We start from the raw sequence: 114,218 nt of genomic DNA on the forward strand, positions 1-114,218 counted from the left end.
GCGTCGCGGTGTTGCCGATGAGCGACTTGAGATCGGCGCCCACCGAGCTCAGGATGCGCCGCACCACCGGGTAGGCCTCGGGGTGCACGCTGGAGGCGTCGAGCGGGTCGGCGCCGCCTGGAATGCGCAGGAAGCCCGCGCACTGCTCGAAGGCCTTGGGCCCGAGCCTCGGGACCTCCTTCAGCGCCGTGCGCGACCTGAAGGGGCCGTTGGCGTCGCGATGCTGGACGATGTTGTCGGCCAGCGTCGCCCCGATGCCCGACACGCGGGTCAGCAGCGGCGCCGAGGCGGTGTTGACGTCGACGCCGACCGCGTTCACGCAGTCTTCGACCACCGCGTCGAGCGAGCGCGACAGCTTGGTCTCGGCCAGGTCGTGCTGGTACTGCCCGACGCCGATGGACTTGGGGTCGATCTTGACGAGCTCGGCCAGCGGGTCCTGCAGGCGGCGGGCGATCGAGACCGCGCCGCGCAGCGAGACGTCGAGCTCGGGCAGTTCCTGCGAGGCGTATGCGGAGGCCGAGTAGACCGACGCGCCCGCCTCGGACACCACGATCTTGGTCACCCCCGGCATGTGCTTGACCAGCTCGCCTGCGAGCTTGTCGGTCTCGCGGGAGGCGGTGCCGTTGCCGATGGCGATCAGCTCGACGCCGTGCTTCTGGACCAGCGCCCCGAGGACGGCCAGCGACTGGTCCCACTGCCGCTTGGGCTCGTGCGGGTAGATGGTCGCGGTGTCGACGACCTTGCCGGTGGCGTCGACGACGGCCACCTTGACGCCGGTGCGCAGGCCGGGGTCGAGGCCCATCGTGGTGCGGGTGCCCGCGGGGGCGGCGAGCAGGAGGTCGCGCAGGTTGGCGGCGAAGACCCGCACCGCTTCGTCCTCGGCCGCCTGCCACAGCCGCATGCGCAGGTCGAGGCCCAGGTGGACGAGGATACGCGTGCGCCAGGCCCAGCGGACGGTGTCGTTCAGCCACTTGTCGGCGGGTCTGCCCTGGTCGGAGATGCCGAAGCGGGAGGCGATGCGCAGCTCGTACTCGGGACCCTCCTCGGGCTCCAGCGCGACCGAGAGGATCTCCTCCTTCTCGCCGCGGAACATCGCCAGGATCCGGTGCGAGGGCAGCTTGGTGAACGGCTCGCTGAAGTCGAAGTAGTCGGAGAACTTGGCGCCCGCCTCCTCCTTGCCCTCGCGCACGGACGAGACCGCCCTGCCGTTCGACCACATGCGCTCGCGCAGCGTGCCGATCAGGTCGGCGTCCTCGGCGAAGCGCTCGATCAGGATGGCGCGCGCGCCCTCGAGGGCGGCGGCCGCGTCGGCCAGCCCCTCGACGACGTAGGGGCCCGCGGTGGCGATCGGGTCGAGCGTCGGGTCGGCGAGCAGCGCGTCGGCCAGCGGCTCGAGACCGAGCTCGCGCGCGATCATGGCCTTGGTGCGGCGCTTCGGCTTGTAGGGGAGGTAGATGTCCTCCAGGCGGGCCTTGGTGTCGGCCGCGACGATCTGCTCCCTGAGCTCGTCGGTCAGCTTGCCCTGCGACGCGATCGACTCGAGGATCGCCGTGCGCCGCTCCTCGAGCTCACGCAGGTAGCGCAGCCGCTCCTCCAGCGTGCGCAACTGCGCGTCGTCGAGCGCGCCGGTGACCTCCTTGCGGTAGCGCGCGATGAACGGCACGGTCGCGCCGCCGTCGAGCAGGTCGACCGCGGCCTGCACCTGCCCGTCGCGTACGCCCAGCTCTTCCGCGATCCGCTGGTGAATAGAGAGCACTGATTCGCCTTTCGATGGTCCGCCGCTCAATTCTGCCGGACCGGGGGATGATGTTCTTCCTGTCTGCCGGGTGGTCGCTGTGTCTCCTCCTGTACGGCAAGCCCGTCCGGCGCCTCCGCCGGCCGCGTGGTGCCGTCCGCCGAGGGCGCGCGCCCAGCAGAACTTCGGTTCCCGCCGTCACGGCGAGCCTGAACCCGAAACCCTAAACCCAGGCACCGACGTTTTCGCCCCGGCCCCAAGGGCCGGCCGAGGAAAGGCCAGGACGAGGTCGGCCGGGGGGAGAGCCTCGCGGGGGTCGGCTGGAGGGGAGCTGCCGGGACACGGTCGGCTGGAGGGGAGCGGTCGGGCGGGTCGGGTGTGGGGGCGTGCCGCCGCCGGGGTGCGCGGTGGCGGCACGGGTCAGCGGGCGACGGCAGCCCCGGCCGGCGCCTGACACTCAGGGGCCGGGCAGGCGGGGCCCGAGCAGGCCGGGCAGGCGGGGTCCGACCAGGGCGCCGGCACCAGGTGGCCACGGTCGCGCCAGGTCACCGCGCTCCGGCCGCACCCGTTGTCGACGTGCCATGCCTCATAGGTGTGCTTCCACTCCGCATGGCACAGGGCGCAGCGGTGCGTCCATGTCTCCAGGACGACGCAGGAATCCTTCACTGTCTTGCTCCGATCATGTGGTGGTACGGCGGGCGCGGGCCCTGTCACGTACGCCACACGCACAGCAGCGTCCTGAGCGCCGTCTTCCGCACGCACGCGCGCGCGGCAGGCGTGGCCACCACGGGATCGTGCCGTCCGAGGAGGGAAGGCGGAGAAGGCCGCCGGACGGGAGGCGCGGTCCTCCTGGAGGCGTCGTCGGAGACGGGGAGCCGTTCGACGGCGACGTTCTCGCCCTCGGCGGTGAACGCCTCGGCGTACGCGGGGCCGAGCCCTCCGACCTGAACGGTCCAGGCGAGGGCCGCCACCACCACCCACAGCCACGCCCGACCGCCGGGGGACAGTCGGGACATCGCGATACTCACGCTGTGTAACCTCTCCGCGCCGAAGCGCAGAGAATCGTCGCACAGTGTAATATTCGTTCGACGTCAGGGGTGCTACACGGAGGTCAGGCGATACTCCTGGGGGCTCACTCCCCGCTCCCGTTTGAACGCCGTGCTCAGCGCGAACGCGCTGCCGTACCCCACTCTCCTGGCCACCGACCCCACGGTCGCGTCGGGCTCGCGCAGGAGGTCGGCGGCCATGGCCAGCCGCCACCCCGTGAGGTACGTCATCGGCGGCTCGCCCACCAGCTCGGTGAAGCGCCGCGCCAGCGCGGCGCGGGACACCCCGACGCGCTCGGCCAGCGTCGCCACGGTCCACGGGCTGGCCGGCTCGTTGTGCAGCACCCGCAGGGCGCGGCCCACGACCGGGTCGCTGTGCGCCTGGTACCAGGCGGGCGCGCCCGCCTCGGGACGGGAGAACCAGGCCCGCAGCGTGGCGATCAGCAACAGGTCGAGCAGCCGGTCGAGGAAGACCTCCTGTCCCGGCTGATCCTTGGCGATCTCGTCGCCGAGCAGCGTGAGCAGGGGGGAGTCGAGCGAGGGCACGACGAGGGAGGCGGGCAGGGCGAGCAGCAGACGCTGACTGATCTCGCCGCGCATCTGGTAGGTGCCACTGAGCATGGCGGTGGGGCCGTCCAGGCTCTCGCCCCAGGTGCGGACGCCCAGGTCCATGGAGGCGCACAGCTCCACCCCTTCGACCGTGGTGCTGCGCTCTCCCGGGTGGATGAGGATGGTGGGCTCGGTGCCGGGGGCGTCGGCCACGTTGTACGCCTCGGGGCCCCGCATGATCGCGACGTCGCCCGGACGCAGGCGCAGGGGGTCGCCGCGGTCGGGCAGGACCCACGCCTCACCGCGCAGCATCGAGACCAGCGTGAGCGGCGCGCGGTCGAGGATGCGGACCGACCACGGCGGTGTCATGATCGAGCGGAGCAGGAAGGCGCCGCGGGCGCGCGGGCCGTCGAGAAGTCCGGCGAGAGCGTCCATGAGCCGAAGCCTAGACGCTCGATGATGGGGCTGAGCGTGTGAGCCATGGCCCGTCTCGGTCGCCGCCGCCAAGCTGAGGACATGACAGATCTGGTCCTGGGCGGTGCCCGCACGATCGGGCGGCCGCTGGTCGGCGCCGGCTCGCGGAACGGCACGCCCCCCTTCGACCGGAGCGACGAGTGCGCCACGCGGGCGGCGGCGAGTGGAATGTGGAGTAGATCATGATGACGATGGCCTCGGCCGTGCTCAGTGTGCTGCTGCTGGGCGCGATGGCCGGACTGTTCTTCGCGTTCTCGACCTCGGTGATCCCCGGGCTCGACGCGATCGAGCCCGAGCGGGCCGTCGCGGCGATGAGGAGCGCCAACAGGAAGATCCTCAACCCGCTGTTCCTGCCGGTGTTCCTCGCGGCCAACGTCGCGCCGCTCGTGACGGGCGTCCTGCTCCTGACGCAGGGCCGCCCGTCGGCGGGCATCGCGTTCCTGGCCGCCGGAGGCGTCTACGTCGTGGGCGCCTTCGTGGTCACCATGGCGATCAACGTGCCGATGAACAACGCGCTCGAGGCGGGGACGGGCCCGGCCGAGCGGCTGTGGGCGGACTACTCGCCGGGCTGGCAGCGGTGGAACGTGATCAGGGGGCTGGCGAGCCTCCTCGCGCTGGGCGTCGCGGCGGCGGGCCTGCTGATGTGGTGATACTCGCGAAGGGGGAGGCGTAAGTAGATACGATCTTGCGCGTCGGGTGAAACCGGGCGAAAGGCCCGGATCACCGCCTACGAAAGGAACTCCCCCCATGCGCTGGCACAAGCGTCTGCTCACCGCAGGGGTCGTCGGCGCCGTGGCCATGACCGCTTCCGCGTGCGCGGGCGGCCAGGTCCGTGGCGCCAGCCAGCCCCCTTCGGCCCCCGCCACCCAGCCTGGCGCGAGCGCGAGCACGAGCGCGGCCCCCGCCGCCGTCAACGACAAGGCCTTCGTCTACGCGCCCAACCTCGACGTGGTCACCGACTGGGACCCCGCGACCTCGTACTCCAACGAGAACATCGCGATGCAGAACATCTACGAGTCGCTGACCCGCTACAACGCCGCGAGTCAGAAGCCCGAGCCGCGCCTGGCCACCGAGTGGAGCTCGGCCGACGGCGGCAAGGAGTGGACGTTCAAGCTGCGCGAGGGCGTGAAGTTCCACTCGGGCAACCCGGTCACCGCCGAGGCCGCCAAGAAGGCCATCGAGCGGACCATGAAGCTGAAGAGCGGCGCCGCCTACATCTGGGACGCGGTCAAGAAGATCGAGGCGCCCGACGGCGGCACGCTGAAGTTCACGCTGAAGTACGCCACCCCGCTCGACCTGGTCGCCTCCTCCGGCTACGCCTCCTACATCTACGACACCAGCGTGGTCGAGAAGGTGAAGGACGGCACGACCGACGCGGGCTCCGGCCCCTACACGATCGACACCTGGGCCAAGGGCAAGGAGACCGAGCTCACGCTCAAGGCGTTCGACGACTACTGGGGCGGTTGGAAGCCGGGGCAGTACAAGAAGGTGGCCTTCCGCGTGACGCCCGAGCTGACCACGGCGTGGCAGCTGCTGAAGAACGGCGAGGTCAACTTCGTCCAGCGGCTCAACCCGCAGCTGTTCGCGCAGGCGGGCTCCACCCCGGGGGTCCAGGCGACGCGGACGCCCTCCTTCCAGAACCTGATGCTGCTGTTCAACACCGAGAGCGGCCCGCTCAAGGACGTGAAGGTCCGGCAGGCGCTGCAGAAGGTCCTCGACTACGACGGCCTGGCCGCCGCTCTGGAGGGCGCGGGCGTGAAGGGCTCGGGCCTGGTGCCGCAGGGCCTGCTCGGCTTCACCCCCGGCCTGGAGCCGAAGCAGGACCTGAAGGAGGCGGCGGAGCTGCTGGCCGCCGCTGACTACGGGCCCGACCTCAACGAGCTGAAGCTCAGCCTCACCTACGCCCAGGGCGACGCCGACCAGCAGCTCATGGTCACGCTGCTGAGCTCGCAGCTGAAGAAGCTGAACGTCACCCTGCAGGCCAAGCCGATGCAGTGGAACGCGCAGTGGGACCTCGGCAAGAAGAAGGGCCAGGACATCTTCGTCATGTACTGGTTCCCCGACTACGCCGACCCCTACTCGTGGTTCGTCAACGTCTTCCGCAGCGCCGACCCCGTCTCCTTCAACCTCTCCTACCTCAAGGACGAGGCGATCGACAAGGCGATCGACGCGCTGCCCCAGCTGACGGCGACCGACAGGGCGGCGGCCGAGCAGTCCTACGCCGACCTGCAGAAGAAGATCATCGAGGAGAAGGCCGCCGTGGCGGTGCCGTACGTGCAGACCTACCAGCGCGCGCTGACGGCGGGCGTGCAGGGGTACGTCGACAACCCCGCCTACCCGAACGTCGTCTCCTTCTACGATCTGACGCTCGCCGGGTGATCGGGTATCTGACGCGCCGGCTCGGCCAGGCCCTCCTGGTCGTGGCCGGCGTCGTCACGCTCACGTTCGTCATCATGCGGCTGGTCCCTGGCGATCCCGCCGTCGCCTACGCCGGGCCCAAGGCGACGCCCGAGCAGCTCGCGGCCGCGAGCCGGCAGTTCGGGCTGGACCAGCCGCTCCACGTCCAGCTCTGGAACTACGTCAGGGACCTGGTCACCGGCGACTGGGGCACCAGCCTGCGCACCAGGCAGCCGGTCCGCGAGGACCTGTTCACCGCCTTCCCCGCCTCGCTGGAGCTGGTGGGCGCGGCCCTGATCCTCGCGATCGTGGTGGGGATCCCCGTGGGCGTCCTCGCCGCCCGTCACAAGGCGAGGCTGCCCGACCTCGGCGTACGGCTCGGCTCGATGCTGGCCGTCTCCGTGCCGGTGTTCTGGCTCGCGCTCACCCTGCAGACCGTCTTCGCCAGCCACCTCGGCTGGTTCCCTGTCGCCGGCGAGTACGACGCCTCGCTCGACACCACCAGCCCGCTCACGCTCTGGACCAACATCACGATCGTGGACGCTCTCATCACCGGCAACTGGCCCATCTTCACCAGCACGCTCGACCACCTCGTGCTGCCCGCGCTGGTCGTGGCCGCCTACCCGGCGGGCGTGATCGCCCAGATGACCCGCGCCGCGCTCATTGAGGAGTCAGGCCAGGAGCACGTACGGCTGGAGCGCGCCCTGGGCTTCGGCGAGACGACCATCCTGACCAGGTTCGCGCTGCGCCCCGCGCTCAACCCCGTCCTGTCGCTGATCGCGCTCGTCTTCGCCTACTCCCTGGTCAACGGCTTCCTGGTCGAGGCGGTCTTCAACTGGCCGGGTCTCGGCCGCTACGCCTTCAACGCGATCACCTCGGCCGACACTCCGGGCATCGCGGGCGTCACCCTGCTGGTCGCCGTGGTCTATGTGCTGGTCAACCTGGTCGTGGACCTGCTGCAGGGCGTCATCGACCCCAGGGTGAGGACGCGATGACCGTCGTCGAGCCGCGCAGGCGGCTGCCCAGGATGCCCGACCGCCTGGCCGCCTTCGGGGCCGTGCTGCTCGTGCTCATCGTGGCGTCGGCGCTCTTCGCGCCGTGGCTGGCGCCGTACGAGGAGAACGACCCGAGGCCGCTCGACAAGCTGCTCGAGCCCAGCTCCTCGCACTGGTTCGGCACCGACCACGTGGGGCGCGACATCCTCACCCAGATCCTGTACGGCGGGCGCACCTCGCTGGCGATCGCCGCTGCCGTGCTGGCCGTCTCGGCGCTGGTGGGCGTCACGCTCGGCGTCGTGGCCGGATACGCGGGCGGCTGGATCCGCGACGTGATCATGCGGATCACCGACATCTTCCTGGCCTTCCCCGCGCTGCTGCTCTCGCTCGCGCTCGCCGTCGTGCTGCAGCCCAGCGTGACCACGGTGATCCTGGCGATCGCGGTGACCTGGTGGCCGTGGTACGCCCGCCTGTCGGCCTCGGTGGCCGCCTCGGTGTCCACCAGGAGCTACGTCGACGCGGCCCGCTGCCTGGGCGTGCCCGCGCCGGTGATCGTGTGGCGGCACGTGCTGCCGAACTCGATCACGCCCGTCCTCGTGCAGCTCTCGCTCGACGCCGGAGGGGTGATCCTGACCGCGGCAGCCCTGTCCTACCTGGGGCTGGGCGCTCACGAGCCGACCGCCGAGTGGGGGCTGATGGTGCAGCAGGGCCAGGCCCTCTTCACCACGAACTGGTGGGTGGTCACCTTTCCTGGCCTGGCCATCCTGGTGACCGCGTTCGCCTTCAACGTGCTCGGCGAGGGACTGCGGAGCGCGCTCGACCCGCGAAGGACGGTGATCAGGTGATCAGGGTGCGGGATCTGCGCGTCGCCTACGGCGACAGGGTCGTGGCCGAGGTCCCCGAGCTGGACGTGGGGCGCGGCGAGTGCGTGGCGATCGTGGGGGAGAGCGGTTCGGGCAAGTCCACCACCCTGCTCGCGCTGCTCGGCCTCACCGAGGGCGCCCGCGTGTCGGGCGAGGTGTCGGTGTGCGGGGTGGACGTCATGAAGGCGCGGCCCCGCGCGCTGCGTGCCGTACGCGGCGCCAAGGCGGCGCTGGTCATCCAGTCCCCGCAGGCGGCGCTCTCCCCGACGACCAGGCTCGGCGTCCTGATGCGCAGGGCGCTGCGACTCCACGGCGTCACGGGTGGTCCTGGCTCCACGGGCGGCCCCAGCCTGACGGGCGGCCCCGACTCCACGGGCGGCCCCGACTCCACGGGCGGTCCCGGCTCCATGGGCGGTCCCGGCTCCATGGGCAAGGGGTCGCGCGGGATCGACGCGGTGATGGCCCAGGCGTGCGAGGCGGTGCTGCTCGACCCGGCGATCCTGCGCCGCTACCCGCACGAGATCTCCGGCGGGCAGGCCCAGCGGTTCGCCATCGCCATGGCCATCGCGCTGGGCGCCGAGGTGATCCTGGCCGACGAGCCCACCAGCGCGCTCGACGTCACCGTCCAGGCCGAGGTGGTCGGCGTGCTGCGCGGGCTGCGCGAGGAGCGGGGCCTGGCCGTCCTGCTCGTCTCCCACGACCTCGCCCTGGTCTCCACGATCGCCGACCGCGTGCTCGTCATGAAGGACGGCGTGGTCGTGGAGGCGGGCCCCGCCCGCCACGTGCTGCGCGACCCCGACCATCCCTACACCCGCGAGCTGCTGGAGGCGCTCCCATGATCCTGCGCGCCGACGGCGTCACCCTCGGGTACGGCGGCCGCCCCGTCGTCCACGACGTCACACTCGACATCACCGAGGGGGGCGTCGGCCTCATCGGGGAGTCCGGCTCGGGCAAGACCACGCTGGCCCGCGCCTTCCTCGGGCTGCTCAGGCCCATGAGCGGCACGATCGCCTTCAACGGCAAGGACCTGCGCAAGGTGGGCATGAAGGCGTTCAGGAAGGCCGTGCAGCCGGTCTTCCAGGCCGAGTCGCTCGACCCCAGGATGTCGGTGGCCCGCTCCATCGCCGAGGGAAGCCGCGACAGAGCCGCGGTGCCCGCGCTGATGGAGCAGGTCGGGCTCGACCCTGCCCTCGCCGCGCGCAGGCCCCACCAGCTCTCCGGCGGCCAGCGTCAGCGCGTGGTCATCGCCAGGGCCCTGGCCGTCCGGCCGGAGCTGCTCATCCTCGACGAGCCGACCAGCGCGCTCGACGTCACCGTCCAGGCGAGGATCCTCGAGCTGCTCGAAGGGCTCGAGGCCGAGCGGCTGCTCATCACCCACAACCTGGCGGTGGTGGAGCGGCTGTGCCGTACCTCTCATGTGCTGTTCGCCGGCAGGGTCGTCGAGTCGGGGCCGACGGGCGAGCTGCTGCGGCGGCCCGCGCACCCCTACACGCTGGCGTTGCGCGACGCCGTGCCGAGGCTCGGAGGGCAGCCGCCGGTGGCGAGGGGGAGGACGGAGGCGGCCCCTGCGAGCGAGGGGTGCCCGTTCAGGCTGCGCTGCCCGCTGGCCTTACCGGAGTGCGAGAGCGCCCCCGAGCCGCGCGAGGTGGCCGGCAGGAAGGTCGCCTGCCACCGGGCCGAGCTCGTCCTCAGTGCCTGATGGTCGCGCCCGCTTCGGTCCTCGTTGGCTCGTGCCTCGCTCTCTCGGCCCGAGCTCCTGCGCTCAGTGTTTGATGGTCGCGCCCGCTTCGGTCCTCGTTGGCTCGTGCCTCGCTCTCTCGGCCCGAGCTCCTGCGCTCAGAGGGCTCGCAGCCCGTTGATCACCTCCAGCATCACCTTCGCGTCGGGCGCGGGAGGCGGCTTCTCGACCTCGACCAGCTTCTGCGCGTGCAGGTCGCCGACCAGCACGCGCACCACGCCGATGGGCAGGTTCAGCTCGGCGGCCACGTCCACCAGACGGGTGGGCTTGGTGCACTGCTGCAGAATGATCAGGTGTTCGGGGTTCAGCCCCACGGGCATCGCGAGACCGCCCGCCGTGATGATCACGGCGATGAGGTCGATGGCCTCGCTCGCGGGCACGGTGCGACCACGCGTCAGCAGGTAGGCGGGGACGATAGGACCTGCGTCCTCGTCCAGCCAGCGCTCCTCAGTCACTGGTCACCACCCGCATCCGCCGGGCAGGCTCGGGGTCGTGCTCCTGCGGGGCATCGCTCTCCTCCTCCGAGCTTGTTCGCTCGGAGACGAGTTCTCCTGGGATCAGCACGATGGCGGTGGTCCCTCCATATGGCGAACCGCGCAACGTCACGCGGATGTCATGCCTGGCGGCCAGGCGGGCGACGACGAACAGGCCGAGCCTGTCGCTGTCGGCGAGATCGAACTCCGGCGGGTTGGCCAGCCGCTCGTTGAGATCGGCCAGCTCCTCCTCGCTCAGCCCGAGGCCCCTGTCCTCCACCTCGATCGCGAACCCGTGGGCGGCGAGCTCGCCGCGGACGGTGACCGCGGTGTGCGGAGGGGAGAAGACGGTGGCGTTCTCGATGAGTTCGGCGATCAGGTGGATGACGTCCCCCACCACGGGCCCCGCCAGCGAGTGGTCGGGCATGGGGGAGACGCTCACCCTGGTGTAGTCCTCCACCTCGGCGGACGCGCCGCGGACGACGTCGTGCAGCGGGACGGGCTTGCGCCAGCCACGCCCCGGGACGGCGCCCGACAGGATGATCAGGCCCTCGGCGTGACGGCGCATCCTGGTGGTGAGGTGGTCGAGGCGGAACAGGTCGTCCAGCGCCTGCGGGTCGGTGGCGGTGCGCTGCATGCCGTCCAGCTGGATGCGCTGGCGGTGCAGCAGTGTCTGGCTGCGCCTGGCCAGGTTGCGGAAGACCTGGCCGACGCCCGCCCTCAGCTTCGCCTCGCCCACGGCCGCCTCGACGGCGGTCTGCTGGACGGTGGCGAAGGCCTTGCCGACGTCCTGGATCTCGGCCGTCCTGCCCGGCACGGTCAGCGCGGGCACCTCGACCTCCTCGCCCTGGCGCAGCTTGCGCACCACCTGCGGCAGCCTGGACTCGGCCACCTCAAGGGCGGCCTGGCGCAGCGTGCCCAGCTCCCTGGACAGCCTGTTGCCCATCCGCAGCGAGATCACGATCGAGACCACCACCACGACCAGCCCGGTGCCCGCCAGCACCAGCGCCCGCACGAGCACCGCGTCGGCGACCGGCTCGGCGCGCTCGGACAGCAGGATGCTGGCGCTGTTCTGCGCCTCCTGGATGGTGGTGGCCAGCGCGTCGGAGGCGGTGGGCCAGTCGGCGGGCGCGTGGCCCGCGATGATCTGCTCCTCCATGATCCGCAGCCGCTGGTAGGCGGGCGAGGTGATGATGCCCACCTGGATCTCGCGCAGCGGCGCGTCCAGCTCGGCGAGGGCCTGGTCGATGAGGAAGCGGCGGTTGCCGACGAGCTGGGTGAAGAGCTTGCGCTCCTCCTCGCCAGGATCGCCGACCGCGATCGCCTGCTCCCTGGTCAGCAGCTCCTTGGCGTACCCGAGGTTGATGACCAGGCGCGACTGCTCGTAGATCGGGATGTCGTCGATCAGCGCCACGCTGCGCTGCAGGCCGAAGAGCGCGTCGGAGATCGCGTTGTAGGCCTCGATCGTGGGCAGGATCGGCGACAGGCCCGCGTCGATCTCACCCCTGATCCCCTCGAGGTGCGCCAGCTGCGTGAGCACCGTGTCGATCTCCGTACGGACGGCGGGCGTGGACGAGCCGCGCGAGAGCTCCGACAGCTGACGGAAGCGCTCCCTCGCGGTGTCGGTCCTGGCCCGCTGGGTGTAGGCCGCGGCCTGCTCGTCGGCGGTCGCGCGGTCGACGACCAGCGACGCCGAGGACAGGCGTTCGCGCTGGAGCTCACTGATCAGCTTGCTCGCCGGCAGGCGCAGGTTGGTCCAGCGCTCCTTGTACGAGCGAAGTTCGAGGCTCTCCCCTGCTGTCACCGCGACGATGATGACCCATAGAGTGACCATCGAGACAAGCGGGACCAACAGTAGGCCGACGATCTTCACCCTGATCGTGCGGCTTCGGGCCATGGCACCTCACTCCGGTCGGTCCCTGGCATCGGAACCCCGGATTGGGACACAGGAGAGCCTAGCAATAGGCCCACACAATTTCCCGATTTTTCGGGATTTTCGGCGCTGTTTCGTGATCTTGCAGTAAGTTCACCACAAGATCGGGGAGTGGGGGAGACAGATGCGCCGTCGGCTGATCGCGGCCGCGCTCACGCTCCTCCTGGCCGGCTGCTCGGGCCAGCAGGCGCAACAGGCGCGGCAGGAGCCGCCGCCCGCCAAGGAGTCCACGTTCGTCTACGTGGAGAACCTCGGCGTGGTCACCGACTGGGACCCTGCCAGCTCGTACTCCAACGAGATCATCGCGATGCAGAACGTCTACGAGTCGCTGACGGTCTACAACCCGGTCACCAAGAAGGCGGGTCCTCGCCTGGCCACCTCATGGCGCGCCAGCTCCGACGGCAGGACCTGGACGTTCACCCTGCGCTCCGGCGTCACCTTCCACACGGGAAGGCCGCTCGACTCCGCCGCGGTCAAGGCCTCGATCGAGCGCACCATGCGCTCCAAGAGCGGGCCGTCCTACATCTGGAACGCGGTCGAGAGCATCAGGGCCGTCGACCCGCTCACGGTCACCTTCACGCTGAGGTACGCCGTGCCGCTCGATCTCGTCGCCTCCTCCGGCTACGCCGCCTACATCTACGACACCGCCGCCTCCACCGACCTCAAGGCCTGGTTCGCCGCGGGACGCGACGCAGGCACCGGGCCCTACACGGTGGCCAGCTGGCAGAAGGGCAAGCGCGACGAGCTCACGCTCAAGGCGTACCGGCCCTACTGGGGCGGATGGGACAGGCCCCACTACACCAGGGTGAAGTACATCGTCATCCCCGACCACAACGAGGCGTGGCAGCGGCTGCTGCGCGGCGAGGCCAGCTTCGTGCACCGGCTGAACCCCGCCCTCTACCGCAGGGCGGCCAGGACCGCCGGGGTGCGCACGGCCGAGATACCGTCGTTCCAGACCGCGATGCTGCTCTTCAACACCGCCTCGGGACCGCTGACCGACGTGCGGATCCGCAGGGCGCTGCGCAAGACCATCGACTACGACGGCACGCTGAGGGCCCTGCGCGGAGCCGCCTCGCCCGCTACGGGGGTGATCCCCGAGGGACTGCTCGGCCATCTGCCCGACCGCAGACCCAAGCAGGACCTCCAGGGCGCCACGCGGCTGCTGGCAGCCGCGGGGTACGGCCCCGGCGGGCGCAACCTGCGCCTCACCCTCACCTACGCCCAGGGCGACGAGGACCAGCGCGTCTTCGTCCAGCGCCTGGCGGCCACGCTCGAACCGCTCAACGTCACGCTCGTGGCCAGGGCGATGCCGTGGGAGGCGCAGTGGGCGCGCGGCAAGACGCGGGGGCAGGACATCTTCCTGATGTACTGGTGGCCCGACTACGCCGACGCCTACTCGTGGTTCACGAACGTGTTCAGGAGCGCGGAGAAGGTCGAGTTCAACCTGACGTACCTGAAGGACCGGGTCGCGGACGGGCTGATCGACACCCTTCCCGAGCTGACCGTCACCGACAGGGCGGCGGCGCAGCGGGCGTACGCGCGGCTGGACCGCCGGCTGCTTGAGGTGCAGGCGGCGGCCGCGGTGCCGTGGGTGGTCAACTACCAGCGCGCCTACCTGGGCGGCATCCAGGGCTACAACGACAACCCGGCCTACCCCGACGTCGTCTTCGCCTACGACCTCCGCCCCGCGGGCTGACCCTTCCGGTGATCCTTCGTCCGCAGAGGAGGATCAGCGCGGGATCAGCGAGGGAGACGGTCAAGACGCACCCCTTCAGGTCTGCTGCGGCGGGTTCTCGACGCGTTCGCGCAGGCGGCTACGGATCTCCTCCGGCGTGTAGGCACGGCGGCGGCGTTCGGCGCGGGCCATGACGACGCCGGTCGCGGCCACGCCCGCCATGCCCGCAAGGCCCAGAATCTTCCACCACTTCGTGCGCATGTGCCTAGGGTAGTGCTGTGCTGACTCTTGACGAGGCCGTGAATCTCACTCGCACAGGCGATCTGTGGGTGTTCAGGGGGCGTTCGGTACCCGACAGGGCCATCCAGACCGTGACCAACAGTCCGGTCAACCACGTGGGCATGTCGATCGTGATCGACGACCTGCCGCCGATGATGTGGCACGCCGAACTCGGCAAGTCGCTGCTCGACCTGTGGTCGGGCACCCACCAGCGCGGGGTGCAGCTGCACGACCTGCGCGAGGCGGTCACCGTGTGGGGCCAGAGGTACGGCCAGCGCGGCTGGCTGCGTCAGCTCGAGCCGCAGGCGACGCAGGAGATGGAGGACGCCGCGCTGCGCACGGTCGCCAGGCTCGACGGCACGCCGTTCCCCTCGACGGCGCGGCTGGCGGGGCGCTGGCTGCGCGGCAGGGTGCCGAGGCTGCGCAGGAAGGCGGCGGCGAAGGAGGGCGAGGCGACGCTGGAGCGCGCCTACTGCGCCGAGGTCGTCGCGGTGACCTACGAGGAGATGGGCCTGCTGCAGGCGGGACGCAGGCCCAACTGGTACGACCCCGGCAAGTTCTGGAGCGGCGACGACCTCGACCTGTCGGAGGGCTACCGGCTGGGCGGCGAGATCACCGTGGCCGTCCCGCTGACGGCGAGCTGAGCCGAGGGGGGCGCCGACTGACGTCGGGTTGACCCGACGCGGCGGTGACCGACGTCCGGGCTGGGCCGAGGCGGCGTCGTCCGGCGGTCGGCTGAGCGGAGGCGGCGTCGTCCGGCGGTCGGCTGAGCGGAGGTGGCGGCGACGCAACGGCGGTCCGCACGGAGAGGTGATCGGCGAGGCAGCGCTCGGCCAGGACTCCGCCATGAGCGCGCAAGGAGCGCGCGGTCGCCTGGATCCGAGGCCCGCGCCCGCGCCACAGTGCGTCCCTGGACGCGCCGCGCATGGCGGTCCTGGCCGAAAGGGACTCGATGCTCCGTTCCACCGTCGTGCTCTCCTCCGCCGTGCTCGTGGCGCTCGTGGGGACCACGCCCTCTTCCGCGCGGCCCGCCGCGGCGCCCGGCGATGTCTACGTGGCGCTCGGCGACTCGGCCGCCGCGGGGCCGCTCATCCCGAACCAGTCGCTCGCCCAGCCTGGCTGCCTGCGCTCGAACCGCAACTATCCCTCGCTCACCGCCGCGTCCCTGGGCGTCACCGTCTTCAGGGACGCCTCGTGCTCGGGCGCGACCACCGAGGACATGTACGAGGGGCAGGTCACGCCCGCGGGCACGGTGCCCCCGCAGCTGGAGGCGGTGACCGAGGACACCACCCTGGTCACCCTGCAGATCGGCGGCAACGACCTCAGGCTCACCGAGCTCGTCGTGCAGTGCTTCAACCTGCTGCCGCTCGTCGCCGACCCCTGCGCCGACGACGAGCCCGAGGACGGCGAGAACGGCTGGCAGGCCAGGATCCAGGCCCTCGCGCCCAGACTGGAAAGGCTCATCGGCCGCGTCGCCGGACGGGCGCCCATGGCCAGGATCTTCGTCGTGGGATACGCGACCTACCTGCCGAGGGGCGGCTGCTACCCGCGCGTGCCCGTGCTCGGCGAGGACGCCACGTGGGTCCAGGGTCTCATCACCCGCGTCAACCGCGTGCTCGCCGAGCAGGCGGTCGCGAGCGGCGCCACCTATGTCGACCTGGAGACGCCGAGCGCCGGTCACGACGCGTGCGCGGCCAGAGGCGTCCGCTGGATCGAGGGGTACGTCCCCACCTCGCGCGCCATGCCCTTCCACCCGAACGCCGCGGGCATGCGCGCCTTCGCGGACGTGGTCACCGCCGCGATCGAGGCCCAGAGTCGCGCCCTGCTCTAGGTGAGGGCGCGGCGAAGGCGCCAGGTGCCCAGGGCGAACAGGACCAGCGCCAGCCCCGTCAGCACGCCCAGCTGGGGCAGCACGTCGACGAGACCGGCGTCGTGCCGTACCAGCTGGGCGAAGGCGTCGTATCCCCAGGCGTGCGGGGTCAGGTGCGCGATGGTCCTCAGCGTCGGGTCGAACGACTCCAGCGGGACCGTCCCTCCGCCCAGCGCCGACAGCCCGAGGCCCAGGATCATGGCGAGGGAGATCGGCGGTCCAGGCGTCTTGAACGAGGCGCCGAGCAGCATGGCGGCGCCCGCGCCCACCAGGGAGAAGGCCAGCAGGGTCGCGACCGCGCCGAGAGGGTCGCCCCAGTCGACGCCGAACAGCAGGGCCGAGCCGGCCATGATGAGCGCCCCCTGCACCAGCGCGATCGCGACGCGGCCGAGCGCCTCCCCGGCGATCACGGTGCCGACCCTGGTGGGCGAGGCGTGCACGCGCCTGGAGACACCCAGCGCGCGCGTCTCCACCAGGCCGAGCGCGGCGGTGAGCGAGGTGAGGAAGGTGAACAGGAGCAGCAGCGGAGGCGCTGAGATGGCGAAGGCGCTGAGACCCTCGGGAAAGACGGCCCTGCCCGCGGTGCTCACCGTGACCGTCGCCGTGGGCGACACGCCGAGGACGCGGGCCGACTCCTGCCTGACCACCGAGCGCACCCATGTGCCGACGTCGTGGCTCCTCAGGTCGGTCTGCCTGATCAGGTAACGGACCGCGGCCGTGCGGCCGGCCGCGAGCGACGCGTCGTAGGAGGCGGGAAGCACCAGTCCCGCGTGTACCTCGCCGCGCTCCACCGCCGTCCTGAGCGCCGCCTCGTCGGCCGCGCGGGTGACCGTCACGCGGGTCCCCGAGCCGAGCGCGGTGACCAGGCGCTCGGCCAGCTGCTCCTGGGCGGCGACCACGCCGAGCCTGAGACCGTCCTGACCGCCGAAGAGCTGACCGAGCACCAGGATCAGCAGGAAGGGGGCGAGGAGCACGAAGAACACGTTGGTCCTGTCCCTGGCGAGCCTGAGCAGGCCGACCTGGGCAATCAGCAGCACCTTCATGCTCTCACCAGCTTTGCCGCGAAGGGGAGGGTGAGCGCGGCGACCCCGAGCAGCACCGCGAGGGAGGGCAGGGGGGACGCGCCGCCGTGCAGGTCGGCGAGGCCGCGCAGGAACCAGTGGTGCGGGGTGAGCTGGACGAACCACGAGCTCACGGGGAAGAACGAGCCGCCGAGCAGGCCGAAGGCCGTGGCCATGACCGACTGCCAGGTGGCGGCCTGCTCGGCCGTCCTGGCGAAGGAGGCCACGAACGCGCTGAGCCCCATGGCGGCCAGCACGCAGGCCACGCACAGCGCCGCCACGCCTGCAGGGTGACCCCAGCGGGCGCCCATGAGCAGGCTGGTGGCGCCGACCAGCACCGCCATTCCCGCCAGGGCGGCCAGCAGGCCACTGAGCAGCTTGCCCGCCGCCACGCTCGCCCTCGGCACCGGGGCGGCCAGCAGGCGGGCCAGCGTGCCGGCGCTCCGCTCGGCGTACAGCCCCGTGAAGCCGAACAGCACGGCGAAGAACATGAAGAACACCGCCGAGCCGGCCGCGTAGTGGGTCGCGGGGTCGAGCTCGCGGGTGGCGGCGGTGGCGTCCTCGACGATCTCGATCGGCGGCGGGCCCCGCAGTGGCAGCGCGGCGGACTCGGCGATCTCGCGGGCCACCTGGACGGCGATCGGCGCGTCGACGCTGCCGATCACGTGGATGGAGCCAGGGCCCGTCACGAACACCGCGTCCAGGCGGCCGCGTTCGACCAGATCGCGCGCCTCCTGCTCGGAGGCGACGGGGACGACGGGCGGGAGCGCGGGCGACGAGGGGAAGGGGGAGGCGCCGACGGCGCCGTAGCGGGCGGCGACCGGCCCCTCGGAGCCCCCGATGACGAGGTCGAACATGAACGCCATCCCGAGCGGCAGCACGATCGCGAAGACCAGCAGCGTGCTGTCCTTCGAGCGGCGGCGCAGGTCCTGGGCGAGGATGAGCAGCATCGCGCGCATGGTCAGTCCCTCAGCGCTCGGCCTGTGAGGCGCAGGAAGGTGCTTTCGAGGTCGGGGTCGCCCAGCTCGGACGGCGTGCCCTCGGTCAGCATGCGGCCGTGGTCGACGATGCCGACCCTGTCGCAGAGCCGCTCGGCCTCCTCCATGTAGTGGGTGGTGTAGAGGACCGCGAGACCTTCGCCGGTGAGCCGCTGGACGCTGTCGAGGATGGAGGTGCGGCTCTGCGGGTCGACGCCCGCGGTGGGCTCGTCCATGACCAGCAGGCGCGGGCGGTGCAGCAGGCCGACGCCGATGTTGAGCCTGCGCGACATGCCGCCCGAGTAGGTGGCCACGGCGTGGTCGGCGCGGTCGGACAGGCCGATGAGCTCGAGGATCTCGGCGATCCTGGTCCGCGCCTGCGCCCGCCGCATGCCGTACATGCCGGAGAAGAACCTGAGGTTCTGGCGGGCGGTCAGGTCGGGGTAGAGGGCCAGTTGCTGCGGCACGTAGCCGACCATGGCGCGGGTCGCGAGGTCGGGGGCCCTGCCTGCGACGCGGATCTCTCCCGCGTCGGCGTCGAGGACGCCGACGATCATCGAGATGGCCGTGGTCTTGCCGGCTCCGTTCGGCCCGAGCAGGCCGTAGGTCTCGCCCTCGTGGACGGCGAAGCCGAGCCCGTCGACGGCCACGATGTCCTTGTAGCGCTTGCGCAACCCCACGACCTCGAGTAACGCGCTCATGACACCTTGTTCCTCAACGGGACGTCACGGATGATCAGCCAGGTGAGGCCGAGACCGACCATGAACGCGCCCACGGCGGCGAGGACCGCGCTGAGCGCCGAGTCGGCCAGGTCGAAGCCGATCCTGAGGCTGATGAACGGCAGCGGCGTCTTGTCGCCGATCGTGGACTGGACGAACAGGACAATGGCGACGGCGGGGACGATGGCCAGCAGCCCTCCGCCCTGCCACCGGTAGAAGGCGGAGGAGACGAAGACTCCGGCCACGAGCCATCCCACGAACATCACGGTGTACTCAAGGAAGATCATCGGAACCTGGGTGGGCGCGCTGAACAGGTGGGCCTGGCCGAGGGCCCAGGTCCAGCCGGTCAGCCCGTACAGCAGCGACTCCAGCAGGAAGCTGATCACCAGCAGGGCCGAGAGGAACGGCGCGAAGATCGCGATGGTGACGGCGGCCTGGAACCCGAACTGGCGGCGGCTCTGCCCGTGGGCGATGAAGAGCGGCAGGAACTCGGTGACCAGGGCGACGCCGACGAACAGCGCGTACCACCTGGTCAGCTGGACGGCCTTCTCCCACACGCTCTCGTTGAGCTCGCCCCAGACGCCGATGCCGACGGTGACCAGCGTGATGACCACGAGGTAGGCCAGCCACGCGAAGAGCGCGAACCATATGTTGGCGGCGAGGAGGCGGCTGGGGAATCTCATGAGGCGGGGCCTCCCGTCAGGTGGATGAACAGTTCCTGCATGGCGATGGGGCCGGTCTCCAGACCCGCCTTACGGGCCTCCGCGTGGTCGAGCGGGCCGTAGACCATGACGGACCTGGTCGGGCCGAGCTGCTTGGAGCCGAGGACGGTCAGGTCGCGGGTGAACTCCTCGACCTGCTCGACGGGTCCTGTGACGGCGCTCCCCATGGCCAGCAGTTCGTCGGCGGGGGAGTGCACGACGAGGCGGCCCTTGTCGATGATGACGACCTCCTCGAACAGGGAGCTGACCTCCTCGATGAGGTGGGTCGAGAGGATGATCGTGCGCGGGTGTGCCATGAAGTCGGCGAGCAGGGCGTCGTAGAAGGCCTGCCTGGAGGGGGCGTCCATGCCGAGGTACGACTCGTCGAACATGGTCAGCGGCGCCCTCGACGCCAGCCCCACCACCACGCCCACGGCCGAGCGCTGGCCCTTGGACATGGACTTGACGTTCTTCTTGCGGTCGAGCTTGAACAGGTCGATGAGCTCCTGCGCGTAGGCGGCGTCCCACCGGGGGCGCAGGTCCTCGGCGAAGTAGAGCGCGTCCTCCACCGTGCCGAGGTTGACCGTCTCTCCCGCGTCGCGGATGAGGGAGATCTCCCTGGTCGTGAGCCAGTTCTCGAAGATCGGGCTGTCGTCGGCGAGCACCGTTCCGCCGCTGTGCCTGCGAAAGCCTGCCAGCACGGACAGCAGGCTCGTCTTGCCGGCGCCGTTGCGCCCGAGCAGGCCGTAGATCTTCCCTGTGTCGAGCCGCAGCGACAGCGAGTCGATGGCGACGGTCTCGCCGTAGGCGACCCTGAGGTTGTCGATGTCGATCCTCATCGGCTGTCCCTGATCCTCTTGATCACGTCGTCCAACGGGATGCCGATGGCCTTGGCCTCGGCCACCATCGGATCGACCACGTCGGTGAAGAAGCCCTCCCGGCGCTCGGCCCTGAGCGTGTCACGGGCGGCCGGACTGACGAACATGCCGATACCTCGTTTCTTGTAGAGAACGCCCTCGTCGACCAGCTGCTGGAACGCCTTCTGCGCGGTGGCTGGGTTGATGCGGAAGAACGCGGCGTACTGGTTGGTGGACATCACTTGCTCGTCTCCCTTCAGCGCCCCGCTCAGGACCTCGGCCTTGATGCGGTCCGCGATCTGCCGGTAGATGGGGCTCCGGTCGTCGAACATGGTTACTCGCTTCTGTGGTTCATTACTCCTGTAATGAACCATAGAAGGCGTGGGAGAGCGCGTCAACCGGGGGAGCGGGGGCTCAGCCGAGAAGCAGGTCGGCCAGGGCGCTGCGATCGCTGACGCCGGTCTTCTCGTAGACGGCGTAGAGGGTGTTGGCGACGGTCCTGATCGACACGACCAGGCGCTCGGCGATCTCCCTGTTGGTCAGGCCCTGCGCGGCGAGCACGGCGATCTCGCGCTGGCGCGGGGTCAGCTCGGGTACGTCGAGATCGAGCAGGGCGGGGGTGCGGGCGCCCTGGCAGCGGCGCGACAGCGCCCACGCCCTGGTCCGCGCGGCCTGGGCGGCGCGGGTCAGCCCCCTGTCGCGGTGCCGGCGGGCGGCCTGGGCGGCGGCCTCGGCGGCGTGCAGGATCAGGCCGAGGCGCTCGAACTCCAGGGACACCGCGTCGAGCTCGGCGCCGGTGCCCGCGACGGCGTGCCTGGCGAACAGCGCGACCAGCGGGCCCTCACCGGTGATGCGGGAGGCGACCAGCGAAGGGCGGCCCAGCCGTACGACGTCGTGGAGGAGGAAGGGCGTCTGGACGGGCAGCGCCTGGTCGGCCAGCGCGAGCAGGGCCGCGACGGCCCCCGCGACGTCGCCCCTGGCGGCCAGCGTCCACGCCATGGCCTGCCGCAGGGGGACGACCACGGGAGGCCCGATCGGCAGCCCGGTGGCCTCGGCTCTGGCCAGCGCCTCCTCTGCCGCGTCGAGCTGACCGAGCAGGGCGTGCGCCTGGGCGAGCTCGCCCAGGCAGAACCCCGCCCACGCGCCTCGCGAGGGCAGCCGGGCGGCCGCCTCGCGGCCGGCGGACAGGGCGTCGGCGACGCGTCCCCTCAGCCTGAGCGCCCTCGCCTGGTAGGTGCCGAACTCGACGACCGCCCGTGCCCACGCGCCGAACTCGCCGTCGAGCCTGCGCCCCTGGTCGGCGTGGTGCTCGGCGGTGTCGAGATCGCCCAGGTACAGCGCGGCCTGGGTGGCGGCGTCGAGCAGCGCGGCCCGCAGGCTCGGCAGCGCGTGGGCCGCCCTGTCGAGCGCGGCCCCGGTGCGGGCGACCACCTCCAGACTCTCCGTGGCGCGCCCCTTCGCGGCCAGGATGGTGGCCTCCGTGGTGCCGAACGCCCTGACGTTGCGGGGCTCGACGCAGGGGCCCATCGTCATCGTCGAGCGGAGCGTGGCCGCGGCCTTGTCCAGATCCCCGACGAACGCCTCGATCGAGGCCCTGGTGCCCCGCGCCCCCTGCCGCGCGTCGAGCGCGGAGACCGAGTGCTCGGTCTCCTCCAGCAGCTCCAGCGCCCGCTCGACCTCGCCGAGCCCCCAGAAGAGGTTGAACGCCCGGTAGACCCCGTAGGTGGTGCGCGAGTAGTCGTCCATCTCGAGGCCCCACGCCGCGGCGAACGCCTCCTCCGACTCGCGGTAGCGGTCGGCGTAGAACAGGACGGTGCCCAGGGCCATGGCGGCGGGCAGGCCACCGCCCGCGTCGGCCGCCGCGCGGGCCAGCCGCTCGGCCAGCTCCAGGTCGCGGACCATCCTGGCCCTGTCGCACGCGGCCAGCAGCAGGCCAGGCTCGGCGACGGGCCCGCTGTCGAGGCGCCAGACGGCCACTCTCACCACGTCTTCGCGACGGCGTAACCCCGTGGCCGTGACGGTGTCGGCCAGCCTGCGCAGCAGCTTGCGGGCGCGAAGGGTGCCGCAGCCGTGCCTGATGACCTCGCCGTACAGCGGGTGGGCCAGGCGCACCTGCAGGCGGCGGCCTTCGAAGTCGACGGTCACCAGCTGGCGCTCCTCCAGCCGTTCGACCGCGGCCGAGGCGGCCAGCTCGGACAGCAGGTCGGCGCCGAGCGGCTCGCCGTAGGCGAGGTACTCCAGCACCTCCCTTTCGTCCGGAGTGAGGCCGCCGATGCGGCCCGCGATCGTGTCGCGCAGCGAAGGCGTGATCGCCAGCGGCCCGCGCCACCGCCACATCCCTCCGCTCTCGGTCAGCACCCCTGACAGCACCAGCTCGCGCAGGTAGAGGACGTTGCCCCTGCTGGCCTGCCACAGCCTGGTCACCGCGCTCTGTTCCACGCTGCCGCCGAGCGCCCGCTCCAGGATCGCGGCGCTCTCCTGCGCGGTCAGCGGGGCCAGCTCCATGCGCGGCAGCAGGTCCTCCTTCCACAGCGCCCGCACCGCGTCGGGCACGGGCGTCTCCGTGCGCAGCGTGGCGATCACCCTGGTACGGCCCCGCGTCACCAGATGGTGGACGAGCGCGGCGGAGGCGCCGTCGAGCAGATGGGCGTCGTCCACCACGAGCACGGGCGCGCGCACCGCGTCGGCGGCCCAGCCGAGGGGGTTGCCGGAGGGAGGCGTGGAGGGCAGCAGCGCCGCGAAGGCCCCGAGCGGCAGCTCGGCCGCCGCCGCGGTGGCCCGCACCCAGGCCACCCCCTCCGCCTCGCTGACGGCCTGCGCCACCAGCCTGCTCTTGCCGACCCCCGGCGGCCCCACGACGACCAGGCCGCGGGCGGCCGACCTGATCTCGCTCAGCTGCGCCGCGCGGCCTGCGAAGGGCCACGACCGTGCCACTCTGGAAGGGTATTTGAGTAGGCCTTACTCATGCGAGGCGATCGCGAGGAGAGCAGGGTCGGACCATGGACGTCACGGAGCTGGTGAGGCGGAGCCTGGGTGATCCGGAGGCGAGGATCGCCTCGCACCGCTCCGAGGCCCTCGCCCATCCGTCCGGCGCGCTGTCCACCGCCTCGCTGCGCCGCGTCAGCGGCACCACCACGGACGGCGCCGCCTGGTCGTTCATCGTGAAGTCGATCAGGTCGGTGCGCCACCTGCCGGGGATCGAGGAGGTGCCGGAGGAAGCCAGGGAGGCGGCGATCGCCAACTTCCCGTGGCGCGCCGACCTCGACGTCTACCTGTCGGGCATGGAGCTGCCCAAGGGCCTGCGCCTGCCGCGCCTGCACCACCTGGAGGACCTGGGCGACGAGCGGTATGTGATGTGGCTGGAGGACGTCCCCGTCGACCGCGCGCCGTGGGACCTCGACCGCTACAGGGCCGCCGCCAGGCTGCTGGGGGAGCTGGCCGCCATGCACCCGGCCACGGGCCCCTGCCCGGGACTGCGGTACTACGTCGACGGGCCGGTCGCGAACGTGTTCCTGCCCGCCCTGCGCGACCCTGGCTTCTGGCGTCATCCGCTGGTGGCCTCCCACGCCGATCCGCTGCTGCGCTCGGACCTGATGGCGTTGACGGGGCGGATCGAGCCGCTCGTCGAGGCCGTCGGCGAGCTGCCGCACACGCTCTCGCACGGCGACGCCTGCCCCGCCAACCTGCTGGTCCCCGCCGACGGCTCGGCGGAGTTCGTGGCGATCGACTGGAGCTGGCCGTACCCCACGTGCGTGGGCTTCGACCTGAACCAGCTGCTGGTCGGCGGGGCGCACGCGGGCGAGCTCACGGCCGCCGAGCTGCCGGCCGTCCACGAGGCGATCGAGGCGGCGTACGTGGAGGGTTCGGGCTTCGACCCCGCCGAGGTGGCCTACGGCTACGCGGCCACGCTGGTGCTGTGCAGCGCGTGGACGGCCCTGCCGTTCGAACGGCTCGGCGAGGAGCCCACGCCCGAGTTGCACGAGCTGTTCCGCAGGAGAGCGGGCCTGGCCAGGTTCATCGCGGACGTGGGCAGAGGGCTCTAGCACAGGAGCCGGACACGGCTACCTCCTCCATATGCGGCTCATCGGTGTATAGCGCCCTGCTCTTCTGCTGTAAAGAGCAGACTTTTGCTTGACCGTCGACATAATCAAGATCTACCATCCCGAAACATGAGGGACATAAGGCGGGAATCGGCTGATAACCCCAGGGTGGGCATCATCGGGACCGGCTTCATGGGCGGCGTGCACGCCAGGTCCGCTCGCCTGGCCGGGGCCACGATCGTCGGCGTCGCGGGTTCGCGCCCCGGCAAGTCACAGGGTCCCCACTCCTCGGCGGACGAGCTCATCGAGTCGGGCGAGATCGACCTGGTCCACATCTGCACGCCCAACCACCTGCATGCCCCGCTCACGCTCAAGGCCCTGGCCGCGGGCGTGGCGGTGATCTGCGAGAAGCCCCTGGCCACCGATGCCGAGACGGCCGCGCTGATGGCGGCCCGCGCCGCCGAGGCTGGCCTGGTGGCCACCGTCCCGTTCGTCTACCGCTTCCACGCGATGGTCCGCGAGGCCAGGCACAGGGTGGCGCGCGGCGACGTCGGCAGGGTCAGCCTGGTCCACGGCAGCTACCTGCAGGACTGGCTGCTGCGTCCCGAGGACGACAACTGGCGGGTCGACCCCGAGCTCGGCGGGCCGAGCCGCACCTTCGCCGACATCGGCTCGCACTGGTGCGACCTGGCCGAGTTCGTCACCGGCGAGCGCATCGCCGCGGTGTCGGCCCAGACCGGCGTGGTCCAGCGCGAGCGGGCAGGCCACGCCCCCGTGCTGACCGAGGACGTCGTCACGGTCCAGTTCCGTACGACGGGCGGCGCGCTCGGCTCGGTCACCACCAGCCAGGTCTCGCCAGGGCGCAAGAACCGGCTGTTCCTCGAAGTGTCGGGGACCGAGCAGAGCCTCGCCTTCGACCAGGAGGAGCCGGAGAAGCTGTGGGTCGGGCAGCGGAGCGGCTCCATGGCGCTCGTACGTGACCCCGCGACACTGTCGCCGCAGGCGCTGCCGTACTCACCGCTGCCCCCGGGACACGCGCAGGGCTACCACGAGTGCTTCGACGCCTTCGTCGCCGACAGCTACGCCGCCCTGCGCGGCGAGCACCGCGACGGCCTGCCCACCTTCGAGGACGGCGCCCGCGCCGCCCGCGTCTGCGACGCGGTCCTCGCCTCCGCGGCGTCGGGGCGGTGGGCCGAGTGCTGAGCATGACCGGCATCGGCAAGAGCTTCCTCGGCGTCCGGGTGCTCGCGGAGGTGGACCTGGCCGTCGCGGCGGGGCAGGTCCACGCGGTGGTCGGCGAGAACGGCGCGGGCAAGTCCACGCTGATGAAGATCCTCGCAGGCGTGCACGCCCCCGACACGGGGACGATCACGATCGACGGCAGGCAGGTCTCCTTCGGGCACCCGCTCGACGCCCAGCGTGCCGGGGTGGCCATCATCTACCAGGAGTTCACCCTCCTGCCCGAGCGCAGCGTCGCGGAGAACGTCTTCCTCGGCAGGGAGCCGCTGCGGCGCGGGCTCGTCGACCGCGCGGCGATGGACACGGCGACCGCCTCGCTCCTCGCAGGCCTCGGCGAGGACTCCTTCGGCCCCCGCGATCCCGTCAAACGGCTGTCGGTGGCCCAGCAGCAGGTCGTCGAGATCGTCAAGGCGCTGTCGCTCGACGCGCGCATCGTGGTGATGGACGAGCCCACGGCCGCCCTCGCCGAGCACGAGGTCGAACTGCTCTACCGGCTGGTGCGCCGGTTACAGGAACGCGGGATCGCCGTGCTCTACATCTCCCACCGCCTGCGCGAGGTCTTCGACCTCGCCTCCGAGGTCACCGTGTTGAAGGACGGCCGTCTCGTCTCCACCGTGTCCACCTCCGAGGTCACCTCCGACGACCTGGTCCGCCTGATGGTCGGCCGTGATCTCGGCACCTACTTCCCCCCTCGCGCCTCCTCCGTGGGTGAGGTGCGGCTGAGCGTCACGGGCGGCGGCAACGAGCGCCTGGACGACATCACGCTCGAGCTCAGGGCGGGCGAGATCGTCGGCGTCGCGGGCCTGCAGGGCTCGGGCCGCTCGTCGCTGGCCAAGGCGATGTTCGGCGCCGCCCCCTTCACCAGGGGGACGATGACGCCGCTGCGGCCCCGCTCGGTGCGCGAGGCGGTGGCCGCGGGGATCGGCCTGGTCACCGAGGACCGCAAGGCCGAGGGGCTCGCCCTTCGTCAGTCGGTGCGCGACAACGCGCTGCTGGTGGCGCGGGCCATCGGGCGGAAGGGCTCCTCCGTCCGCGACCTTCTGGAGCGGGTGCGCCTCTCACCCGCCCGCCCCTCACAGGAGGTCCTCTACCTGTCGGGCGGCAACCAGCAGAAGGTCGTCCTCGCCAAGTGGATGACGCTCGCCCCCGACGTGCTGCTGTTCGACGAGCCGACCAGAGGGGTGGACGTCGGGGCCAAGGCGGCCATCCACGACCTCATGCGCGAGCTGGCGGCCGACGGCATGGCGATCATGATGATCTCCTCGGAGCTGCCCGAGCTCATCGGGATGAGCGACCGCGTCATGGTCCTGCGCGACGGCCGCGTCGCCGGGACCCTCCCCGCCGGCTCGTCGGAAGAGGACATCATCCGCCTGGCCGCGAGCGAGGAGGCGACATGAGCGACGACCTGCACACCACGCCCGCGCCCGAAGGCGTGGCCTTACCCGGCTCCCCCGGCGACCGGAAGGTGGGGCGCGCGAGACCCGGGCCGTGGTCCGGCCTCGGCTCCACCCAGGTCGTCTACCTCGCCCTGCTGGCCACGATCGTGGTCGGCTGGATCCTGGTCGCGATCGACGGCGGCAACCTGCTCACACTCGAGACCGTCGTCGGTGTCCAGCAGCGCAGCGCCGCCCTCGGCATCGTGGCCGTGGGACAGACGCTCGCCATCCTCGCCGGCTCCCTCGACCTGTCGGTCGCCTACCTGATCAGCCTCTCGTCCCTGGTCGCCGCCGAGATCATGGAGGCGGGCAGCGTGCCGGGAGCCATCACCGCCGTCATCGCGGTCAGCGCCCTTGTCGGCCTGGTCAACGGCGTGGTCATCACCAAGCTGAAGGTCCACGCCTTCATCGCCACGCTGGGCGTCGCCCTCATCATCAAGGGCGTCGTCGACCACCTCTACGACGGCCCCGCGGGACGCGTGCCCGAGTCCTTCCAGCACCTCGGCTACGACAGGGTCGGACCCGTGCCCGTCTCGGCGCTGCTGTGGGCGGCCGTGGCCGTCGCCGCGTGGTTCCTGCTCAGCAGGACCAGGTACGGCTACCGCGTCTACGCCGTCGGCGGCGACCCCGACGTGGCCAGGCTCTCTGGCGTGCGCACCGACAGGGTCGTCATCGTCACCCACATCCTGTGCTCGCTGTGCGCGGGCATCGCGGGGTTGCTGCTCGCCAGCAGGCTCGGCGCGGGAGCCCCCACCGTGGGCACCGACGGCGGCTACGACCTGGAGTCGATCGCCGCCGTCGTCCTCGGCGGCACGGCGCTGGCGGGCGGCAGGGGAGGCGTGGCGGGAACCGTCGGCGGCGTCCTGCTGCTGGCCGTCCTCGACAGCGTCTTCAACCAGCTCGAAGTCAACTCCTTCTTCAAGGACGTGGTGCGCGGCGTGGTGATCGTGGCGGCGGTGGCCGTCTACGCCCGTCGTGCGGGAAGGAAGCGGCTGTGAAGCGCGCTCTGCCGATCTTCGCGGTCCTGGCCGCGCTGCTGGTCGCCATCGCGGTGGCCAACCCGTTCTTCCTGGAGCCCGCCGGGTTCTTCGCCTTCGTCAAAAGGGCCGCGCCGCTGGTGATCCTGGCGGCGGGGCAGTACTTCGTGATCGTCTCCGGGGAGTTCGACCTGTCGGTCGGGTCGCTGGTGACGGTCGAGGTGGTCGTCGCCGCCCGTCTGATCGACGGCGACGAGGCGGCCACCTGGCCCGTCCTGGCCCTGGTGATCGTCATCGGCCTGCTGGTCGGGCTGGCCAACGGGGCCGTGACGACGCTGCTGCGGGTGCCGTCGTTCATCACCACGCTGGGCATGATGCTCGTGCTGTCCGGCGCGGTCTTCCTCTGGACGGGCGGCGCGCCGCGCGGGGCGCTCTCGCAGGCCTTCAGGGTCTTCGGGCGCGACACGCTGTGGTCCACGCTCATCCTGCTGGCCGTGGGCGTCGCCGCGGCGCTGATCATGCGGGCCGACTTCGGCCGCACACTCATCGCCACGGGCGACAACGAGCGCGCGGCGGCCCTGTCGGGGGTCAGGGTCACCAGGGCACGGATCCTCGCCTTCGTGCTCTCCGGGCTGGCCGCGGCGGTCGCGGGCATCCTGCTCGGCGGCTTCGCGGGGGTCTCCGCCCAGGTCGGCCAAGGGTTGGAGTTCTCGGCCATCACCGCGGTCGTGCTCGGCGGCGTGGCGCTCGGCGGCGGCCGCGGCTCGGTCGTGGCGGCCATGGCCGGCGCCCTCACGCTGGAGGCGCTGTTCACCCTGCTCAACCTGTACGGCATCTCGGGCGCGCTGGAGTTCACCGTGCAGGGCGTCATCATCATCGCCGCCGTGGCGGCGGGAGCCGTACGGCTTCCCTTCCCCCTCACCCCCCGAAAAGGAGACGCACATGTCGCGTCCTAAGCCCTTCCTCGTCGCCCTGGCAGGGCTCGCGTTACTCGCGGCCGCCTGTACCAGTGACAAACCGGCCACCACCGCCACCCAGGCCGCGACGTCGGCCGGCGCCTCCGCCGCGCCGTCCTCGGCGGCGTCCGCGGCGGGGACGGGCGAGCAGTCGAAGTTCTTCGTGCAGGCCGACTACGACGCCCAGCTCGCGATGCGCACCAAGACCGCGCAGGGACCCGCCGACAAGCCGTGGGAGCAGGCCATCGACCCCCAGATGGTCAGCACCTCCCAGTACAAGAAGAGCGGCGGCTATCACCTGTGCTTCTCCAACGCGGCCGTCAACAACCCGTGGCGGCAGGTCGGCTGGAAGAGCATGCAGGCCGAGGTGGCCCTGCACAAGGAGTTCACCACGTTCACCGCCCTGGACGCCGAGGGCAAGGACGACAAGCAGATCTCCGACATCGCCGAGCTGACCGGCAAGGGATGTGACGCCCTGATCGTCTCGCCCAACACCACCGCCACCCTCACCCCCGCGGTGAAGGCCGCCTGCGGCAAGCTGCCGGTGATCGTCTTCGACCGCGGCGTGGAGACCGACTGCCCCGTCACCTTCATCAACCCCATCGGCGGCTACGCCTTCGGCGCCGACGGTGCGGAGTTCCTGGTGGAGAAGGTGCCCGCGGGCGGCAAGGTGCTCGCCCTGCGCATCCTGCCGGGCGTGGACGTCCTGGAGACCCGCTGGTCGGCGGCCAAGGCCACCTTCGACAAGAGCCGGCTGCAGGTCGTCGGCGTGGAGTTCACCGACGGCGACGCGGCCAAGACCAAGAGCATCGTCAGCGACTACATCGCCCGTCATGGCAAGCTGGACGGTGTGTGGATGGACGCGGGAGCCACCGCCGTCGCCGCGGTCGAGGCGTTCGAGGACGCGGGCGTGCCCGTCCCCGCCATGGTCGGCGAGGACCAGCAGGACTTCCTGCAGAAGTGGAAGCAGAACAACCTGACCGCCATCGCCCCCACCTACCCGACCTACCAGTGGCGCACCCCCGTCATCGCGGCGCTCAAGATCCTCAAGGGCGAGGAGGTGCCGAAGACCTGGAAGCTGCCCCAGCCGAAGATCACCGCGGAGAACCTCGACACCTACCTGCAGCCCAACATGCCGCCGCTGCACTACGCGCTGTGCGGATGCGAGAGCCTGCCCGGCTTCCCCGAGACCTGGGGCGGCAAGAAGTGAACCTGGGTGTCAACACCTGGGTGTGGACCTCGCCGCTGACCGACGGCGACCTGGAGGCGCTCGCGCCCCGGGTCGCCGGGTGGGGGTTCGACGTCATCGAACTGCCCGTCGAGCAGCCGGGCGACTGGGACCCGGCCAGGGCGGCCGACCTGCTCGCCTCGCTCGGCCTGCGCGCCTCCGTGGTGCTGGTCATGCCGCCGGGACGTGACCTGGTCGCCTCCGACACGGTCAGGGAGACCCAGGACTACCTCAGGCACTGCATGGACGTGGCCGAGATCGTCGGCTCACCGGTCATCGCGGGGCCCGCCTACAGCGCGGTCGGCCGCACGTGGAGGATGTCCGCGAGCGAGCGCGCGGCCGCCTACGCCGAGCTGCGCGAGAACCTCAGGCCCGTCATCGACCACAGCGAGGTACGGCTGGCGGTCGAGCCGCTCAACCGCTACGAGACGAGCCTGCTCAACACCGTCGAGCAGGCGCTGGAGGCGCTGCCCGAGCGCGCCGGACTGACCCTCGACATCTATCACCTGAACATCGAGGAGAAGGACCCCGCGGCGGCCGTACGGCTGGCCGCGGGCAGGATCGCGCACGTCCAGGTCTGCGGCACCGACAGGGGCACCCCCGGTCAGGACCGCTTCGACTGGCCCTCCTTCGTGGGGGCGCTGCGCGAGGTCTCCTACGGGGGACCGCTGGTCATCGAGTCGTTCACCGCCCACAACCAGACGATCGCCACCGCCGCCTCCATCTGGAGGCCGCTGGCGCCCAGCCAGGACGCTCTCGCCGTCGATGGGCTGGCCTTCCTCCGCACCCTCTAACGAAGACCCGCCATGCGTCGTGCTGCCCTCATCCTGCCGTTCCTCCCCGGTGACGACCGCCGCCTTCGCCCCGCCCAACTGCGCGGGCTGGAACAGCGGCGACGCCCACCACGTCATCTCCACCCTCACGTGACAACGTGACGGAGCCCCCGGCCGGACGCGCGGCCGGGGGCTCCGTCATGTCTCGATCAGGCGGGAATCCTCCGCTGGAGGTCTATGAGGATCTCCATCGCGGTGGTGTTGAACTCGGTCTGGCTGGTCTTGAGATCCGCGAGTCCGGTCCCGACCTCGGCCACGTCGGTGCTGACCTGTGCTAGTTCGGCCTCGACCTTGGCCCTGAACTCCTTGAGGTTGTTCGCCACCCCGTTGATCCGGTGGGTGACGTCTTCCAGCCCCTGCATCATGTCGGCCCTCGACGCGATCACGGCGTTCTCGATGTCCGTGACGAACTGGAGGCCGGATTCCTTGATGCCCATCATGCTCTCCCTCTACGGTGGGGGAGGGACCTGGACGGTATCAGCGTTCAGGTCCCCGTTCGTGTGTTCTAACGCTAGCGGATGACCGCGCGGCTCGACAGAGGAATGACGCGCTCTGTCATCACGAAATCACCGCACGTCACCTCTTCTTCCACAAGGTAGGAGAGATGTTACTCTTGGCGCACCAAGCAAGCGCTCGATCACGCGCGGAGGCGTCGATGGAACGCACGGCCGTCCTGGTGATGGAGATGCAGCGCGGCGTCGTCGGCGATGTCACGAGATTTCCCGAGCTGGTGGCGGTGTGCGACAAGCGGAGAGTGGTCGCCAACGCCGCCGAGGTGCTGCGCGGGGCGAGAAGCGCGGGCGTGCCGGTGATCCACTGCACGGCGGCCTTCCGCGCCGACAGGGCGGGCTCGCACACCCGCAACAGCCCGTTCCTCGCCCACCTGCTCAAGGACCCCGCCCACATGCTGGAGGGCACAGGGGCCGTCGAGGTGCTGCCCGAGCTGTGGGAGCCAGGCGATCTGGAGAGCCGCCGCCATCACGGGTTCTCGCCGTTCACCGGCACCAGCCTGGACATGACGCTGAGGTCGCTGGACGTGACGCGGGTGGTGGCCGTCGGGGTGTCGCTGAACCTCGGCATCCAGGGCCTGGCGATCGAGGCGGTCAATCTCGGCTACCGGGTCACCGTCGTCACCGACGCCGTGGCGGGCATCCCCGACGACTATGCGCAGGCCGTCCTCGACCACACGATCGGCCTGCTGGCGAGCAGGGTGACGGCCGCTCGGGTCTGGGAGGCGGGCCGGTGATGGACGGTATGCGGCTGGACGGCAGGCGCGCGGTGGTCACCGGGGGAGCGGGCGCGATCGGGGCGGCCATCTGCGCCGACCTGGCCGCGCTCGGCGCCCGCGTGGTGGTCGCGGACGTCGAGGGGGAGGGCGCGGCGAAGGTCGCGCAGGCGCTGCCCGCGGGCCTGGGCACGGCGCACCGCGTCGACCTGGCCGACCCCGCGTCGATCGAGGAGTTCTGCGCCGCGGCGGGCGCCGTGGACATCCTCGTCAACAACGCGGGCCTCTCGATCGTCGAGCCGTTCACCGGCAGCGACCCCGCGCACTGGGACCTCATGTGGCGGGTCAACCTGCGCGCCCCCATGCTCATGACGAAGCTGCTCCTGCCGGGGATGGTCGAGCGCGGGTGGGGGCGGCTGGTGTTCGTCTCCTCCGACGGCGCGAGGGCGGGCTCGGGCGGGGAGGGCGCCTACGCCGCGACGAAGGCGGGGCTGTTCGGGCTGGCCAAGACGCTGGCGAGGGAGGCCGCGAAGGGCGAGGTCACCTCCAACGTCGTCTGCCCAGGCCCGACGGACACCCCGATGCTGAGGAGGGTCGCCGAGCAGGAGCCGGGACTCGTGGAGAAGATCGCCAGGGGCATCCCGCTGCGCAGGCTCGGCGAGCCCGAGGACGTCGCGGGACTGGTGGCCTACCTGTGCACCGAACGCGCCGCCTACATCACGGGACAGACGCTGTCGGTCAGCGGCGGGGTGACGATGCAGTGAGCTCAGAGCGCGTCGTAGACCGCCTTCGTCAGCTCCCATGCCGCCGTGCCGCCCGCGAAGGCCGCCGACATCTCGTTCATGGTGTAGGCGATGGCCAGGCCGCGCGCGGGGTCGGCCAGGCCGAGGAAGCCGCCCATGCCGGCATGGCCGAAGGCGGTGGGCGCGAAGGGCGCGAACCCCTCGGAGGGCAGCATGAACCCGAGCCCGAACGAGGTGTCGACCAGAAGGACCCTGTCGCGACCGGAGACCCTGGGGCGCAGGGCGTCGCGAAGGGTGCCCGGCTGGAGGATCTCGCCGGCGATGAGCGCCCGGTAGAAGCCGGACAGCGCCCTCGCCGTGGTGACCAGGCCCATGGCGGGCCAGCCCGCGCGCAGGAGGTCGGGGTGGTTGGCGCCGCCCTTCAGCCTGTGCACGCCGGGGTTGCCGAGCGCCCTGTTCATCAGGCTGTTCGGATCGCGCGCCGCCTGCTCGGCCTCGCTGGACGGCTCGCTCTCCGCGAGGGGTGCGGCCTCGGCGAGGCCCTGCTGGGACGGGCCGGGGCGGGGGCCGGCGGACAGGCGGGCGGCTCTGGCGATCACGTCGTCGGGCGCGCCGAGCCACAGGTCGAGGCCCAGCGGCCCCGCGATCTCCGCGGCCACCAGCTCGCCGACCGACTTGCCCGTCACCCTGCGCATCACCTCGCCGACCAGGAACCCGTAGGTCAGCGCGTGGTAGCCGTGGGCGCTGCCCGGCTCCCACAGCGGCGACTGGCGCGCCAGCCTGGCGGCGATGGCGGCCTGGTCGCCGTACTCCTCGACGGGCACCCGCTCCTCGATCGCCGGCAGCCCCGCCTGGTGGGTGAGCAGGTGCTCGACCGTGACCTCGGGAGAGGAGAACTCGGGCCACAGCGCGGCCACCGGCGTCGACAGCTCGAACAGCCCGCGCTCGACGAGCAGCAGGGCGACGGTCGCGGTCACCGCCTTGGTGCAGGAGTAGGAAAGGACGGGCGTGTCCGCCTCCCACGGCCTGCCGGTGCGCCGGTCGGCGACGCCGCCCCACAGGTCCACCACCAGCTCGCCGTCGACATGGACGGCGAAGGCCGCACCCAGCCCCATCTGCCGCGCGAACACGTCGTCCAGTCGCATGGACACCTCTCTGGTGAAAGGAAGCGCTTGCTTGGTAACCGAGCCTAACAACTGGGGCCGCTTCGGCACAGACGACCAGCGCGGCACCCTGAACCTGCTCACCCCGGCCACGGTGCTCGACGCCCTCGCCGGCGCGAGGACCGGCCAGGTGCTCAATCTGGCGATGCCGATCAGGGGCGCCACCTCCTCGGCCGCCCCCACGACCGTCCCGCACCTGCGCGGCCGTCCGCTGCCGCAGCACTTCATGTCCGTGGACGGCGGCGACTACGCGGCAGGGGCCAGGGCGATCGGGGCGGGCCTGCGGATGGCCGACGACGCGTTGATCGTCACCCACCACGGCACCACGACCCACATGGACGCGCTGTGCCACATGTGGGAGGGCGACCAGCTCTACAACGGCCACCCCGCCTCCAGGGTCCGCTCGTACGGCGCCGCCCGCTGCGGCATCGAGCAGGTCGGCGGGATCGTGGCGCGAGGGGTGTTCTTCGACGTGCCGCGCCATCTGGGCATGGCGCACCTGCCGGTGGACTTCAGGATCGGGGCGGCGCTGCTGGAGGAGATCGGTCCTGGGCTGCGGCAGGGCGACGTGGCGGTGATCCGCACCGGCTGGCCGCTGACCTGGCCCGACACCTACCGGAGCGGCCAGCCGGGCCTCGCGCCCGACGCGGGCCGCTGGCTGGCGGGGCGCGACGTGGCCGCGGTGGCCTGCGACAACGCCGCCATCGGCGGGCTGAACGCCGACCAGCTCGCCGACGAGAGCCTGGAGGACGACCTGCACCTCATCCTGCTCCACCGCCACGGCGTGCACCTGATCGAGATGCTGTGGCTGGAGGAGCTGGCTCAGGCGGGCCCCGCCGACTTCGTGCTGGTCGTGGCGCCGCTGAAGATCGAGGGAGGCACCGGCAGCCCGGTCAGCCCGCTGGCGATCCTGTGAGGTCGAGCACGCGAAGGGCCTGCGTGGCGGTGTCGCGCAGCCTGGCGGCGTCGTTCGACCCCTTGCCTATCAGGCGCAGCCCTTGCAGCACCGTGAGCAGGAACCTGGCCAGGGAGCGGGGGTCCTGGGCGCCGTCCAGCTCGCCCTGTTCCCGCGCCCTGGTCAGCGCCGCCGCGAGCGTGTTCTCGATGAAGTCCCAGTTGGACTCCACCCGCCTGGCCAGCTCCTCGTCGTGAGGGGCCAGCTCGACCGCGGTGTTGACCACCAGGCAGCCGCGGTGGGCGCTGTCGTGCGCGGCCTCGTCGGCGAACCTCCTCACCAGCTCCCGTACGGCGGGCAGCACCGGCCCCTGGCCGGACAGCAGGCTCTCGAAGTCGATGCCCTGCTCCAGGTAGCGCTCGTAGGCCTTCAGGTAGAGCTCGCGCTTGCCGCCGAAGGTGGCGTAGATGCTCGCCCTGCCGATGCCGAGGTGCTGGACGAGGTCGGACATGGAGGTGGCCTCGTAGCCCCGCTGCCAGAACAGCTCCATGGCGGCCTGCAGCGCCTGGTCGGGATCGAACTCCTTGGTCCTGGCCATGGCCAGAACCTAGGCTTTATTGGAACGCTCTGTCAAATATCAGCTGTACTCCTGGAAGCGGGGCCAGGCCGTGCGCCATGGCGTCCTGAGGCCCTTGCACACCAGCACGGGCAGGCCGAGGAACTCGTTGTCCACGCCCGCCTCGTTGCTCACCCTGCCGTGCTCCACGCAGCTCTGGAAGAGCCTCTCCATGCGCATGCGTGGATACTTCACCACCACGGCCACGTCGGCGCTCTCGGGCGGCGGGCCGTACAGGTGGAGCTGGTTGTGTCCGCTGTAGACCGGCGGCAGGTCGCCTGCCAGGTGGAGGGCGCCCGCCTCGCCGTAGCTGCCTGCCAGCAGCATCGCGCGGGCGCGCTCCTCGGGGGTCAGCGTGCCCACGGCGGCGCGGACCGCTCCGGTGAACTCCGGCCAGCCGACCGACTCTCTGACGACCTCGTTGACCAGCGGAATCGGGGTCATGCTCACCACCGACACCGGGATCAGCGGCAGTGCGAAGATCGCGCAGAACGTGCCGTTGACCGCCAGCGAGGAGCCGAGCCCGGGCGTCACGCCCGCGCAGAACAGCAGGATGATCAGCCCGGCGGTGTAGTCGAACCGGCCGCCGCTGATCAGCGTCAGCGCCGCGGCGACCGGGTAAGCGAACGCGAGGCAGCGCAGCCGCTCGTCACGCCACAGCCGCAGCCAGCCGCGCGCGGCGACGAAGGCCACCACGGGACCGAACAGCACGATCTGCATCGGGACGAACAGGACGCGCATCTCCGCGCCCTTGTCCTCGCTCAGCGCGGCCGCCATCTCCAGCTGCGGCCAGCCGTTGACCGCCTGGAAGATCAGGTTGGGAGAGGCGATCAGCACCGCCAGCCCCGCGCCCGCCCACAGCCACGGATCGCGCAGGATCCTGCGCGGGCCCACCGCGAGCACACCCGCGGCCAGTCCGATGACCAGCAGCGCGATCAGGTGCTTGTTGTAGGTGGCCGCGCCGATGACCGCGCCCGCTGCCAGCCACCAGCGTCCCTCACCTCTGAGCAGGACTCGCAGGACGAAAAGGATCGCCGCCGACCAGAGCGGCAGGTCGGCGCTGAGCGTCAGCAGCGAGTGACCCGCGATCAAAGTGAACGCGCCGGTGCCGATGCCCGCCGCGGCCAGGATCTGCGCCCTGCGGTCGCCGCCCAGCTCGCGGCTGATCAGGCCGACCAGGAAGACCAGGATCGCCGTGCACACCAGTGCGGGGATCCTCAGCCCGGTCAGCGTGTCGCCGAACAGCGAGATCGACAGCCTGGCCAGCATCGGGGTGAGCGGGGGCTGGTCGACGTAGCCCCATGCGGGGTGCTCGGACAGCAACCGGAAGTACAGCTCGTCGCGGTGGTAGCCGTACAGCGGGGTGAGCGCGAGGAGCAGCGCCGACAGCAGGGCCGCGATGAGGGCGAGGGGACGCCAGGCTACGGGGGGCACATCGGATCAACGTAGCCGCCCACGCTGCCCTTCGGCCACCTGCTTGAAAACCTGCCGGAAAGCGGCATAGGCCTGCTCGCCCACGGCCTCGGCGTGCCGCCGCTCGATGGCCGCGATGATCGCGTCGGACTTCACCATCTGGTCGAGCCCCAGCTCGGTGGGCATGACCAGCTTGGCCCTGCGGTCGCGGGGGTCGGGCTCCCTGCGCACGTAGCCGAGCTCGACCAGCTCGTCGACCAGCGTGCCGATGACCTGTTTGTGCTGCCCGGACTGCTGGGCCAGGTCCGTGGCCCTGCTGCCCTCCTCGTCCAGGTAGGCCAGGACGGCGCCATGGCGCGGGCGCAGTCGTGGGTGGCCCTGCTCGGCGAGCGCGGAGAACAGCTCCTTCTGCAGCGAGAACAGCACCTGGCCCGCCATGACGCCGAGGTCGGGGTCGGCCTTCTTGCGTTCGGCCCGGTTCACGAGCCCCTCCTCTTCGGTCACCAATATTGACTATCAGTGATAATGATTGTAGCGTCTCCGTAAGGATGATCCACATCACCGGTGCGACGGGTACCGTTTCCAGCGCTCTGCTGAGGTCCCTGCCTGCCATGGACCGCGTGCGGGTCCTGGTACGCGCCCCTTCGAGGGCGCCATCGGAGGGGAGGCGGCGGTGGGCGACCTCCACAGGCCCGCGAGCCTGCCAGGCGCGTTCGCCGGCGACCTTCCGGCAGCCCGGACTGTGCGGTCAGCATGAAGTGCGGGAGGGCCTGCGCGGAAGGGTGGGGCGACTACACCACGGGTGACGTCGCCGAGGTAGTCGGACGGCCCGCACGCTCCTTCGCCGCGTTCGCCAGGGAGCGCGCGAGCCGCCTTCGTGCGGCGTCGGCGATTCCCCTGCTCAGGCGCCCGGGTAGTTGCCGCCGCCGTGCGCCAGGTCCAGGGCGTCGTAGTCGGGGGCGAAGCCCTTCTTCGGGATCGACTCGACGAAGTCCACGTGCCTGGGCCTCTTGTAGGCCGCCAGCTGACCTCTGACGTGCTCGACGAGCTCCTCCGCCGAGGCCTCTCCCTTGAGCGCCACCACGGCCTTGACCGCCTGGTGCCACCGCTCGTCGGGCACGCCGATCACGGCGGCGTCCGCCACGGCGGGGTGTGACCTGAGCGCGCGCTCCACCTCGGCGGGGTAGACGTTCTCGTTGCCCGACTTGATCATGCGCAGCTTCGGGCCGATGAAGGTGATGGTGCCGTCCTGCTCGCGCCTGCCGAGGTCGCCGGTGTGGTGCCAGCCGTACCGGGACTTCAGCGCGTTCAGCTCGGGTCTGGCGAAGTAGCCGGAGAAGAGCGTCTTGCCCCTGGCGCAGATCTCGCCGACCTCTCCCTGGGCGACCTCCGAGCCGTCGGGCGCCAGGATGCGCACCTGGACCAGCGGCGAGGGGCGTCCGGCGAACCCTGCGGCGCCCGGCGCGAGGCCGAGGAAGGTGAGCATGCCGCCCACCTCGGTCTGGCCGTATCCGCCCATCTTCGACCTGCACCATGGCGAGTCGTCGGGCGTGGTCATCTCGTCCCACTCCGCCGAGTGCGAGACGAACCGCAGCGACGACAGGTCGTACTTGCGCTCCGCGTTCGCCGCCGCGACCGCGTCGATCATCTGCCCGAACAGGAACGCCTGCGTCACCTTCTCGGCGTCGACGAGCCGGCAGACCTCCTCGGCGTCGAAGGAGGGCGTGAAGACGTTCGTGCCGCCGATCTGCAGCGTGGCCAGGCAGAACATCATCGTGCCCACGTGGAAGAGCGGCCCGTTGTTGAGGAAGGTGAAATCTGGCTCCATCTGCCTGACCACCAGCAGCGACATGCTGTGCGCCAGCAGCGCCGCGCTGCTGAGCATGGCGGCGTTCGGCCGTCCCTCGAAGGCGGCGGTGTAGAGGGCGAGCACGGGCGCGCCGTCGTCGACGGGCGGCAGGTCGGAGGGGTGGCCCTCCTCGACGAGCGCCGCGTGGTCGTCCACCCAGGCGTCGGTGGCCAGGGGAGCCGCAGCCTCGAACCGCTCCCACACCACCACCCTCGGCGACAGGTCCTCGACCACGAAGCGCAGCTCGTCGGTGGACTGCCGCCAGTTGGCGGGGCAGAAGAGCGCGCCGAGGCGCGAGCAGGCCAGCAGCAGCTCCAGGACGGCATGCGAGTTCTGGCCCAGCCACAGGACCCGTTCGCCCTCGCCCACGCCGCGCGCCGCCAGCGCGCCTGCCAGCCGTGAGACCCTGGCGTCGAGCTCGGAGTAGGTGAGCCGCAAGGAGCCGTCGACCACCGCCGTCACCTTCGGGCGGCTGCGCGCGTGCTCGGACAGGACGTCGGAGAGTGTCAGCGAGTGGATCATCACGCCTCCTGGAACGCGGGTATCACCTCGGTCGCGAAGAACCGCATGACCTTCTTCATCTCCTCCAGCGGCATCGGCCTGGTGCTGCCGAAGTCGCACAGCAGCGTGGAGAAGCCCGCCTCCTTCAGCACGCCGATCTGCTCGATCACACGGGCGGGGTCGCCGATGACCTCGAGCTGCTCCCAGCGGAAGTCGTTGGAGACCGTCCCGCCCTTGAGATAGCGGTCCTGGTAGTACTCGAAGCCCTGCGCGGCCTTGCCCGTCCTGTGGTCGATGGGCGCGCTGCGCTCGTTGAAGATGCGGGATCTGTCGAAGGAGGCCTCGAACCTCGCCTGGTCCTCGCGTGCCCGCTCGACGGTGGGCGCGACGTAGACGCTTCGCGCGACCACGAGATCGGCCTGCGCCAGGCCGGAGACCGAGCGCCAGGTCTCCGCGGCCTTCACGACCTTGCGGAACGGGGCGGCGGGGTCGGCGAGGATGGGCAGGCCGCGCTCGCCGTACATGGTGACGGTTTCGGGGGAGACGGCGGCCACGTGGATGGGCGGGTGCGGCGCCTGCAGCGGCCTGGGCGTCAGCGACACCTCGCCCGTCCGGTAGAACTTGCCCTCGTGCTGGAAGGAGTCCTGGGTCCAGAGCCCGAGGATCACCTCGAGCGCCTCGTTGAAGCGGTCGCGCGCCTCGGCCAGGTCGATCCCGAAGCCCTCGAACTCGAAGCTCTGGTAGCCGCGCCCGATGCCCAGGTCGAGCCGTCCGCCCGAGAGCACGTCGACCAGCGCCGCCTCCTCGGCCACGTGCACGGGGTTGTGCAGGGGGAGCACCACGATGCCGGTGCCCAGGCGGATCCGCTCGGTGCGGGCGGCGGCGTGGGCGAGCAGGGTGAACAGGTTGGGGACCACGCCGTAGTCGCGGAAGTGGTGCTCGGCCAGCCGTACCCCGTCGAACCCCAGCTCCTCGGCCAGCTCGATGAGCTCAAGGTGGTAGTCGTAGACGTCCTTGAAGCTCTGCCCTTCGAACCGGTGGAAGAGGTGGAACGTGGAGAACCTCATGCGTCAGCCCTTCGACTCTGAACCAAGCGCTCGCTTGGGAGCGTATCAGCCGGGGGCGCGGCAGGCTACCTGGGAGGTAGTCGCGCAGGGTCGCGGCGCGCTGCCAGGATGGGGTTGTTTCCGCACGATCCACGCCGGAGGGCCACACCATGTCGACGTCCACGACCACGACCACGCGCGCTGTCGTCGAGGAACTGCTGCGCCGGATCGGCGAGGGCGACCCCGAGCGGATCGCCGAGCTGTACGCCGAGGGCGCGGACTGGAAGCTCGACTGGCCCGAGGCTGAGCACGGCCGCGCCGCCACCCCGTGGATCCGTCACCGCTCCACCCGCGCCGACGCCGCCGCCCACTATCGCCAGATCGGCGAGCACCACGTGCCCGGCAGCGCGGACACCCGGATCGAGCGCATCCTCGTGGACGGCGCCGACGCGGTGGTGCTCGGCGAGATCCGCCAGACCGCCCGCTCCACCGGACGCGCCTATCGCGCGAGGTTCGCCCTGCACCTCACGATCGAGGACGGCCTGGTCACCCGCCACCACGTCTACGAGGACAGCCTGGCCGTCGCCCAGGCCTTTGCGCCTGCGGAGAGGTGACGCGGCGGTCTCGGATTCAACGGAGGCGATGGTCGCCGGCCCACTGCGCGATGGCAGCCGCGATCGCCAGAGGATGATCCTCCGGGGTGTGGTGCCCGGCGACCGCGTCGTGGTGCCTGATCTCCAGAGCGGCCATGTTCGCCGCGCACCAGTCGACGAGCTCCTCGCCCATCATGCTCCCCGGCCCCGGCTCGAACGTCAGCAGGAGTTTGGGCACCTCCCCGCTGCTCGCCAGCCAGGCGCCGTACGCCTCGACCCTGGCCACCACCTCGGCGGGCTCCCCTCCCAGCGGCATCGACCGCGGCCATTGCAGCAGCGGCAGGCGACTCTCCCTGGTGGGGTACGGCCGGCGGTAGACGTCGAGGTCGTCCTTGCTGAGAGGGGTGGCGACGGTGGCGGGCAGACCCTGTTCGAGGAAGGCGTTGTCGTCGAGGATCATGGTCTCGCCGACGCCCTTCGTCCTGATCGCCTGGAACAGCGGACGGCCCCCCTCGGGGAACTCCTCCCATGACATCGCCTTGACGATGGTCTCGGTGAACGCGACGCCGCGCACCCTTCCTGGGTGGCGGGCGGCCCAGTCGAAGGCCAGGGCGCCGCCCCAGTCGTGCCCGACCAGCACCACCTGGTCGAGTTCGAGCGCGTCGAACCAGGCGTCCAGGTAGCGCGCGTGGTCGGCGAAGGTGTAGTCGATCGGAGGCTTGCCCGACTCGCCCATGCCGATCAGGTCGGGGGCCAGACGGCGCCAGGGCTCACCGACGGCGGGCAGGACGTGCCGCCACAGGTGGGAGGAGGTCGGATTGCCGTGCAGGAAGACCACCGGCGCTCCCGCGCCGAGCTCCCTGTAGGAGATCGTGGAGTCGAGTACGGGCTGAACGGGCATGGCAGGTCCTTGTCAGAGGTTGAGGTTCATCACACGGTCGACCGCGATCTCGATCACGACCCGGTCGAGCGGGTCCGGCGGCGGGGAGCCGTAGCGTTCGGTGTAGCGTCGCGCCGCCTCGGCCACCCGTTCAGGGTCGGCGCTGACAGTGGCGACGCCTTCGAGGGTGACCCAGCGGAACCCCTCCGCCTGGCAGAGCGCGGCGCGGCCGCCCTGGCGGAAGGTCAGGTTCCTGGCCTTGCGCGAGGGTGCCCTGGTCAGGACGCGCGCCAGGCCGGCGATGGCGTCCCAGGTGAAGCGCACGGGCACCACGTGCGGCGAGCCGTCGGGTCTGAGGGTGGTCAGGGTGGCCGGTTGCGGCCCGGACAGAAAGGCCTCGACCCGGCTCGGCGGCGCGCTCACCTGAAGGCCGCGACGTTGCGCGCGGCCCAGTCGGCGAAGGCGCGGGGCGCGCGGCCGAGAAGCAGCTCCACATCGGGGCTCACCTTCTGCTCCTCGGGGGTCGGCTCGCCCAGGATGGCCAGCGTGCCGTCCACGACCGGTTCGGGCATGAACGCCAGCATCTGCGCCCGCGCCTCCTCGTGGGTCTGCTCGTCGAACCGCACCGGCGCGCCCAGCGCGGCCCCGATCGCCTCGGCCCGCTCACGCGGGGTGATCGGTGCGGGTCCGGTCAGTTCGTAGGTACGGCCCGCGTGGCCCGCCTGGCGCAGGACCACCGCCGCGACCTCGGCGATGTCGGCAGGGTCGATGGTCGGCAGCCCGACCTCGGCGAACGGCGCGGCAGCCGTGCGGTGCGCCCTGATGCTCTCGGCCCAGGCGTAGGCGTTGGAGTCGAAGCCGCAGGGCCGCAGGATCGTCCATTCCAGACCCGACTCGCGCACCGCCTCCTCGAAGGCGGCGGGGTGGCGGTAGATGTGCGGCCTGGTGCCCGCGCCCTGGGAGGACAGCAGGACGACGCGCCGCACACCGGCGCTCTTGGCCTGCTCGAGGATGGCCTGCGGGTCCTCACCCGCGACCAGCAGGAACAGGGCGTCGGCGCCTTCCAGTGCGGTCCGCAGGCCGGCGGGGTCGGCCAGGTCGGCCTGGCTGTGCCGTACGCCGGGCGGGACCGGGGCGGGCTGCCTGGAGACGGCGGTCACGCGCTCACCGGCGTCGGCGAGCACCTGCACCAGCTGGCGTCCGACATTCCCCGTGGCCCCTGTCACTACGAACATCTCATGCTCCTCTAACTGAGTTAGTTGGATGACTAAGTAGGGACCTTAGTGGGCCTGGAGTCTTCGTGTCCATAGTGAGTCAGATGACTGACAAATCAGCGCCTCAGGGCTTCTTGGCCACGCCACCCAGGAGGTAGTCGCCGACGCCCTGCAGCGGGGCCAGCTCGGCCACCTCAGGCCGCCACTCGGCCACGTTCACCAGCCCGGGCTCCACGAGCTCCAGCCCGTCGAACAGCGGCAGGATCTCCTGCCTGGTGCGCAGCCTGATGTGCGCCGTGGCCAGGTCGTAGACCGAGGCGATGTCCTCCGACTCGGTGGGCCGGTTCGGGCAGGCGTGCGACAGCACGAGATGACTTCCCGGCGCCATGCGCTCCTTCAGTCTGCCCAGGATGCGGGCAGGGCCGTCGCCGTCCTGGACGAAGTGCAGCACCGCCACCACCAGGATCGCGATCGGCTGGTCGAAGTCGAGCAGCCTGCGCGCCTCGTCGCAGTCGAGGATCGCCTCGGGCAACCTCAGATCGCCCTGCGCCACGTCGACACCCTCGGACCCCGACAGGATCGCCCTGCCATGTGCCAGCACGATCGGATCGTTGTCGACGTAGAGCACGTGAGCGTCGGGACCCGCCACCTCGTGGACGTTGCCCTGGGTCGGCAGTCCGGTTCCGATGTCGAGGAACTGCCTGATGCCCTGGTCGGCCAGGTACCGTACGGCCCGCTGCATGAACGCCCGGTTCTCCCGCGCCGCCTGCCGCGTCTCGGGGACGACGGCCAGCACCTTCTCGGCGGCCTCCCGGTCTGAGGGGAAGTTGTCTTTTCCGCCCAAGTAGTAGTCGTACATCCGGGCCACGCTGGGGATGTGCGGGTTGATGCCGGGGAGAGCGTCATCCATAGACCATGATCATAGACGGTCTTCGTCCAGATTTGAGGCTTTTGCACCCCTGGGGCGACGATGCCGTCAACGTGCACGGCGGCGCCCGCGCTGACGGGTGACGACGTCGTGGAGGGCGGCTCTGGCGTTGGTCAGTAGGCGATGTCGACGGTGTGGCCGTGGGTGGCGGGGTCGGCGGCCATGGAGAGCAGCGCCGTGGCCAGATCCGATTTGGAGAGCGTCAGCCCACCTCTGACCCCCGTGTCGAACGCCATGCGGTACGCCCCCTTGCCCGTCCCCTCCACCAGGCGAGGCGGACGGACGATCGTCCAGTCCAGCCCCGACTCCCTGAGCTCCCGCTCGAACACGAGCCGGTCGGCCTGGGCCTCGCGGAAGACGCGGCGCACGATGCGACGGGTGGCCCGCTGGATCAGCGTGTCGTTCGGCTGGTCGACGAGGGCCGCTGTGACGGCGAGGATGCGGCGGGCGCCGGTGGCCCGCATGGCCTCGATGACATTGTGGCCGCCGGAGGAGTAGACCGTGCAGGGGCCCGTGGAGTGCGGCCCGACCAGGAAGACGACGGCGTCGGTGCCGTTGATCGGCTCCTTGAGGGTGTCGGCGCGCATGACGTCGCCCTGGTAGACGACCAGCCCGGGATGACGATCGGCTACCGCCTCGGGTCTTCTGACGACGGCGTCCACGTCATGGTCGGCATCCAGTGCCTGCCGGACGAAGTGCACACCGGTTCCACCGGTGGCACCGAGGACGGTGAAGCGCATGAGGGCTCCTTTCGCTGGTGCAGCTTGAAGGGATGGGGCTCGGGTTAGGCCCGATGCTCAGCTTGAAGGGATGGGGCTCGGGTTGGGCCCGATGCTCAAGGCATCGACGCGTCCGGATCGCCGTTTCGACCGAGCGGGGTTGATCGAGGGGGTTTGGGCCTGGGGGTCAGACGGGGGTGGGTGAGTGCTTACTCACCCTATGATGGGTAAGCACTCACTCACCCGTCAAGGGGGCCCTCTCATGGACACGCGGGAACGGATTCTCGACGCGGCCACCCGTGCGATGCGCGACCTGGGGGTGGCCAGGGCGACGACCAAGGAGATCGCGAAGGCCGCCGACTGCTCCGAGGCGCTGCTCTACAAGCACTTCTCCAGCAAGGAGATGCTGTACAACGCCGTGTTCAGGGAGCGGATCCCGGTGTTGAAGGAGGCGTCGGCGCGCCTGCACGCCAACGTGGGCAAGGGCTCGCTCGAGGAGAACCTGACCGAGTACGCGCTCGCGGCCGTCCGGCTGTACAAGGACGTGCTGCCGCTGGCCGGGGGGATGTTCGCGGATCCGATGCTGCTCGACGTGATGCGGGCATCGTTCGCGAGCACCGGGTCCGGGCCGCACCAGGCGGTGCTGGCGCTGGCCAGGTTCCTGCGGGCCGAGCAGCGGCGCGGGCGGGTCCTGGCGCAGGCCGATACTGACGCGGCGGCGGCGCTGCTGCTGGGGGCGTGCTTCCAGCGGGCGTTCTTCGAGCATCTGGTGGAGTTGCCCGACGACGCCGACCGGTTCGCCGCTGACCTCGTGAGCATGTTGGCGCCTGCACTCATCGCCTGATCGGGGCTTCGGGCAGGTGGGTGTGCTCATCGCCTGAGTGGGGGCTTCGGGCAGGCGGTGGTTTCGGTGCCCGGTGTGCACACGACCCGGTTCGGTGACGGGATCAGCGACGTCGTGCCGCAGGGTTCGGGGATTTTGTCGGTCGGCCGTGATCTAGTCGGTCCCGTGCCCAGACTTGAAGAGATCACCCCCGACAACGTCTCCGCTGCGGTCGACATCAAGGTGGCTCCTGAGCAGGAGGCCTTCGTCGCCCCCGTGGTGACCTCTCTCGCCGAGGCCTACGCCTCCCGCCGTACTGCCTGGCCACGCCTGGTCTACGACGACGACCGCGCCGTCGCCTTCATCATGGGGAACTTCGACCCTGACAACGAGACGGAGGCCTTCCGCTGCGGCATCTGGCGACTCAACGTCGACGGCGCCGAGCAGGGCAAGGGCTATGGCCGCTTCGCCGTCCTCGCCTTCTGCGAGGAGGCAAGGAGACGCGGAAACCGGCGCGTGACGGTCCTGTGGGAACAGGGCGAAGGTGGACCCGAGGCGTTCTATCTGCGGCTCGGCTTCAGGCCCACCGGCGAGGTGCTCTTCGGGGAGACCGTGGGGGAACTGCTGCTCTGAACGCGGTAGCGAGTCAGGCCACCGCTCGCCTTCAGGTCATGGTCAAGTGGTAGAGAGTGGCGTGGGTTTGGGCGGGGAGCCCGATGAGCCTCCCCGCTCTCCACGGCCATTCCGCCGGAAGAGCGCGCAGGTCCTCAGGTGGGGCCGGGGGTCTCGCGGAGGGGGAGGCGGACCTCGAACCACGTGTCACCGGGCACGGAGCGCACCTTCAGCTCACCGCTGTGCCGTCCCGCCACGATCCGGTAGGAGATGTCCAGCCCCAGCCCGGTGCCCTTCCCCACGGTCTTCGTCGTGAAGAACGGCTCGAAGATGCGCTCCTTGATCTCGTCGGCGACCCCTGGCCCCGTGTCGCCGATCTCGATGATCGCCTCGTCCTCGTCATGGGCCGTCCTGACGGTGAGCGTCCCCTCCTCGCCCATCGCGTCGAGCGCGTTGTGGATCAGGTTCGTCCACACCTGGTTGAGCTCGCCGCCGTACGCCGGGATCGGGGGCAGCGACCTGTCGTAGTCGGTCACCACCGAGATCCCCGGAGGGATCTTGCCCCTGAAGATGGCCAGCGTGCTGTCCAGCAGTTCGTGCACGTCGACGACGCTGAAGGGCGCCCGGTCCATCTGGGAGTACTGCTTGGCCGAGGCGAGCAGCGAGGTGATCCGCTCAGTGGCTTCGGTGACCTCGCCGAGCATCTGCGAGATCTCGGTGGCCTCCGACAGCCAGCGCAGCGCGGCCCCTGCGTGCTCGTCGCCCACCTTGGTGCGGATCTTGGCGAGCGTCTCGAGGGTGAATCCCGCGTTCACCAGCGACGGCGCCAGCTCCCACGCGTCCTCGACGCCGAGCTCCTCCAGCGCGTCGCCGATGGTGTCCTCGGCGTCGGAGATCTCCATCGGGCTGCGAGGGGGCAGCGTGCCGACGGCCTGGGCGCAGGAGTCGGCCATCTCGACGAGGTGCAGCAGCTTCTGCGGCGCTATGCCGTCCTCGGCCAGCCCGGCCAGCTGGATGCGCGAGGCCCTGATGAGGGTGCGCAGCTCGCTCACCGCCCGTACGGCCGCCGCCGCGGGGTTGTTCAGCTCGTGCGTGAGCCCCGCGGTGATCGTGCCGAGCGCCGTCAGCCGCTGTCGCCTGTCGATGATCTCGCGCGCCGCGCGCCCGCCGTACGTCATGCCCTCCAGCAGGTGGAAGGCCATCGGGAACCACTCGGTGACGATGTAGCCGAACTTCTTGGCGGGAAGCACGAACATCCTGCTGGGCGCGGTGGCGCGCAGCGAGTGCTGGTAGACGTCGGGCGCGCGGTTGCCCAGGTAGGCCTGGACGGCGCCAGCGTAGACGCCCGGCTGCGAGGTGCGCGGCTGGGAGACGGGCCCCGCGCTGGTGTCGGTCAGCATCTGGACCTCGCCCTCGATGAGGACGAAGAAGTGCTCGGACGGCTCGCCCTGGCGCAGGACGTACTCGTCGCGCTCGTAGCCGCGGACCTCGCCCTTGGTGGCCAGCAGCGTCAGCTGCTCGTCGGTCAGCCGCTCGAAGAGGAAGAGCTTGCGCAGTTCGTCTATGTCGATCATTGTTTCTCCATGTAGCGGTGCACCAGAGCCACGGCCATGGCGCCCTCGCCGACGGCGGAGGCGACCCTCTTGATCGAGTCGGCGCGCACGTCGCCGGCGGCGAACACGCCGGGGATGTTCGTCTCCAGGAAGTACGGCTGCCGCCGCAGCGGCCAGTTGCGCGGCCGCTCGCCGTACGCCACCAGGTCGGGCCCCGTGAGGACGAAGCCCTTGGCGTCGCGCTCCAGGTCGTCGCCCAGCCAGGAGGTGTAGGGCTCGGCGCCGATGAAGACGAACAGCCACGACGCGTCGGCCGTCCAGGAGGCGCCCCTGGTGTTCAGGGTCAGCTGCTCGAGGTGGCCGTCTCCCGTGCCGCCCGTCACCTCGGTCTCGTAGTGGACCTCGATGGTGGGGATCGCCGCGATCTGCTCGATGAGGTAGTGGGACATGGACTTCTCCAGACCTTCACCCCTCACCAACAAGTGGACCTTGCTGGCGAATCCCGCCAGGTAGACGGCCGCCTGGCCGGCCGAGTTGGCCGCGCCGACGATGAAGACCTCGCGGTCCTGGCAGGAGGAGGCCTCGGTCAGCGCGGCGCCGTAGTAGACGCCCCTGCCGACGAAGTCGTCGAGCCCCGGCGCCTCGAGCCTGCGGTAGGTGACGCCGGTGGCGAGGATGACCGCGTGCGCGGCGATCTCCCCTCCGTCCCTGAAGCCGACGACCCTGGCCTGGCCCTTGGCCTCCAGGCTCATCACCTTGCGGGCGCTGAGCAGCTCGGCGCCGAACTTCAGCGCCTGCCTGCGCGCCCTGTCGGCCAGTTGCGCGCCGGAGACGCCGTCGGGGAAGCCGAGGTAGTTCTCGATGCGGGAGCTCTGCCCTGCCTGGCCGCCCGAGGCGTGCGCCTCGACCAGGACGGTGCGCAGCCCCTCGGAGGCGCCGTAGACCGCCGCGCCGAGCCCCGCGGGTCCGCCGCCGACCACGATGAGGTCGTAGAAGTCGGTCGAGGGCGTGGTGGACAGGCCCACGGCCGAGGCGAGCGTGGACTGGTCGGGCGCCTGGAGCTGCTCGCCCTCCGAGGTGATCACGAGAGGGAGGTGGCACTCCGAGCCCACGGCCGCGACGAGCTGCTTGCCCTCGGGGTCCTCGGACAGCATCCACTGGTAGGGGACGTGGTTGCGGGCCAGGAAGTCGCGAATCTCGTACGACTGCGCCGACCAGCGGTCGCCCACCACCTGCAGCTCGGGCCTGATCTGCCTGTCGGAGCGCTGCCACGCGTCGAGCTGGCCGTCGATCACCGGATAGAACTTCTCCTCCGGCGGGTCCCACGGCTTGAGCAGGTAGTGGTCGAGATCGACGACGTTGATCGCCTGGATGGCGGCGTCGGTGTCGGCGTACGCGGTGAGCAGCACCCTGCGGGCGAACGGGTACATGTCCATCGCCGCTTCGAGGAACTGCACGCCGTTCATCTGCGGCATCCGGTAGTCGGCCAGGATCGCCGCCACCTCGTCGCCGCGCAGGCGCATCTCGCGGACTGCCTCGATCCCCTGCTCGGCGGTCTCGGCGCGGACGATGCGGTACTGCTGGCCGTACTTCTTCCGAAGGTCGCGAGCGACCGCCCTCGACACGCCCGGGTCGTCGTCAACCGTCACGATGACCGGCTTGTCCATGCCCCCGTCCTTCCCTTTTGGCTTCTACAGGAAGGATGTCATGGCTTGCGGCCTCAGCGGAAAGCGCGGACGCTCAGGCCACGATCCTGCTCTCGCCGCCGTCGACCAACAGCGAGACCCCGTTGACGAACGAGGCGCGCTCGCTGGCCAGGAACGCCACCACGTCGCCGACCTCCTCGGGACGTCCGATTCGCCCGATCGGCGTCGTGCCCGTGTGGCCGAGCGACCGAAGCCGCTCGGTGTCGATCGGTCCCGGCAGCACGTTGTTCACCAGGATGCCGTCGCCGCCCACCTCCCTGGCCAGGGTGCGGACGACGCCGGCGACGGCCGTACGGGTGGCGTTGGACAGCGCGAGCCCGTCGAGCACCTCCCGCACCGACCTGCTGGTCACGGTGACGATGCGGCCCCAGCCCCGCGAGCGCATGTCGGGCAGCACGGCCCGCATCAGCCGCACCATGCCGAGCAGGTTGCGCTGGACGGCCACCTCCCAGTCGGCCAGGCTCACCTCGACGAACGTGCCCGCGGGCGGGCCGCCCGCGTTGGCGACCAGGATGTCGATCGGTCCGAGCACCTCGCGCGTCTCCGCGACCACCCGCTCGGCGGCCGCGGGGTCCTCCACGTCGGCGAGTACGGCGTGCACGACGCCGCCGTACTCCTGCAGCTGCACCACGGCGTCCGCCAGACGTTCGGGGCTGCGCGCGCTGACGCACACGTCGCACCCCTCCTGTGCCAGAGCCTTCGCGGCGGCCAGGCCGATGCCGGCGCTGCCCCCTGTGACGAGTGCGACCTTGCCCGAGATGCCGAGATCCATAGGAGCGAGACTACCGATCGCAGAACTGCGCCGCCGCGATGCCCATGACCTGTTCGGTGGACGGGTTGGTGGCCGCGGGGTTGATCGACAGGGTGAGCGAGCGGCCGTCGTCGGAGCGGAAGGCGAAGGTGAGATAGCCGATCAGCTCACCGCTGTGCCCCCAGACCTTCGTCCCGCACGGCGTGGGGTAGGCCTGCAGGCCCAGGCCGTACTCGAAGCCCGCGCCGGTCTTGACGGTGGTCCGCATCGCCTTGAGCGAGGCGGCGCTGGTCAGCTTGCCGGTGAGGAGGGAGTCGAAGAAGACGTCCAGGTCGCGCGCGGTGGAGATCATCTCGCCCGCCGCCCAGTCGAGCGAGGGGTTCATCAGCGTGGCGTCGACCAGCTCGCCGCCGGGCACGGGCTCGTAGCCGCGGGCGTGCGGCGCGGGCAGGCCAGGCCTGTCGCCCGGCACGCTGGTGTGCCGCATGCCGAGGGGCCGCAGGATCCTGCGCGCGACCTCCTGGCCGTACGGCCTGCCCGTCACCTTCTCCACCAGCATCCCCGCCACCACGTAGTTGGTGTTGGAGTAGTGCCAGCGGCCGTCGGCGGGCAGCTTCTTGGCGAAGGCCACCTTCAGCAGCGCCGCGGGGGAGTAGTGGCGGAAGCGGTCCTTGCCCCTCCACCGGTTGGTGGAGTAGCCGGGCTCGCTCATGTAGTCGTAGAGGTGGCTGGTGTGGTCGAGGATCTGCCGCACGGTGATCTTCTCGCCGTCGGGGACGACGCCGGGCAGGTAGCTGTCGACGGGCTCGTCCAGCTTCACCTTTCCCTCGTCGACCAGCTGCAGCACGACCGTCGCCACGAAGGTCTTGGTGACACTGCCGATCCGGAAGTGCCCCTCCGGTACGGCGGGCCGTCCCGACTTGAGGTCGCGCACGCCTGCCGCCCCCTGCCAGGAGGAGTCGGCGTCGCTCAGCCTGGCGATCGCGGCGGTCTTGGGCAGCGCCTCCAGCTGCTCCTGCACCTGCGCTCCCGGGAGCGTCACAGCGGCGGCCACCAGCACGTTCAGAAAAGAGATCATGCCGAAGACGCTACGGAGCGGAGGGGTGGCGAGGTAATGAGGTGCGCCTCCTATCCCACCTGTGGAAAACCACGCCCCAGCTTGTCGGGATTGCGCATGGCGTAGACGCCCCGGATCAGACCGTTCCTGATGGCGACCGTGGCGACCTGGGGCTGGCCGCCTGCCATGATCCACAGCCCTGGCGCGCCGTTGACATCGACGATCCTCGTCTCCTCGACGCCGTAACGCCTGATGAGCCCGGCGATGAAGGCGGCCACCTTCTCGCGGCCCTCGATCGGATGGAGCGCCGCCCTGACCTTGCCGCCGCCGTCGGTCCACGCCGCCACGTCGTCGCTGAGCATCGAGGTGAGCGCGGCCAGGTCGCCGCCCTGTGCGGCATCGAGGAAGCGCAGCAGCAGCCTGGCGTGGTCCTCGGGGCTCGGCTGGAAGCGGTCCCTGCCCTGGGCCAGCCGTACCGACGCCCTGTGGTGCATCTGCCGGCAGTTGGCGACGCTCGCGTCCACGATCGAGGCGATCTCGTCGTACGGCAGGTCGAACGCCTCGCGCAGCACGAACACCGCCCGCTCGGGCGGCGAGAGCCGTTCCATCAGATGGAGGGTGGCGTAGGAGAGGGTGTCGCGCAGTTCGGCCGTGTCGAGCGGTCCGACCTCGGAGGCGGAGACCGGTTCCGGCAGCCACGGCCCCGTGTACGCCTCACGCTTGACCCGCGCGGACCTGAGCTGGTCGAGCGCCAGTCGCGACACGATGGTGACCAGGAAGGCCCTGGGCTCCTTCACCGCCGCCTGGTCGGTGTCGCTCCAGCGCAGCCAGGCCTCCTGCACCACGTCCTCGGCGTCCCACATGCTGCCGAGCAGCCGGTAGGCCAGGCCGAGCAGCATGGGGCGATAGGTCTCGAAGTCCACGGTGGCATCATTCCTGGTCATCGAGGAAGGAGGCGTGCCGGGGGCGCCAGTTCAGCACGAGCCTCGCCCTGCTGTTGTCGGCCCCCCGCAGCCTGGTCATGAACGCCACGCCGAACCCGCCGACCGCGAGCTTCGCCACGAAGGCGGGCACACGTCTGGGAGCGGGCGCGCCCAGCTTCCTGGCGAAGGCGGGCAGCCAGTCCCTGACCGCCATCGGCGTGTCGTCGACCACGTTGAGCGCGCCGGAGACGTTCCTGTCGAGTGCGGCGACCACGGCGGTGGCCGCGTCGTGAGCGTGGGTGAAGGAGAACACCGAGCCGCCGTCGCCGACGATCGGCATCCTTCCGGCCAGCACCGCGGCCGTGGTCGAGCCGTCCTTGTCGTAGATCGAGCCAGGCCCCGTCAGGTGGCCGTAGCGCAGCACCAGGCCCCCCGCCCCCACGGTCAGCCGCTCCAGCTCCACCATCGCCCGCACGTTCGGCGCGAACTGCGCGGGCGCGTCGGTCCAGAGCGGCGCGTCCTCGCCGGCCAGCCCTTCGGCGGGACGGTAGGCGAAGGCCAGTCCCTGCGCGATGTGCCTGGCGTCAGGGGCGCCCTCGAGGAGGTGGCGCGTCCCCTCGGTGCGCAGCCTGTTCGTCAGCTCGAAATCCCTGGCCAGGGTGCGCGGGTTGAGGGCCGCCGGAATGGCGGTCAGCATGTTGACGACCACGTCGGGCGCGATCCGCCTGACGGTGTTGACCGCGGCGTCGCGGTCGAGCATGTCGGGGCCGCCCGTCGACCTCGACAGCGCGATCACGTCGTGGCCGACGGCGGTGAGCAGCGGCACCAGCCGGCGCCCGATGACTCCTGAAGCTCCTGCTACCAGCACTCTCATGGTGACTGGACGAGACAGCTCCTACGCGCGTGACAGTGATCCGGCTCACAGATCGAAGACGGCGCCCGTGGCGAGGAGCATCACGCAGCGGTTGCCGAAGGTCCGCAGGTAGGAGACGTTCCTGCCGTTCCACGTCCCGCTCAGGGAGACGGTGTGCGGGTGGTGCTCCTTGGTGCACGCGCCGCGCTCGCCGGGATGGCGCGCCAGGTCGCCCTCCACGGTGGTCAGCAGCGCGCAGGCGGCCGCCGCCTTCGGATGCGTGCCGCCGTCCCACCCGCAGGTCAGCCGCGCCGTGGCGGGAGCCCCCTCTCCAGCCGTGACCGCGACCCGCAGGTTGGCGGTAGTGGTCGGGCACGAGGCGGCGGACGAGCAGAGAGCGGCGGCGGCCACCAGGCCCACGATCTTGATCGACGTCATGCGCGGAGTGCTTCCCGCGATCACGTCAACGGACGCCCATGGATTTCCCAGGGTCATCCGTGATGAGGTTGTGACGTGGCGAGAAATCTGATCCTCTCAGGCGGCCTGTACCACGACTTCGATGCCACGTCCGCGGCCCTCGCGCAGGTGCTCGCCGACGTCGGGGTGGAGTCCGAGATCACCGAGGACATCGCGGGGGCGCTCAGCGAACCGTCGGAGTACCAGCTCATCACCGTCAACGCGCTGCGCTGGCAGGAGAAGGGCTTCACCCTGCCGGCCCAGGCCCGCACCACCCTGCTCGACCATCTCGAGCGCGGCGGCGGCCTGCTGTGCATGCACGCCGCCTCCATCTGCTTCGACGACTGGCAGGGCTGGCCGCGCGTGCTGGGCGCCTGCTGGCGCTGGGGCAAGTCGCACCACCCTCCGCTGGGCTGGACGAGCGTCCGCGTCCTCGGCGGCCACCCGATCGTCGAGGGGCTGCGTGACTTCGACGTCGTGGACGAGGTCTACAGCGACCTCGAGGTGCTGCCCGATGTCCAGCCGCTGGCCTCGTCGATGGGACAGCCGCTGGTGTGGGCCCGTCCGGTACGGCGAGGCCGCCTCGTCTACGACGCCCTCGGGCACGACGTCCGCTCCTACGACAACGAGGTGCACCGCGCGCTGCTCAAGAGGGCGGCGCTCTGGCTGCTCAAGCGCCCTCTCGTCCTCGGGGACTGACGTTCAGTCTGCGGGCCGACTCCGACTCCTGAGCCAGCCGGCGTAGGGCGTCGAAGGCTCTGCCGTACAGCACGGTGCCGAGGACCAGCGCCTCCACTGCCGTGTCGCGCGGGCCCTCCAGCGGGAACGTGTCCAGCTCGATGTCGGTGACGAGCCGGTAGGCGGCCTCGGCGTAGGCGGTCAGGTCGGTGTTAAGTCCGAGCTGCCGGATCTTGACCAGGGTCTGGGCGAGCTCGTCGCGGGCGGGGGCGGTGCTGTAGACCTGCCAGCCGAGCTCGGTGAGCAGGTGGTCGACCTGCTCGCGGGCGGCCACCCACTCCTCGTCCTCTCCTGTCTCGACGGCGGGGCTGAGCGCGTAGTGCGCGGTGCCGAGCATGTCGTGGACGGACATGCTCTCGTCGTCGACCGCCTCGATCACCTTCTTGATGGAGGTGATCGGCAGGCGGCCCACCTCCAGCAGCGCCCTGATCAGCCGCAGCCTGCGCAGATGAGACTCGTCGTACTCGGCCCTGGTGGCCGCCACCTGCTCACCCTGGTGGAGGAGTCCCTCGCGCAGGTAGTACTTGATGGTGGCGATGGCGACGCCGGACTCGGCGCTCAGCTGGGACATGCGCATAGTTGGATAGTACTACTACCCAACTATGCGCACCGCTCCGAGGATGCCCGGCTTGACGAGGTCCACGTCGACGGGCACGGCCGGACGCCACGCTCGCACGGGAACGGTGCCCAGATCCAGCGGCTCCACACCCTCGAAGCAACGCGGTCGCGAGCGAGCCGGTCGCCCCGGTGCGGGCGAACTCGGAGGACGGCACGCGCCGCGATCTGGGCCGAGTGGCGTCAGGGTCGCCGGCGCTGCCGTCGTAGCGCCGCACGGGTCGCGGGGGCGTCGCTCGGCGTCCCCGCCTCTCCCGCCGTGAGGTGGCGCGCGAGGGAGACGACGGTGGGATGGGCGTAGAGGGTGGTCAGCGGGATACGCCGGCTCAGGACGGCTTCGAGCCGCTGCTGGACCTTCGCCATGAGCAACGAGTGCCCGCCCTGGTCGAAGAAGGATCGCTCCCAGTCCACCTCCCGCACCTCGAACACGGCGCCCCAGACGGCCGCGATCTCGGTGGCGAGCGCGGCCTCCGGCGCCGGCAGGGTCACCGCCCGTGCGGGAGCGGGTCCAGGGTGCGGGTCTGGCAGGGCGGCCGTGTCGATCTTCCCGGTGGGGGTCAGGGGCAGCGTGTCGACTCCGACGATCTCAGCCGGAACCATGAAGTCGGGCAGCACCTCGGCCAGCCGCTCGCGCAGACCTGAGGTGTCGTCTCCCAGGACGTAGGCCACGATGTGCGGCTCGCCGCGGACCTCGCGGGTGACGACGGCGGCCCGGGGCACCAGGGTGGCCAGCACGGCCTCGATCTCGCCGAGCTCGACGCGGTGGCCGCGGATCTTCACCTGCCGGTCGAGGCGACCCAGGTAGGCCAGCCGGCCATCGGGAAACCATCGCCCCAGGTCGCCGGTTCGGTAGAACCGCATGCCGTCAGGATCGACGCCGAACCTGGCCTGGTCGCGCTCGGCGGCGCCCAGATAACCGGCCAGGTACGGGCTGCGGATGACGATCTCGCCCTCCGCCGGGTGCGGCCTGAGCTCGATCTCCACGCCGTCCAGGGGCCGTCCGATGGGCACGACCGGGTCGTCGCCCATCTCGGCTGCGGTCAGGTGGTTCTGGGCGACGAAGGAGATCTCGGTGGCCCCGTAGCCGTTGACGAAGACGCTGGAGGCGGGGAAGTGCCGCCGGAAGCGGACGAGGTCGTGGCGGACGACCTCCTCGCCGCCGAGGATGACGGCCCGGACATTCGACAGCACCTCTCCCTCGGAGAGGGAGTCCAGCAGATAGCGGTAGACAGTCGGCGTCGAGTGATAAATCGTGACTTGTCCGGCGACGAGCGACTCCCTCAGCTGACCCAGGCCATGCAGCCGGAGGTCGACGGGCACCACGGCGGCCCCGTTGAGCAGCGCGGAGAAGCCGTCTGTCACCGCCATGTCGTAGCTGAAGGAGGATACGACGCTGATCCGATCAGCAGGACGGATCCGCAGGTTGTTGGTATGCGTCCGGATCTGGAACAACGCCCCCCGATGGGTCTGCACGACCCCCTTGGGCCGCCCCGTGGAGCCTGAGGTGAACAGGATGTACGCAGGGGAGCTCGGATCCACGATGACGGGACGGAAATCCGGCGCAGGCGGCATCGAGGTGAGGTCGACGAGGTCGCCGGTGAGCAGGTCCTTGTGCTCGGGCACGGTCACGACCAGCTCCGGCCGGGCCAGCTCGGACATGCTCGCCAGGCGGGCCGGCGGATAGGCAGGATCGAGCGGTACGTAGGTGGCCCCGGCCGTGAGCACGCCCAGGATGGCGGCGACCATCCTGGGGCCGTGCCCGACCAGGAGCCCGACCCGTGAGGCGCCGTGCACCGCCGCCGCCACGGCCTGGACCTCCCGTGCGAGTTCGGCGTAGGTGAGCGGGCCCTCCTCGCCGAGCACCGCGACCCGGTCGGGATGCTCGGCGACGACGGCCCAGAACCGGGCGGCGATGGACTCCTCGAGCCACTCCGCCCGGAACTCGCGATGCTCGGCGTGCATCGGGCTACCTTCCTCGCGCTACGCGCGGGATCGTGGTGGCAGGGACCGCCGGGGTGGACGCCGGGGCGGATGCCGGCGTGGACGCCGGGGTCGCCGGCTGCTCGGCGCGGATCTGCTCGACCCTGGCGGCCATCTGCCGCACCGACGGGGCCTCGAAGAGCGTGCGCATCGGCAGCTTGACGCCGACCGCGGCCCGAGCCTGCGCGATCAGCTGGACCGCGATGAGCGAGTTGCCTCCGAGCTCGAAGAAGTCGTCGTCGGCACCCACGTCGGGCACGCCCAGGATCTCGCTCCACACCCGGGCCAGCGCCGCCTCCACCTCGCCTTCCGGCGCGACGAAGTCCTCGGACCTGGCCACCGTGGCCTGGGCCTCGAGGCTCTGGCGGGTCAGCCGCTCCCGCCGGGTGATCTCGGCGAGCGCGGTCGCGCTGACGACGACCTGCGGGCCGAGGTCGGCGGCGGCCAGCACGCGGAAGAACGCCTCGGCGCCGTCCGCAGGGCGGATGCCGGTGCCGGACTGCTGGTCGCCGGCGCCCAGCGACCCGGTCACCGCCGAGGCGTCGATGCGCCGCAGCACGAACTCCTCGATCTCCACGAGCACCGTGCCCGCCTCGTCCATCAGCGTCAGGTCGGCCGTGACGACCTCGGCGCCGCCGTCGCCCCTGCGCCGCAGGTGGCTGTAGAAGCGGTCCGGAAGCGCCGATCTGACCAGCAGCCGGCCGTAGCTCAGCGGCAGGTAGGCGCCGCCGCCGCTGCCCCGGCCGAAGGAGGTGGCCACGTCGAGCAGCGCGGGGTGCAGGCCCCAGTCGCCGACCTCCGCCGCCACCTGCTCGGTCCCCTCGACGAAGGCGAGCTCCTCGCCCTCGGCCCGCCAGATCAGCTCGGGCGAGCGCCACCGCGGACCGAACGTCAGCACTCCGGCGTACTCGCCGTCCTGCTCGGCCTCCGGCGTCATTCCGGCCTTCAGCGCCGCCACGTCCACGGCCGCGACCTGCGCGGGCCGTACCCATGCCGCCGCGCCCTGGGTGTGCAGCCGCTCCCCTGCGCGCACCTCGAAGGCCGAACCGTCGGCGAAGGAGACCACGAGCTCGGTCGTGGTGTCGTCCGGCACGGCCAGAGGCTCCAGGAAGACCACGTCGCGCAGCTCCACCGCGTGGCCCTCGCCCGGCGCAGGGACGACGGCCGAGAAGGCTGCCCTGGCGCATTCCAGCTGCCCGGTCGCGGGCAGGACCGGAACCCCGCCGATGCGGTGCTCGTCCAGCACCCAGTGGGTGTCCGCGGCCAGCGGCCCCGACGCCCTGTCGTGGGTACGGCTGCGCACGACCGGGTGGTCGACAGGCGTTCCCTCGGCGACGGCGGTGGGGCCGGCGGCGGCCAGGCCGGCGGCGTCGGCGTTGGCGGCCATGCCCACCTCCAGCCACGCGCCCCAGTTGATGCTCAGGACGCGCGTGCCGTGCCTGGCGCGGGCGAAGGCGTCCTGGAAGGCGTTCGCCGCGCAGTAGTCGACCTGGCCGAACCCGCCGCTGACCGCGGTGACCGACGAGCACAGGGCGACGAAGTCCAGCTCGAGGTCGCCGAAGACGTCGAACAGCGCGGCGGTTCCCGCGACCTTGGGGTCGAGTACGGCCTGCGCGACGGCTCGTTCCTTGATCTCGGCCATGCCGCCGCCCGGCAGGCCGGCGGCGTGCACGATGCCGTGCAGTCCGCCATGGGCGGCCAGGATCTCCTCCCTGACCTCGCGCAAGCGGGCAGGATCGGTGACGTCGGCGGCCATGACCGTCACCTTGCCGCCCGCCTGCTCGATCCTGGCGATCGCGCGCGCGGCCCTCGGCGTCACCGTGCCGCCGCGGCCGATCAGCGCCACGCGGGCCCGCAGCCGGGTGCCGAGGTGCTCGGCGAGGGTCAGGCCGATACCGCCGAGGCCGCCGGTGATCAGGTAGACGCCCTCCTCGCGCAGCCCGGAGTCGCCCTCGCTCAGCCGTACCGGCTGGAACTCGCGGACCCACCGACGCCCGCCCCGCAGAGCCAGCACGTCGCCCGCCGGCTCCCTTTGCAGCTCGGCCAGGACGCTCGCGGCGGGGGTGCCGCCGGACTCGAGGTCGAGGTGGCGCACCTGGAGGCCGTCGACCTCCAGCGGTACGACTCGGGCGATGCCCGCCATGAGCGCGTACTCCGGCCGGGTCAGGTCGGCGCCGCCCAGGGGGTCCTCGGTGCCGCAGGTGAGCACGTCGAGGCGGACCCCGTCGGCCCGCTGAGCGGCGGCCAGGGCCTGGACCAGGAAGAGCATGCTGAAGAAGCCGTGCTCCTGCGCCTGTGTCTGATCGCTGTCCAGCGCCCAGGCGTGCACGATGCGCGAGGGCAGGGAGTCGCCGAGCGCGCTGATCAGAGTGTCGTAGTCGGCGCGCTCGCCTGGCCGTACGGTGAACTCGCCTGAGTAGTCGGCGCCGGGGCGGACCACGGTCACCTCGGCACCCTGTGCCCGGAGGGAGGCCACCAGCTCCTCGCCGCGCTCCCCGCTGACGAAGACGAGGCAGCGGGTGACCGGCTCGCCGAGCGGGGAGGGCGTGAGCTGCCGCCACGCGGGGATCTCGAACCAGTCCTCCAGCGCCCTGGGGCCGGAGGGCTGCGACGCCTTCGGCTTCGCCCCGGCCTCACCCGGCGAGATGAAGCGGTACTCCCGCTCGTAGGGGTAGCCAGGCAACGGCACCCGGTGGCCCTGGTCGCCGTCCACGGTGATCGGCACTCCGGCGGACCACAGCCGGGCGGCGGAGCCGTACAGCACGTCCAGATCGCCGGCGCTCTCGCCGGGGCCGGGCAGGCTGGCGAGCGGCGGCAGCACGTCCTTGGCGCCGCGCAGCTGCATGCGGGCGAGCTGGGCCAGCTGCTTGCCGGGCCCGCACTCCAGCATCACCCAGTCCTTCTCGGCCAGCAGCCGGGCCACGCAGTCGCCGAAGCGCACCGGACGGCGGATGTGCCCGGCCCAGTAGGCCGGGTCGACGGCCTGCTCGGGGGTGATCCAGTCGCCGGTCACGTTGGACAGGAACGGCAGGGCGGGCGTCTGCCGCGGCACGGCGGCCACGAGTGACTCGAACTCCGCCAGGATGGGCTCCATCATCGGCGAGTGGAAGGCGTGCGAGGTGCGCAGCCTGGTGGCCTTGACGCCCTTGCCGTCGAGCAGCTCGGCGAAGGCAGTGATCGCCTCATCCGTCCCTGCCACCACGCAGGTGCCAGGGCCGTTCACCGTGGCCACGCTCACCCCGTCGATGAGCAGCTCGGCGGCCTCCTGCTCGTCCTTCATCACCGCGAGCATCGAACCGGCGGGCATCGACTGCATCAGCCGCCCGCGCGCCGCCACCAGCCGCAGCGCGTCGGGCAGGGTGAACACCCCGGCGAGCGTGGCGGCGACGTACTCCCCGATGGAGTGACCGATCATGCCGGTGGGCTGCGCGCCGAGCTCCTGCCAGAGCCTGGCCAACGCGTACTCCACGGTGAACAGCGCGGGCTGGGTGAAGCGGGTCTCACGCAGCTTGTCGTCGCCGCCCTCGGCGAACATCAGCTGCCTGATGTCCTCGCCCAGCTCGGCACGCAGGAGCTCCGCGCACTCGTCGACGGCGGCGGCGAAGGCCGGCTGGGCCGCGTAGAGCGCGGCGCCCATGCCCGCGTACTGCGCGCCCTGGCCGGAGAAGAGGAAGGCCACCTTGGGCGGCGTTCCGCCCGCGTCCCCTGCCGGGTGCCGCTTGCGGTCGGTCAGCGCGCTCACCGCGCCTGCCAGGTCGTCGGCCACGACGGCGACGCGGTGCCGAAGCTCCGGCCGGCCCACCCGCAGCGTGTGGGCCACGTCGGCGACGGAGAGCTCGGGGTGCTCGGTGAGGTGCTCGGCGAGCTGGGTGCGCATGGTGTCGAGCGCGCTGCCGGTGCGGGCCGAGAGCCGTAGCAGCTGCGGCCCCCGCACGCTCGTGGCGGCGGCGGCGGGGGGCGGCGCCTCCTGGAGGATCACGTGGGCGTTGGTGCCGCCGATGCCGAAGGAGCTCACCGCCGCCCGGCGTAGGCCGTCCTCCCACTTGGTGGGGGTGGAGACCACGTAGAAGGGGCTGGAGTCGAAGTCGATGGCGGGGTTGGGCCGCTCGAAGTTGATGCTGGGCGGGATCAGGCCGTGCTCCATGGCGAGCACCGTCTTGATCACGCCGACGACGCCGGAGGCCTGGCTGAGGTGGCCGATGTTGGACTTCACCGAGCCGATGCCGCACCAGCCGCGATCGCCGGTGCTGCGCTGGTAGACCTCGCTCAGAGCGGCCACCTCGATGGGGTCGCCGAGGGCGGTGCCGGTGCCGTGCGCCTCGATGTAGCCGATGGTGCGCGGGTCCACCCCCGCCACGCCGAGCGCCTCGGCGATCACCTCGGTCTGGCCCGCGTGGCTCGGCGCGGAGAAGCCGATCTTGTTGCTGCCGTCGTTGTTGATCGCGTTCCCCAGCACCACGGCCCTGATGTGGTCGCCGTCGGCCAGCGCGTCCTCCAGGCGCTTGACCACGACCACGCCGACGCCGCTGCCCCAGATGGTGCCGTCCGCGCGGGAGTCGAACGGCTTGACGTGCCCGTCGGAGGTGGTGAAGCCGTCCATGGCCGGGTAGCCGGCGCCGTGCGGCAGCTCCACGCAGACCCCGCCGGCCAGCGCCATGTCGCACTCCCCGTTGCGCAGCGACTCGCAGGCCAGGTGCAGGGCGACCAGGGAGGAGGAGCAGGCGGTGGTGACGGTCATGGCCGGCCCGCGCAGGTTCAGCCGGTAGGAGACCGTGGTGGCGACGTAGTCGATGTTGTTGCCGATCGACATGCCGAGCTTGACCGCGTTGCTGTCCAGATCGGGGTTGGTCTGGAGGTTGAGCCACTGGTACTGGCTGGGCCCGGATCCGCCGTAGACGCCGATGGAGCCCTCGTAGGTGGCCGGGTCGTAGCCGGCGTCCTGCAGCGCGGCGTGCGACTGCTCCAAGAAGACCCGCTGCTGCGGGTCGGCGAGCTCCGCCTCGCGCGCGCTCATGCCGAACAGGCGGTTGTCGAAGCCCTCCATGTCGATCATGACCGGCGCGGCCTTGATGAAGGAGGAGCTGGCCAGGGTCTCCGGGGTCACCCCCCGGGCGAGCTGCTCCTCGTCGGTGAAGAAGGTCACCGACTCCACTCCGTCGACCAGGTTGCGCCAGAACTGGCCGAGATCGTTCGCGCCCGGCACGCGGGCGCTCATGCCGATGATGGCGATGGGCTCGGCGCCCGAGTGGTTGGACAACTCTGTCACTGTCTCCTCCTGCGCTTGTCCCGCAGCTGGCGGCGTGTGTCGGCACGCCGGTCGGCGCGGCTCAGTTCCGGATTCGCGGCATCACCGTCGAGGTGGGCGGCCAGCGCGCGTACGGTCGGGTAGCGGAACATGTCCACGACTGTCACCTGGCGCCCGGTCAGGGCGGCCAGCCGGTCGCGGACCACGACGACGGCCATGGAGGTGCCGCCGACGTCGAAGAAGTTGTCGGTCGCGAGCACCTCGGCTCGGCCGAGCACGTCCCGCCAGATCCCGGCGAGCAGCCGCTCGGTGTCGGTGGCGGGATCCGCGCGGAGCCCGGATTCCGGTCGTACGGCTTGCGCCGGCTCGTCCGTCACGCCGTGCGCGAGCGTGGAGACCTGCCTCAGCTCGAAACCGGCCGCGGGGGCGCCAGGGGCGGCCACGGCCTGGTCGAGCAGGTCGGTGAAGGACCGGAGCAGCAGCTCGATGCGCTCGGCGGTGTAGAGGTCGGTGTTGTAGACGACATCGACCGCGTACCTCCCGTCCCGCTCGACGACGTAGACCGTCAGATCGAAAGGGGAACCCGCGGGCGCGGGCACGATGCCGGTGGAGCTCAGCCCCTTCAGCTCCAGCCGCGGCTCGGGGAAGTTGAAGACGTTGAAGAGCACCTGCACCAGCGGCGCACGGCTGGGCTCACGGCGTATCGCCAGTGCTCCGACGATGTCCTCGATGGCGGCGCCTGGCCTGGCCATCGCGTCGATCATCGCATCGGCGCAGCCACGCACCCGCTCAGCGAAGGAGGCTTCCCCTGCCGAGCGCAGGCGGATCGGCACGATGTCGACGAAGAAGCCGATCAGGTCCTGGAAGGCCTCGTGCCTGCGGTCCGCCACGGGGGCGCCGACCACGATGTCGTCACGGCCGGTGACGCGCCGGACCAGTTCGGCGAAGGCGGCCAGCCACACGCTGGGCGCGGTGGTGCCCAGCCGTACGGCCAGCTCGCGGATACCCGCTGTGGTCTCCGCCGTCAGCGCGGCGGTGGCCAGGGCGCCGGCGTGGCTCTGCACGGCCGGCCGCGGGCGGTCCCTGGGCAGGTCGAGCGTCGTGGGTGCGTCGGCCAGCGAGCGGGTCCACCAGGCCAGGTCCTCCCCGGAGCGCCTGCCGTCCCGCGCCGCTCGCCAGGCGGCGTAGTCGGCGAAGGTCGCCTCCGGCTCGTCCAGGACCTCGCCGGCGTAGGCGCGGGCCAGGTCGTCGAAGAACGGGCCCTGCGACCAGCCGTCGAAGACGGCGTGGTGGAAGGTCACCACCAGCACGTGGTCGTCCGGGCCCAGCCGGAGCAGCCTCGCCTGCCAGAGCGGGCCGCGGGCCAGGTCGAAGTGCTGGGCGCCGGCCCGGTCCAGCCAGGCGCGGACCCCATCGGGCAGGCCGTCCGAGCCGCTGCCGGGCCCGTCCGGCCGGCTGTCCTGCGCCCCGTCCAGGACCTCGACCGCTATCCGCGCTGGTTCGGGCGCGGACACCTCCACGCGGGGCACGCCACCGTCGTCGGGCACCCGCCAGCGGAGCACCTCGTGCCGCTCGGCCACCGCGGTCAGCGCCCGCTCCAGCGCCGCCACGTCGAGCGGGCCGCGCAGGCGCTCGGCGAGCGCGATGTTGTAGGCGACGTTGCCGGGGAAGAGCCGCTCCAGGAACCACAACCGACGCTGCGCCGCGGTCAGCGCGGGCGGGCTGCCGGAGGGCAGTTCCTCGGCCACGGGAGGTGCGGCTTCCACCAGCGCCGCCAGCGCGCCGAGGGTGCGCGCGGCGTAGACGTCCTCCACCGCCACCTCACGCCCCAGTGCCTCGCGGACTCCGCTGACCAGGCGCATGGCGCTGATGGAATGCCCACCGGAGGCGAAGAAGTCGTCCTCAAGCCCTGGGAAGCGGTCGAGCACCCGAGCCCAGACCTCGGCCACGGCGCACTCGGTCGGCGATTCCGGCGGCGCGCCCAGGGCCGGCGCGTCAGGCACCAACGCACGCAGCGCCTGGACGTCGACCTTGCCCGTCGAGGACATCGGCAGGCTGGGCAGGATCAGTATGTCGGCGGGGACCATCACCTCGGGCAGCCGCTCCGCGCAGTGCTCTCGCAACAGGTCCTGGCGCACGCCGTCCGCAGTGCAGAAGGCCACGAGCCGAACACCCGCCGGACCCTCGACCGCCTCCACCACGGCGTGCCCGACCTGCGGGTGCCCGCGCAGCACGGTCTCCACCTCGCCGATCTCCACCCGCTGCCCGCGGATCTTGACCTGCCGGTCGGTCCTGCCCATGAACATCAGGTTCCCGTCCGGCTGCAGCACCACGAGGTCGCCGGTCCGGTAGAGCCGCTCGCCGTCGCCGCCGAACGGGTCGGGCACGAAGCGTTCGGCTGTCAGATCGGGTCGCCCCAGATATCCGCGGGCCAGCCCGACCCCGCCGATCAGCAGCTCGCCCGGCACGCCCGCTGGAACCTCGCGCAGCTCCTCGTCCACGACATGGAGGCGGTGCCCGTGCTGGGCGGCGCCGATCGGCAGCGGCCGGTCCCAGCTTCCTGCGGCCTCGAAGACGGTGACCGCCACCGTCGTCTCTGTCGGACCGTAGTAGTTGAGAAACCGGCGGCCCGCCCAGCGCTCCACCTGCTCGGGACCGGGGGCCTCGGAGCCGGTGACCAGCACCCGCCACTCAGGCAGGCGCGCCGGATCCAGCACCGGCAGCAGGGAGGGCGGCACGACACCGGAGGTGATGCCGTGCTCCACGCAGAAACGCTGGAGCCGTACGGGGTCACGGCGGTCGTCATCGCCTGTCAGCATCACCGTAGCCCCCGCGGCCAGGTGCACGAACAGGTCGTGCACCGACACGTCGAACCCGAGCGAGGCGAAGGCGAGGCCGCGGGTGTCCTCATCGACGCCCAGCAGCTCGAGATTGGTGAGCGTGTAGGCGCAGGCGCTGCGATGGGTGACCACCACGCCCTTGGGTGTGCCGGTGGATCCCGAGGTGTGCAGCACATAGGCCGCGTTGCCGGGCAGCGCCGGGCACTGTCCGGGCGCAGCGGGCGGGCCTTCCACCGGGACGGTCGGCACCCCGTCGAACAAGTGCGCGGTGGACTCGTCCACCACGATCAGCTGGAGCCCCGCGTTCCTGATGATCTGCTCCCTGCGCGCGGCGGGGCCGTCGGGGTCGAGCGGCACGTACGCGCCCCCGGCCAGGAGCACGCCGAGCACCCCGGTGACCATGCTCGGCCGGCGTCGCAGGCAGACTCCCACCAGACGCTCGGGCCCCACGTCCGGCAGCCGCGCGGCCAGGCCACCCGCCCGCTCGGCCAGTTCGCCGTACGTGAGCACCTCCTGCCACTGCCGCACGGCGGGCGCCTGCGGGCGGCGCTCGGCCTGGGCCAGCACCAGATCGGGCAGCGTCGTCATCCCGCACCTCCAGGAAGGGGGTCGACCATGTGCATGCGCAGCTCCGTGAAGTAGCGGCGGCCTTCGGCGTCGGACAGCCAGGTCTGGTCCGGGCCTGGGAGCATCTCGGAGATCACCAGCCGGACGTCCGGCCCGGCGGTGAGACGGGCCGAGCGCACCATCGAGCAGAGCAGGTCGGCGAAGACCGGGCTGGTGAGGTCGACGTAGAGCGGCTTGATCTCCGTGGACAGCTTGACGAAGACCCGCTCGGGCAGGCCGAGCTCACGCCGCCAGCGGCGCACGGCCAGGTACCGTGCGCGCTCACCGCCGACGTCGGTCAGTCCCGTCGCGTCCACGGTGGTCCGCCAGGTACGGCGGGCGACGACCAGCCGGTCGATGGTGATTCTCGGGGTGTGCCGATCGCCCCCGACGAGCTTGAAGCCGTCCACGGCGTGGATCGACACCAGCTGCGAGAAGACCTCCAGCAGTGGCCGGCTCCTCCCGTCCGGCATGGTGGCCACCAGCTCCCCGTCCACCTCGCCGACCGGCACGCCCGTGGCGGGCACCAGCCGGTCGGGGTCGGCGCCCGGGGCGGCCGTCCAGCCCAGCTGGATGTCGGTCGGGTGGTCCAGCCCGTGCGTCACCCGGCCGGTGTAGCGGGGCCACTCCACCGGGTAGAGCGGCCTGACCCGGTCGGTTCCCAGGTCCTCGGCCAGCGCGTCGCGCAGCGCACCGGGATCGGGGTGGGCGAGGCTGAAGACGGCGCAGTCGAAGGTCGCCCAGGCCGCGTGCATCTCGCCCATGATCACCACGTAGTCGCCGCGGTTGACGGCCTCGACGCTGTCGGCGCAGATCTGCAGGTCGGGGCTGTGCAACCGGCCGTCCGACCAGCCGGGGCCGGCGGCGGCGAAGGCGTCGGAGGCGGCCAGCTCACGGGCGGTGAAGGTCAGCTCGGCGGTGTCCGGGTCGACCTGGTCCAGGCCGAACAGCTCCGACCAGCGGTGGGCGAACTCCTCGGCGATGGCGTCCACGGGTCTGGGACCGGCGCCGAACAGCATGCCCTGGGCGAGGTACCACAGGTCGGACAGCAGCACCGGGCCGTCCGCGCGCAGCTCCTCGTACAGCTCGCGCAGCGCCTGGCCGTAGGCCGTCGCCAGCTCGGCCGTCAGCCAGCGGGCGGCCTGGAGCATGAGCGCCAGCGGCTCGGCGATGCCGTCGATCAGCGGCTTGCCCACGTTCACTCGCACGTCGCGCGTGGTGTCCTCGTAGACCAGGCCGCGGCCGGCGTAGGTCCGGCCGGTCCTGCGGACCGAGTCGGCGCCGGTGACCTCGCTGAACACCGTGCTGAGCGCCTCCATCGCGGCGCGCAGGGCGTCCGGGTCGCCCGCGGCGCGCGCCACCTCCCGCTTGGCCGATGCCAGCCGTTCCAACCCGGCATGGGCCCGCTCGCGCACGGCCGGGTCCTCGATGCCGGCCAGCAGCCGCCGGAGGTGCTCCTCGGCGTGCGGGCTCTGCGGCACGTCGCCCTGCCAGGTCAGCAGACCGCGCCCGGCCAGGAGGTCGAGCAGCAGGTAGGCGTCGGCTTCGGTGCGGATGCCCGCCTGCCCGGCCACCTCGGCGGCCACGTCGACGGCACGGCGCCTGCCGTCGCATCGCGACAGCAGCAGTGCCTCGGCGGCCGACACGGCGACGGGCGGCTGCGCCGGCCGGCGCACCTGGCGGCCGTCCAGGCTCAGCTGGGGTTGCAGGGCGGGTGGCAGCCAGCGGCGCACCGCGGGATCCTCGGCCAGCTTCGCCGCGTACGCGCGCAGCGCCCAGTCCTCGAAGAACACACGCCGGTCCGACAGCAGCCGTTCGCCTGGCCGTACCTCCAGAGCCGGGCCGTCCTGCGTGCACCGGACCCAGGTCACCGGCCCGAAGAAACCCACCGTCTCGTTCTTGGCGCTGTAGCGCTGCCAGTACTTGACGGCGATGCGCTCCCGTTCGCGCCGCCTGCTGTCGCGGCGGCCGCCGGGGGTCAGGGCGTCCAGCGCGACCAGGGCGCCCCGGTTCTGCCAGGTGATCGCCTCGCGGAAGAGCGGGTCGGCGGCGATCTCGGCCAGTTCGTCGCCCAGCTCGTGGCCGGCCTCCGCGAGGATCTTGTCGAAGTCCTCCGCCGCGAGCTCGCCCGAGAGCAACGCGTCCGCCGCCTGCGCGCAGCCGGGGGCGGACAGGCGCGTCAGGCCGTCGGCGGGGAAGCCGGTGCTGCGCAGCAGCGCCTCGCTCCACACCCACCAGCCGGTGTCGCCGAGCGGCATGCGGTGGTCGCTGTGGTCGCTCATGCGCGCACCCGATCCAGGATGTGGTCCCGCCGCTCGCGCAGGAAGAAGTGGCCGCCCGGTTCGACGCTGAGAGTGAAGCCGGCGCTGGTGTGCCTGGCCCAGCCCCGCATGGCCTCGACGGAGATCGACTTGTCGTCGGCTCCCGCGAAGGCCTCGATCGGCACCTCGATCGGCGGCCCCGGCTGGTAGACGTACTCGTGCAACCAGGTGAAGTCCGCGCGCAGGACCGGCAAAAGGAGCTCGCACAGCTCAGGCTCGGCCAGCAGCTCCTCCGGCAAGCCGCCGAGCTCGATGAGCCTGCCGAGCAGCTCCTCGTCCGACACCTCCGACAGCTCGGCGAGCGGTTCGACGTGGTCAGGCGGCCGGCACCCGCCCAGGTACAGCCGCCGCGGCAGCGGTTGGCCCCGCCTGGTCAGCTCGCGGGTCACCTCGAAGCCCAGCCTGCCGCCCATGGAGTGTCCGTAGATCGCGTACGGCCGGTCGGCCCTGGCCGAGACGGCGTCGGTGAGTTCCCCGATGTCGATGCCGAAGGGTTCGGAGAAGCGGCCCTCCCGGCCCGGCAGGACCAGGGGCAGCACCTCGAGCCCGGGTCCCGCCGCGGCGGCCCAGCCCTGGAAGGCTCCCGCCCCTGCGCCCGCCCACGGCAGGCAGAACAGCTGCATGGGCGCCGCGGGGCGGGGCTGCGGAACGGAGAACCAGCGGTCGAGCGAGCTGGTGTTGGGTCTCATGGTCAGACCTCCTGCCGTTGGAACGGGTAGGCGGGCAGGGAGATGATGCGGCCGTCGGCCGGCGGCCAGGCGGGCTCGTCGCCCGCCACCCAGGCCTCGGCCGCCCGCATCAGATCCTCAGGCGCGTCGTACGGCAGGCCGCGCAGCCGGGCGACGGCCTCGGACAGGTCCTGGCAGACGATCGCCGCCCTGTAGGCGAAAGCCCGGCGTCCGGCGGTCAGCGTGTGGGCGACGTCGTCCAGGTCGATCCGGGGAGCCGCCTCCAGGTGGTCGGCCAACCGCATGCGGGCCTGGCGCAACGCCTCGGGCGTCCGGGCAGAGACGGGCAGGACGCGCCAGCCGGTGGCGGCCGGGCGCGGCGGTTCGTCCGCGACCTGCTCGACGATCACGTGGGCGTTGGTCCCGCCCAGGCCGAAGGAGCTCACCCCGGCCCGCCGGGTCTCCGCCTCCCATGCCACGTTCTTGACCGGCACGTAGAAGGGGCCGAACTCGACGTCCGGGTCGGCGCGCTCGAAGTGGAGGTTGGCAGGGATGACGCCGTGCCGTACCGCGAGCACGGCCTTGATCAGCGCCGCCGCGCCCGCCGCCGCGTCGAGGTTGCCGAGGTTGGTCTTGATGGAGCCCAACGCGACGGCGCTCGGTGGCAGCGGGTCGCCGGAGAAGGCCTGGGCCAGGGCGGCGACCTCGATCGCGTCCCCGACCGCGGTGCCGCTGCCGTGCGCCTCGACGAAACCGATCGCGCCGGGTGCCACCCCGGCATCCGCCAGCGCCTCGGCCACCACGCTCGCCTGCCCATCGAGCCCCGGGGCGGCGAACCCGGCCCGGCGCGCGCCGTCGTTGCCCACCGCCCAGCCCCGGAGCACGGCGAGAACCTGGTCCCGGCTCTCGACCGCGTCCTGCAGGCGCTTGAGCGCCAGGACCGCCACGCCGCTGCTGTAGGCGCCGCCCTGACCGGTGGCGTCGAAGGCACGGCAGCGGCCGTCGGGCGAGACCAGGCCGCCGGGCGTGTGCAGGAAGCGGGGTTCCGTGACGCTCACCCCGCCCGCGAGCGCGAGGTCGCAGCGGTAGTCGAGCAGGTGCTGGGCGGCCACGCAGACCGCGGTGAGCGAGCTCGAGCAGGCGGTCTGCACGGCCATGGCGGGGCCGGTCAGGCCCAGCCGGTAGGCCACCTGGGCGGCCACGTAGTCGGGCGCGAAGCCCGGAACCAGCGGCTCGTCCGGATCGCCGGTGAACTGCCGGTACAGGAAGTGCCTGTTGACCGAGGCGCCGGAGAAGACACCGATCAGCCCGTCGAAGGCCGCGGGGTCGCAGCCCGCGTCCTCCAGCGCGGTCCAGGACTGCTCGAGGAAGAGCCGTTGCTGGGGATCCATGGCGGCGGCCTCGTCCGCTGTCACGCCGAAGAAGTCGGCGTCGAACGCGGCCACGTCGGGCAGGCGGCCGCCCGCCCGCACGTGCGCCGGATCGGCCAGCAGCCGCTCACCCACCCCGAGCGCGCGCAGCTCGGCCTCGGTGTAGTCGTGCACGAGGTCCACGCCGTCGAGCAGGTTGCGCCAGAGCGAGGGCACGTCGGGAGCGCCGGGGAAGCGCCCGGCCATGCCGACGACGGCGATCGCGTCCTCCGGGAGAGACATCAGCGGCAGACCACCGCGGCGACGTCCTCGACGGTCGCGACCTCGGTCATCGCCTCCGGCTCCAGCGGCGTGTAGTCCGCCGAGGTGTAGCGGCCAGATCCGTGCACCACCACGTCGCGCCAGTCGTCGGCCAGACCGCGGTCGACGGCGTTGAGCACGCCCGTCACGGCCATGACCAGGGACCACTCCCGGAGCGTGCGGAAGTCGGCGGGCAGCTCGCAGCCGGTCCCGGCCAGCAGCTCGCGCACCTGCGGGTAGCGGGCCACGCATTCGGCCAGTGAGACCACGATGCCGTCGCCGCCAGAGCGCTCGATGATCGCGTTCATCGAGGGAGAGGTGGCGGGCCTGTGAGTGTAGAAGGTCGGGTCGAGCACCTCGTCCGGGTCGTAGGTCACCGCGGGGAAGCGCGGGTCGGCCGACTGCCGGTAGAGGCCGTCCGTCAGGGCGTACTGGGGCAGGTCGGCCCGGTCGAAGGAGCCGTTGCGGAGGTTGAGCACCATGTCGGGGGTGCCGAGGTGCTGCACGAGCAGGCTGGCGGGCCGGTGCTCCCGGCTCGACGCGCCGGAGCTCTCCAGCACATCCCGGCCGCGGTGGTAGCCGAGCAGCCCGAAGGCGCTGGAGACCGCGTGCGCGTGCAGCCGGGGCCCGGCGACGGGGGAGGCCGCGTGCTCGAAGTACGCCCTGGCGGTGTCGGCCACGAGGTAGTTGGCCAGGTCCAGCGAGTACCACAGGTTCTCGCCGTTGGCCCGCAGGTCGCCGGCGTACTTGTCGGCGAAGGCCCGGCCGAGCGCCTTGACCTGCTCAGGCTCGGGGCCGTTGTAGACGAGCATCGGGTTCAGCTCGCGCAGCTCGGGGTCGGTGGACAGCCGGCTGGAGCGGAGCTTGGCCAGGCACGAGCCGGGCGCCAGGATCACCGTGCGCAGCTGGTCGGGGCGGACCAGTCCGGCCTCGATCGCGCGCAGCACCGCGTCGCGCAGCGCGACGCCCTTGTTGGCCGACGTGGGCGAGAAGATCGTGACCGCTTCGCCGTACCGCCTGATGTACTCCACCGCGCGGGCGACGATCATCAGCGAGGCGAAGGTCTTGGTGGTGCCCGTGGCGGGGTTGCCCGTGAGGTCGAGCAGGGTCAGCCGGTGCTCGCCGTACTCGCCGAGCGGTTCCCAGCGGGCGGTGGCCACCGACAGGAAACGTTCCACATCCGCGTCGAGGGCGGGCAGGTGGTAGCCGGGGGAGAAGCCGATGTCCGATCTGACCGGTTCGAGGTCGTCGACGCAGGCCGCGATCGAGGCGGGGAGGCGGTCGTAGTAGTCGATTAGCAGGTTCGCTGCGTGCATCGTCGGGCGCACCTCGTTAGGGGTAGGAGGGGAGGTCTCGGAGCCGGTCTCTGAGCTGGGTGAAGGCTTGGGTGGCAGAGTCCAGGTCCGCGGTGTGGAAGCCGTCGGCGAGGTCGGGGGCGACTCGGGCGAGCTCCTCCCGGGCGGCGGGGCCGAAGGTGACGCGCGTGCCCTCCACGACCACCCCGTCCTGTACGGCAGAGCGCTGGTTGAAGGCGACGGCTTCGGCACGGTCCAGGCCCGGCGGCAGGCGCAGGCTCAGCTGGCCGGCCGCGAGCCGTACCGGATAGCCGCCGGGCAGCCCGAGCGGGCCAGGCAGGGAGGTGTCCAGGTCGCCGCCGGTGAGCAGGCATCCCAGCACCTTGGCGGCCGTGAGGCCGGTGACGTGGTTGAGCTCGGTGCGCGGGGTGGCCCGCTGGGCGGCAAGGAGTGCGCCGACGTCGGCGAGCGCGCGGCCCTGGTGCCAGACCCGCGCCTCGTCCTCGGGGGAGGAGGGCGTGTACAGGTGGACGTGGTGGGCGAGCACCTGCAGCTCCCGCTGGTCGGCCAGGCCGAGGGCGGTCTGGATGCTGGCGGCCAGCAGGCCGGCGTTGCCGATCCCGCACAGCACCGGGACGCCGCACGCGGCCAGCACGGGGTTGACCGCGTCGGGGAAGCAGGCGTTGACGAACCAGGACCCAGGGCTGGCCGAGGCGAGTGCCGTGCCCGCGCGGACGGCGGACTCGGCCTGGAACGGCAGGGTGAGTCCGAAGCCGCCGCGCCGGAGCAGGGAGGTCCAGGCCGAGGGGGAGCTGAGCGACTCCCAGGGGGATTGGCTGGAGGCGGCCAGCAGCACGCCTGCGGGAGCGGCGCTCGCCAAGGCCTCAGGCAGGGAGCCCGTCACGGGGCGGAAGGTCACGTTGGAGCCGGCGAGTGCGGCTCTGGCCATACCAACATGGCATAACTCGGCGGTCCGAGCCGGATCGCGCCCGATCACGGTGATGCGAGCCGACGGCCCTGTCACGGCCAGGGCATAACAAACGGCTCTGGCCAGGCCACCGGTGCCGATGACTGCCAGCTCGGTCATGGACCCTCCTCTGTCGGCCCCATGACCAGGTCACTGCGCCTATCGATGACCTCGACAAGCTCGGTCATGCTGCTCTGGCCGGCATCGGGAGATAACTCTGCACCGCCATGCTGGACTGAGCCTCTCTACATGCTGGTAAGCACGGGATTTAAGGATTACTCCCCAAAACGGACGGATTGCCCGTTATGACCCCAAACCGTGGTGGTGTGTTTGGGCCCGGCTTATATTCCACAGGGCATCGAGGTGCTGTCAATCTCGTTTCGGTCATGAGTACTGTCAGTGATCGTTGGGTGCGGTTCTCCCGACATGTGTTGACTTGCCGGGTTCCTGTGGACTTCAATCGGCGGCACTTCGTCGAGGACGACTACTGGTGCTGTCAGGGCCGACAAACTGCTCTGATGCTCCATTATTGGCCGTAACATGTCGCGTTATGCGGTCTCAAGTCCCACATTGTTCTTTGGCGTGTCCGGCAACCCCTGGCGCGGCGAAAGGGAGATAGGCGTACCCATGCCCAGTGGCGACTACAAGGTAGTGATCAACCACGAGGAGCAGTACTCGATCTGGGCATTGGATCGCCCCACGCCGGCAGGCTGGCGGGATGAAGGGTTTACGGGCGACCGTAATAGCTGCCTTGCGCACATCGACACGGTGTGGACGGACATGAGGCCCCGCAGCCTGCGTGAGGCCATGCAGGAGTCCGAGCGGGCGTGAGCGCGCCTACCGATCAGGCGTCGGGTTTCGCGCTTCCTGCCTCTTTCGCGCAGGAGCGGCTCTGGTTTGTGGACCAGCTGGAACCTGGGCTCGCCGTCTACAACATCCCGTTCGGCACCAGCCTGCCGGCCGGCGCCGGACCTGACGCCGTGACCGCCGCCCTGGCCAGGGTCGTCGCCCGCCACGAGGTGCTGCGAACCGCGCTGGAGAACCGCGACGGCGTGCCGACCCAGGTCGTGTTGCCCGAGGTCCCGATCGAGGTCGAGGTCACCGACCTGCGGGGACTCCGCGCCGATGAGCAGCAGGCACGGCTCGCCCAGGTGCGTGAGGCCGACGCTGCCCGCTCCATCCCGCTCGACCAGGCCCCGCTGTGGCGGGCGCGCCTGATCCACACCGGGGGCGAGCACGACCACCTCTTCTTCACCGTGCATCACGTCGCCTTCGACGCCGCCTCCGTGGCGATCTTCCAGCGGGACTTCCTGGCCTGTTTCGGCGAGGCCGACCTTCCCGAGCTGCCCATCCAGTACGGCGACTTCGCCGCCTGGCAGCGCGGCCGGTGGGAGGGCGGCGAGCTGACCGACCAGCTCGGCTACTGGCGCAAGCAGCTCGCCGACCTGCCCGAGCCGCTGCGTCTGTCGCCCAGGGCGCCCGACCCCGGCCTCCCGCGGCACGCCGGCGGCGACATCGCCTTCCAGCTGCCCGCCGCCACCGTGCAGGGTGTGCACCGGATGGCGCGGGAGCGGCGGACCACGCCCTTCGTGGTGTTGCTCGCCGGGCTCAAGGCGCTGCTGTCTCGCCTCGCAGGGCGGGCCGATGTGGTGGTGGGCTCCCCGGTGGGCGGGCGGCCGCTGCCCGAGCTGGAGCCTATGATCGGCAACTTCGTCAACACCCTGCTGCTGCGCACCGAGTGCGCGCGGGAGGCGAGTTTCGACGAGCTGGTCGACCGGGTGCGGACCTCCGTCTTCGACGCCCTCGATCACGCCGAGGTGCCCTACGAGAGGCTCGTCGAGGAGCTCAGGCCGGACCGTTCCGACGGCGTGGGCGCACCGCTGCACCAGGTCGTGTTCAACCTGCTGCCCTCTCTGGTGACCAATGGGCAGGTGCGCAACGGCACCGCCAAGGTGGACCTGCTGATCGACCTCGCCGAGGTCGACGGGCGTATCGACGGGCGCATCGAGTACGCGGCCGCGCTGTTCGACGAGGCCTGGGCGAGGGATTTCACCGCCCGCTACCGCAACCTGCTCGACGCCGCCCTGGCCGCGCCGCAGACCTCCCTGGCCGACCTGCCGCTCCTGCTGCCCGGCGAGGAGGAGCGCCTCACCACGGCGCCACCACCGTTCGGCGCCGCGTTCGACACCGTGACGGAGGCCTTCGCGGCCCAGGTGGCCGACCGCCCCGACCAGGTGGCGGTGGCCGACGCCGAGGGCCGCAGCCTCACCTACGCCGAGCTGGACCGCAGGTCCAACCGGCTGGCCCACCGCCTGGCAGGGGTGGCTCGCCCGGACACCCCGGTGGCGATCTTCCTGGACACCGACGTCGAGCTCGCCGTGGCCGTGCTCGCCGTGCTCAAGGCGGGCGCCGCCTACCTGCCGCTGGATCTGGAGCACCCCGTGGAGCGGCTGCGCCAGCTGCTGGCCGACTCCGGTGCGACAGCCGTGCTCACCAGCGCGGAATTCGAGACCGACCTTCCGGTCATCGACGTGCGCGAGACGGACGGGCTGCCGGAGACGGCCCCCGAGATCACCCGTCACCCGGACATGCTCGCCTACGTGATCTACACCTCCGGCTCGACCGGCCTGCCCAAGGGGGTGGGCATCGCCGACCGGCACCTCACCGCCTACGTGGCCGGGGTCAGCGGGCTGCTCGGCCTGGCCCCTGGGCTGCGCCACTCGATGGTGCAGCCGCTGACCTTCGACTTCAGCGTCACCGTCTTCCACGGTTCGCTCCTCACCGGCGGCACGCTCCACCTGGCTCCGCGGGAGCGCGCGACCGACACCGCATGGATCGCCGAGCACCTCCGGCGCGACCGCATCGACCTGATGAAGATCACGCCCTCGCATCTGGCCGCCCTGCAGCTCGACCAGTTGCCCGCGCGCACGCTGGTGCTCGGCGGCGAGGCGTCTCGCTGGGATTGGGTACGGCAGCTGCGCGCGCGTCCGGACGGTCCCGCTGTCGTCAACCACTACGGCCCCACCGAGACCACCGTCGGCGTGCTCGGCCTCGCACACGATCAGGAGCCGGCCGGAGCGGGCGCGGTCACGCCCATCGGCTTCCCGCTGCCCCACGCCGAGGCCTACATCCTCGATGAGGACCTGCGCCCGGTGCCCGACGGGGTCGTCGGCGAGCTGTGCATCGGCGGCGTCACCGTCGCCCGCGGCTACCTGGGCCGGCCAGGACAGACCGCGGCCGTCTTCGTCCCCCATCCCTTCGGCCGGCCGGGTGCGCGCATCTATCGCACCGGCGACCGGGCACGGCGGCTGCCGGGCGGCGCCATCGAGTTCCTCGGACGGGCGGACGGCCAGGTCAAGATCCGCGGGCACCGGGTCGAACCCGGAGAGGTGCAGGCCGTCCTGGCCGCCCATCCCGCCGTCACCGACTGCGTGGTGGTCGTGCGCGGGCAGGACGAGCCCGAGCTGGTGGCCTACGTCGTCGGCGACACCCGGCAGCTGCCCGGCTACCTGGCCGAGCGCCTACCCGCCTACCTGATCCCCGCGCACCTTGTCGAGCTGCCCGCGCTGCCTCTGGCCGCGCACGGCAAGGTCGACCGGTCCAGGCTGCCCGACCCGCCCGACGCCGTGGAGGCCGAACGGGTGCCTCCGCGCGGCCCGGTGGAGGAGCTGGTGGCAGGCCTGTTCGAGACGCTGCTGGAGACCGGTCCCGTCGGCAGGGACGACGGCTTCTTCGCGCTGGGCGGCCACTCCCTGCTGGCCATCAAGCTGATGGGCCGCCTGCGCAAGGCGTTCGGCGTCGGGCTCTCGCCCAGGGCGCTGTTCGAGTCGCCCACGGTCGCAGGGGTCGCCGCCCTGGTGGCCGCGGCGCAGGGCCGCGGCGCCGAGCAGGTTCCGCCGGTCGTCCCCATGCCCCGAGACGGCCTGCTTCCCGCCTCCTACTCGCAGCGCCGGCTGTGGTTCCTGGACCAGCTCGAGCCGGAACTGGCCGTCTACAACACGCATGTGCGGCTACGACTGCGCGGTGCCCTGGACGTGGCCGCGCTGGAACGTGCCCTGGTGACGGTGGCCGCCCGGCATGAGACGTTGCGGTCGCGGTTCGTGCAGCGCGACGACGACCTGTTCGTGTCGGTGGCGGCCGAGGCCGTCGTGCCCTTCGAGGTGGTAGAGCCTTCCGAGCTGGAAGCCCGCGGTGCCCGCCGGTTCGATCTGACCACCGAACCGCCGATCAGGGCTGCTCTGGCACCTCATGCCGTAAATGATCACGAGTTGCTGGTGACGCTGCACCACGTCGTCACCGATGCGTGGTCGGCGGTGCTGTTCGCGCGCGAGCTGGGTGAGTGCTACGCGGGCAGGGCGTTGCCGGACCTGACCGTGCAGTACGCCGACTTCGCGGCCTGGCAGCGGGAGCGGGTCGAGGGCGAGCTGCGCGACACGCAGCTGGCCTACTGGCGCAAGCGGCTCGCCGGCATGCCGGAACGCCTGGAACTCCCGGCAGACCGCCCGCGCCCCGCTCGCAGGGACTACGTGGGCGCGAACGTCCCGATCACCATCCCAGGCCATGTCGTGGAGCGGCTGCGCGCCATGGGCGCGCAGGAGAACGCCTCCCTCTTCATGACCATGGTCGCCGCGCTCTCGATCGCGCTCTCCCGCGCGACCGGGCAGCGGGACATCGTGATCGGCACGCCGGCGGCCGAGCGGCCCCGGCCCGAGCTGGAGTCGCTGATCGGCTGCTTCCTCAACACGCTGGTGCTGCGTGCCGACACCTCGGGCGACCCCACCTTCCACGATCTGCTCAAGCAGGTCAGGACCACCACGCTCGAGGCCTTCGCCAACTCCGAGGTGCCCTTCGAGGCGCTCATCGAGGAGCTGCAGCCCGAGCGCGACCTGGGCGCGACGCCACTGGTCCAGGTGCTCTTCAGCCTGGAGGACGCCGACCGCCCCGCGGTGAGCTCGGGCGGGCTGACCATGGAGTGGCGGGGAACCGGCACCTCGACGGCCAAGTTCGACCTCACCATGTACCTGCGCAGGGAACCCGGCGGGGTCGGCGGCATCCTCGAATACCGCACCGACCTGTTCGACGAGGCCACCGCCCAGCGCATCGCCGCGCTCTACACCGAGGTGCTGGCCGCCGTCGCGGCCGGGCCCGAGCAGCCGATGTCGGCCCTGCCCGCGCTGACCGCCGCCGACGAGGCCCTGGTGGAACAGTGGAACGACACGGGCGCGCCGGAGGAGTACGCCTCCCTGGCCGAACTGCTGGCCCGGCGGGTGGCCTCGTCGCCGGACGCGCCGGCTGTCTGGGACGGCTCCTGGTTGACGTATGCCGAGTTCGGCGCGCGGGTCCATGGGCTGGCTGCGGTCCTCCGCGAGCGGGGCGTACGGCTGGGCGATGTGGTCGGCGTCTGCCTCCCGCGCAGCGCCGACCTGGTCGTGGCCGTCCACGCGGTCGTGGCCGCCGGGGCCGCCTACCTGCCACTCGATCCCGGCTACCCCGACCAGCGGCTGGACTTCATGGTCGAGGACGCCCACGCCGGCGTGGTGATCACCGAGGAGCCTGAGCGCTTCCCCGGGCTCGTCACGGTGGCTCCGACCGCGTCCGCGGACGGGCAGCTCGACCTCGCGATCCCGCCGACCGCCCCTGCCTACCTGATCTACACCTCCGGGTCGACGGGCGTGCCGAAGGGCGTGCTCAACTCCCACGAGGCCATCGTCAACCGGCTGACCTGGACCGATCACGCCTTCCCTCTCACCGCAGAGGATCGGGTCCTGCTGAAGACGACCTTCACCTTCGACGTGTCGGTCTGGGAGCTGTTCTGGCCGCTCATCGCCGGAGCAGGGCTCGTGGTCGCCGCCCCTGACGCGCACCGCGACCCGGCCGCGCTGGTCCGCCTCCTCGCCGCTCACGGCGTGACCACCGTGCATTTCGTGCCGTCGATGCTGGACGCGCTCCTGGACGAACCGGTCCTCGACCTGCCCTCGCTGCGCCGGGTCTACTGCTCGGGCGAGGCGCTGCCGTCCTCCCTGGTCGCCCGCGTGCACGAGCGGCTCCCCGGCATCGAGGTGCACAACCTCTACGGTCCCACCGAGGCCGCCATCGAGGTGACCTGGCACAAGTCCGAGCCGGACGAGTCCCGCACGCCGATCGGCGCGCCCATCAGGGGCATCAGGATCGAGATCCTCGACTCCGACCTGCGCCGCGTTCCCGTCGGCACCCCCGGCGAGCTGTGCATCGCCGGCATCGGTGTGGCCCACGGCTACGCGCGGCGTCCAGGGCTGACCGCCCGGCAGTTCGTACCCGACCCGTACGGCCCGGCCGGCGCGCGCATGTACCGCACCGGCGACCTGGCCCGCTGGTTGCCGAACGGCGAGGTCGACTACCTGGGCCGGATGGACGGCCAGGTCAAGATCCGTGGCATGCGCGTCGAGCCAGGGGAGATCGAGTCGCTCCTGGCCGCGCATCCCTCGGTCAGGAGCGCGGTGGTGCAGCCCGTGCGGGGCGTGCTCGCCGCCTACGTGGTCGGCACGGCCGACCCGGCGGCGCTCACCGGCCTCCTGCGCGAGCGGCTGCCCGAGCACATGATCCCGGCTTCGTTCACCTTCCTCGACGAGCTCCCGACCAACGCCAACGGCAAGCTCGACCGCGCCGCCCTGCCTGAGCCCGGTCAGGAGCGGCAGGACTCCGCGGGCACCCCGCCGCAGGGTCCGGTGGAGGAGCTGGTCGCGACGCTGTTCGAGTCGGTGCTGGGAACCGGTCCGGTCGGCAGGGAGGACGGCTTCTTCGCCCTCGGCGGCCACTCGTTGCTGGCCATCAAGGTCGTCACCCGTCTGCGCGCCGCCTTCGGCATCGAGCTGCCGGTCCGAGCCCTGTTCGAGGCGCCGACCGTGGCCGGTCTGGCGGAGCGCATCGCCGCCGCCCGCACCGCCACCTCTGTCGAGGTCGTGCCCATCCCGCGTGACGGGTTGCTGCCCGTGTCGTACGGCCAGCGGCGGCTGTGGTTCCTGGACCAGCTGGAGCCGGAGCTGGCCGTGTACAACACGCAGGTGTGGTTGCGGCTGCGGGGCCCGCTGGATGTGGCGGCCCTGGAGCGTGCGCTGGTCGCGATGGCCGTCCGGCACGAGGTGTTGCGATCGCGGTTCGTGCAGCGTGACGACGACGTGTTCGTGTCGGTGGCGGCCGAGGCCGCTGTGCCGTTCGAGGTGGTGCGGTCGGAGGAGCTGCGGGCCTTCGGTGCTCGCCGGTTCGACCTGACGGTGGAGCCGCCGATCAGGGCCGCTCTCGTACGGCACGCCTCGGATGATCACGAACTGCTGGTGACGATCCACCACGTGGCCAACGACGCGTGGTCGTCCGGGCTGTTCGCCAAGGAGCTGGGTGAGCTCTATGCGGGTCGCGAGCTGCCTGACCTGGCCGTGCAGTACGCCGATTACGCGGCCTGGCAGCGTGACCGGGTCGAGGGCGAGCTGCGTGACACCCAGCTGGCCTACTGGCGCGAGCGACTGGCGGGCATGCCGGAACGCCTGGAGCTCCCGACGAGCAGGCCGCGTCCCGCTCGCCGAGGTCACGACGGAGGCAACATCCCGTTCATGATCTCTCCGGAGGTCTCCGAACGCCTCAGGCTGCTCGGCGCGGACGAGAACGCATCGCTCTTCATGACGCTCCTGGCCGCCTTCACCGTGCTGCTCGCCCGCCACACTGGACAGCGGGACATCGTAGTCGGCACCCCGGCCGCCGAGCGGCCCCGGCCGGAGCTGGAGCCGCTGATCGGCTTCTTCCTCAACACCCTCGTGCTGCGCACCGACTGCTCCGGCGACCCCACCTTCCGAGAGCTGATCGGCCGGGCCAGGAACACCGCGCTCGAGGCCTTCGCCAACTCGGAGGTGCCCTTCGAGGCGCTCGTCGAGGACCTGCAGCCGCGTCGTGATCTCGGCAGCACGCCGCTGGTCCAGGCGCTGTTCAGCCTGGAGGACGCGGAGCGGTCCGCGCTGCGCGTCGGCGAGCTGGAGGCCGAGTGGGTGAGCTCGGGCACGACCACCGCCAAGTTCGACCTGTCGCTGTACGTCCAGCGCTTCCCCGGCCAGCTCGGTGGGATCTTCGAATACCGCACCGACCTCTTCGACGCCGACACGGTTTCGCGGCTGGCCGAGCACTTCGTCGCTCTGCTGTCCGCCGCCGTCGCCGATCCTGACCAGCCCGTCTCCGAGCTGCCCCTCCTGCTCGCCGATGTGGCGTCGGTGGAGGGGTGGAACGCGACGGGTGCGGCCCGGGAGTTCGAGGCGTTGCCGGATGTGGTGGCTCGGCGGGTGGCTTCGTCGCCGGACGCTCCTGCTGTCTGGGACGGCTCCTGGTTGACCTATGCCGAGTTCGGGTCCCGTGTGAACGCGCTGGCCTCGGTGTTGCGGGAGAAGGGTGTACGGCTGGGCGATGTGGTGGGCGTGTGCCTGCCCCGCGGCGCCGACCTGATCGTGGCCGTGCATGCCGTGATGGCGGCTGGAGGTGCCTACCTCCCGCTGGAGCCCGGCTACCCCGATGAGCGCCTGTCCTTCATGGTGGCCGATGCCGGCGCCCACGTCGTGATCACCGAGGAGCACGGGCGCTTCCCCGGGGTGACGGTGAGTCCGGCCGCGTCTGGGGACCCGGCACCGCCGGGTGTCCGGATCCCGCCAGGCGCCCCCGCCTACCTGATCTACACCTCCGGCTCCACCGGCCGTCCGAAGGGGGTGCTCGTCTCCCATGAGGCCATCGCCAACAGGCTGGTGTGGATGGGGGAGGCCTTCCCCCTGACCTCAGGTGATCGGGTCATGCACAAGACGCCGTTCACCTTCGACGTGTCGGTGTGGGAGCTGTTCTGGCCCCTCATGGAGGGAGCCGGCCTGGTGGTGGCGCCTCCTGGGGCTCATCGCGACGCGGACGCGCTGGTCGAGCTGATGCGACGGGAGAACGTGTCGATGGTGCACTTCGTGCCGTCGATGCTGGACGCGCTCCTGGAGGAGCCGGACGCGGCGGTGCCGTCGTTGCGGCGGATCGTGTGCTCGGGGGAGGCGCTGCCTTCCTCTCTGGTGGCTCGGGTGCACTCGGCGTGGCCCGGTGTGGAGGTGCACAACCTTTACGGCCCGACCGAAGCGGCGGTGGACGTCACCTGGCACGCCTGCCAAGTGGGCGAGGAGCGGACGCCGATCGGGGCGCCGATCAGGGCGACGCGCATCGAGATCCTCGACGCCGATCTGCGCCGGGTGCCCGTGGGCGCCGCAGGCGAGCTGTGCATCGGCGGAGTGCAGGTGGCTCAGGGGTATGCCGCGCGGCCTGGCCTGACGGCCGATCGGTTCGTCCCCGATCCGTTCGGACCGCCAGGGTCGCGGTTGTACCGCACCGGCGACCTGGCGCGCTGGCTGCCCGATGGCGAGGTCGACTACCTGGGCCGCATCGACGACCAGGTGAAGATCCGCGGCATACGGGTGGAGCTCGGCGAGATCGAGGCCGTCCTGGCTCAGCACCCCGGCGTCCAGGCGGCCGCGGTCCGTCCGGTCGGTGGCCTGCTGGCGGCCTACGTCGTCGGCACGGCGGATCCGGAGGACATGGCCGGCTTCCTGCGCCGGAGGGTGCCCGAGCACATGGTGCCCGCCTCCTTCACGGTGCTGGACCGCCTGCCGGTGACCGCCAACGGCAAGCTCGACCGCAAGGCGCTCCCCGAACCGCAGGCCCCTGTCGGCGTGCCGTACGAGGAACCGAGCGGTGAGATCGAGCGGGCACTGGCCGAGGTCTGGGCGGAGGTGCTGGGCGTCCCCACGCCCGGCGCCCACGACAGCTACTTCGCGCTGGGCGGGGACTCCATCAGATCGCTCAAGATCGTCGCGCGCCTCCGGGCCCGCGGATACACCCTCGCGCTCGAAGACATCTTCGTCCATCAGACGGTGCGCGAGCTCGCCCAGGTGGTGACCACCGGGACGGTGAACGAGAGCCGCGGCAGCGAGGCGTTCAGCATGCTCGGCGCCGCGGACCTGGACCGGCTGAAGCAGCGTTTCCAAGGAGGCAAGCGTTGACCACTCCGGAACTCGAGGACGCCTACCCGCTGACCGCGTTGCAGTCCGGGATGCTCTTCCACAGCGCCTATCAGGAAGACTCGGCGACCTACCATGACGTCTTCACGCTGATCCTGCGCGGGCCGTACCAGAGCGACACCTTCCGTGCCGCCCTTCGCGAGGTCATGGCCCGGCACTCGGTCCTGCGCACCTCGTTCGACCTGACCGGCTTCGACGAGCCCATCCAGCTGGTCTGGCAGGACGTCGAGCCACCCGTCCAGGAGCTCGACCTGTCCGGGTTCGAGCACCCGGGGCAGCGCCTGAGCATCTGGCGCGAGCAGGAGAAGCACCGGCCCTTCGACTGGGAGGCGCCGCCGCTCTTCCGCGCCGTCATCCACCACCTCGACACCGACGAGTTCGCGCTCACGCTGAGCTTCCACCACGCGATCCTCGACGGCTGGAGCGTCGCCACCATGGTGACCGAGCTGCTGGACCGCTACGCCGCGGGGCTGCAAGGAGTGCCGCAGGCGCCGGCCGTACCGCCACCCTCCACCTTCCGCGACTTCGTCGCCAGGGAGAAGGAGGCGGTGGCCTCGCCGCAGACCGAGCAGTTCTGGCGGGATGCGCTGGCCGACGCGCCGGTGACCGCGCTGCCCAGGCTTCCCGGCTACCGCACGGGAGACGCCGAGGACACCGTTTCGCATGCCGTACCCCTTGATGATCAGCTCGTCCAAGGGCTGGAGCGGGCGGCGCGGCAGGCCAGGGTGCCGCTGCGCACCGTGCTGCTCGCCGGGCATCTGCGCGTGCTGGCGCTCCTGACGGGCGACAGCGACGTGGTCACCGGCATCGTGACGCACGGCAGGCCCGAGCACGAGGCGGCCGAGCAGGTCCTCGGGCTGTTCCTCAACAGCGTGCCGGTGCGGGTGCGCACCGACGTGCCGAGCTGGGAAGAGCTGATCAAGCGGGTCTTCGCCGCGGAGGTGGCGTTCCTGCCGCACCGGCTGTATCCGCTGTTCGAGATGCAGCGTCTCAGCCAGCGCTCTCCCCTGATCGACGTGCTCTTCGACTATCGCGACTTCCACGTCTACCAGGACCTCGGTCCCGGCGGGGTCATCCAGGTCGTGGAGAGCGAGTTCTTCGAGCAGACCAACCTGCCCCTGTCCGCGAACTTCACCTGGTCGCCGCAGGCCGGCGGGCTGGAGTTGAAGCTCAAGTACGACATCACGCAGTTCTCCGCCGACCAGGTCGTGCGGGCAGGTGAGCACTACCGCCGGGTCTTCGCGAAGATCGCCGAGGATCCGGCCGCTGACCCGCGCGAGTCCGAGGAGCTCCTGGCCGCCGATGTGGCGTCGGTGGAGAGGTGGAACGCGACGGGTGCGGCCCGGGAGTTCGTGGCGTTGCCGGATGTGGTGGCTCGGCGGGTGGCTTCGTCGCCGGACGCTCCTGCCGTCTGGGACGGCTCCTGGTTGACGTATGCCGAGTTCGGGGCCCGGGTTCGCGGTTTGGCCGCGGTGCTTCGCGAGCAGGGTGTACGGCTGGGCGATGTGGTGGGCGTGTGCCTGCCGCGTGGTGCCGATCTGATCGTGGCCGTGCATGCGGTGATGGCCGCTGGTGGGGCCTATCTGCCGCTGGAGCCGGACTACCCCGACGAGCGCCTGTCCTTCATGGTGAGTGATGCCGGCGCTCGTGTCGTGATCACGGGCGAGCCTGGCCGTTTCCCCGGTTCGGTGGCGGTGGCCCCTTCCGAGTCGGCGGACGGGCCGGTTCCCGGCCTGGAGATCCCGCCGAGCGCCCCCGCCTATCTGATCTACACCTCCGGGTCGACAGGACGTCCGAAGGGGGTGCTCGTCTCCCACGCGGCCATCGCCAACCGGCTGGTCTGGATGGGGGAGGCCTTCCCTCTCGGGGCCGGCGACCGGGTCGTGCAGAAGACGCCGTTCACCTTCGACGTGTCGGTGTGGGAGCTGTTCTGGCCCCTCATGGAGGGAGCCGGCCTGGTGGTGGCGCCACCAGGTGTCCACCTGGACGCGGCCGCGCTGGTCGAGTTGATGCGCGCCCACAGCGTGTCGATGGCGCACTTCGTGCCGTCGATGCTGGACGCGGTCATGGAGGTCCCGGATCTGGACGTGCCGTCGTTGCGGCGGGTCGTCTGCTCGGGTGAGGCGCTGCCCGCCTCTCTGGTGGCTCGGGTGCACTCGGCGTGGCCCGGCGTCGAGGTGCACAACCTCTACGGCCCGACCGAGGCCGCCGTCGATGTCACCTGGCACGCCTGTCAGGTGGGCGAGGAGCGGACGCCGATCGGGGCGCCGATCAGGGCCACGCGGATCGAGATCCTCGATGCCGACCTGCGCCGGGTTCCGGTCGGGACCGCAGGCGAGTTGTGCATCGGCGGGGTGCAGGTCGCGCAGGGGTATGCCGCGCGGCCAGGTCTGACCGCGGAGCGTTTCGTGCCGGACCCCTACGGCGGGCCGGGGGCGCGGTTGTACCGCACCGGCGACCTGGCACGCTGGCTGCCCGATGGCGAGGTCGACTACCTGGGCCGCATCGACGACCAGGTGAAGGTCCGCGGCATGCGGGTGGAGCTCGGCGAGGTGGAGGCCGTCCTGGCTCAGGCCCCTGGCGTGCAGGCGGCGGCGGTACGGCCCGTCGGCGGCGTGCTGGCGGCCTACGTCGTCGGCACGGCGGAGCCGGAGGAGCTGGCGGGATTCCTTCGCCAGCGGCTGCCCGACCACATGGTGCCCTCGTCCTTCACCGAGCTGGACCGGCTGCCCGTCACCGCCAACGGCAAGCTCGACCGCAAGGCGCTCCCCGACCCGGCGCCGGTGGCCCGGGCTCCCTACGAGGCGCCCAGGGACGAGCTGGAAGAGACCCTCGCAGGGATCTGGGCGGAGATCCTCGGCGTGGAGCGTCCCGGCATCCGTGACGACTTCTTCGACCTGGGCGGACACTCGCTGCTGGCGCTCCGCCTGGCCCTGCGGATGCGGCAGGCGCTCGGCAGGGAGATCCCGGTCGCCACGGTCCTCGCCGCGCCGACGATCGCCCAGCTCACCGAAGCCCTGGCGGACGATGGCGACAACCCGATCTCCCGCGGCCGGGTCGTGCCGCTGCGCACCGCGGGCAACCGTCCGCCCCTCTTCCTCATCCACGCCCTGGGCGGGCAGGTCTTCCGGTACCGGCCGCTCGCCCAGCACCTGGGCGACGACCAGCCGGTCTACGCCATCCCCGCGCACGGGCTGACCGAGGGCGACGCCGTACAGACCACCATCGACGAGATGGCCGAGACCTACGCCGGCTACATCCGCGAGCTCTTCCCCGACGGGCCGTACTTCGTCGGAGGCTTCTGCATCGGCGGCAACATCGCCCTCGAAGTGGCCCGCAGGCTGCGCAAGGACGGCCACGACGTGCCGTACGTCTTCCTGGCCTGGTCCTCGGCGCAGGAGCCGGTCGTCGGCTCGACGCTGGAGGACGACACCGCGCTCATGGTGCACGCGTTGGCCGGCGGAGCCACCTCGCTCGACCCTCGCGAACTGAGCCTGATGGAGCCGGCCGAACGGCTGCTGGCCATCGTCAACGCCGCCACCAAGGAAGGCCAGCTCCGCACCGAGAGCACCGACCTCGACCAGATCCAGCGCTACGTCGAGGTCTTCCGAGCCAACGCGCACGCGGTGGGGCGCTACAAGCACGACACCTTCGACGGGCCGGCGATCCTGCTGATCCCCGAGGAGGACAACGCTCCGCCCGACGAGGACTACGGGTGGCGGGCGTTCGTCCCGAACCTCGAAACCGGGCTCATCCCAGGCGCGCGCTTCAGCGCGCTCTACAACCCCTACGTCACCCGGACCGCCAACGCATGGAGGAGGTGGATGGACCGTGGTCTCGAACACCGCGCCCGCCACTGAGGCAGCACCGACAAGCCTCTGGAAGCATCGCGACTTCCTCAAACTCTGGGTCGGTTACAGCACCTCCCAGTTCGGTGCCCAGATCACCGTCGTGGCCATGCCGCTGGTCGCCATCATCGTGCTGGGCGCCAGCGAGGCCGAGGTCGGCACGCTGGGCGCGGTCGGGCGGCTGCCGTTCCTGCTGTTCCTGTTCGCCGGGTTCTGGGCCGACAGGTTCCGCAAGCGGCCCACCATGATCGCCGCTGACATCGGCCGCGCCGTCCTCCTCCTGGCGGTCATCGGCCTCTACGCCGCGGACATGCTGACGCTCTTCTGGCTCGGCGCGATCTCCTTCCTGTCCGTCGCGCTGTTCGTGTTCTTCGAGGTCGCGAACATGTCGCACCTGCCGTTCCTGGTGGGGCGCGAGTTCATCGGCGACGGCAACGCCAAGCTCCAGCTGAGCAACTCCGTCGCCCGAGTCGCGGGCAACAGCGTCGGCTCCGTGCTGGTCAACGCCTTCATCGCGGTCCAGGTTCTGATCGTCAACGTGGTGACGCTGGTCGTCTCCGCGATCATCTGCGCGCTCATCCGCAAGCCCGAGCCCGTGCCGGAGCGCAGCGAGGACCGGCCCGGCGTCTTCTCCTCCATCGCCGAGGGCCTGCGCTGGGTGCTGCGCGACCCGCTGATCCGCCCCAGCGTGATCGCCGCCGGCTTCTACATGTTCTTCTTCACCGGCATCGAGGTGCTGCTGCCCCTCTGGGTCATCAAGGGCCTGGGCCTGCCGGGGTACTGGGTCGGCATCCTGCTGGCCATCGGCGGGCCCGGCGCCATCCTGGGCTCGCTCCTGGCCGTCAGGTCGATGAAGAAGATCGGCATCGGGCCCTCCTTCTTCTGGATGACCGTCATCGGCAACCTCTCGCTCTTCCTCATCGGCCTGGCCACCGGACCCACCTGGCTGCTCGTCACCATGATCGGCCTCGCGCAGTTCCTGCTCGGCATCACCGGCCCCATCGCCATGGTGGCCAGCGGCACCCTCCGCATGGGCGCCACCCCGGAGCGCCTCCAGGGCCGCGTCATGGCCTCGCAGCGGGCCGTCGCTCTCAGCCTGGCGCCCGTGGGCGCTCTGCTCATGGGCCTTCTCGCCGAAGGCATCGGCCTTCGCACCACCCTGCTCATCTGCGCCGCGGGCGCGGTGATCCCGATCATCGTGCTGGCGCTCTCCCCGATCCCTCGCACCAAGGGCATGCCGGACCCGCAGGAGCACTGACATGGACAAGATCTCTTCTGGCGCGACGACCATCGCTGTTCTGGGCTCTCCCGACCGCGACTCCGCCGATTCGCTGCTGCTTCAGCACGGCGCCGTCCTCTTCCGGGGGCTCGGCGTCGACTCGCCTGCCGCGTTCCACGAGTTCGTCAGGACCTTCGGGGAGCCGTTCACCAACTACCGCCACGGCAACTCGCCTCGCGTCGCCGTACAGGCCGGGGTCTGGACCTCCACCGAGTATCCGGCGGAGTACGAGATCTCCCTGCACAATGAGCTGTCCTACTCTCACCGGTGGCCTTCGCGGCTGTTCTTCTACTGTGATCAGGCCCCTGCCACCGGTGGCGCCACTCCTGTGTCCGACTCGCGTGCCGTGCTGGACGGGCTCTCGCCCGAGGTGCGTTCGCGGTTCACCTCTCGTGGGGTGGCCTACCTGCAGAACCTGCATGGCGGGTTCGGGCTCGGCAAGTCCTGGCAGGACACCTACGAGACCGACGATCGGGGTGAGGTCGAGCGCGCCCTCGCCGAGACCGGCGCCGAGTTCCGCTGGACGGACGAGGATGACCTGCGCGTGCGGCAGGTTCGGCCGGCTGTTCGTCAGCACCCGGTGACGGGGGAGGAGGTGTGGTTCAACCAGGCTGAGCAGTGGCACGTGTCCAGCCTGCCCGCCGACGAGGCTGAGGCGTTGCTGGAGATGGCCTCTTCTGATGAGGAGCTTCCTCTTCAGGCGACGTTCGGGGACGGGAGCGCGTTGGGCGTGGATGACCTTCGTATGGTGCGGGAGGTCGCCAAGCGGAACGAGGCCTCGTTCCCGTGGGAGCGGGGGGACGTCATGATGATCGACAACCTCCTGGTGATGCACGGGAGGCACGCTTACACCGGGAGCCGGAGGATTCTCGTCTCGATGATCTGACCCGATCGAGCGCGGCGGGCACGGTGATCGTCCGCCGACTGTTCGGTCATGCGAGCGCCATCTTGCCGGCGAGAGGTGACCTAACAAGCGCTTGCCTAATACAGGATGCCGCACTACCGTGACGGGCGGACGATCGGCTCGCCCGCGCCGCCCCCCGACACCCGGCGGTCAGGGGTCCGAGGCTGACGACGCCACTCGCCGGGAGGAGCATGCGCGGCACCATCGCCGGGATCGGGATGACACCGCTCACGCGGGCCTCCGGCAAGACGGAGCTGGAACTGGCGGTCGAGGCGTCCCGGCTCGCCTGCGCCGACGCCGGCCTGGACCCGCGCGAGATCGACGCCGTCCTGAGCTACCACCTCAACGACTCCGCACCGGTCGTCCAGGTAGCCCGGGCGCTCCGGATCGACAGACTCGGCTGGCACAACGACATCTCCGGCGGCGGCACCCAGGCCGCGTCCATCCTCGGCGACGCGGCGATGCTCATCGGGGCGGGCCTGGCGCGTCACGTGCTGATCTACCGAGCCCTCAACGGCCGCTCGGGCAGGCGCATGAACACCGTCTCGACGGGCCCGCAGGAGCGCTTCACGATCCCGTACGGCATGGCGGGCCCCATCCCGATGTTCGCGATGGCCGCCACCCGCTACCTCCACGACACCGGGCTCACCGAGGAGCACCTGCACGCCGTCGTCGCGCAGTCCCGCGAGAACGCCGCCTCCAACGACAGAGCTCTCCGCCGCGGCCCCCTGTCACTGGAGGACTATCTCGCCAGGCCCTTCGTCTGCAGTCCCCTGCGTACGGTCGACTGCTGCCAGGAAACGGACGGCGCCTGCGCCCTGGTGGTCAGCGGCGTACTGCCAGGCCCACGGATCAGGGCGGTGGTCCGAGGCGGCGGACCCGGCTGTTCGACGATGGACCGCTCACCCGACGTCACCGCCGTCTTCTCGACGTACGTGGCCCCCATGCTGTGGACAGCATCCGGTATGCGTCCGACCGACGTGGACGTGGCCCTGCTCTACGACGCGTACTCGTGGCTCGTCCCCCGCCAGCTGGAGGACTTCGGCCTCGTGCCCCGACCGGACCTCGGGGCCTACCTGCTGGCCCGGGGACACGCCGGAGTCAATGCACACGGGGGATTGCTCTCCGAGGGATACGTCCACGGACTCAACAATGTGGCACAGGCCGTACGCGAGGTGAGGGGTGGCGCGGGCGTCGCCCTGATAACCGGCTTCGGCGGCTCCTACGGCAGCGCCGCCCTCCTCACCCCCTGACCCCAACCCCGCCGCCTCAGCCCGGATCCCCATGTCAGCCGCATGTCAGCCGCCGGGCCGTTGGTGCGGGGTGCGCGCGGAGGTGAAATGGTGGCCGGGGTTTCGACATGGAGAGGTGTCCGACATTTCGTAACCCAGGAGGCTGATCGTGGGAATCGCCCGTGGATGAACGTCGCAGGTCCAGGTTCGAGGCCATCTACGCCGACACCTACGAGCAGATCCTGGGCTACGCCGTACGACGCTGTGCCTCACCCGACGACGCGGCCGACGTCGTGGCGGAGACCTTCGCCATCGCCTGGCGGCGGATCGACCGGCTGCCGGGCGGGGACGAGGCGCGCCTGTGGCTGTACGGCGTGGCCCGCAACGTGCTGGCCAACCACCGCAGAGGTACGGCCAGGCACCAGGCGCGCACCGTGGAGCTCGATCTCGACCTGGCCGACCTCTACGCCACCACGCCGGACGCCTCGGTGGAGCGCGGAGTCATCGCCACGGCCTTCAGAGACCTCCCTGCCGACGACCGCGAACTGCTCGCGCTCGTCGGCTGGGAGGGGCTGGAGCGCGGCGAGATAGCCGCCGTGCTCGGCTGCTCGCGCAACGCCGTACGGATCAGGCTGCACCGAGCGCGTAAGCGCTTCGCCCGCGCGCTGGAGGCGGCGGGCGTCCAGGTCGACCGGGTAGCTCTTGCGGGGAGACAACGATGACGAACATGGATGACCAGGTCGGCGCTCTGGCCAGGGTGCGTGACGAGGACCTGAGGGGACGGGCGTCCGGCGCGGGGGCGCGGACGCTGCTGGAGTCGATCGTGGAGGCCGAGCACGTCCACGAGCCCGCCGTACGGCCGCGCCGCGTGCGCAGGTTCGTGATGGCGGGGGTGGCGGTGTCGGTGCTGACGGCAGCGGCGGTGATCGGTCCGGGGCTGCTGACGGACGGGCCCGGGCTGGCCACGTCCTACGCGAACGCGGCCATGGAGATCGAGCGGCGCGGCGAGCAGTGGGTGGCCAAGGTCAAGGACCCCTACGCCGACCACGCCAAGTACGCGGAGGCGTTCAAGGCGGTGGGCCTGGACGTCGGGCTCACGCTGCTGCCGTCGTCCCCGACCGGGGTCGGGAAGGTCGTGCGCATCGGCGGCTCCGGAGGCATCACCCCGGGCAAGGGCCTCGGCGGCGGCCTCGAGCCGGAGGGGTGCCAGATGGGCGCCCCCGGTTGCGCGCTGGCGGTCACGGTGGACGTGGGCTTCACCGGCAAGGGCGTGATCTATCTCGGCCGTTCGGCGCAGCCGGGGGAGCGGTACGGCAACTGGGCGCCGGCCACCCGCGAGGGTGAGGCGCTGCACGGGCTCAAGGTGGACGAGCGCCCGGTGGGTGAGGTGCGCAAGGAGGCCGCCGAGCGCGGGATCAGGTCGGTGGTCATGGTGATCGACCCGAACGAGGGCGGCGGCTACGGCTACAACCCTCACAAGCAGCCGGACTCGGTCGGGGACGACTGGATCGTGTGGGAGGCCCAGGCGCTGTCGGCCGACGAGGTCAGGCTGCTGGTGACGAAGGAGCGGCTGGACAGGAACCCGGTCTACGACGGCCCCAAGCCGGCCGACTTGGGTTAGCCGACGAAGCGGGAGTGCAGCGCCGCCGCGCGCGCGGGGCCGAGCAGGTCCAGCGCGGCCAGCCACGCCGCGGCTCCCGCTCCGTCCTTCGCCACCGTGATCGGGGCCGCCGCCCACCGCCGTCCGAGCAGCTCCCTTACCGCCTGCTGGACGGGGCCTCCGCTGGTCAGCACGCTTCCTGCCAGCACGATGGGGGAGCGGTCGAGAGGCTCGCGCACCTCGGAGGCGGTACGGGCCAGTTTGGCGGCGGCGGCCTCGACGATCGACAGCGCGGCGGGGTCGCCGTCGGCGGCGGCCCTGCTCACGAGGGGCGCCAGCTCGGCCAGCGCGAGCGGCGGCCTGGACTGGACGGTGGCCGCGATCCTGTCCACCAGCTCACCGCCAAGATCGACCCTCCCCGGCCCCGTGGCGTCCCGGTGAGCAGCACCGGCGGAGTCAGCGGGCGGGAGGTCCGACAAGGCAGCCGTAGCGGGGTCGCCGGGCGGGCGGGGCACGACAGAGGGCGAGGACGGGAGGAGGTGCTCGGTGACCAGGCGGGTGAGCAGGCCCGGCGTACCCGCGTCGAGCTCCCGCACCGCCACCCTCGCCGCGGCCCTCCCGAGCCAGAACCCGGACCCCTCATCACCCAGCAGCCAGCCGTACCCGTCAGCGAGCCGCCCCTGAGCGCGGTCAATAATTTTTGCCGCGATCGCGCCCGTCCCCGACACCAGTACGGTGCCGTCGGCCGCAGGGGTACCCGCGGCGAACGTCACCACGACGTCCCCCGCCGCCCTGGGAACCACCGGAAGGTCGGAGAACACCGCCGCGAACGCGGCCATCGCCGACGGCTCGCGCAGCAGCCCCGAGCCGGCGAGGCCCACGACACCCCCCTTGACCGAGGAGCGGTCCACCGCTCCGAGGGCCTGCTCAACGGCGGTGCGAAGGTTGCCGAAGGCCACCCGGGCACCCGCCGCCATCGGGTTCCCGCACCCGGCGAGCCCTCTGCCCACCACCTCGCCTTCGAGTGACAGCACCGCCGCGCGGGTCGACGTCCCGCCCGCGTCCACTCCTAACACCATGGCCATGTCAAAAAGTATTTTCCAGAACCCTTGACCCGTCGAGATGTTGAGCATAATTTTCATCGCGTGGAACTGCTGAGCCGAATCAGAGCGGAACAGGCCGACCAGCCGGAGGCGCTGCGCAAGGTCGCCGAGGTGATCCTCGCCAACCCCGCCGAGGCCGCGCGGTCGACGATCGTCGACCTGGCCGAGCGCAGCGGCACCTCGACCGCGACGATCACCAGGTTCTGCCGCGCGCTCGGCTTCGGCGGCTACGCCGAGCTGCGCGTGGCCATCGCCACCGAGACGGGCAGGACGGCGCGGCAGCGCTGGGAGACCGACATCGGCCAGGAGATCCTCCCCGACGACGGCCTGGACAGGGTGCTCGGCGTGGTCTCGGGCAACGACATCAGGCTCATCCAGCAGACCGCCGCCCAGCTCGACCTCGCCATGGTCGAGAAGGTGGCAGAGGCGATCGCCCACGCGGGCAGGGTGCTGCTGTTCGGGGTGTCGAGCAGCGCGGCGGTCTCCAGCGAGATGGAGCATCGCCTGCAGCGCATCCGCATCCCCACGTGGAGCAGGTCCGACGCGCACTCCGCGCTCAGCGACGCCGCGCTGCTCGGCCACGGCGACGTGGCCATCGGCATCTCGCACAGCGGCAGGACCCGCGAGGTCATCGAGGTGCTCGCCGAGGCGGGCAGCCACGGCGCGATCACCGTCGCGGTCACCTCGCACCCCAGCTCGCCGCTGGCCGAGGTGTCGGAGCTGGTGCTCGCCACGGCCAGCCGCGAGACCACCTTCCGCGCCCACGGCTTCGCCGCCATCCACTCCCAGCTGCTCGTCCTCGACGTGGTCTACGTCTCGGTCGCCCAGCGCACCTACGAACGCACCCGCGAGGCGTTCGACCTGACCGTCAGGGCCGTCGAAGGCCACCGCCTCTCAGAAGGAGAATCGTGAACCCGGCCGACTACGCCAGGCACATCGCCGACCTCGTCGCCGCCATCCCCGACGACCCCCAGATCCCCAGGGCCGCCGCCCTCTTCACCAAGGCGCTCGACAGGGGAGGTGTGATCCAGGCGTTCGGCTCGGGGCACTCCGAGGCCACCGCGATGGAGATCGCGGGCCGCGCGGGAGGTCTCGTCCCCACCAACAAGCTCGCGCTCAGGGACATCGTCCTGTACGGCGGAGCCGACCCCGCCGAGCTCGAACGCTACGACCTCGAACGCGACCCCGGCCTCGCCGCGCGCATCCTCGACCTCGCACCCGTCAGGGACGAGGACCTGTTCGTGATCATCTCCAACTCCGGCGTCAACGGCGTCGTCGTCGAGCTGGCCACCCTGGTCAAGGAGCGCGGCCACGACCTGATCGCCATCACCTCGCTCACGCACAGCTCCGGCGTGCCGTCCAGGCACCCGTCGGGGCGCAAGCTGTTCGAACTCGCCGACGTGGTCCTCGACAACAGGGCTCCACGCGGCGACGCCGTCCTGCCGCTGCCCGAGGGCGGCGCCGTCGGCGCCGTCTCCACGATCACCTCGGCCCTGCTGGTCCAGCTCGTCGTCGCCGAAGCGGTGCGCGACCTGGTGAAGGCAGGACAGACGCCGCCGGTGTACCTGTCGGCGAACGTCCCCGAGGGCGACGAGCACAACCTCGCACTCGAGGCCCGCTACGAAGGCCGCATCAGAAGAGGCGGCTGACCCCAAGGAGATCAAGCCGTGAAGATCCTCCTCGCCTTAGCCCTTCCCTTCGCCGTCGTCGCCGCCCTGCTGGCCGCCCCCGCCAACGCCGCGCAGGGGCTGCGCCTGCAGTACAAGAACTCCTCGACCACCCCCACCACCGCCCAGGCCGAGCCCTGGTTCCAGCTGCTGAACGACGGGACGTCGGCCGTGCCGCTCGCCCAGGTGAAGATCCGCTACTACCTGACCGGCACGGAGACCTACAGGTTCGCCTGCTCGTGGGCGGTGGTGGGCTGCTCGACCGTGACGGGCACGTTCGGCAACGGCTACCTGGAGGTGGGCTTCACCCCGGGGACGCTGGCGCCCGGCGGCAACACGCGCGACCTGCAACTGCGCTTCCACCGCGCCGACTGGCAGAGCTTCGACCAGTCGGACGACTACTCCTTCGGCGTCCAGACCGGCTACGCCGACTGGGAGAAGGCAGCCGTCTACGTCAACGGGCAGCTGGCCTGGGGCAGGCCGCCCGGCGGCGGCGAGCCGACACCCACTCCCACCCCGACCGACCCGCCCACGGGCTCGGCGGGGGTCCTGTTCGACGACTTCTCCTACACCGGCTCGGGCGACCCGCGGCTCGCACAGCGCGGATGGACCGTGAGGTCCAGCTCAGGAGGCCCGGGCGTGCCGGGGGCCACCTGGTCGCCCGCGGCCGTCACCTTCCCCGGCGGCGTGCTGCAACTGGAGTCGTCCACCGACGGCACCGGCGCGGGCACCGTCCAGACCGAGCTCTCGACCGCCAACCGCAAGTTCTTCGAGGGCACCTACGCCGCCCGCGTGCGCTTCAGCGACGCCCCCGTGACGGGGCCCGACGGTGAGCACGTCGTGCAGACCTTCTTCACCATCACGCCGCTGCGCCAGAACATGGACCCCGACTACGGCGAGCTCGACTTCGAGTACCTGCCGAACGGCGGATGGGGCGAGCCCGCCAACATCCTCTACGCCACCAGCTGGGAGACCTACCAGGCCGACCCGTGGCAGGCGGTCAACACCCACACCGAGGAGAGGACCAGCTTCTCCGGCTGGCACGACCTGGTCGTCCAGGTGTCGGGAGGGCGCGTCAAGTACTACGTCGACGGGCGCCTGTTCGCCGACCACGGCGGCGTCTACTACCCCGAGACCCCGATGTGGATCATGTTCAACCAGTGGTTCATCGACCTGCAGGGCGGATCCGCCAGGCGCGCCTACCAGCAGCAGGTCGACTGGGTCTACCACACCAAGAACGAGGTCGTCTCGCCCGCCGGGGTGCTGAGCAGGGTCAACGCCCTCCGCGCCGCGGGGACGGCCTTCCAGGACACCGTCTCCTGACACTTGTACGGCCCCGCCGTACCCACCCTCCATTCGAAGGTGACCCCCCATGAAGTACCGCCTTCTGGCCCTCGCGGCCCTGTTCGCGGTGACCGCGTGCGGTTCCACGGACCCAGGGCCCGCCGCGAGCGCGGCCCCCGCCAAGCTGACCGTCTGGATCATGGACGGCAGCGTCACGCAGGAGCTGCTCAAGCAGTTCGAGACCGACTACGAGGCCGCGCACAAGGGCGTCGACCTCGACATCCAGATCCAGGCGTGGGACGGCATCGGCGAGCGCGTCACCGCCGCGCTGGCCAGCACCGACGCCCCCGACGTGATCGAGGTGGGCAACACCCAGGTCGCGCAGTACTCCGCCAGCGGCGGCGTGAGAGACCTCACAGGCAAGATCGCCGACCTGCGGGGCGAGGACTGGATCCCCGGCCTCGCCGAGCCCGGCAAGATCGACGGCAAGCAGTACGGCGTGCCCTGGTACGCCGCCAACCGCGTCGTCGTCTACAACAAGGACCTGTGGGCGAAGGCGGGCATCGAGGCCCCGCCGAAGACCAGGGACGAGTGGCTGGAGGTCACCGCCTCGCTCAACAAGGGCGGAGACCAGGGCATCTACCTCACGGGCCAGACGTGGTACGCCCTGGCGGGCTTCATCTGGGACGAGGGCGGCGACCTGGCGGTCAAGGAGGGCGACCGGTGGAAGGGCGCCCTCGACACCCCGCAGGCGCTGGCGGGCATGGAGTTCTACCGACGGCTCCAGGCGCTCGGCAAGGGGCCGAAGGACGCCGACGAGGCCAACCCGCCGCAGCACGAGGTTTTCGCACAGGGCAGGGTCGGGCAGATCATCGCCGTGCCCGGCATCGCCGCCCGCGTGCTCGAGGTCGAGCCCGGCATGAAGGGCAAGATGGGCTTCTTCCCCATCCCCGGCAAGAGCGCTGACAAGCCTGGCGCGGTGTTCACCGGCGGCTCCGACCTGATCATCCCGGAGGCGTCGAAGAACCACGACGCCGCCTACGAGGTGGTCAAGGCGCTGGCGGGGGAGAAGTTCCAGACCGAGCTGGCCAAGGCGATGAGCTTCGTGCCGAACAGGGCGTCGCTGGCCGGCGTGCTGAGCGGTGACGAGGGCACGGCCGCGATGGCGGCGGGAGCGGCCAACGGCAAGGCCACGCCCAACACGCCCAACTGGGCGGCGGTGGAGGCGACGTCGATCATCAAGCAGTACATGACGGCGGTGCTGACCGGCAAGGACGCGGCGGCCGAGGCCCGCAAGGTGTCGGAGTCCATCACCACGACCCTCAACAGCGGTTCCTGACCTCCGAGCCCAGGACCGTCACCCCCTGGACCGCCCGCGGGGGGTGACGGTCCCCGCCGTACACCAGAGACGATCCCAGGAGGGAGCGCATGCCCGCCGCCACCCGAGCGCCCACGCCGCCGCTCGCCCGAACGCCCCAGCCGGCGCGCAGGCGGGCCCGCCGCCGCACCAGCCCGTGGCCCTACCTGCTCATCACCCCCGCGGTCGTGGCAGGCGTGCTGCTCCTGCTCTACCCGCTGATCAGAGCGGGCGTGATCTCCGTCCAGCACTTCAGGATGGGCGAGCTCGTCAGGGGCGGCGCCACCTTCGTCGGCCTCGACAACTACCGGGAACTGCTCACGGGTGAGGAGTTCTGGAGCGTCCTGCTCAGGACCGCCGTATGGACGGCCGTCAACGTGGTGCTCATCGTCGGCCTGTCGACCGGCGTCGCGCTCATGCTGCTGCGGCTGGGCCGCCGCATGAGGGTGGCGCTGATGAGCGCCCTGGCCCTGGCGTGGGCGACGCCGATCATCGCGGCCACCACCATCTTCCAGTGGCTGTTCCAGTCGGAGCTCGGCATCGTCAACTGGCTGCTGGACATCCGCGGCTACTCCTGGTTCGCCGACGGCGGCGCCATGTTCGCCGTCCTGGTGATCCTGGTCGTCTGGCAGTCGGTGCCGTTCGCCGCCCTCACCCTGTACGCGGGCCTGACGACGATCCCCGTCGAGCTGTTCGAGTCGGCCAGGATCGACGGCGGCACCAGCAGGCAGATCTTCACCAAGGTCGTCTTCCCGATCCTGCGCCCGATGTTCGCGCTGATCACCTCGCTGGAGGTGATCTGGGTCTTCAAGTGCTTCCCGCAGATCTGGGTGCTCAGCCAGGGCGGCCCCGACGGCGCGACCACCACGCTGCCCGTCTACGCCTTCAAGATCGCCCGGGTCCTGCACAGGTACGACCTGGGCTCGGCGGTGGCCGTCGTCACCGTCGTCATCCTCGCCGTCGCGCTGGTCGCCAACCTGCGGCGGATGCTCAGGCAGGAGTCGTGATGCGCAAGGCACTGCTCAACGGCGCGGCGCTCGTCACGCTCGCGCTGACGATCTTCCCCGTCTACTGGATGGTCGTCACCGCGTTCAAGCCGACCAGGGACATCCAGTCCGAGACGCCGTCGCTGCTGCCCGTGAACCCGACGCTCGACCACTTCGCCACCGCGATGAGCGCCGAGGGCTTCTGGTCCTACTGGCGCAACAGCCTGATGGTGACGGGCGCCGCCGTCCTGCTGGCCCTGGTGGTGTCGCTGCTGGCCGCCTTCGCTGTCGCGCGGCTGCGCTGGAGGGGGAGGGGCGTGTTCGTCGTGGCGGTCTTCGCCGCGCAGATGGCGCCGTGGGAGGCGCTGCTGGTGCCGATGTTCATCATCGCGCGCGACAGCGACCTGCTGGACTCGCTGGCCATGCTGTCGGGCGTCTACTTCATGGTCACGCTGCCGTTCACGATCGTGACGTTGCGCGGCTTCCTCGACGCGGTGCCGATCGAGGTGGAGGAGGCGGCGCTGGTGGACGGGGCGACGAGGTTCACCGCGTTCCGCCGGGTCATCTTCCCGCTGCTCGCCCCAGGCCTCATGGCCACCTCGCTGTTCGGCTTCATCACCGCGTGGAACGAGTTCTCCTTCGTCAACGTGCTCATCATCAAGGACCAGGACAAGCGAACGCTGCCGGTCTGGCTGTCGACCTTCCGCGACGTCTACGGCACCGACTGGGGCGCCACGATGGCCGCCGCCACGCTGTTCGCGCTGCCGGTGCTGGTCGTCTTCCTGTTCCTGCAACGCAGGGTGGGCGCGGGCATGGCCGCGGGCGCGGTCAAGGGCTGATCAGCCGGTGAAGGCGGGATGCAGCCGCGCAGCCTCCGCCTCGGGCAGCAGGTCGAGCGCCGCCAGCCAGGCGGCCGCTCCCGCGCCGTCGCGCGCGACGGCGACCTTCGCCTCCCACCGCTGCTCCAGCAGCCTCTGTACGGCCTGCCGTACCGGCCCCTCGTTGGTCAGCACCGAGCCCGCCAGCACGATCGGGCCGCCGTCGTAGACCCTGGCCACCGTGGCGGCCAGGTGGGCCGCGGCCCGCTCGGCGATCTTCGAGGCCATCGGGTCGCCCTCGGCGGCGGCCCTGCTGACCATGCCGGCCAGCGGGCCGAGGGTGGTCCTGTCGGCCATGGCGAGCCTGACGATGCGCTCGGCCTCCCGGCGCGGGGTGGGGCCTCGGTCGTCGCCGAGGAAGTGGGCGACCACCAGGTCGGACAGCAGCCCGTCCGGCTCGCCGCGGTCGAGTGCGTGGACGACGGCCTTGGCGGCCGCCCTGCCGATCCAGAAGCCGGAGCCCGCGTCGCCCAGCAGCCAGCCCAGCCCGTCGGACAGCTCGTCGAGGGCGCGGGCGGTGAAGCGGGCGGCGACCGCTCCCGTGCCCGACAGCAGCAGCGTGCCGGAGGGCTCGGCCGAGCCCGCCGCGTAGGCGATCGGCACGTCGTTCATCAGCAGGGGGCCGACGGGCAGGCCGTGATCGGCCCACAGCTTGTCGAGGACGGCGCCGAAGGTGAGGCTGTTGCCCGCCACGCCCGCGACCGAGCGGGACACGCGCGAGGGGTCGAGCCCTTCGAGGGCCCGGGTCAGCGCCGCCCCGATCGCCGCGGACGCCGCCTGGGCCCCGTGGGCGCTGGGGTTGCCGCCGCCCGCCGTGCCGTAGCCCAGCCTGCCGCCGTCGAGGGCGTGCACGGCCACCCGCGTGGACGTCGCGCCCGCGTCGACGCCGATCACCATGTCACCGCGTTCCACGGCTCACCCATCCACTTCGTTCGCGCCGACCGTGCTGGAGGCCACCGTACCGCTCGGCCGTACGCCAGGGAGAGCCCAGCTCGCGGGCGCGGAAAGGGGCGGAAACGACGTGGTGCGCAGAGAGAGGCCCAAAACCCCGCCTGGTCTGATCGCCGTTATGCACGTGTCACATCGTGGGTCTTGACGTGACCCGATTGCAAGAATAATTTTCGCCGCAAGGTCCGATATTCGGAAGGAATATTCGTGACATCTGGTGCCCTCGGCCGCGTCGAGACAGAGCTGCCCGGACTTCCCGAGGCCCTGCGCAGGGTCGGTGAGGTGATTCTCGGCGATCCCGCCGAGGCCGCGCGCTCCACGATCATCGCGCTCGCCGAGCGGGCCGGCAGCTCGCCCGCCACCGTGACGAGGTTCTGCAGGGCGTTCGGCTTCTCCGGCTACGCCGAACTGCGCGTCGCGCTGGCCACCGAGACCGGCAGGGCGGCGCAGGCCGGATGGGGCGCGGGAGTCGGCCAGGACATCGGCCCCGACGACCCCCTGGACGCCGCGATCGAGGTCATGGCCGCCGCCGACAGCCGCCTGATCCAGGACACCGCCGCCCAGCTCGACCTGGCCGTCGTCGGCCAGGTCGCCGACGCGATCGTGGCCGCCAGCAGGGTGCTGCTCGTCGGCGTCTCCACCAGCGGCGCCGTGGCCACGATGTTCGAGGGACGGCTGCGCCGCATCGGCGTGCCCTGCTGGAGCTCGGGCGACGCGCACGTCTCCCTGGCCGACGCGGCGCTGCTCGGCAGGGGCGACGTCGCGATCGGCATCTCCCACCGCGGACGCACCCGCGAGGTGATGGAGGCGCTGACCGAGGCCCGCACCCACGGCGCGGTCTGCGTCGCCGTCACCTCCTTCGCCCGCTCGCCGCTGGCCGAGCTGGCCGACCTGGTGCTCACCACGGCCAGCAGGGAGACCACGTTCAGGCTCGGCGGGCTCGCCGCCGTCCACTCGCAGCTGTTCGTGCTGGACGCCGTCTACGTGGCGATCGCCCAGCAAACCTACGAACGGACCAATCAGGCCTTCGAACTGACCATCAAGGCCGTGGAGAGTCATCGACTGGAGTAGCCATGCCGAACACCCCCCACACTCCTCACATCACGCGACGCGAACTTCTTCGCAGCGCCGTCCTCATTCCGGCGGCGGGTGCGCTCGCCGCCTGCGCCACGCCCGCGCAGGCGCCAGCCTCCTCCGCGCCCGCCGCGGCCCCGACCAGCGCCGCCAATCCCTTCGGGGTCGCGGCGGACAAACCGCTGGAGATCTGGATCTTCGACGGCGGATTCGGCCAGGCGTACGCCAAGGACATCCACCAGCCGCTGTTCGCCACGAAGTACCCCAAGGCGCAGATCAAGCACAACGCCACCAAGGAGATCACCAAGGTCCTGCAGCCGCGCTTCGCCGGCGGCAACCCGCCCGACGTCATCGACAACTCCGGCGCCAACGCCATGGACTTCGGCGCCCTCGCACAAGACGGCCAGCTGCAGGACCTCACCCCGCTGCTCGACGCGCCCACCTGGGACGACCCCGCGGTGAAGGTGCGCGACTCCATCGACCCCGCCGTGATCGAGATCGGCACCTATGACGGCAAGTTCAGCGTGCTCGGCTATGTGAACTACATCTTCGGCATCTGGTACTCCAAGAAGGCCTTCGACGAGAACGGCTGGGCGGCGCCGAAGACCTGGGACGAGTTCACCGCGCTCTGCGAGACCATCAAGAAGTCCGGCAAGATGGCCCCCTTCACCTACGCGGGCAAGTTCCCCCAGTACCTCTACGAGGTCCTGCTGACCATGGCGGCCAAGATCGGCGGGAACGAGGTGCTCGTCAACATCGACAACCTCGAGGACGGCGCCTGGACCACCGAGGCGATGAAGGAGTCGGCCACCCGCTGGGCCGAGGTCGGCGCCAAGTACCTGATGCAGGGCACCGCCGGGCTCGACCACGTGCAGACGCAGACCGCGCACAACAAGTACGAGGTCGCCATGCTGCCCTCCGGCTCCTGGCTGGAGAACGAGCAGAAGGACACCACCCCCGCCGACTTCGCCTACCAGATGTTCGTCGTCCCCGACGTCACCGGCTCCGACAAGATGCCGTACGGCACGCTGCACACCCAGCCGGGCGAGAACTTCATCGTGCCGTCCAAGGGCGCAAACCCGCAGGCCGGCATGGAGTACCTGCGCGCCATGCTGTCGAAGAAGGCGGCCGGCGACTTCAGCGAGCTCGTCCGCACCGTCACCGTGGTCAAGGGGGCCGGCGAGGGCAGGCAGCTGTCGCCCGGCGCCAAGAGCGCCTCCGACGCGGTGAGCGCGGCGGGCGCCAACACCGTCTACTACCGCTGGCAGACCTGGTACGCCCAGCTCAAGGACGAGGCCGTCGCCGCCACGGGCCAGCTGATGAGCGGCGGCCTGACCCCCGACAAATACCTCGAGCGCATCCAGAAGAAGGCCGACGAGATCAAGAACGACTCGGCGATCAAGAAGTACAAGCGCTGACATGCTGCGTCGTCGCCTCTTCATCACCTCGTTCCTCGCGGCGCCGGTCACGCTCTACCTGGTCTACGTGATCGCGCCGTACGTGCAGGCGTTCTACATCGCGATGACCGACTGGCGCGGCGTGTCCGCCGCGCCGCGGTTCACCGGCCTGGAGAACTTCCAGCGGCTCTTCAGCGACGGGATCTTCTGGAAGGCGGTGTCGCACAACGCGCTGCTGCTCGTGCTGCTGCCGCTGATCACCATCGTCCTGGCGCTGTTCTTCGCCTTCCTGCTCAACGTGGGAGGCAGGGGCGTCTCGGGGGTGCGGGGATCGAAGTTCTACCGGGTGGTGTTCTTCTTTCCCCAGGTGCTGGCCGTGGCCGTGGTCGCGGTGCTGTTCCAGCAGGTCTTCAGGCCCGACGACAGCGGCATGCTCAACGGCCCGCTCATGGCGCTCGGGCTGCCGCCCGTCGGCTTCCTCTCCGATCCCTCGGTCGCCTTCTGGTCCGTGCTCGGCGTCATGGTCTGGCAGGCGGTCGGGTTCTACGTCGTGCTGTTCTCGGCGGGACTCGCCTCGATCCCCGGCGACATGTTCGAGGCCGCCCAGATCGACGGCGCGGGCCGCTTCTCGCTGTTCTTCCGCATCATGCTGCCGCTGCTGTGGGACACCGTCCAGGTGGCATGGGTCTACCTGGGCATCCTGGCCCTCGACGTGTTCGCCATCGTGTGGGTGATGACCGACCAGCACGGCGGCCCCGACTCCTCCACCACGGTCATGGCCGCCGAGATCTACCGCAACGCCTTCCAGTACTTCAGGTTCGGCTACGCCTCGGCGCTCGGCGTAATCATGTTCTTCTTCACCATCGGCTTCGCGATCCTGGCCCTGCGCCTCTCGCGTCGGGAACGAATCGAGTACTGATGTACCTTTCCCGGAAGTCGGTCAGAAAGGACCGGCGTACTCGGCTGGGGCCGCTGTCGGCGCTGAGTCACGTGGCGCTGGTGGTCTGGACCGTCCTCATGATCGTGCCGATCCTCTGGACCTTCCTCGCGTCGGTCAAGAGCGAGGAGGAGATCTTCGGTGACGCCTGGTCGCTGCCCGCCTCGCTGCGGTGGGACAACTTCGCCAGGGCGTGGGAACAGGCCCACATCGGCCAGTACATGCTCAACAGCGTCATCGTGGTGTCCTTCAGCACGCTCGGCACCATGCTGCTCGGCTCGATGGCCGCGTACGTGCTCGCGCGCTATCCCTTCCGCGGCAACCGCGGCTTCTACCTGCTGTTCGTGTCGGGGCTGGCCTTCCCCGTCTACCTCGCCCTGACCCCGCTCTTCTTCGTCGTGCAGAACATGGGGCGGGTCATCCCCTTCATCGGGCTGAACACCCACGCGGGGGTGGTGCTGGTCTACATCGCCTACTCGATGCCCTTCACCATCTTCTTCCTCGCCGCCTTCTTCCGCACCCTGCCCACCGCGGTCGCCGAGGCGGCCCTGGTGGACGGCGCCTCGCACACGAGGATCTTCTTCCAGATCATGCTGCCGATGGCCCGTCCCGGCCTCGTCAGCATCACGATCTTCAACGTGCTGGGGCAGTGGAACCAGTACCAGCTCCCGCTGGTGCTGTTGCAGGAGCGGGACAAGTGGGTGCTGACCCAGGGCATCGCCGACATCTCCACCGCGGCGGGCTACGACCAGGACTGGTCGGCGCTGTTCGCCGCGCTGACCCTCGCGATCCTGCCCATGCTCGTCGTCTACACGGTCTTCCAGCGTCAGATCCAGAGCGGGCTGACGGCGGGCGCGCTCAAATAGCGGCACCCGCCGTCCGCCGAGGCGGCGGGCGGCGGGTGCGGGGCGGCATGACTCAGTCCGGCGGTTCGATCCCCTCGTCCACGCCGGACTGCGCGGTGGACTCGTCCCACAGCGTCTGCCGGTGCTCGGCCTGCTCGGGATCCCCGTCCTCGGCGCCGCCCTCCTCGGAGTAGCGGCCGCGATCAGGGTGCACCGGCGCCGCCTCGGCGTCCGCCACGACCTGCGCGTCGCGCTGGTCCATCTCGTCGGGCGCCGCGTCGTCGTTCAGGGCCTTGTCGACGCGCTCGGCCGCCTCTTCCCCCGTGTACCTGTCATCAGGTGTCTCGCTCATGACCGAGCAGCTACCCCGGCAGCACGCCCGGTCACCGTCGTCGGGGGGCGAACTTCTCCACCCGGAGGAGACGGGCCCGCCCCCATGGGCCCCTCTCCTCCGGCTTCGCCCCGGGGGCCGGGTCAGGAGCAGCCCTGCTTCCTCCATTGCATCTTCACGAGGTGGTCGGGCTTCGGCTCGGACCCCGCGACCAGCTTGGCCTTGCCGGGCATGACCAGGAAGCCGCTGGTGACGTACCACGAGTCGGGCACCGTGGCGACCTCCTTGACGTCGTCGGGGCCCTTCCCCGTCGCGAACCCCTCGATGGAGAGCCCGCGCTCGGCCAGGATCGTGCGCACCTCGCCCACCTTCTTGTTGACGTACGGCACGCAGTGCATGGGCTCACCCTTGACGTCGAACCCGGTGAAGGCGTCGTACTTCTCGCCCGGCTCGGCATCGCGGTTCAGGTCCACCATCGCCGTGCCCTTGTAGCCGACGGGGATCTTCAGCCCGATCGGGCAGTTTCCCACCTTGTCGCAGGGTCCTGCGCGGTCGATGGTCTTGAACTCCTCGACCACCTCGTGCGTGGGCGTGGTGGCGAAGAGGTTGCCGACCAGGCCGGGCGAGGCGGGGACCAGCCTGAGCGAGACGTCCAGCCCGAGCCCCTTGAGCTGAGCCTGGTACTTGGCAGGGTCAGCGCGCAGGTCGTTCACCAGGATGACGTAGTAGCCGTCCTTCTGCGTGATCCCCAGGGCGGCGGCCACCGGCTCGGGGCCGAAGACCGGCAGGGCGGAGGTCCAGCCGAGCACGGTCACCGAGGCGGCGAGGACGGCCACGGCCGGCACGGCGATCCGCCAGCCCATCCGCCTGCGCCGCCTGGCCGACTCGACGGTGGGCTGGAGGGCCGGTGCAGGGGAGGAGTCCATGATCTCTCTCATCAGGTCGTGGGCGCCGGGAACCAGTCCGGGGCCGGGGTCGGGGGCGATGGCGGCGACGACGCGGTCGAGGTCGTGGGTCATGAGCTCTCCTTGGCGAGCGCCACGGCACGCGAGCCGTACCGGTTGAGGTCGAGGTCGGCGGCCGCCAGCTCGGCGGCCAGTCGCTTGCGGGCCCTGTGCAGGCGGAGGCGCGCGGCGCCGCCCGAGCAGCCGAGGACCTTGGCGATCTCGGCGGTGTTGAGGCCCTCCCAGCCGACCAGCGACAGCAGCTCCCTGTCGTCGTCCGACAGCTGGGCGAAGGCTTCACGCGCCGCGTCCGTCTCGCGCTCGGCCACGGAATGCGCCCAGCGGGTGAGGTCCGCCCGCAGCCGCACGGCCAGCGCGCTCCTTCGTGACTCGGCGCGGTAGTGGTTGGCGAGGATGCGTCTGGCCACGCCGTACAGCCACAGCTTGGCCTCCTCTCCCGAGGGGATGTCGGCGAGCCGTCGCCATGCGGTCGTGAACGTCTCGGAGATGACGTCGGCGGTGTCGTCGGGAGAGTCGGTACGGCGGGCGATGTATCCGGACACAGCCGGATAGTGAGCCAGGTAGATCTCCTCGAAGAGCTGCCGCGGTTCAGGTGGTCCCACGCGGTGACTTCCTTTCCTGGGGTGCGTCACCTGGGAGATGTGCGGCTCAAGCGAAATGTTTCAGGACGAAAGCCAAATAGGTCTCAGCCGAGCAGCGACTCGTCCAGCGGGGGCAGCCAGGAGCCCGGCGGCCGGTCCATCCAGCCGTCCTCCTCGGCGATCGCCCGGAACAGCGCGGTCAGGCCAGGGTGCCGCAGCCCCTGACGGTGGACCAGGCTGACCAGTGACAGCGGCACGGGATCGACCAGCGGGCGGACCACCGCGCCCTGGAGATCGGCCCAGCCGACGCTCGACAGCACAGGCTCACCGTGCCGCCGCAGGTAGACGAGCAGTTCGTCGAGCCCGACCGGGCAGGCGTGCGGAGCGGCCAGCGTGAGCCCGAACTCCTCCGCCAGCCGCCTGCCCAGGTCCGTCCACTCGGTGGTGGCCGGGTTGCCTGCCATGATGTCGAGGGGGAAGCCGGCCATCACGCTGAGCGGCACCTCGGGCAGCTCGGCCAGCGGGTGCTCGGGTGGCAGGATCACGGTCAGCGGCTGGAGCCGCACCGGCGTCTGCGCCAGCCGGGTCCGCACGTCGGGATCCAGGCCCGCGAAGCGGCCGAACGACACGTCGGCCGCGCCCGCCAGGATCGCCGCCGCCCCCGCCGCCAGCCCGCCGTGGTAGCGAGCGACGATCTCCGCCTCGGGCGCCAGCTCTCTGGCCCTGATCAGGTGCCGGGGCAGCGCGGAGCCCGCGCTGTTGAAGTCGACGAGGAGCGGTCCCGCCGCGCCGCGGATCTGCGCGACCAGCTCGTCGTGGACGGCGAGCAGCCGCCGCGCCGACGGCAGGAGGTTCGCCCCCGCGGGGGTCAGCTGCACCTGCCTGGTGGAGCGCGCGAAGAGCGTCGCGCCGAGCTGCTCCTCCAGCCTGCGGATGTCTCGGCTGAGCGCCTGCTGGGCCACGTAGAGCCGAGCGGCGGCGCGCCCGAAGTGGAGCTCCTCGGCGACCGCCACGAACACCCGCAGGAGCCGGGGATTGATGTCCACGCGCACACATTAACAACAGATACGCGTTAATCCGGATATTTCCGGTGTTGGACGCGGTGTCTGTATCGGCGGGAGCCTGAAGGCATGTTCTTCCGGCTCACCCACGCCCAGGTCTTCCTCCTCCTCTCCCTTTACAGGGGAGGCTTCATGATGTGACTCAGTTAAAAACATGACTCGGTTACATTATCTGCATGACCGAACTCGAGACAGAGCGCGCCTACGTCGACGAGTGCAGGAAGGGGCTCCAGCGCATGCTCGACGGAGCCCGCCACAACGTCATCGTCGGCGAGAGCGTCGCGGGCGACCGCTACAGCGCCGAGCGGCTGGGCCGCCACCTCAAGAGCCTGGCGAAGGAGCTCGGCGAGGCCCCCGAAGGGCCGCCGTTCTTCGGCCGCCTCGACCTGGAGGACGGCCACCGCCACTACCTCGGCCGCCGCCACATCTCAGGAGAGACGGGACAGCCGCCCGTCGTGATCGACTGGCGGGCTCCCGTCTCCACGGCGTTCTACCGCGCCCACGCGGGAGAGCGGCGAGGAGTGGCCATGCGCCGCAGGTACGGCTGGTCGGGCCTGACCCTCACCGGCTTCGAGGACGAACGCCTCGACGACGGCGAGCGGGTCGCCAGCCGGATCCTGGCCGCCGAGCTCGAGCGGCCCAGGGTCGGCCCGATGCGCGACATCGTCGCCACCATCCAGCCCGAGCAGGACGAGCTGGTCCGCGCCGAGCTGGAGGAGTCGATCTGCGTGCAGGGCGCGCCCGGCACGGGGAAGACGGCCGTAGGGCTGCACAGGGCGGCCTACCTGCTCTACGCCCACAGGCAGCGGCTCGAACGGCACGGCGTGCTGATCCTCGGGCCCAACCGCGCCTTCCTCGGCTACATCGGCGCCGTGCTGCCCGCGCTCGGCGAGGTCGACGTCGAGCAGACGACCGTCGACGAGCTGCTCCCGCGCACCCCTGTGAAGGGCGAGGACAGCGTCGAGGCCGCGGCCGTCAAGCACGACGAGAGGATGGCCGCGGTGCTCAGGCGGGCGCTGTACGGGCGCATCACCAAGCCGGTCGAGCCGGTGGCGGTGCGCGACGGCGCGTTCGTGTGGCGGGTGGCCGAGGACGAGCTCAGGCGCATCGTGGACCAGGCGCGGCGGGCGGCGCTGCCGTACAGGATCGGCAGGGAGAGGGTGCTCTCGCAGACGGTCGCGCTGGTACGGCGGCAGGCCGAGCTGCGGGGGCGCGCCGCCGACGCGCCCTGGCTGCGCAGGATGACCAGGGCGGTGACCCCCGCGGTCGAGGCGGTGTGGCCGAACGTGAAGCCGGAGGAGGTGCTGGCAGGGCTGCTGTCGGACCCGGCGCCGCACGCCGAGGGCCTCCTCAGCGCGCGGGAGCAGGCGGCGATCACCCGCCGCCGGCACGCCTGGACGGCGGCCGACGCGGTACTGCTCGACGAGCTGGCCGGGCTGCTCGACCATCCCAAGGGCTACGGTCACGTGATCGTCGACGAGGCGCAGGACCTGTCACCGATGCAGTGCCGCGCCATCGCCCGCAGGAGCGAGTACGGCTCGCTGACCGTCCTCGGCGACCTCGCCCAGGGCACCACTCCGTGGGCGGCCCGCGACTGGGCCGAGCAGATGAAGAACCTGGGCAAGCCGGACGCCAGAGTGATCGCGCTGACCACCGGCTTCAGGGTGCCCGCCGTGGTGGTCGAGCTGGCCAACAGGCTGCTGGACCAGCTCGGCGTGAACGTGCCGCCCACCCGCTCGTTCAGGTCCGACGGACGGCTGAAGCTGCGCGGGAGCGACGAGGTGGAGCTCGCCGTCAGGGAGGCGCTCGAGCACGAGGGCTCGATCGGCGTGATCGCCGCCGACGCCGCGCTGCCCGCGCTGGCGGCCAGGCTGGCCGCGCACGGCATCGACGACGAGCGGGTGAGCGTGATGCCGGCCAGCCTGGTCAAGGGCCTGGAGTACGACCACGTGGTGGTGGTCGAGCCCGCGGCGGTCGTCGCCGCCGAGCCGCGCGGGCTCAACCGGCTCTACGTGGTGCTCACCAGGGCCGTCTCCAGGCTCGACGTCATCGGAGCGCTTCCCGTACCCGCAGGGTCGCCCTGACGACGTTGGCGAGCGACGCCTCCACCTGCTCGTAGGTGCGCGTCTTCAGGCCGCAGTCGGGGTTGACCCACAGCCGCTCGGCGGGCAGCACGTCGAGCGCGGCCTTCAGCAGCGCCTCCACCTCCTCCGCCGAGGGGACCCGAGGGGAGTGGATGTCGTAGACCCCCGGGCCGAGCCCGCGCGGGAAGCCCTCCGGCGCGGGCGCGCCCGACCTGGCCGACTCGATCGTGGTCACGTCGGCGTCGAGCGCGTCGATCGCGGAGATGATCTGCTCGGCGTCGGAGTAGCACAGGTGGGTGTGGATCTGGGTGCGGTCGGCAGCCACCGAGGTGGCCCTGCGGTAGGCGGCGACCGCCCACTGCAGGTAGGACGGCTGGGCGGCGGCGCGCAGCGGCAGCAGCTCGCGCAGCGCGGGCTCGTCCACCTGGATGACGGAGATGCCCTCCGCCTCCAGGTCGCGCACCTCCCGCGCGATGGCGTCGGCGACCTGGAAGGTCACCTCGCGCAGCGGGAGGTCGTCGCGGACGAACGACCACGCGACGATCGTGACGGGGCCTGTCAGCATGCCCTTCACGGGCTTCGCGGTCAGCGACTGCGCGTACCGCGCCCATCTCACGGTGATCGGCGAGGGCCTGCCGACGTCGCCGTGCAGCAGGGGAGGGCGGGTGCAGCGCGAGCCGTACGACTGGACCCAGCCGTGCTCGGTCACCGCGAAGCCGTCGAGGTGCTCGGCGAAGTACTGCACCATGTCGTTGCGCTCGGGCTCGCCGTGCACCAGGACGTCGAGGCCGAGCCGCTCCTGGAGCCTGATCGCGCGCTCGATCTCCCCCTCGACCAGCGCCTCGTAGCTCGCCCGAGGCAGCGAGCGGTCGGCGCGGGCCGCCCTCAGCCGCGCGGTCTGGGGGAAGGAGCCGATCGTGGTGATCGGCAGCTTCGGCAGCCCGAGATGCTCGGCCTGCGCTTGCGCCCTGACCTCGTAGGGGCTGCGCGCCCTCGCCTCGGCCCGCTCGGCGCCCGCCGGAGCCGCCGCACTCGTGGGGGCGGGCGTCGCTCCCTCGGCGAACAGCCGCGCCAGGGCGACCACCTCAGCCACCTTCTCCTCTGCGAAGGCCAGGCGCTCGCGAAGGGCCGGATCCAGCCGCTCCTCCACCGCGAGGCTGTAGGGCACGTGCTGCAGCGAGCACGAGGTGCTCACCACGATCTCGCCGGCCCGTACGGCACGCAGCGCCGCCAGCGCCTCCGCCTCGCGGGTGCGCCAGACGTCACGCCCCGACACCACCCCCGCGAACACCGTCCTGCCGGGAAGCTCGATCGGCAGGCTCCCGCGCACGAGGTCGACGCCGATCCCCTCGACCGGCGTGCCCGCCAGCACGGGCAGCGCCTCGCCCAGGTCGCCGAAGTAGGCCGCCACCAGGAGCGAGGGCCTGGACGGCCACGCGCACAGCCGCTCGTAGGCCGCCCGCACCGCCTCCAGCTCCTCCTTCGTCCTGTCGCAGACCAGCGCGGGCTCGTCGAGCTGCACCCATGACACGCCCTCGGCGGCCAGCGCCGACAGCAGCTCCTCGTAGCACCCGAGCACCTCGTCGAGCCGCTCCAGCGCCCCCGCCAGCAGCACGAACGTCACAGGTCCGAGCACCACGGGCCTGGTGTCGAACCCCAGCGCCCTGGCCTGGCGTACCTCGCCGACGGGCTTGGACGCGTCCAGCCGGAACACCGTCGAAGGGGAGATCTCCGGCACGAGGTAGTGGTAGTTGGTGTCGAACCACTTGGTCATCCGCAGCGGCGCCAGGCCCTGGGTGCCGCGCGCCATCGCGAAGTACGGATCCTCGGCCTCGCGGTAGCGCTCGGGCACCGCTCCCAGCATCACCGCCGTGTCGAGCACCTGGTCGTAGAGGGAGAAGGTGTTGGAGGGCAGCGCGTCGAGCCCCAGCTCGGCCAGCCGTCGCCAGGTCTCCTCGCGCAGGCCGGCTCCTACCTGGTCGAGCTCGTCACGGGTGATCCGCCCGTCCCAGTAGGACTCGAGGGCCCGCTTCAGTTCACGGTTCGGGCCGATCCTCGGATAGCCCAGCACGGTCGTTATCATGCCGCCCACCCAACACGCGATCTCCGTCCGGATGCATCATCTATTCATGCTGCTTATGCTTCGGGAGATCCAGTGCTTCGCGAAGGTCGCCGCGCTGCTCAGCTTCTCGCGGGCGGCCGCCGACCTGGGCCTGTCGCAGCCCGCCGTGAGCCAGGCCGTCACCCGGCTGGAGAACGCCGTGGGTCTGCGCCTGTTCGACAGGACGGCCAGGCAGGTACGGCTGACGCCCGAGGGCAAGGCGCTGCTCGCCCACGCCCACCAGGTGCTCGACGGTGTGACCGCCTTCAGCCGTGAGGCGGCGCGGCTGGCCCAGCCTGTCATTCACCTGGCTTATCCACCGCTGGCAGGACCGCTCGTCGCCAGGGTGGCGAGACGGCTCGCGGCGAGGGGCATCGCCATCGAGCTCGCGACGGCGGGGCGGGGCGCGGCGGCGCGGGCGCTCGACGCGGGCGAGGTGTCGGCCGCGATCGTGGCCGTCCCCGCGCCGCCCAGGTTCGGCACGGGGGCGAGGTTCCACGTCACGGTGGACCGGCTGGCCGTACCCGTGGACCATCCGTGGCGCTCAGGGGTCGCCGCCGCCGACCTCGGCGACCGTGACCTGCTGATTCCCGGCGGACGGTGGGCCGGGCTGCCGGGCAGGCACAGGCAGGTGGCCGAGGACGACTTCGCCGCCGCGCTCGACCTGGTCGCCGCAGGTGCGGGGCTGCTGCCGATCCCGCAACTGGTGGCCAGGACCGTGCGCCGCGACGACGTGAGGTTCGTGCCGCTGGACGTGGCCGACCTGCGCCTCACCTACACGCTGGCGTGGGCGGGCGAGAGCGTCAGGCCTGAGCTGATGGCGCTGGTGCAGGCGGTGCAGCAGGCGCTATGGACCCGGTGATGTTCTTCAGCGCCTCGCGGCGGCTCAGGCCGGTGATGCCCTTCGCGTCGACGTAGCGGACGACCTCGCGGGGATTGGTCTTGGCGTACTCGCGCAGCGCCCACCCGATCGCCTTGCGGGCGAAGAAGTCGATGTCGGACAGGCTCGGCTCGATGCAGGCGTAGAGCAGCGCGGTGTCGGTGCGCGCCTTGAACCTGTTCTGGCTCAGGATCGCGGTGCGGCGCTTCCACAGGTCATCGCAGTGGGCCCACTCCAGCAGCAGCGGGCGCATCGCGTCGGGATAGGCGGCGAGCAGCCCGCCGATCCTGTGCGTGGCCAGTTCGTCGACCAGGTCCCACCAGGCGCCTGTGACGATCATCTCCTCGTACATCGGGACCGTATAGAGGGACTGCCACGGACGGTAGTAGCGAAAGCCCGACAGCTCGATCGCGGCGTAGCGCTCCTCGCGGTACTCGGCCTCGCGCCACAGCTCCAGCACCGCGCGCCGCCACTCGGGAGCCGCCTCGAGCCGCTGCCCGGCGAAGACCCTCTTCAGGGCCGTCCGCCGCGGCCCCGCCTGCACGCCGAGGAAGGGCAGATCCGACTTCATGTACGCCTGCATGGCCGCGGCCTTGTCGGGCTCGGCGACCTCCTGCAGCGCGAGCCGCACCGCCTTGCGGAGGCTCATGCCTGCGGCTGCGTGGACCGCTCGCCGGTGGCCAGGCCGTCGAAGAGCACCGTGATGTAGTGCTCGGCCAGGCCGGTGGTGTTGAGCCTGCCGCCGGGGCGGAACCAGCGCACGGCGACCCAGATGGTGTCGCGGATCATGCGGTAGGTGAGCTTCGGGTCGACGTCGGCGCGGAACTGCCCCGCCGCCTGGCCCGCCTTGATCTGCCGCACCCACATCTGCTCCACGTCGTCCTCGGCCTTGACGAGGTAGTTGAAGCGGGGGAACTGGCGCAGGTAGTTCCAGTCGTTCTGCATGACCGTGATCGCGGCGCGGTGGGGCTCCAGTGTGCCGAACCCGATGCGCACCATCTCCGACAGCACCGCGCGTGGTTCGCCGCCGCTCTCGAGCGCCGCGCGGTAGCGGGCGATGAGGTCGTCGAGGAAGGTGGAGAGCACCTCGTCGACAATTGTCTCTTTTGAGTCGAAATGGTGGTAGAGACTTCCGGAGAGGATGCCCGCCTCGTTGGCGATCTCGCGAACGGTCGTCGCCTGGAAGCCCTTGCGCGCGAAGATCTCCGCGGCGAGTTTCACGAGGTGGTCACGGCGCTCGGAGGCCGATCCCGACGCGGTGGCGCGCTTGGTCTTCGGGGGTGCGGCGGTGGCGTTCTTTCGCGTGGTCACCTTTCCATTATGAGCCCTTGCGCAATCGCTTGTTCACCCAACACCCGCAGCTCACACGCGGTTCCTATCTGAACCAAGCGCTTGCTAGTGTGGGTGGCATGAGCGAGGCCTACATCGTCGCCGCCGTCAGGACCCCCGTGGGGCGCAGGAACGGCGGGCTGGCGGGGGCGCACCCCGCCGACCTGGGCGCCCACGTCATCAACCAGGTCGTCTCGGGCGTCGACCCCGCCGCCGTCGACGACGTGATCTTCGGCTGCGTCGACACGGTGGGACCGCAGGCGGGAGACGTGGCCCGCACCTGCTGGCTGGCCGCGGGCCTGCCGGAGGAGGTGCCAGGCGTGACCGTCGACAGGCAGTGCGGCTCCTCCCAGCAGGCGCTGCACTTCGCCGCCCAGGCGGTGCTGTCCGGCACCGCCGACCTGGTCGTGGCCGGCGGGGTGCAGAACATGAGCATGGTGCCGATGTCCTCCGCCATGGCCTTCCCCGGGTTCGACACGCCGTTCTCGGGCTCCAAGGGCTGGGCCGCGCGGTACGGCACGCAGGAGATCTCCCAGTTCGCCGGCGCCGAGCGGATCGCCGCCGAATGGGCACTGTCCCGCGAGGAGATGGAGGCGTTCGCCCTGTCCTCGCACGAGCGGGCGCTGCGCGCCATCGACACCGGGCGCTTCGAGCGGGAGATCGCGCCCTACGAGGGCGTCGCCGTCGACGAGGGGCCGCGCAGGGACACCTCGAAGGAGAAGATGGCCTCGCTGCGCACCCTCCTGCCCGGCGGCTCGCTGACCGCCGCGCTGTCGTCGCAGATCTCCGACGGGGCCGCGGCGCTGCTCGTCGCGTCGGAGCGGGCCGTACGCGAGCACGGTCTGACGCCCCGTGCCCGCGTCCACCACCTGTCGGTGAGGGGCGCCAGCCCCGTCGTGATGCTCGACGCCCCCATCCCCGCGACCGCGCACGCCCTGGCCAGGGCCGGCATGTCCATCTCCGACCTCGACGCCGTC

94 protein-coding genes (2 of these 94 cut by a window edge) are annotated in these 114,218 nt (G+C 71.2%); 44 read left to right on the forward strand and 50 right to left on the reverse strand.

What is annotated here, in order from left to right:
- From ABFX50_RS21070 to ABFX50_RS21080, 3 genes are all read right to left on the reverse strand, one after another.
- Window positions 1–1,756, reverse strand: partial view of a Tex family protein gene (locus ABFX50_RS21070; protein WP_346148795.1) — the 5' portion only. Its footprint begins 821 nt before the window's first position; 1,756 of the gene's 2,577 nt are visible here — the first part of the coding sequence; its start codon is at window positions 1,754–1,756; its stop codon lies beyond the left edge, outside the window.
- Between the two features lie 689 nt (window positions 1,757–2,445).
- The gene (locus ABFX50_RS21075; RefSeq protein WP_346148797.1) at window positions 2,446–2,763 is read right to left on the reverse strand and encodes a hypothetical protein; all 318 of its coding nucleotides are present in this window, start codon (window positions 2,761–2,763) and stop codon (window positions 2,446–2,448) included.
- 72 nt (window positions 2,764–2,835) lie between these two features.
- On the reverse strand, window positions 2,836–3,765 hold the full coding sequence (locus tag ABFX50_RS21080) for an AraC family transcriptional regulator (protein ID WP_346148799.1): 930 nt from the start codon (window positions 3,763–3,765) through the stop codon (window positions 2,836–2,838).
- 221 nt (window positions 3,766–3,986) lie between these two features.
- Between ABFX50_RS21080 and ABFX50_RS21085 the strand changes: the two genes are divergently transcribed.
- The 6 genes from ABFX50_RS21085 to ABFX50_RS21110 all read left to right on the forward strand — a co-directional run bounded on the left by ABFX50_RS21085 (window position 3,987) and on the right by ABFX50_RS21110 (window position 9,758).
- Window positions 3,987–4,454 carry an anthrone oxygenase family protein gene (locus ABFX50_RS21085; protein WP_346148801.1) on the forward strand — a complete coding sequence of 156 codons (468 nt, stop codon included), beginning with the start codon at window positions 3,987–3,989 and terminating at the stop codon, window positions 4,452–4,454.
- A 97-nt stretch (window positions 4,455–4,551) separates the two neighbouring features.
- Complete coding sequence (locus tag ABFX50_RS21090) at window positions 4,552–6,183, forward strand: ABC transporter substrate-binding protein (protein WP_183656988.1); 1,632 nt, start codon at window positions 4,552–4,554, stop codon at window positions 6,181–6,183.
- The gene (locus tag ABFX50_RS21095) at window positions 6,180–7,196 is read left to right on the forward strand and encodes an ABC transporter permease (protein WP_183656990.1); all 1,017 of its coding nucleotides are present in this window, start codon (window positions 6,180–6,182) and stop codon (window positions 7,194–7,196) included. Before ABFX50_RS21090 ends, ABFX50_RS21095 begins: the two co-directional genes overlap by 4 nt.
- Complete coding sequence (locus tag ABFX50_RS21100; protein ID WP_183656992.1) at window positions 7,193–8,041, forward strand: ABC transporter permease; 849 nt, start codon at window positions 7,193–7,195, stop codon at window positions 8,039–8,041. Before ABFX50_RS21095 ends, ABFX50_RS21100 begins: the two co-directional genes overlap by 4 nt.
- Window positions 8,038–8,898 (forward strand): ATP-binding cassette domain-containing protein, encoded by an 861-nt coding sequence (locus ABFX50_RS21105; protein ID WP_346148806.1) that lies wholly within the window; start codon window positions 8,038–8,040, stop codon window positions 8,896–8,898. The genes ABFX50_RS21100 and ABFX50_RS21105 overlap by 4 nt, the downstream gene beginning before the upstream one ends.
- On the forward strand, window positions 8,895–9,758 hold the full coding sequence (locus ABFX50_RS21110) for an ABC transporter ATP-binding protein (protein WP_346148808.1): 864 nt from the start codon (window positions 8,895–8,897) through the stop codon (window positions 9,756–9,758). Before ABFX50_RS21105 ends, ABFX50_RS21110 begins: the two co-directional genes overlap by 4 nt.
- Window positions 9,759–9,895: 137 nt before the next feature.
- Here the strand turns inward: ABFX50_RS21110 and ABFX50_RS21115 are convergent, their stop codons facing one another.
- Together ABFX50_RS21115 and ABFX50_RS21120 are read right to left on the reverse strand one after the other, a co-directional pair.
- Entirely contained in the window at window positions 9,896–10,252 is a 357-nt protein-coding gene (locus ABFX50_RS21115) for a DUF742 domain-containing protein (protein WP_344840033.1), read from the reverse strand.
- On the reverse strand, window positions 10,245–12,104 hold the full coding sequence (locus ABFX50_RS21120; RefSeq protein WP_346148810.1) for a sensor histidine kinase: 1,860 nt from the start codon (window positions 12,102–12,104) through the stop codon (window positions 10,245–10,247). The genes ABFX50_RS21115 and ABFX50_RS21120 overlap by 8 nt, the downstream gene beginning before the upstream one ends.
- Window positions 12,105–12,327: 223 nt before the next feature.
- Here ABFX50_RS21120 and ABFX50_RS21125 point away from each other — a divergent pair, with 223 nt between their 5' ends.
- Entirely contained in the window at window positions 12,328–13,899 is a 1,572-nt protein-coding gene (locus ABFX50_RS21125; RefSeq protein ID WP_346148812.1) for an ABC transporter substrate-binding protein, read from the forward strand.
- Between the two features lie 75 nt (window positions 13,900–13,974).
- Here the strand turns inward: ABFX50_RS21125 and ABFX50_RS21130 are convergent, their stop codons facing one another.
- Window positions 13,975–14,139, reverse strand: a complete 165-nt coding sequence (locus ABFX50_RS21130) for a hypothetical protein (protein ID WP_183657008.1) — start codon at window positions 14,137–14,139, stop codon at window positions 13,975–13,977.
- A gap of 20 nt (window positions 14,140–14,159) precedes the next feature.
- Here ABFX50_RS21130 and ABFX50_RS21135 point away from each other — a divergent pair, with 20 nt between their 5' ends.
- A complete protein-coding gene (locus ABFX50_RS21135) occupies window positions 14,160–14,801 on the forward strand; it encodes a hypothetical protein (RefSeq protein ID WP_346149029.1) in 642 nt (213 codons plus the stop codon).
- A 308-nt stretch (window positions 14,802–15,109) separates the two neighbouring features.
- Window positions 15,110–15,988, forward strand: a complete 879-nt coding sequence (locus ABFX50_RS21140; RefSeq protein WP_346148815.1) for an SGNH/GDSL hydrolase family protein — start codon at window positions 15,110–15,112, stop codon at window positions 15,986–15,988.
- Here the strand turns inward: ABFX50_RS21140 and ABFX50_RS21145 are convergent.
- The 7 genes from ABFX50_RS21145 to ABFX50_RS21175 all read right to left on the reverse strand — a co-directional run bounded on the left by ABFX50_RS21145 (window position 15,985) and on the right by ABFX50_RS21175 (window position 23,276).
- The gene (locus ABFX50_RS21145; RefSeq protein WP_346148817.1) at window positions 15,985–17,070 is read right to left on the reverse strand and encodes an ABC transporter permease; all 1,086 of its coding nucleotides are present in this window, start codon (window positions 17,068–17,070) and stop codon (window positions 15,985–15,987) included. The two genes, ABFX50_RS21140 and ABFX50_RS21145, sit on opposite strands and share 4 nt — an antisense overlap.
- Window positions 17,067–18,047, reverse strand: coding sequence for an ABC transporter permease (locus tag ABFX50_RS21150; protein WP_346148819.1), 981 nt, complete (start codon window positions 18,045–18,047; stop codon window positions 17,067–17,069). Before ABFX50_RS21150 ends, ABFX50_RS21145 begins: the two co-directional genes overlap by 4 nt.
- Before the next feature lie 2 nt (window positions 18,048–18,049).
- Window positions 18,050–18,766, reverse strand: a complete 717-nt coding sequence (locus ABFX50_RS21155) for an ABC transporter ATP-binding protein (RefSeq protein ID WP_346148821.1) — start codon at window positions 18,764–18,766, stop codon at window positions 18,050–18,052.
- Window positions 18,763–19,467 (reverse strand): hypothetical protein, encoded by a 705-nt coding sequence (locus ABFX50_RS21160; RefSeq protein ID WP_346148823.1) that lies wholly within the window; start codon window positions 19,465–19,467, stop codon window positions 18,763–18,765. The genes ABFX50_RS21155 and ABFX50_RS21160 overlap by 4 nt, the downstream gene beginning before the upstream one ends.
- A complete protein-coding gene (locus ABFX50_RS21165; RefSeq protein ID WP_346148825.1) occupies window positions 19,464–20,324 on the reverse strand; it encodes an ATP-binding cassette domain-containing protein in 861 nt (286 codons plus the stop codon). Before ABFX50_RS21165 ends, ABFX50_RS21160 begins: the two co-directional genes overlap by 4 nt.
- Window positions 20,321–20,674, reverse strand: a complete 354-nt coding sequence (locus tag ABFX50_RS21170; protein WP_183657042.1) for a GntR family transcriptional regulator — start codon at window positions 20,672–20,674, stop codon at window positions 20,321–20,323. The genes ABFX50_RS21165 and ABFX50_RS21170 overlap by 4 nt, the downstream gene beginning before the upstream one ends.
- A gap of 82 nt (window positions 20,675–20,756) precedes the next feature.
- Window positions 20,757–23,276, reverse strand: a complete 2,520-nt coding sequence (locus ABFX50_RS21175; RefSeq protein ID WP_346148828.1) for a LuxR C-terminal-related transcriptional regulator — start codon at window positions 23,274–23,276, stop codon at window positions 20,757–20,759.
- 65 nt (window positions 23,277–23,341) lie between these two features.
- Between ABFX50_RS21175 and ABFX50_RS21180 the strand changes: the two genes are divergently transcribed.
- The 7 genes from ABFX50_RS21180 to ABFX50_RS21210 all read left to right on the forward strand — a co-directional run bounded on the left by ABFX50_RS21180 (window position 23,342) and on the right by ABFX50_RS21210 (window position 31,012).
- Window positions 23,342–24,385 (forward strand): phosphotransferase, encoded by a 1,044-nt coding sequence (locus ABFX50_RS21180; RefSeq protein WP_346148830.1) that lies wholly within the window; start codon window positions 23,342–23,344, stop codon window positions 24,383–24,385.
- Window positions 24,386–24,511: 126 nt separating this feature from the next.
- Complete coding sequence (locus ABFX50_RS21185) at window positions 24,512–25,585, forward strand: Gfo/Idh/MocA family protein (RefSeq protein ID WP_346148832.1); 1,074 nt, start codon at window positions 24,512–24,514, stop codon at window positions 25,583–25,585.
- 2 nt (window positions 25,586–25,587) lie between these two features.
- The gene (locus ABFX50_RS21190; RefSeq protein WP_346149031.1) at window positions 25,588–27,018 is read left to right on the forward strand and encodes a sugar ABC transporter ATP-binding protein; all 1,431 of its coding nucleotides are present in this window, start codon (window positions 25,588–25,590) and stop codon (window positions 27,016–27,018) included.
- Window positions 27,015–28,055: an ABC transporter permease gene (locus ABFX50_RS21195; protein ID WP_346148834.1), complete on the forward strand. Its 1,041-nt coding sequence runs from the start codon at window positions 27,015–27,017 to the stop codon at window positions 28,053–28,055. Before ABFX50_RS21190 ends, ABFX50_RS21195 begins: the two co-directional genes overlap by 4 nt.
- Window positions 28,052–28,990, forward strand: coding sequence for an ABC transporter permease (locus ABFX50_RS21200; RefSeq protein ID WP_346148836.1), 939 nt, complete (start codon window positions 28,052–28,054; stop codon window positions 28,988–28,990). Before ABFX50_RS21195 ends, ABFX50_RS21200 begins: the two co-directional genes overlap by 4 nt.
- Window positions 28,977–30,200, forward strand: coding sequence for an ABC transporter substrate-binding protein (locus ABFX50_RS21205; RefSeq protein WP_183657054.1), 1,224 nt, complete (start codon window positions 28,977–28,979; stop codon window positions 30,198–30,200). The genes ABFX50_RS21200 and ABFX50_RS21205 overlap by 14 nt, the downstream gene beginning before the upstream one ends.
- Window positions 30,152–31,012: a sugar phosphate isomerase/epimerase family protein gene (locus ABFX50_RS21210; protein ID WP_379505504.1), complete on the forward strand. Its 861-nt coding sequence runs from the start codon at window positions 30,152–30,154 to the stop codon at window positions 31,010–31,012. The genes ABFX50_RS21205 and ABFX50_RS21210 overlap by 49 nt, the downstream gene beginning before the upstream one ends.
- 188 nt (window positions 31,013–31,200) lie before the next feature.
- On the opposite strand, the gene ABFX50_RS21215 is transcribed toward ABFX50_RS21210, so the two are convergent.
- Window positions 31,201–31,491, reverse strand: coding sequence for a hypothetical protein (locus ABFX50_RS21215; protein WP_346148841.1), 291 nt, complete (start codon window positions 31,489–31,491; stop codon window positions 31,201–31,203).
- Between the two features lie 215 nt (window positions 31,492–31,706).
- Here ABFX50_RS21215 and ABFX50_RS21220 point away from each other — a divergent pair, with 215 nt between their 5' ends.
- Complete coding sequence (locus ABFX50_RS21220) at window positions 31,707–32,297, forward strand: cysteine hydrolase family protein (protein WP_346148843.1); 591 nt, start codon at window positions 31,707–31,709, stop codon at window positions 32,295–32,297.
- Window positions 32,297–33,040, forward strand: a complete 744-nt coding sequence (locus ABFX50_RS21225; RefSeq protein WP_346148845.1) for an SDR family NAD(P)-dependent oxidoreductase — start codon at window positions 32,297–32,299, stop codon at window positions 33,038–33,040. Before ABFX50_RS21220 ends, ABFX50_RS21225 begins: the two co-directional genes overlap by 1 nt.
- A gap of 2 nt (window positions 33,041–33,042) precedes the next feature.
- Here the strand turns inward: ABFX50_RS21225 and ABFX50_RS21230 are convergent, their stop codons facing one another.
- Window positions 33,043–34,164, reverse strand: a complete 1,122-nt coding sequence (locus ABFX50_RS21230) for a serine hydrolase domain-containing protein (protein WP_346148847.1) — start codon at window positions 34,162–34,164, stop codon at window positions 33,043–33,045.
- Between the two features lie 31 nt (window positions 34,165–34,195).
- Between ABFX50_RS21230 and ABFX50_RS21235 the strand changes: the two genes are divergently transcribed.
- Complete coding sequence (locus tag ABFX50_RS21235; protein WP_346148849.1) at window positions 34,196–35,098, forward strand: cyclase family protein; 903 nt, start codon at window positions 34,196–34,198, stop codon at window positions 35,096–35,098.
- Here the strand turns inward: ABFX50_RS21235 and ABFX50_RS21240 are convergent.
- The 5 genes from ABFX50_RS21240 to ABFX50_RS21260 form a co-directional block, all read right to left on the reverse strand.
- Complete coding sequence (locus tag ABFX50_RS21240) at window positions 35,076–35,675, reverse strand: TetR/AcrR family transcriptional regulator (RefSeq protein WP_346148851.1); 600 nt, start codon at window positions 35,673–35,675, stop codon at window positions 35,076–35,078. The genes ABFX50_RS21235 and ABFX50_RS21240 overlap by 23 nt on opposite strands.
- A 39-nt stretch (window positions 35,676–35,714) precedes the next feature.
- Complete coding sequence (locus tag ABFX50_RS21245) at window positions 35,715–37,127, reverse strand: glycosyltransferase family 39 protein (protein WP_346148853.1); 1,413 nt, start codon at window positions 37,125–37,127, stop codon at window positions 35,715–35,717.
- Window positions 37,128–37,133: 6 nt separating this feature from the next.
- Window positions 37,134–37,589: a MarR family transcriptional regulator gene (locus tag ABFX50_RS21250; protein WP_312895852.1), complete on the reverse strand. Its 456-nt coding sequence runs from the start codon at window positions 37,587–37,589 to the stop codon at window positions 37,134–37,136.
- A gap of 418 nt (window positions 37,590–38,007) precedes the next feature.
- A complete protein-coding gene (locus ABFX50_RS21255) occupies window positions 38,008–39,477 on the reverse strand; it encodes an AMP-binding protein (protein WP_346148856.1) in 1,470 nt (489 codons plus the stop codon).
- A complete protein-coding gene (locus tag ABFX50_RS21260) occupies window positions 39,477–40,523 on the reverse strand; it encodes an LLM class flavin-dependent oxidoreductase (protein WP_183657076.1) in 1,047 nt (348 codons plus the stop codon). Before ABFX50_RS21260 ends, ABFX50_RS21255 begins: the two co-directional genes overlap by 1 nt.
- A 149-nt stretch (window positions 40,524–40,672) precedes the next feature.
- Here ABFX50_RS21260 and ABFX50_RS21265 point away from each other — a divergent pair, with 149 nt between their 5' ends.
- Complete coding sequence (locus tag ABFX50_RS21265; RefSeq protein WP_346148858.1) at window positions 40,673–41,116, forward strand: nuclear transport factor 2 family protein; 444 nt, start codon at window positions 40,673–40,675, stop codon at window positions 41,114–41,116.
- A 16-nt stretch (window positions 41,117–41,132) separates the two neighbouring features.
- Here ABFX50_RS21265 and ABFX50_RS21270 read toward each other — a convergent pair whose 3' ends face one another.
- The 5 genes from ABFX50_RS21270 to ABFX50_RS21290 form a co-directional block, all read right to left on the reverse strand.
- On the reverse strand, window positions 41,133–41,996 hold the full coding sequence (locus tag ABFX50_RS21270; protein WP_346148860.1) for a haloalkane dehalogenase: 864 nt from the start codon (window positions 41,994–41,996) through the stop codon (window positions 41,133–41,135).
- Window positions 41,997–42,008: 12 nt separating this feature from the next.
- Window positions 42,009–42,398, reverse strand: a complete 390-nt coding sequence (locus tag ABFX50_RS21275; protein ID WP_346148861.1) for a pyridoxamine 5'-phosphate oxidase family protein — start codon at window positions 42,396–42,398, stop codon at window positions 42,009–42,011.
- Window positions 42,395–43,210, reverse strand: a complete 816-nt coding sequence (locus tag ABFX50_RS21280; RefSeq protein WP_346148863.1) for an SDR family oxidoreductase — start codon at window positions 43,208–43,210, stop codon at window positions 42,395–42,397. The genes ABFX50_RS21275 and ABFX50_RS21280 overlap by 4 nt, the downstream gene beginning before the upstream one ends.
- Before the next feature lie 103 nt (window positions 43,211–43,313).
- On the reverse strand, window positions 43,314–44,099 hold the full coding sequence (locus ABFX50_RS21285) for an SAM-dependent methyltransferase (RefSeq protein ID WP_346148865.1): 786 nt from the start codon (window positions 44,097–44,099) through the stop codon (window positions 43,314–43,316).
- Window positions 44,100–44,230: 131 nt separating this feature from the next.
- Window positions 44,231–44,857: an NAD(P)-dependent oxidoreductase gene (locus tag ABFX50_RS21290; RefSeq protein ID WP_346148867.1), complete on the reverse strand. Its 627-nt coding sequence runs from the start codon at window positions 44,855–44,857 to the stop codon at window positions 44,231–44,233.
- Between the two features lie 241 nt (window positions 44,858–45,098).
- Between ABFX50_RS21290 and ABFX50_RS21295 the strand changes: the two genes are divergently transcribed.
- Together ABFX50_RS21295 and ABFX50_RS21300 are read left to right on the forward strand one after the other, a co-directional pair.
- Complete coding sequence (locus ABFX50_RS21295) at window positions 45,099–45,680, forward strand: TetR/AcrR family transcriptional regulator (RefSeq protein ID WP_346148869.1); 582 nt, start codon at window positions 45,099–45,101, stop codon at window positions 45,678–45,680.
- A 165-nt stretch (window positions 45,681–45,845) separates the two neighbouring features.
- Complete coding sequence (locus ABFX50_RS21300; RefSeq protein ID WP_346148871.1) at window positions 45,846–46,292, forward strand: GNAT family N-acetyltransferase; 447 nt, start codon at window positions 45,846–45,848, stop codon at window positions 46,290–46,292.
- Between the two features lie 134 nt (window positions 46,293–46,426).
- Here the strand turns inward: ABFX50_RS21300 and ABFX50_RS21305 are convergent, their stop codons facing one another.
- The 7 genes from ABFX50_RS21305 to ABFX50_RS21335 form a co-directional block, all read right to left on the reverse strand.
- Window positions 46,427–47,845 (reverse strand): ATP-binding protein, encoded by a 1,419-nt coding sequence (locus ABFX50_RS21305; RefSeq protein ID WP_183657098.1) that lies wholly within the window; start codon window positions 47,843–47,845, stop codon window positions 46,427–46,429.
- Entirely contained in the window at window positions 47,842–49,491 is a 1,650-nt protein-coding gene (locus ABFX50_RS21310; protein ID WP_346148873.1) for an NAD(P)/FAD-dependent oxidoreductase, read from the reverse strand. Before ABFX50_RS21310 ends, ABFX50_RS21305 begins: the two co-directional genes overlap by 4 nt.
- Before the next feature lie 73 nt (window positions 49,492–49,564).
- A complete protein-coding gene (locus ABFX50_RS21315) occupies window positions 49,565–50,302 on the reverse strand; it encodes an SDR family oxidoreductase (RefSeq protein ID WP_346148875.1) in 738 nt (245 codons plus the stop codon).
- Between the two features lie 10 nt (window positions 50,303–50,312).
- Window positions 50,313–51,359 (reverse strand): serine hydrolase domain-containing protein, encoded by a 1,047-nt coding sequence (locus tag ABFX50_RS21320; protein ID WP_183657107.1) that lies wholly within the window; start codon window positions 51,357–51,359, stop codon window positions 50,313–50,315.
- A 50-nt stretch (window positions 51,360–51,409) separates the two neighbouring features.
- Complete coding sequence (locus ABFX50_RS21325; protein WP_346148877.1) at window positions 51,410–52,282, reverse strand: RNA polymerase sigma-70 factor; 873 nt, start codon at window positions 52,280–52,282, stop codon at window positions 51,410–51,412.
- Window positions 52,269–53,135 (reverse strand): NAD-dependent epimerase/dehydratase family protein, encoded by an 867-nt coding sequence (locus tag ABFX50_RS21330; RefSeq protein WP_346148879.1) that lies wholly within the window; start codon window positions 53,133–53,135, stop codon window positions 52,269–52,271. The genes ABFX50_RS21325 and ABFX50_RS21330 overlap by 14 nt, the downstream gene beginning before the upstream one ends.
- A 45-nt stretch (window positions 53,136–53,180) precedes the next feature.
- A complete protein-coding gene (locus ABFX50_RS21335; RefSeq protein WP_346148881.1) occupies window positions 53,181–53,552 on the reverse strand; it encodes an SSI family serine proteinase inhibitor in 372 nt (123 codons plus the stop codon).
- Between the two features lie 75 nt (window positions 53,553–53,627).
- Here ABFX50_RS21335 and ABFX50_RS21340 point away from each other — a divergent pair, with 75 nt between their 5' ends.
- Entirely contained in the window at window positions 53,628–54,269 is a 642-nt protein-coding gene (locus ABFX50_RS21340; protein WP_346148883.1) for a ThuA domain-containing protein, read from the forward strand.
- Here the strand turns inward: ABFX50_RS21340 and ABFX50_RS21345 are convergent.
- The 9 genes from ABFX50_RS21345 to ABFX50_RS21385 all read right to left on the reverse strand — a co-directional run bounded on the left by ABFX50_RS21345 (window position 54,241) and on the right by ABFX50_RS21385 (window position 72,635).
- A complete protein-coding gene (locus ABFX50_RS21345) occupies window positions 54,241–54,885 on the reverse strand; it encodes a MerR family transcriptional regulator (protein ID WP_346148885.1) in 645 nt (214 codons plus the stop codon). The genes ABFX50_RS21340 and ABFX50_RS21345 overlap by 29 nt on opposite strands.
- Before the next feature lie 221 nt (window positions 54,886–55,106).
- On the reverse strand, window positions 55,107–56,885 hold the full coding sequence (locus ABFX50_RS21350) for a non-ribosomal peptide synthetase (protein ID WP_346148887.1): 1,779 nt from the start codon (window positions 56,883–56,885) through the stop codon (window positions 55,107–55,109).
- A gap of 4 nt (window positions 56,886–56,889) precedes the next feature.
- Entirely contained in the window at window positions 56,890–62,169 is a 5,280-nt protein-coding gene (locus ABFX50_RS21355) for a type I polyketide synthase (RefSeq protein ID WP_346148888.1), read from the reverse strand.
- Window positions 62,166–65,576: an amino acid adenylation domain-containing protein gene (locus ABFX50_RS21360; protein ID WP_346148890.1), complete on the reverse strand. Its 3,411-nt coding sequence runs from the start codon at window positions 65,574–65,576 to the stop codon at window positions 62,166–62,168. Before ABFX50_RS21360 ends, ABFX50_RS21355 begins: the two co-directional genes overlap by 4 nt.
- The gene (locus ABFX50_RS21365) at window positions 65,573–67,876 is read right to left on the reverse strand and encodes a lantibiotic dehydratase (protein ID WP_346148892.1); all 2,304 of its coding nucleotides are present in this window, start codon (window positions 67,874–67,876) and stop codon (window positions 65,573–65,575) included. Before ABFX50_RS21365 ends, ABFX50_RS21360 begins: the two co-directional genes overlap by 4 nt.
- Complete coding sequence (locus tag ABFX50_RS21370; RefSeq protein ID WP_346148893.1) at window positions 67,873–68,604, reverse strand: thioesterase II family protein; 732 nt, start codon at window positions 68,602–68,604, stop codon at window positions 67,873–67,875. Before ABFX50_RS21370 ends, ABFX50_RS21365 begins: the two co-directional genes overlap by 4 nt.
- A 2-nt stretch (window positions 68,605–68,606) precedes the next feature.
- Window positions 68,607–70,235 carry a beta-ketoacyl synthase N-terminal-like domain-containing protein gene (locus tag ABFX50_RS21375; RefSeq protein ID WP_346148895.1) on the reverse strand — a complete coding sequence of 543 codons (1,629 nt, stop codon included), beginning with the start codon at window positions 70,233–70,235 and terminating at the stop codon, window positions 68,607–68,609.
- The gene (locus tag ABFX50_RS21380) at window positions 70,235–71,569 is read right to left on the reverse strand and encodes a DUF6002 family protein (protein ID WP_346148897.1); all 1,335 of its coding nucleotides are present in this window, start codon (window positions 71,567–71,569) and stop codon (window positions 70,235–70,237) included. Before ABFX50_RS21380 ends, ABFX50_RS21375 begins: the two co-directional genes overlap by 1 nt.
- A 16-nt stretch (window positions 71,570–71,585) precedes the next feature.
- Window positions 71,586–72,635 (reverse strand): Rossmann-fold NAD(P)-binding domain-containing protein, encoded by a 1,050-nt coding sequence (locus ABFX50_RS21385; RefSeq protein WP_346148898.1) that lies wholly within the window; start codon window positions 72,633–72,635, stop codon window positions 71,586–71,588.
- Window positions 72,636–73,097: 462 nt separating this feature from the next.
- Here ABFX50_RS21385 and ABFX50_RS21390 point away from each other — a divergent pair, with 462 nt between their 5' ends.
- The 8 genes from ABFX50_RS21390 to ABFX50_RS21425 all read left to right on the forward strand — a co-directional run bounded on the left by ABFX50_RS21390 (window position 73,098) and on the right by ABFX50_RS21425 (window position 91,454).
- A complete protein-coding gene (locus ABFX50_RS21390) occupies window positions 73,098–73,346 on the forward strand; it encodes an MbtH family protein (protein WP_346148900.1) in 249 nt (82 codons plus the stop codon).
- Window positions 73,343–82,552, forward strand: coding sequence for a non-ribosomal peptide synthetase (locus ABFX50_RS21395; protein ID WP_346148902.1), 9,210 nt, complete (start codon window positions 73,343–73,345; stop codon window positions 82,550–82,552). Before ABFX50_RS21390 ends, ABFX50_RS21395 begins: the two co-directional genes overlap by 4 nt.
- Window positions 82,549–86,430 carry a non-ribosomal peptide synthetase gene (locus ABFX50_RS21400; protein ID WP_346148904.1) on the forward strand — a complete coding sequence of 1,294 codons (3,882 nt, stop codon included), beginning with the start codon at window positions 82,549–82,551 and terminating at the stop codon, window positions 86,428–86,430. The genes ABFX50_RS21395 and ABFX50_RS21400 overlap by 4 nt, the downstream gene beginning before the upstream one ends.
- Complete coding sequence (locus ABFX50_RS21405; RefSeq protein ID WP_346148906.1) at window positions 86,402–87,676, forward strand: MFS transporter; 1,275 nt, start codon at window positions 86,402–86,404, stop codon at window positions 87,674–87,676. The genes ABFX50_RS21400 and ABFX50_RS21405 overlap by 29 nt, the downstream gene beginning before the upstream one ends.
- Before the next feature lies 1 nt (window position 87,677).
- Window positions 87,678–88,583 carry a TauD/TfdA family dioxygenase gene (locus ABFX50_RS21410; RefSeq protein ID WP_346148908.1) on the forward strand — a complete coding sequence of 302 codons (906 nt, stop codon included), beginning with the start codon at window positions 87,678–87,680 and terminating at the stop codon, window positions 88,581–88,583.
- 209 nt (window positions 88,584–88,792) lie between these two features.
- A complete protein-coding gene (locus ABFX50_RS21415) occupies window positions 88,793–89,854 on the forward strand; it encodes a thiolase C-terminal domain-containing protein (protein ID WP_346148910.1) in 1,062 nt (353 codons plus the stop codon).
- A gap of 161 nt (window positions 89,855–90,015) precedes the next feature.
- Complete coding sequence (locus ABFX50_RS21420; RefSeq protein WP_346148912.1) at window positions 90,016–90,555, forward strand: RNA polymerase sigma factor; 540 nt, start codon at window positions 90,016–90,018, stop codon at window positions 90,553–90,555.
- Window positions 90,552–91,454, forward strand: coding sequence for a hypothetical protein (locus ABFX50_RS21425; RefSeq protein WP_346148914.1), 903 nt, complete (start codon window positions 90,552–90,554; stop codon window positions 91,452–91,454). The genes ABFX50_RS21420 and ABFX50_RS21425 overlap by 4 nt, the downstream gene beginning before the upstream one ends.
- On the opposite strand, the gene ABFX50_RS21430 is transcribed toward ABFX50_RS21425, so the two are convergent.
- Window positions 91,451–92,518 (reverse strand): N-acetylglucosamine kinase, encoded by a 1,068-nt coding sequence (locus ABFX50_RS21430; protein ID WP_346148916.1) that lies wholly within the window; start codon window positions 92,516–92,518, stop codon window positions 91,451–91,453. The two genes, ABFX50_RS21425 and ABFX50_RS21430, sit on opposite strands and share 4 nt — an antisense overlap.
- Window positions 92,519–92,578: 60 nt before the next feature.
- Here ABFX50_RS21430 and ABFX50_RS21435 point away from each other — a divergent pair, with 60 nt between their 5' ends.
- The 6 genes from ABFX50_RS21435 (at window position 92,579) to ABFX50_RS21460 (ending at window position 98,669) form a co-directional block, all read left to right on the forward strand.
- Window positions 92,579–93,448, forward strand: a complete 870-nt coding sequence (locus tag ABFX50_RS21435) for a MurR/RpiR family transcriptional regulator (RefSeq protein ID WP_183657165.1) — start codon at window positions 92,579–92,581, stop codon at window positions 93,446–93,448.
- Window positions 93,445–94,185, forward strand: coding sequence for a sugar isomerase domain-containing protein (locus tag ABFX50_RS21440; RefSeq protein WP_346148919.1), 741 nt, complete (start codon window positions 93,445–93,447; stop codon window positions 94,183–94,185). Before ABFX50_RS21435 ends, ABFX50_RS21440 begins: the two co-directional genes overlap by 4 nt.
- Before the next feature lie 18 nt (window positions 94,186–94,203).
- Entirely contained in the window at window positions 94,204–95,526 is a 1,323-nt protein-coding gene (locus ABFX50_RS21445) for a cellulose binding domain-containing protein (protein WP_346148921.1), read from the forward strand.
- Window positions 95,527–95,575: 49 nt separating this feature from the next.
- A complete protein-coding gene (locus ABFX50_RS21450; RefSeq protein WP_346148924.1) occupies window positions 95,576–96,826 on the forward strand; it encodes an extracellular solute-binding protein in 1,251 nt (416 codons plus the stop codon).
- Between the two features lie 89 nt (window positions 96,827–96,915).
- A complete protein-coding gene (locus ABFX50_RS21455) occupies window positions 96,916–97,851 on the forward strand; it encodes a carbohydrate ABC transporter permease (RefSeq protein WP_346148926.1) in 936 nt (311 codons plus the stop codon).
- Window positions 97,851–98,669, forward strand: coding sequence for a carbohydrate ABC transporter permease (locus tag ABFX50_RS21460; protein WP_346148928.1), 819 nt, complete (start codon window positions 97,851–97,853; stop codon window positions 98,667–98,669). Before ABFX50_RS21455 ends, ABFX50_RS21460 begins: the two co-directional genes overlap by 1 nt.
- On the opposite strand, the gene ABFX50_RS21465 is transcribed toward ABFX50_RS21460, so the two are convergent.
- The gene (locus tag ABFX50_RS21465) at window positions 98,670–99,620 is read right to left on the reverse strand and encodes an N-acetylglucosamine kinase (RefSeq protein ID WP_346148930.1); all 951 of its coding nucleotides are present in this window, start codon (window positions 99,618–99,620) and stop codon (window positions 98,670–98,672) included. It abuts the gene before it with no gap.
- Window positions 99,621–99,863: 243 nt separating this feature from the next.
- Here ABFX50_RS21465 and ABFX50_RS21470 point away from each other — a divergent pair, with 243 nt between their 5' ends.
- Genes ABFX50_RS21470 through ABFX50_RS21485 form a run of 4 tightly spaced genes read left to right on the forward strand, consistent with a single transcriptional unit; the run spans window position 99,864 to window position 103,930 of the window.
- Window positions 99,864–100,727 carry a MurR/RpiR family transcriptional regulator gene (locus ABFX50_RS21470; protein ID WP_346148932.1) on the forward strand — a complete coding sequence of 288 codons (864 nt, stop codon included), beginning with the start codon at window positions 99,864–99,866 and terminating at the stop codon, window positions 100,725–100,727.
- 2 nt (window positions 100,728–100,729) lie between these two features.
- Entirely contained in the window at window positions 100,730–102,148 is a 1,419-nt protein-coding gene (ngcE, locus tag ABFX50_RS21475) for an N-acetylglucosamine/diacetylchitobiose ABC transporter substrate-binding protein (RefSeq protein ID WP_346148934.1), read from the forward strand.
- Window position 102,149: 1 nt separating this feature from the next.
- Window positions 102,150–103,046 carry a carbohydrate ABC transporter permease gene (locus ABFX50_RS21480; RefSeq protein WP_346148936.1) on the forward strand — a complete coding sequence of 299 codons (897 nt, stop codon included), beginning with the start codon at window positions 102,150–102,152 and terminating at the stop codon, window positions 103,044–103,046.
- Window positions 103,046–103,930 carry a carbohydrate ABC transporter permease gene (locus ABFX50_RS21485; RefSeq protein WP_183657184.1) on the forward strand — a complete coding sequence of 295 codons (885 nt, stop codon included), beginning with the start codon at window positions 103,046–103,048 and terminating at the stop codon, window positions 103,928–103,930. Before ABFX50_RS21480 ends, ABFX50_RS21485 begins: the two co-directional genes overlap by 1 nt.
- 52 nt (window positions 103,931–103,982) lie before the next feature.
- Here the strand turns inward: ABFX50_RS21485 and ABFX50_RS21490 are convergent, their stop codons facing one another.
- The 4 genes from ABFX50_RS21490 to ABFX50_RS21505 all read right to left on the reverse strand — a co-directional run bounded on the left by ABFX50_RS21490 (window position 103,983) and on the right by ABFX50_RS21505 (window position 106,832).
- A complete protein-coding gene (locus ABFX50_RS21490) occupies window positions 103,983–104,261 on the reverse strand; it encodes a hypothetical protein (RefSeq protein ID WP_346148939.1) in 279 nt (92 codons plus the stop codon).
- Window positions 104,262–104,383: 122 nt separating this feature from the next.
- Window positions 104,384–105,259 carry a hypothetical protein gene (locus ABFX50_RS21495; RefSeq protein ID WP_346148941.1) on the reverse strand — a complete coding sequence of 292 codons (876 nt, stop codon included), beginning with the start codon at window positions 105,257–105,259 and terminating at the stop codon, window positions 104,384–104,386.
- Window positions 105,256–105,807, reverse strand: coding sequence for an RNA polymerase sigma factor (locus ABFX50_RS21500; RefSeq protein ID WP_346148943.1), 552 nt, complete (start codon window positions 105,805–105,807; stop codon window positions 105,256–105,258). Before ABFX50_RS21500 ends, ABFX50_RS21495 begins: the two co-directional genes overlap by 4 nt.
- An 83-nt stretch (window positions 105,808–105,890) precedes the next feature.
- Window positions 105,891–106,832 carry a LysR family transcriptional regulator gene (locus tag ABFX50_RS21505; RefSeq protein WP_346148945.1) on the reverse strand — a complete coding sequence of 314 codons (942 nt, stop codon included), beginning with the start codon at window positions 106,830–106,832 and terminating at the stop codon, window positions 105,891–105,893.
- 191 nt (window positions 106,833–107,023) lie between these two features.
- On the opposite strand from ABFX50_RS21505, the gene ABFX50_RS21510 reads away from it, so the two are divergent.
- Window positions 107,024–108,931, forward strand: coding sequence for a HelD family protein (locus ABFX50_RS21510; RefSeq protein ID WP_346148947.1), 1,908 nt, complete (start codon window positions 107,024–107,026; stop codon window positions 108,929–108,931).
- On the opposite strand, the gene metE is transcribed toward ABFX50_RS21510, so the two are convergent.
- The gene (metE, locus tag ABFX50_RS21515) at window positions 108,894–111,014 is read right to left on the reverse strand and encodes a 5-methyltetrahydropteroyltriglutamate--homocysteine S-methyltransferase (protein WP_346148949.1); all 2,121 of its coding nucleotides are present in this window, start codon (window positions 111,012–111,014) and stop codon (window positions 108,894–108,896) included. The genes ABFX50_RS21510 and metE overlap by 38 nt on opposite strands.
- 46 nt (window positions 111,015–111,060) lie before the next feature.
- Here metE and ABFX50_RS21520 point away from each other — a divergent pair, with 46 nt between their 5' ends.
- Window positions 111,061–111,894 carry a LysR family transcriptional regulator gene (locus ABFX50_RS21520; protein WP_346148951.1) on the forward strand — a complete coding sequence of 278 codons (834 nt, stop codon included), beginning with the start codon at window positions 111,061–111,063 and terminating at the stop codon, window positions 111,892–111,894.
- Here ABFX50_RS21520 and ABFX50_RS21525 read toward each other — a convergent pair.
- Complete coding sequence (locus tag ABFX50_RS21525) at window positions 111,836–112,561, reverse strand: DNA alkylation repair protein (RefSeq protein ID WP_183657207.1); 726 nt, start codon at window positions 112,559–112,561, stop codon at window positions 111,836–111,838. The genes ABFX50_RS21520 and ABFX50_RS21525 overlap by 59 nt on opposite strands.
- On the reverse strand, window positions 112,558–113,223 hold the full coding sequence (locus tag ABFX50_RS21530; protein WP_183657210.1) for a TetR-type transcription factor C-terminal domain-containing protein: 666 nt from the start codon (window positions 113,221–113,223) through the stop codon (window positions 112,558–112,560). The genes ABFX50_RS21525 and ABFX50_RS21530 overlap by 4 nt, the downstream gene beginning before the upstream one ends.
- A 98-nt stretch (window positions 113,224–113,321) precedes the next feature.
- Here ABFX50_RS21530 and ABFX50_RS21535 point away from each other — a divergent pair, with 98 nt between their 5' ends.
- On the forward strand, window positions 113,322–114,218 hold the 5' portion of the coding sequence (locus ABFX50_RS21535) for an acetyl-CoA C-acetyltransferase (protein ID WP_346148954.1). 240 nt of this gene lie beyond the right edge of the window; the window shows 897 of its 1,137 coding nt (coding positions 1–897); it begins with the start codon at window positions 113,322–113,324; the stop codon falls past the right edge of the window.

It is taken from the genome of Nonomuraea recticatena (assembly GCF_039533245.1).
In the GTDB taxonomy this organism is placed as follows: Bacteria; Actinomycetota; Actinomycetes; order Streptosporangiales; family Streptosporangiaceae; genus Nonomuraea; species Nonomuraea roseola.

What these genes read in the sequence shown, in the direction of transcription:
- ABFX50_RS21265 (WP_346148858.1), top strand. Translation starts at nt 40,673, where the DNA reads ATGTCGACGTCCACGACCACGACCACGCGCGCTGTCGTCGAGGAACTG.
- ABFX50_RS21185 (WP_346148832.1), top strand. Translation starts at nt 24,512, where the DNA reads ATGAGGGACATAAGGCGGGAATCGGCTGATAACCCCAGGGTGGGCATC.
- ABFX50_RS21090 (WP_183656988.1), top strand. Translation starts at nt 4,552, where the DNA reads ATGCGCTGGCACAAGCGTCTGCTCACCGCAGGGGTCGTCGGCGCCGTG.
- ABFX50_RS21225 (WP_346148845.1), top strand. Translation starts at nt 32,297, where the DNA reads ATGGACGGTATGCGGCTGGACGGCAGGCGCGCGGTGGTCACCGGGGGA.
- ABFX50_RS21085 (WP_346148801.1), top strand. Translation starts at nt 3,987, where the DNA reads ATGATGACGATGGCCTCGGCCGTGCTCAGTGTGCTGCTGCTGGGCGCG.
- metE (WP_346148949.1), bottom strand. Translation starts at nt 111,014, where the DNA reads ATGATAACGACCGTGCTGGGCTATCCGAGGATCGGCCCGAACCGTGAA.
- ABFX50_RS21495 (WP_346148941.1), bottom strand. Translation starts at nt 105,259, where the DNA reads ATGACCCACGACCTCGACCGCGTCGTCGCCGCCATCGCCCCCGACCCC.
- ABFX50_RS21170 (WP_183657042.1), bottom strand. Translation starts at nt 20,674, where the DNA reads ATGTTCGACGACCGGAGCCCCATCTACCGGCAGATCGCGGACCGCATC.
- ABFX50_RS21240 (WP_346148851.1), bottom strand. Translation starts at nt 35,675, where the DNA reads ATGGCCAGGACCAAGGAGTTCGATCCCGACCAGGCGCTGCAGGCCGCC.
- ABFX50_RS21255 (WP_346148856.1), bottom strand. Translation starts at nt 39,477, where the DNA reads ATGATCCACTCGCTGACACTCTCCGACGTCCTGTCCGAGCACGCGCGC.
- ABFX50_RS21230 (WP_346148847.1), bottom strand. Translation starts at nt 34,164, where the DNA reads ATGCGACTGGACGACGTGTTCGCGCGGCAGATGGGGCTGGGTGCGGCC.
- ABFX50_RS21125 (WP_346148812.1), top strand. Translation starts at nt 12,328, where the DNA reads ATGCGCCGTCGGCTGATCGCGGCCGCGCTCACGCTCCTCCTGGCCGGC.
- ABFX50_RS21370 (WP_346148893.1), bottom strand. Translation starts at nt 68,604, where the DNA reads ATGAGACCCAACACCAGCTCGCTCGACCGCTGGTTCTCCGTTCCGCAG.
- ABFX50_RS21480 (WP_346148936.1), top strand. Translation starts at nt 102,150, where the DNA reads ATGCTGCGTCGTCGCCTCTTCATCACCTCGTTCCTCGCGGCGCCGGTC.
- ABFX50_RS21430 (WP_346148916.1), bottom strand. Translation starts at nt 92,518, where the DNA reads ATGGCCATGGTGTTAGGAGTGGACGCGGGCGGGACGTCGACCCGCGCG.
- ABFX50_RS21335 (WP_346148881.1), bottom strand. Translation starts at nt 53,552, where the DNA reads ATGACGTCGATCAAGATCGTGGGCCTGGTGGCCGCCGCCGCTCTCTGC.
- ABFX50_RS21110 (WP_346148808.1), top strand. Translation starts at nt 8,895, where the DNA reads ATGATCCTGCGCGCCGACGGCGTCACCCTCGGGTACGGCGGCCGCCCC.
- ABFX50_RS21195 (WP_346148834.1), top strand. Translation starts at nt 27,015, where the DNA reads ATGAGCGACGACCTGCACACCACGCCCGCGCCCGAAGGCGTGGCCTTA.
- ABFX50_RS21520 (WP_346148951.1), top strand. Translation starts at nt 111,061, where the DNA reads ATGCTGCTTATGCTTCGGGAGATCCAGTGCTTCGCGAAGGTCGCCGCG.
- ABFX50_RS21490 (WP_346148939.1), bottom strand. Translation starts at nt 104,261, where the DNA reads ATGAGCGAGACACCTGATGACAGGTACACGGGGGAAGAGGCGGCCGAG.
- ABFX50_RS21215 (WP_346148841.1), bottom strand. Translation starts at nt 31,491, where the DNA reads ATGATGGGCATCAAGGAATCCGGCCTCCAGTTCGTCACGGACATCGAG.
- ABFX50_RS21415 (WP_346148910.1), top strand. Translation starts at nt 88,793, where the DNA reads ATGCGCGGCACCATCGCCGGGATCGGGATGACACCGCTCACGCGGGCC.
- ABFX50_RS21155 (WP_346148821.1), bottom strand. Translation starts at nt 18,766, where the DNA reads ATGAGCGCGTTACTCGAGGTCGTGGGGTTGCGCAAGCGCTACAAGGAC.
- ABFX50_RS21165 (WP_346148825.1), bottom strand. Translation starts at nt 20,324, where the DNA reads ATGAGGATCGACATCGACAACCTCAGGGTCGCCTACGGCGAGACCGTC.
- ABFX50_RS21210 (WP_379505504.1), top strand. Translation starts at nt 30,152, where the DNA reads ATGCGAGAGCCTGCCCGGCTTCCCCGAGACCTGGGGCGGCAAGAAGTG.
- ABFX50_RS21120 (WP_346148810.1), bottom strand. Translation starts at nt 12,104, where the DNA reads ATGGTCACTCTATGGGTCATCATCGTCGCGGTGACAGCAGGGGAGAGC.
- ABFX50_RS21150 (WP_346148819.1), bottom strand. Translation starts at nt 18,047, where the DNA reads ATGCGCGCGATGCTGCTCATCCTCGCCCAGGACCTGCGCCGCCGCTCG.
- ABFX50_RS21510 (WP_346148947.1), top strand. Translation starts at nt 107,024, where the DNA reads ATGACCGAACTCGAGACAGAGCGCGCCTACGTCGACGAGTGCAGGAAG.
- ABFX50_RS21160 (WP_346148823.1), bottom strand. Translation starts at nt 19,467, where the DNA reads ATGAGATTCCCCAGCCGCCTCCTCGCCGCCAACATATGGTTCGCGCTC.
- ABFX50_RS21345 (WP_346148885.1), bottom strand. Translation starts at nt 54,885, where the DNA reads ATGCGCATGTCCCAGCTGAGCGCCGAGTCCGGCGTCGCCATCGCCACC.
- ABFX50_RS21205 (WP_183657054.1), top strand. Translation starts at nt 28,977, where the DNA reads ATGTCGCGTCCTAAGCCCTTCCTCGTCGCCCTGGCAGGGCTCGCGTTA.
- ABFX50_RS21295 (WP_346148869.1), top strand. Translation starts at nt 45,099, where the DNA reads ATGGACACGCGGGAACGGATTCTCGACGCGGCCACCCGTGCGATGCGC.
- ABFX50_RS21380 (WP_346148897.1), bottom strand. Translation starts at nt 71,569, where the DNA reads ATGCACGCAGCGAACCTGCTAATCGACTACTACGACCGCCTCCCCGCC.
- ABFX50_RS21350 (WP_346148887.1), bottom strand. Translation starts at nt 56,885, where the DNA reads ATGCACGCCGAGCATCGCGAGTTCCGGGCGGAGTGGCTCGAGGAGTCC.
- ABFX50_RS21410 (WP_346148908.1), top strand. Translation starts at nt 87,678, where the DNA reads ATGGACAAGATCTCTTCTGGCGCGACGACCATCGCTGTTCTGGGCTCT.
- ABFX50_RS21190 (WP_346149031.1), top strand. Translation starts at nt 25,588, where the DNA reads ATGACCGGCATCGGCAAGAGCTTCCTCGGCGTCCGGGTGCTCGCGGAG.
- ABFX50_RS21485 (WP_183657184.1), top strand. Translation starts at nt 103,046, where the DNA reads ATGTACCTTTCCCGGAAGTCGGTCAGAAAGGACCGGCGTACTCGGCTG.
- ABFX50_RS21320 (WP_183657107.1), bottom strand. Translation starts at nt 51,359, where the DNA reads ATGATCTCTTTTCTGAACGTGCTGGTGGCCGCCGCTGTGACGCTCCCG.
- ABFX50_RS21385 (WP_346148898.1), bottom strand. Translation starts at nt 72,635, where the DNA reads ATGACCGAGCTGGCAGTCATCGGCACCGGTGGCCTGGCCAGAGCCGTT.
- ABFX50_RS21140 (WP_346148815.1), top strand. Translation starts at nt 15,110, where the DNA reads ATGCTCCGTTCCACCGTCGTGCTCTCCTCCGCCGTGCTCGTGGCGCTC.
- ABFX50_RS21525 (WP_183657207.1), bottom strand. Translation starts at nt 112,561, where the DNA reads ATGAGCCTCCGCAAGGCGGTGCGGCTCGCGCTGCAGGAGGTCGCCGAG.
- ABFX50_RS21180 (WP_346148830.1), top strand. Translation starts at nt 23,342, where the DNA reads ATGGACGTCACGGAGCTGGTGAGGCGGAGCCTGGGTGATCCGGAGGCG.
- ABFX50_RS21425 (WP_346148914.1), top strand. Translation starts at nt 90,552, where the DNA reads ATGACGAACATGGATGACCAGGTCGGCGCTCTGGCCAGGGTGCGTGAC.
- ABFX50_RS21130 (WP_183657008.1), bottom strand. Translation starts at nt 14,139, where the DNA reads ATGCGCACGAAGTGGTGGAAGATTCTGGGCCTTGCGGGCATGGCGGGC.
- ABFX50_RS21455 (WP_346148926.1), top strand. Translation starts at nt 96,916, where the DNA reads ATGCCCGCCGCCACCCGAGCGCCCACGCCGCCGCTCGCCCGAACGCCC.
- ABFX50_RS21270 (WP_346148860.1), bottom strand. Translation starts at nt 41,996, where the DNA reads ATGCCCGTTCAGCCCGTACTCGACTCCACGATCTCCTACAGGGAGCTC.
- ABFX50_RS21260 (WP_183657076.1), bottom strand. Translation starts at nt 40,523, where the DNA reads ATGAGGTTCTCCACGTTCCACCTCTTCCACCGGTTCGAAGGGCAGAGC.
- ABFX50_RS21080 (WP_346148799.1), bottom strand. Translation starts at nt 3,765, where the DNA reads ATGGACGCTCTCGCCGGACTTCTCGACGGCCCGCGCGCCCGCGGCGCC.
- ABFX50_RS21310 (WP_346148873.1), bottom strand. Translation starts at nt 49,491, where the DNA reads ATGGACAAGCCGGTCATCGTGACGGTTGACGACGACCCGGGCGTGTCG.
- ABFX50_RS21450 (WP_346148924.1), top strand. Translation starts at nt 95,576, where the DNA reads ATGAAGTACCGCCTTCTGGCCCTCGCGGCCCTGTTCGCGGTGACCGCG.
- ABFX50_RS21375 (WP_346148895.1), bottom strand. Translation starts at nt 70,235, where the DNA reads ATGTCTCTCCCGGAGGACGCGATCGCCGTCGTCGGCATGGCCGGGCGC.
- ABFX50_RS21290 (WP_346148867.1), bottom strand. Translation starts at nt 44,857, where the DNA reads ATGCGCTTCACCGTCCTCGGTGCCACCGGTGGAACCGGTGTGCACTTC.
- ABFX50_RS21100 (WP_183656992.1), top strand. Translation starts at nt 7,193, where the DNA reads ATGACCGTCGTCGAGCCGCGCAGGCGGCTGCCCAGGATGCCCGACCGC.
- ABFX50_RS21220 (WP_346148843.1), top strand. Translation starts at nt 31,707, where the DNA reads ATGGAACGCACGGCCGTCCTGGTGATGGAGATGCAGCGCGGCGTCGTC.
- ABFX50_RS21315 (WP_346148875.1), bottom strand. Translation starts at nt 50,302, where the DNA reads ATGGATCTCGGCATCTCGGGCAAGGTCGCACTCGTCACAGGGGGCAGC.
- ABFX50_RS21285 (WP_346148865.1), bottom strand. Translation starts at nt 44,099, where the DNA reads ATGGATGACGCTCTCCCCGGCATCAACCCGCACATCCCCAGCGTGGCC.
- ABFX50_RS21305 (WP_183657098.1), bottom strand. Translation starts at nt 47,845, where the DNA reads ATGATCGACATAGACGAACTGCGCAAGCTCTTCCTCTTCGAGCGGCTG.
- ABFX50_RS21325 (WP_346148877.1), bottom strand. Translation starts at nt 52,282, where the DNA reads ATGACCAGGAATGATGCCACCGTGGACTTCGAGACCTATCGCCCCATG.
- ABFX50_RS21360 (WP_346148890.1), bottom strand. Translation starts at nt 65,576, where the DNA reads ATGACGACGCTGCCCGATCTGGTGCTGGCCCAGGCCGAGCGCCGCCCG.
- ABFX50_RS21330 (WP_346148879.1), bottom strand. Translation starts at nt 53,135, where the DNA reads ATGAGAGTGCTGGTAGCAGGAGCTTCAGGAGTCATCGGGCGCCGGCTG.
- ABFX50_RS21145 (WP_346148817.1), bottom strand. Translation starts at nt 17,070, where the DNA reads ATGAAGGTGCTGCTGATTGCCCAGGTCGGCCTGCTCAGGCTCGCCAGG.
- ABFX50_RS21365 (WP_346148892.1), bottom strand. Translation starts at nt 67,876, where the DNA reads ATGAGCGACCACAGCGACCACCGCATGCCGCTCGGCGACACCGGCTGG.
- ngcE (WP_346148934.1), top strand. Translation starts at nt 100,730, where the DNA reads ATGCCGAACACCCCCCACACTCCTCACATCACGCGACGCGAACTTCTT.
- ABFX50_RS21460 (WP_346148928.1), top strand. Translation starts at nt 97,851, where the DNA reads ATGCGCAAGGCACTGCTCAACGGCGCGGCGCTCGTCACGCTCGCGCTG.
- ABFX50_RS21280 (WP_346148863.1), bottom strand. Translation starts at nt 43,210, where the DNA reads ATGTTCGTAGTGACAGGGGCCACGGGGAATGTCGGACGCCAGCTGGTG.